This window comes from Tessaracoccus sp. MC1627, from assembly GCF_014164725.1.
Classification (GTDB): Bacteria; Actinomycetota; Actinomycetes; order Propionibacteriales; family Propionibacteriaceae; genus Arachnia.
The window spans coordinates 1-107,899 of record NZ_JACJGA010000009.1 but is presented as its reverse complement, the minus strand read 5'-3'; the positions used below and the strand labels follow the sequence as shown (position 1 = coordinate 107,899).

The 107,899-nt window shown below is 69.5% G+C and carries 104 protein-coding genes and 1 pseudogene; 77 read left to right on the top strand and 28 right to left on the bottom strand.

Annotated features, from left to right (window positions below; genetic code table 11):
• The first annotated feature begins 208 nt into the window (after positions 1 to 208).
• The 5 genes from H5399_RS16365 to H5399_RS16345 all read left to right on the top strand — a co-directional run bounded on the left by H5399_RS16365 (position 209) and on the right by H5399_RS16345 (position 2,850).
• Positions 209 to 688, top strand: coding sequence for a hypothetical protein (locus H5399_RS16365; RefSeq protein ID WP_182784579.1), 480 nt, complete (start codon positions 209 to 211; stop codon positions 686 to 688).
• 764 nt (positions 689 to 1,452) lie between these two features.
• Complete coding sequence (locus H5399_RS17665; protein ID WP_220491076.1) at positions 1,453 to 1,629, top strand: hypothetical protein; 177 nt, start codon at positions 1,453 to 1,455, stop codon at positions 1,627 to 1,629.
• A gap of 55 nt (positions 1,630 to 1,684) precedes the next feature.
• On the top strand, positions 1,685 to 2,008 hold the full coding sequence (locus H5399_RS16355) for a hypothetical protein (protein ID WP_182784577.1): 324 nt from the start codon (positions 1,685 to 1,687) through the stop codon (positions 2,006 to 2,008).
• Positions 1,992 to 2,237 (top strand): CopG family transcriptional regulator, encoded by a 246-nt coding sequence (locus tag H5399_RS16350; RefSeq protein WP_182784575.1) that lies wholly within the window; start codon positions 1,992 to 1,994, stop codon positions 2,235 to 2,237. Before H5399_RS16355 ends, H5399_RS16350 begins: the two co-directional genes overlap by 17 nt.
• A 157-nt stretch (positions 2,238 to 2,394) precedes the next feature.
• Complete coding sequence (locus H5399_RS16345) at positions 2,395 to 2,850, top strand: HIT family protein (RefSeq protein ID WP_182784573.1); 456 nt, start codon at positions 2,395 to 2,397, stop codon at positions 2,848 to 2,850.
• Positions 2,851 to 2,883: 33 nt separating this feature from the next.
• On the opposite strand, the gene H5399_RS16340 is transcribed toward H5399_RS16345, so the two are convergent.
• From H5399_RS16340 to H5399_RS16320, 5 genes are all read right to left on the bottom strand, one after another.
• Entirely contained in the window at positions 2,884 to 3,456 is a 573-nt protein-coding gene (locus H5399_RS16340) for a hypothetical protein (protein WP_182784571.1), read from the bottom strand.
• Positions 3,457 to 4,351: 895 nt separating this feature from the next.
• On the bottom strand, positions 4,352 to 5,068 hold the full coding sequence (locus tag H5399_RS16335) for an AAA family ATPase (protein ID WP_182784569.1): 717 nt from the start codon (positions 5,066 to 5,068) through the stop codon (positions 4,352 to 4,354).
• A 212-nt stretch (positions 5,069 to 5,280) separates the two neighbouring features.
• A complete protein-coding gene (locus tag H5399_RS16330; RefSeq protein WP_182784567.1) occupies positions 5,281 to 5,691 on the bottom strand; it encodes a hypothetical protein in 411 nt (136 codons plus the stop codon).
• A gap of 206 nt (positions 5,692 to 5,897) precedes the next feature.
• A complete protein-coding gene (gene nth / locus H5399_RS16325) occupies positions 5,898 to 6,554 on the bottom strand; it encodes an endonuclease III (RefSeq protein WP_220491075.1) in 657 nt (218 codons plus the stop codon).
• A gap of 657 nt (positions 6,555 to 7,211) precedes the next feature.
• A complete protein-coding gene (locus H5399_RS16320; protein ID WP_182784565.1) occupies positions 7,212 to 8,021 on the bottom strand; it encodes a hypothetical protein in 810 nt (269 codons plus the stop codon).
• Positions 8,022 to 8,074: 53 nt separating this feature from the next.
• Between H5399_RS16320 and H5399_RS16315 the strand changes: the two genes are divergently transcribed.
• The 9 genes from H5399_RS16315 (at position 8,075) to H5399_RS16275 (ending at position 20,341) form a co-directional block, all read left to right on the top strand.
• Positions 8,075 to 8,581 carry a GNAT family N-acetyltransferase gene (locus H5399_RS16315; RefSeq protein ID WP_220491074.1) on the top strand — a complete coding sequence of 169 codons (507 nt, stop codon included), beginning with the start codon at positions 8,075 to 8,077 and terminating at the stop codon, positions 8,579 to 8,581.
• Between the two features lie 41 nt (positions 8,582 to 8,622).
• Entirely contained in the window at positions 8,623 to 9,132 is a 510-nt protein-coding gene (locus H5399_RS16310) for a phosphoribosyltransferase (protein WP_182784561.1), read from the top strand.
• A gap of 140 nt (positions 9,133 to 9,272) precedes the next feature.
• Positions 9,273 to 11,327 (top strand): transketolase, encoded by a 2,055-nt coding sequence (gene tkt, locus H5399_RS16305; RefSeq protein ID WP_182784559.1) that lies wholly within the window; start codon positions 9,273 to 9,275, stop codon positions 11,325 to 11,327.
• Between the two features lie 77 nt (positions 11,328 to 11,404).
• Complete coding sequence (locus tag H5399_RS16300) at positions 11,405 to 13,081, top strand: S49 family peptidase (protein WP_182784556.1); 1,677 nt, start codon at positions 11,405 to 11,407, stop codon at positions 13,079 to 13,081.
• A gap of 77 nt (positions 13,082 to 13,158) precedes the next feature.
• Positions 13,159 to 14,853, top strand: a complete 1,695-nt coding sequence (locus H5399_RS16295; RefSeq protein ID WP_182784554.1) for a VanW family protein — start codon at positions 13,159 to 13,161, stop codon at positions 14,851 to 14,853.
• Positions 14,854 to 14,927: 74 nt separating this feature from the next.
• Entirely contained in the window at positions 14,928 to 15,248 is a 321-nt protein-coding gene (gene fdxA / locus H5399_RS16290; protein ID WP_182784552.1) for a ferredoxin, read from the top strand.
• Positions 15,248 to 16,348 carry a succinyldiaminopimelate transaminase gene (gene dapC / locus H5399_RS16285; protein ID WP_182784550.1) on the top strand — a complete coding sequence of 367 codons (1,101 nt, stop codon included), beginning with the start codon at positions 15,248 to 15,250 and terminating at the stop codon, positions 16,346 to 16,348. The genes fdxA and dapC overlap by 1 nt, the downstream gene beginning before the upstream one ends.
• 215 nt (positions 16,349 to 16,563) lie before the next feature.
• Complete coding sequence (locus tag H5399_RS16280) at positions 16,564 to 18,420, top strand: ABC transporter ATP-binding protein (RefSeq protein WP_182784548.1); 1,857 nt, start codon at positions 16,564 to 16,566, stop codon at positions 18,418 to 18,420.
• Positions 18,413 to 20,341: an ABC transporter ATP-binding protein gene (locus H5399_RS16275; protein ID WP_182784547.1), complete on the top strand. Its 1,929-nt coding sequence runs from the start codon at positions 18,413 to 18,415 to the stop codon at positions 20,339 to 20,341. The genes H5399_RS16280 and H5399_RS16275 overlap by 8 nt, the downstream gene beginning before the upstream one ends.
• 3 nt (positions 20,342 to 20,344) lie before the next feature.
• On the opposite strand, the gene H5399_RS16270 is transcribed toward H5399_RS16275, so the two are convergent.
• Complete coding sequence (locus tag H5399_RS16270; protein ID WP_182784545.1) at positions 20,345 to 21,169, bottom strand: hypothetical protein; 825 nt, start codon at positions 21,167 to 21,169, stop codon at positions 20,345 to 20,347.
• On the bottom strand, positions 21,169 to 22,101 hold the full coding sequence (dapD, locus tag H5399_RS16265) for a 2,3,4,5-tetrahydropyridine-2,6-dicarboxylate N-succinyltransferase (RefSeq protein WP_182784543.1): 933 nt from the start codon (positions 22,099 to 22,101) through the stop codon (positions 21,169 to 21,171). The genes H5399_RS16270 and dapD overlap by 1 nt, the downstream gene beginning before the upstream one ends.
• Before the next feature lie 146 nt (positions 22,102 to 22,247).
• Here dapD and H5399_RS16260 point away from each other — a divergent pair, with 146 nt between their 5' ends.
• The 7 genes from H5399_RS16260 (at position 22,248) to H5399_RS16230 (ending at position 28,075) form a co-directional block, all read left to right on the top strand.
• A complete protein-coding gene (locus H5399_RS16260) occupies positions 22,248 to 23,816 on the top strand; it encodes a circularly permuted type 2 ATP-grasp protein (RefSeq protein WP_182784541.1) in 1,569 nt (522 codons plus the stop codon).
• Positions 23,810 to 24,730 carry an alpha-E domain-containing protein gene (locus tag H5399_RS16255; protein WP_182784539.1) on the top strand — a complete coding sequence of 307 codons (921 nt, stop codon included), beginning with the start codon at positions 23,810 to 23,812 and terminating at the stop codon, positions 24,728 to 24,730. Before H5399_RS16260 ends, H5399_RS16255 begins: the two co-directional genes overlap by 7 nt.
• 22 nt (positions 24,731 to 24,752) lie before the next feature.
• Entirely contained in the window at positions 24,753 to 25,595 is an 843-nt protein-coding gene (locus tag H5399_RS16250; protein ID WP_220489613.1) for a transglutaminase family protein, read from the top strand.
• Between the two features lie 34 nt (positions 25,596 to 25,629).
• Positions 25,630 to 26,700, top strand: coding sequence for a succinyl-diaminopimelate desuccinylase (gene dapE, locus H5399_RS16245; RefSeq protein ID WP_182784537.1), 1,071 nt, complete (start codon positions 25,630 to 25,632; stop codon positions 26,698 to 26,700).
• Entirely contained in the window at positions 26,697 to 27,431 is a 735-nt protein-coding gene (locus H5399_RS16240) for a TIGR00730 family Rossman fold protein (RefSeq protein WP_182784535.1), read from the top strand. The genes dapE and H5399_RS16240 overlap by 4 nt, the downstream gene beginning before the upstream one ends.
• Before the next feature lie 3 nt (positions 27,432 to 27,434).
• Positions 27,435 to 27,812 carry a hypothetical protein gene (locus H5399_RS16235; protein WP_182784533.1) on the top strand — a complete coding sequence of 126 codons (378 nt, stop codon included), beginning with the start codon at positions 27,435 to 27,437 and terminating at the stop codon, positions 27,810 to 27,812.
• Between the two features lie 95 nt (positions 27,813 to 27,907).
• Positions 27,908 to 28,075 (top strand): DUF3117 domain-containing protein, encoded by a 168-nt coding sequence (locus H5399_RS16230; protein ID WP_182784531.1) that lies wholly within the window; start codon positions 27,908 to 27,910, stop codon positions 28,073 to 28,075.
• A 55-nt stretch (positions 28,076 to 28,130) separates the two neighbouring features.
• Here H5399_RS16230 and glgA read toward each other — a convergent pair whose 3' ends face one another.
• A complete protein-coding gene (gene glgA / locus H5399_RS16225) occupies positions 28,131 to 29,312 on the bottom strand; it encodes a glycogen synthase (RefSeq protein ID WP_182784596.1) in 1,182 nt (393 codons plus the stop codon).
• Positions 29,313 to 29,409: 97 nt separating this feature from the next.
• Between glgA and glgC the strand changes: the two genes are divergently transcribed.
• The gene (glgC, locus tag H5399_RS16220) at positions 29,410 to 30,636 is read left to right on the top strand and encodes a glucose-1-phosphate adenylyltransferase (protein ID WP_182784529.1); all 1,227 of its coding nucleotides are present in this window, start codon (positions 29,410 to 29,412) and stop codon (positions 30,634 to 30,636) included.
• Positions 30,637 to 30,652: 16 nt separating this feature from the next.
• Here the strand turns inward: glgC and H5399_RS16215 are convergent, their stop codons facing one another.
• A complete protein-coding gene (locus H5399_RS16215; RefSeq protein ID WP_182784527.1) occupies positions 30,653 to 31,306 on the bottom strand; it encodes a class I SAM-dependent methyltransferase in 654 nt (217 codons plus the stop codon).
• Between the two features lie 33 nt (positions 31,307 to 31,339).
• On the opposite strand from H5399_RS16215, the gene H5399_RS16210 reads away from it, so the two are divergent.
• From H5399_RS16210 to H5399_RS16190, 5 genes are all read left to right on the top strand, one after another.
• A complete protein-coding gene (locus H5399_RS16210; RefSeq protein ID WP_182784525.1) occupies positions 31,340 to 31,561 on the top strand; it encodes an acetyl-CoA carboxylase biotin carboxyl carrier protein subunit in 222 nt (73 codons plus the stop codon).
• Positions 31,561 to 32,463, top strand: a complete 903-nt coding sequence (gene dapA, locus H5399_RS16205; RefSeq protein ID WP_255422401.1) for a 4-hydroxy-tetrahydrodipicolinate synthase — start codon at positions 31,561 to 31,563, stop codon at positions 32,461 to 32,463. The genes H5399_RS16210 and dapA overlap by 1 nt, the downstream gene beginning before the upstream one ends.
• A gap of 113 nt (positions 32,464 to 32,576) precedes the next feature.
• The gene (gene sigE / locus H5399_RS16200) at positions 32,577 to 33,158 is read left to right on the top strand and encodes an RNA polymerase sigma factor SigE (RefSeq protein ID WP_220489611.1); all 582 of its coding nucleotides are present in this window, start codon (positions 32,577 to 32,579) and stop codon (positions 33,156 to 33,158) included.
• Positions 33,159 to 33,163: 5 nt separating this feature from the next.
• The gene (locus tag H5399_RS16195) at positions 33,164 to 34,582 is read left to right on the top strand and encodes a zf-HC2 domain-containing protein (protein ID WP_182784521.1); all 1,419 of its coding nucleotides are present in this window, start codon (positions 33,164 to 33,166) and stop codon (positions 34,580 to 34,582) included.
• Positions 34,583 to 34,613: 31 nt separating this feature from the next.
• Positions 34,614 to 35,024 carry a sec-independent translocase gene (locus tag H5399_RS16190; RefSeq protein ID WP_182784519.1) on the top strand — a complete coding sequence of 137 codons (411 nt, stop codon included), beginning with the start codon at positions 34,614 to 34,616 and terminating at the stop codon, positions 35,022 to 35,024.
• A gap of 12 nt (positions 35,025 to 35,036) precedes the next feature.
• Here the strand turns inward: H5399_RS16190 and H5399_RS16185 are convergent, their stop codons facing one another.
• Genes H5399_RS16185 through H5399_RS16170 form a run of 4 tightly spaced genes read right to left on the bottom strand, consistent with a single transcriptional unit; the run spans position 35,037 to position 38,361 of the window.
• On the bottom strand, positions 35,037 to 36,242 hold the full coding sequence (locus H5399_RS16185) for an Mrp/NBP35 family ATP-binding protein (protein ID WP_220489609.1): 1,206 nt from the start codon (positions 36,240 to 36,242) through the stop codon (positions 35,037 to 35,039).
• Positions 36,229 to 36,567, bottom strand: a complete 339-nt coding sequence (locus H5399_RS16180) for a hypothetical protein (protein WP_182784517.1) — start codon at positions 36,565 to 36,567, stop codon at positions 36,229 to 36,231. The genes H5399_RS16185 and H5399_RS16180 overlap by 14 nt, the downstream gene beginning before the upstream one ends.
• The gene (locus H5399_RS16175) at positions 36,564 to 37,082 is read right to left on the bottom strand and encodes a DUF1003 domain-containing protein (protein WP_182784515.1); all 519 of its coding nucleotides are present in this window, start codon (positions 37,080 to 37,082) and stop codon (positions 36,564 to 36,566) included. The genes H5399_RS16180 and H5399_RS16175 overlap by 4 nt, the downstream gene beginning before the upstream one ends.
• Complete coding sequence (locus tag H5399_RS16170; RefSeq protein WP_182784512.1) at positions 37,075 to 38,361, bottom strand: magnesium transporter; 1,287 nt, start codon at positions 38,359 to 38,361, stop codon at positions 37,075 to 37,077. The genes H5399_RS16175 and H5399_RS16170 overlap by 8 nt, the downstream gene beginning before the upstream one ends.
• A gap of 29 nt (positions 38,362 to 38,390) precedes the next feature.
• Between H5399_RS16170 and H5399_RS16165 the strand changes: the two genes are divergently transcribed.
• The 3 genes from H5399_RS16165 (at position 38,391) to H5399_RS16155 (ending at position 40,696) form a co-directional block, all read left to right on the top strand.
• Complete coding sequence (locus tag H5399_RS16165) at positions 38,391 to 39,305, top strand: CoA ester lyase (protein WP_182784510.1); 915 nt, start codon at positions 38,391 to 38,393, stop codon at positions 39,303 to 39,305.
• Positions 39,302 to 39,796, top strand: a complete 495-nt coding sequence (locus H5399_RS16160) for a general stress protein (RefSeq protein WP_182784509.1) — start codon at positions 39,302 to 39,304, stop codon at positions 39,794 to 39,796. The genes H5399_RS16165 and H5399_RS16160 overlap by 4 nt, the downstream gene beginning before the upstream one ends.
• A gap of 75 nt (positions 39,797 to 39,871) precedes the next feature.
• Positions 39,872 to 40,696, top strand: a complete 825-nt coding sequence (locus H5399_RS16155; RefSeq protein WP_182784507.1) for an alpha/beta fold hydrolase — start codon at positions 39,872 to 39,874, stop codon at positions 40,694 to 40,696.
• Positions 40,697 to 40,699: 3 nt separating this feature from the next.
• On the opposite strand, the gene H5399_RS16150 is transcribed toward H5399_RS16155, so the two are convergent.
• A complete protein-coding gene (locus tag H5399_RS16150) occupies positions 40,700 to 42,133 on the bottom strand; it encodes an aminopeptidase P family protein (RefSeq protein ID WP_182784505.1) in 1,434 nt (477 codons plus the stop codon).
• 35 nt (positions 42,134 to 42,168) lie between these two features.
• Between H5399_RS16150 and coaA the strand changes: the two genes are divergently transcribed.
• From coaA to H5399_RS16130, 4 genes are all read left to right on the top strand, one after another.
• Positions 42,169 to 43,131, top strand: a complete 963-nt coding sequence (coaA, locus tag H5399_RS16145; RefSeq protein ID WP_370585816.1) for a type I pantothenate kinase — start codon at positions 42,169 to 42,171, stop codon at positions 43,129 to 43,131.
• 65 nt (positions 43,132 to 43,196) lie between these two features.
• Positions 43,197 to 45,029 carry a glutamine--fructose-6-phosphate transaminase (isomerizing) gene (gene glmS, locus H5399_RS16140; RefSeq protein ID WP_182784501.1) on the top strand — a complete coding sequence of 611 codons (1,833 nt, stop codon included), beginning with the start codon at positions 43,197 to 43,199 and terminating at the stop codon, positions 45,027 to 45,029.
• Between the two features lie 23 nt (positions 45,030 to 45,052).
• Positions 45,053 to 45,403, top strand: a complete 351-nt coding sequence (locus H5399_RS16135) for a holo-ACP synthase (RefSeq protein WP_182784499.1) — start codon at positions 45,053 to 45,055, stop codon at positions 45,401 to 45,403.
• Complete coding sequence (locus H5399_RS16130; RefSeq protein ID WP_182784497.1) at positions 45,400 to 46,785, top strand: NAD(P)H-hydrate epimerase; 1,386 nt, start codon at positions 45,400 to 45,402, stop codon at positions 46,783 to 46,785. The genes H5399_RS16135 and H5399_RS16130 overlap by 4 nt, the downstream gene beginning before the upstream one ends.
• Positions 46,786 to 47,901: 1,116 nt before the next feature.
• On the opposite strand, the gene H5399_RS16125 is transcribed toward H5399_RS16130, so the two are convergent.
• Both H5399_RS16125 and H5399_RS16120 read right to left on the bottom strand, forming a co-directional pair.
• Positions 47,902 to 48,489 carry a GNAT family N-acetyltransferase gene (locus H5399_RS16125; RefSeq protein ID WP_182784494.1) on the bottom strand — a complete coding sequence of 196 codons (588 nt, stop codon included), beginning with the start codon at positions 48,487 to 48,489 and terminating at the stop codon, positions 47,902 to 47,904.
• The gene (locus H5399_RS16120) at positions 48,486 to 49,685 is read right to left on the bottom strand and encodes a Dyp-type peroxidase (protein WP_182784492.1); all 1,200 of its coding nucleotides are present in this window, start codon (positions 49,683 to 49,685) and stop codon (positions 48,486 to 48,488) included. The genes H5399_RS16125 and H5399_RS16120 overlap by 4 nt, the downstream gene beginning before the upstream one ends.
• An 85-nt stretch (positions 49,686 to 49,770) precedes the next feature.
• On the opposite strand from H5399_RS16120, the gene H5399_RS16115 reads away from it, so the two are divergent.
• Both H5399_RS16115 and H5399_RS16110 read left to right on the top strand, forming a co-directional pair.
• Entirely contained in the window at positions 49,771 to 50,271 is a 501-nt protein-coding gene (locus H5399_RS16115) for a copper chaperone PCu(A)C (protein WP_370585814.1), read from the top strand.
• 39 nt (positions 50,272 to 50,310) lie between these two features.
• Positions 50,311 to 52,737: a glycoside hydrolase family 31 protein gene (locus H5399_RS16110; RefSeq protein WP_182784488.1), complete on the top strand. Its 2,427-nt coding sequence runs from the start codon at positions 50,311 to 50,313 to the stop codon at positions 52,735 to 52,737.
• Between the two features lie 9 nt (positions 52,738 to 52,746).
• Here the strand turns inward: H5399_RS16110 and H5399_RS16105 are convergent, their stop codons facing one another.
• Positions 52,747 to 53,883: a glycosyltransferase family 1 protein gene (locus H5399_RS16105; protein WP_182784486.1), complete on the bottom strand. Its 1,137-nt coding sequence runs from the start codon at positions 53,881 to 53,883 to the stop codon at positions 52,747 to 52,749.
• A gap of 243 nt (positions 53,884 to 54,126) precedes the next feature.
• On the opposite strand from H5399_RS16105, the gene H5399_RS16100 reads away from it, so the two are divergent.
• From H5399_RS16100 to H5399_RS16020, 17 genes are all read left to right on the top strand, one after another.
• Positions 54,127 to 56,184, top strand: a complete 2,058-nt coding sequence (locus H5399_RS16100; protein WP_182784484.1) for a DEAD/DEAH box helicase — start codon at positions 54,127 to 54,129, stop codon at positions 56,182 to 56,184.
• 20 nt (positions 56,185 to 56,204) lie between these two features.
• Positions 56,205 to 57,125 carry a tRNA (adenosine(37)-N6)-threonylcarbamoyltransferase complex ATPase subunit type 1 TsaE gene (gene tsaE, locus H5399_RS16095; RefSeq protein WP_182784482.1) on the top strand — a complete coding sequence of 307 codons (921 nt, stop codon included), beginning with the start codon at positions 56,205 to 56,207 and terminating at the stop codon, positions 57,123 to 57,125.
• A complete protein-coding gene (gene tsaB, locus H5399_RS16090) occupies positions 57,122 to 57,769 on the top strand; it encodes a tRNA (adenosine(37)-N6)-threonylcarbamoyltransferase complex dimerization subunit type 1 TsaB (RefSeq protein ID WP_182784481.1) in 648 nt (215 codons plus the stop codon). The genes tsaE and tsaB overlap by 4 nt, the downstream gene beginning before the upstream one ends.
• Positions 57,766 to 58,251: a GNAT family N-acetyltransferase gene (locus H5399_RS16085; RefSeq protein ID WP_182784479.1), complete on the top strand. Its 486-nt coding sequence runs from the start codon at positions 57,766 to 57,768 to the stop codon at positions 58,249 to 58,251. Before tsaB ends, H5399_RS16085 begins: the two co-directional genes overlap by 4 nt.
• The gene (tsaD, locus tag H5399_RS16080) at positions 58,244 to 59,287 is read left to right on the top strand and encodes a tRNA (adenosine(37)-N6)-threonylcarbamoyltransferase complex transferase subunit TsaD (RefSeq protein WP_182784477.1); all 1,044 of its coding nucleotides are present in this window, start codon (positions 58,244 to 58,246) and stop codon (positions 59,285 to 59,287) included. The genes H5399_RS16085 and tsaD overlap by 8 nt, the downstream gene beginning before the upstream one ends.
• A 145-nt stretch (positions 59,288 to 59,432) precedes the next feature.
• Positions 59,433 to 61,286, top strand: coding sequence for an ABC transporter substrate-binding protein (locus H5399_RS16075; RefSeq protein ID WP_182784475.1), 1,854 nt, complete (start codon positions 59,433 to 59,435; stop codon positions 61,284 to 61,286).
• A gap of 162 nt (positions 61,287 to 61,448) precedes the next feature.
• Entirely contained in the window at positions 61,449 to 62,969 is a 1,521-nt protein-coding gene (locus H5399_RS16070; RefSeq protein WP_182784473.1) for an ABC transporter permease, read from the top strand.
• 13 nt (positions 62,970 to 62,982) lie between these two features.
• Complete coding sequence (locus H5399_RS16065; RefSeq protein ID WP_182784471.1) at positions 62,983 to 63,975, top strand: ABC transporter permease; 993 nt, start codon at positions 62,983 to 62,985, stop codon at positions 63,973 to 63,975.
• 9 nt (positions 63,976 to 63,984) lie between these two features.
• Positions 63,985 to 65,745, top strand: a complete 1,761-nt coding sequence (locus H5399_RS16060) for an ABC transporter ATP-binding protein (protein WP_182784469.1) — start codon at positions 63,985 to 63,987, stop codon at positions 65,743 to 65,745.
• A gap of 1 nt (position 65,746) precedes the next feature.
• The gene (locus H5399_RS16055) at positions 65,747 to 66,229 is read left to right on the top strand and encodes an 8-oxo-dGTP diphosphatase (protein ID WP_182784590.1); all 483 of its coding nucleotides are present in this window, start codon (positions 65,747 to 65,749) and stop codon (positions 66,227 to 66,229) included.
• Entirely contained in the window at positions 66,208 to 67,374 is a 1,167-nt protein-coding gene (locus H5399_RS16050; RefSeq protein ID WP_182784467.1) for a class I SAM-dependent methyltransferase, read from the top strand. Before H5399_RS16055 ends, H5399_RS16050 begins: the two co-directional genes overlap by 22 nt.
• A 143-nt stretch (positions 67,375 to 67,517) precedes the next feature.
• Entirely contained in the window at positions 67,518 to 67,814 is a 297-nt protein-coding gene (groES, locus tag H5399_RS16045) for a co-chaperone GroES (RefSeq protein ID WP_182784465.1), read from the top strand.
• A gap of 9 nt (positions 67,815 to 67,823) precedes the next feature.
• On the top strand, positions 67,824 to 69,407 hold the full coding sequence (groL, locus tag H5399_RS16040) for a chaperonin GroEL (RefSeq protein WP_182784463.1): 1,584 nt from the start codon (positions 67,824 to 67,826) through the stop codon (positions 69,405 to 69,407).
• 112 nt (positions 69,408 to 69,519) lie between these two features.
• A complete protein-coding gene (gene guaB / locus H5399_RS16035) occupies positions 69,520 to 71,025 on the top strand; it encodes an IMP dehydrogenase (RefSeq protein WP_220489200.1) in 1,506 nt (501 codons plus the stop codon).
• Between the two features lie 22 nt (positions 71,026 to 71,047).
• Entirely contained in the window at positions 71,048 to 72,148 is a 1,101-nt protein-coding gene (locus H5399_RS16030) for a GuaB3 family IMP dehydrogenase-related protein (RefSeq protein ID WP_182784461.1), read from the top strand.
• A 16-nt stretch (positions 72,149 to 72,164) separates the two neighbouring features.
• Positions 72,165 to 72,458: a chorismate mutase gene (locus H5399_RS16025; protein WP_182784459.1), complete on the top strand. Its 294-nt coding sequence runs from the start codon at positions 72,165 to 72,167 to the stop codon at positions 72,456 to 72,458.
• Positions 72,458 to 73,636, top strand: a complete 1,179-nt coding sequence (locus tag H5399_RS16020) for an NAD(P)/FAD-dependent oxidoreductase (RefSeq protein WP_182784457.1) — start codon at positions 72,458 to 72,460, stop codon at positions 73,634 to 73,636. The genes H5399_RS16025 and H5399_RS16020 overlap by 1 nt, the downstream gene beginning before the upstream one ends.
• A 3-nt stretch (positions 73,637 to 73,639) precedes the next feature.
• Here the strand turns inward: H5399_RS16020 and H5399_RS16015 are convergent, their stop codons facing one another.
• Positions 73,640 to 74,473 (bottom strand): NAD(P)-dependent oxidoreductase, encoded by an 834-nt coding sequence (locus H5399_RS16015; protein WP_220491072.1) that lies wholly within the window; start codon positions 74,471 to 74,473, stop codon positions 73,640 to 73,642.
• Between the two features lie 72 nt (positions 74,474 to 74,545).
• Positions 74,546 to 75,475, bottom strand: a complete 930-nt coding sequence (gene cysK / locus H5399_RS16010) for a cysteine synthase A (protein ID WP_182784455.1) — start codon at positions 75,473 to 75,475, stop codon at positions 74,546 to 74,548.
• A gap of 86 nt (positions 75,476 to 75,561) precedes the next feature.
• On the opposite strand from cysK, the gene guaA reads away from it, so the two are divergent.
• Positions 75,562 to 77,115 (top strand): glutamine-hydrolyzing GMP synthase, encoded by a 1,554-nt coding sequence (guaA, locus tag H5399_RS16005; RefSeq protein ID WP_182784453.1) that lies wholly within the window; start codon positions 75,562 to 75,564, stop codon positions 77,113 to 77,115.
• Between the two features lie 9 nt (positions 77,116 to 77,124).
• On the opposite strand, the gene H5399_RS16000 is transcribed toward guaA, so the two are convergent.
• Genes H5399_RS16000 through H5399_RS15990 form a run of 3 tightly spaced genes read right to left on the bottom strand, consistent with a single transcriptional unit; the run spans position 77,125 to position 78,721 of the window.
• The gene (locus H5399_RS16000; RefSeq protein ID WP_182784451.1) at positions 77,125 to 77,397 is read right to left on the bottom strand and encodes a PspC domain-containing protein; all 273 of its coding nucleotides are present in this window, start codon (positions 77,395 to 77,397) and stop codon (positions 77,125 to 77,127) included.
• Positions 77,394 to 77,591 (bottom strand): hypothetical protein, encoded by a 198-nt coding sequence (locus H5399_RS15995; RefSeq protein ID WP_182784449.1) that lies wholly within the window; start codon positions 77,589 to 77,591, stop codon positions 77,394 to 77,396. Before H5399_RS15995 ends, H5399_RS16000 begins: the two co-directional genes overlap by 4 nt.
• Complete coding sequence (locus tag H5399_RS15990) at positions 77,588 to 78,721, bottom strand: PspC domain-containing protein (protein WP_182784448.1); 1,134 nt, start codon at positions 78,719 to 78,721, stop codon at positions 77,588 to 77,590. The genes H5399_RS15995 and H5399_RS15990 overlap by 4 nt, the downstream gene beginning before the upstream one ends.
• A 136-nt stretch (positions 78,722 to 78,857) precedes the next feature.
• Here H5399_RS15990 and H5399_RS15985 point away from each other — a divergent pair, with 136 nt between their 5' ends.
• Positions 78,858 to 80,111, top strand: a complete 1,254-nt coding sequence (locus H5399_RS15985; RefSeq protein WP_182784446.1) for an ATP-binding protein — start codon at positions 78,858 to 78,860, stop codon at positions 80,109 to 80,111.
• Positions 80,108 to 80,767 (top strand): response regulator transcription factor, encoded by a 660-nt coding sequence (locus H5399_RS15980; RefSeq protein ID WP_182784444.1) that lies wholly within the window; start codon positions 80,108 to 80,110, stop codon positions 80,765 to 80,767. The genes H5399_RS15985 and H5399_RS15980 overlap by 4 nt, the downstream gene beginning before the upstream one ends.
• 76 nt (positions 80,768 to 80,843) lie before the next feature.
• Here the strand turns inward: H5399_RS15980 and H5399_RS15975 are convergent, their stop codons facing one another.
• Complete coding sequence (locus tag H5399_RS15975) at positions 80,844 to 81,113, bottom strand: GlsB/YeaQ/YmgE family stress response membrane protein (RefSeq protein ID WP_182784442.1); 270 nt, start codon at positions 81,111 to 81,113, stop codon at positions 80,844 to 80,846.
• A 107-nt stretch (positions 81,114 to 81,220) separates the two neighbouring features.
• Here H5399_RS15975 and H5399_RS15970 point away from each other — a divergent pair, with 107 nt between their 5' ends.
• Positions 81,221 to 81,562: a hypothetical protein gene (locus H5399_RS15970; RefSeq protein ID WP_182784440.1), complete on the top strand. Its 342-nt coding sequence runs from the start codon at positions 81,221 to 81,223 to the stop codon at positions 81,560 to 81,562.
• Between the two features lie 4 nt (positions 81,563 to 81,566).
• On the opposite strand, the gene H5399_RS15965 is transcribed toward H5399_RS15970, so the two are convergent.
• Positions 81,567 to 82,799, bottom strand: coding sequence for a phosphatidylserine/phosphatidylglycerophosphate/cardiolipin synthase family protein (locus H5399_RS15965; RefSeq protein ID WP_255422400.1), 1,233 nt, complete (start codon positions 82,797 to 82,799; stop codon positions 81,567 to 81,569).
• Between the two features lie 57 nt (positions 82,800 to 82,856).
• Here H5399_RS15965 and pcrA point away from each other — a divergent pair, with 57 nt between their 5' ends.
• The gene (gene pcrA, locus H5399_RS15960; protein ID WP_182784438.1) at positions 82,857 to 85,277 is read left to right on the top strand and encodes a DNA helicase PcrA; all 2,421 of its coding nucleotides are present in this window, start codon (positions 82,857 to 82,859) and stop codon (positions 85,275 to 85,277) included.
• Here pcrA and H5399_RS18675 read toward each other — a convergent pair.
• Positions 85,274 to 86,278 (bottom strand): M23 family metallopeptidase, encoded by a 1,005-nt coding sequence (locus H5399_RS18675; RefSeq protein WP_182784436.1) that lies wholly within the window; start codon positions 86,276 to 86,278, stop codon positions 85,274 to 85,276. The genes pcrA and H5399_RS18675 overlap by 4 nt on opposite strands.
• Positions 86,279 to 86,521: 243 nt before the next feature.
• Between H5399_RS18675 and sucC the strand changes: the two genes are divergently transcribed.
• A complete protein-coding gene (gene sucC, locus H5399_RS15950) occupies positions 86,522 to 87,697 on the top strand; it encodes an ADP-forming succinate--CoA ligase subunit beta (protein WP_182784434.1) in 1,176 nt (391 codons plus the stop codon).
• Positions 87,698 to 87,702: 5 nt separating this feature from the next.
• Positions 87,703 to 88,599: a succinate--CoA ligase subunit alpha gene (sucD, locus tag H5399_RS15945; protein WP_182784432.1), complete on the top strand. Its 897-nt coding sequence runs from the start codon at positions 87,703 to 87,705 to the stop codon at positions 88,597 to 88,599.
• An 11-nt stretch (positions 88,600 to 88,610) separates the two neighbouring features.
• Here the strand turns inward: sucD and H5399_RS15940 are convergent, their stop codons facing one another.
• On the bottom strand, positions 88,611 to 90,209 hold the full coding sequence (locus H5399_RS15940; protein WP_182784430.1) for a hypothetical protein: 1,599 nt from the start codon (positions 90,207 to 90,209) through the stop codon (positions 88,611 to 88,613).
• Between the two features lie 97 nt (positions 90,210 to 90,306).
• On the opposite strand from H5399_RS15940, the gene H5399_RS15935 reads away from it, so the two are divergent.
• The 7 genes from H5399_RS15935 to H5399_RS15905 all read left to right on the top strand — a co-directional run bounded on the left by H5399_RS15935 (position 90,307) and on the right by H5399_RS15905 (position 96,608).
• The gene (locus H5399_RS15935) at positions 90,307 to 91,560 is read left to right on the top strand and encodes a DUF6350 family protein (RefSeq protein ID WP_182784428.1); all 1,254 of its coding nucleotides are present in this window, start codon (positions 90,307 to 90,309) and stop codon (positions 91,558 to 91,560) included.
• 9 nt (positions 91,561 to 91,569) lie between these two features.
• Positions 91,570 to 92,145: a phosphoribosylglycinamide formyltransferase gene (purN, locus tag H5399_RS15930; protein WP_182784426.1), complete on the top strand. Its 576-nt coding sequence runs from the start codon at positions 91,570 to 91,572 to the stop codon at positions 92,143 to 92,145.
• Positions 92,124 to 93,701: a bifunctional phosphoribosylaminoimidazolecarboxamide formyltransferase/IMP cyclohydrolase gene (gene purH / locus H5399_RS15925; protein ID WP_182784424.1), complete on the top strand. Its 1,578-nt coding sequence runs from the start codon at positions 92,124 to 92,126 to the stop codon at positions 93,699 to 93,701. The genes purN and purH overlap by 22 nt, the downstream gene beginning before the upstream one ends.
• A gap of 14 nt (positions 93,702 to 93,715) precedes the next feature.
• A complete protein-coding gene (locus H5399_RS15920; RefSeq protein ID WP_182784422.1) occupies positions 93,716 to 94,570 on the top strand; it encodes a bifunctional methylenetetrahydrofolate dehydrogenase/methenyltetrahydrofolate cyclohydrolase in 855 nt (284 codons plus the stop codon).
• Entirely contained in the window at positions 94,560 to 94,853 is a 294-nt protein-coding gene (locus H5399_RS15915; RefSeq protein ID WP_182784420.1) for a DUF3017 domain-containing protein, read from the top strand. Before H5399_RS15920 ends, H5399_RS15915 begins: the two co-directional genes overlap by 11 nt.
• Positions 94,854 to 94,895: 42 nt before the next feature.
• The gene (locus H5399_RS15910) at positions 94,896 to 95,534 is read left to right on the top strand and encodes a vitamin K epoxide reductase family protein (RefSeq protein ID WP_255422399.1); all 639 of its coding nucleotides are present in this window, start codon (positions 94,896 to 94,898) and stop codon (positions 95,532 to 95,534) included.
• Between the two features lie 84 nt (positions 95,535 to 95,618).
• On the top strand, positions 95,619 to 96,608 hold the full coding sequence (locus H5399_RS15905) for a malate dehydrogenase (RefSeq protein WP_182784418.1): 990 nt from the start codon (positions 95,619 to 95,621) through the stop codon (positions 96,606 to 96,608).
• A 69-nt stretch (positions 96,609 to 96,677) separates the two neighbouring features.
• On the opposite strand, the gene H5399_RS15900 is transcribed toward H5399_RS15905, so the two are convergent.
• Positions 96,678 to 98,285, bottom strand: a complete 1,608-nt coding sequence (locus H5399_RS15900; protein WP_182784416.1) for a cation acetate symporter — start codon at positions 98,283 to 98,285, stop codon at positions 96,678 to 96,680.
• Entirely contained in the window at positions 98,282 to 98,632 is a 351-nt protein-coding gene (locus H5399_RS15895) for a DUF485 domain-containing protein (RefSeq protein ID WP_182784414.1), read from the bottom strand. Before H5399_RS15895 ends, H5399_RS15900 begins: the two co-directional genes overlap by 4 nt.
• 134 nt (positions 98,633 to 98,766) lie before the next feature.
• Between H5399_RS15895 and purU the strand changes: the two genes are divergently transcribed.
• The 10 genes and pseudogenes from purU to H5399_RS15845 form a co-directional block, all read left to right on the top strand.
• Positions 98,767 to 99,615 carry a formyltetrahydrofolate deformylase gene (gene purU, locus H5399_RS15890; RefSeq protein ID WP_182784412.1) on the top strand — a complete coding sequence of 283 codons (849 nt, stop codon included), beginning with the start codon at positions 98,767 to 98,769 and terminating at the stop codon, positions 99,613 to 99,615.
• Positions 99,612 to 100,952, top strand: coding sequence for a hemolysin family protein (locus tag H5399_RS15885; protein WP_370585815.1), 1,341 nt, complete (start codon positions 99,612 to 99,614; stop codon positions 100,950 to 100,952). Before purU ends, H5399_RS15885 begins: the two co-directional genes overlap by 4 nt.
• Positions 100,945 to 102,162, top strand: coding sequence for a phosphotransferase (locus H5399_RS15880; protein ID WP_182784410.1), 1,218 nt, complete (start codon positions 100,945 to 100,947; stop codon positions 102,160 to 102,162). The genes H5399_RS15885 and H5399_RS15880 overlap by 8 nt, the downstream gene beginning before the upstream one ends.
• Positions 102,159 to 102,590, top strand: coding sequence for a cytidine deaminase (locus H5399_RS15875; RefSeq protein WP_182784408.1), 432 nt, complete (start codon positions 102,159 to 102,161; stop codon positions 102,588 to 102,590). Before H5399_RS15880 ends, H5399_RS15875 begins: the two co-directional genes overlap by 4 nt.
• A 15-nt stretch (positions 102,591 to 102,605) precedes the next feature.
• Positions 102,606 to 103,676, top strand: a complete 1,071-nt coding sequence (locus tag H5399_RS15870; RefSeq protein ID WP_182784406.1) for an adenosine deaminase — start codon at positions 102,606 to 102,608, stop codon at positions 103,674 to 103,676.
• The gene (locus tag H5399_RS15865) at positions 103,673 to 104,281 is read left to right on the top strand and encodes a hypothetical protein (protein ID WP_182784404.1); all 609 of its coding nucleotides are present in this window, start codon (positions 103,673 to 103,675) and stop codon (positions 104,279 to 104,281) included. Before H5399_RS15870 ends, H5399_RS15865 begins: the two co-directional genes overlap by 4 nt.
• Before the next feature lie 70 nt (positions 104,282 to 104,351).
• Positions 104,352 to 104,786 (top strand): DUF2871 family protein, encoded by a 435-nt coding sequence (locus H5399_RS15860; RefSeq protein ID WP_182784402.1) that lies wholly within the window; start codon positions 104,352 to 104,354, stop codon positions 104,784 to 104,786.
• Positions 104,783 to 105,976 (top strand): histidine kinase, encoded by a 1,194-nt coding sequence (locus H5399_RS15855; RefSeq protein ID WP_182784400.1) that lies wholly within the window; start codon positions 104,783 to 104,785, stop codon positions 105,974 to 105,976. Before H5399_RS15860 ends, H5399_RS15855 begins: the two co-directional genes overlap by 4 nt.
• A complete protein-coding gene (locus H5399_RS15850; protein WP_182784398.1) occupies positions 105,973 to 106,593 on the top strand; it encodes a response regulator transcription factor in 621 nt (206 codons plus the stop codon). Before H5399_RS15855 ends, H5399_RS15850 begins: the two co-directional genes overlap by 4 nt.
• Before the next feature lie 984 nt (positions 106,594 to 107,577).
• Positions 107,578 to 107,899 (top strand): annotated as a pseudogene (locus H5399_RS15845) (hypothetical protein); the annotation flags it as partial.

The window sequence follows — 107,899 nt, the reverse complement described above, 5'->3', positions numbered from 1 at the left end:
CAGCAAGGTCCGATGCCCCTTCACACCCTCACACCAGAAACCCGGCACCACCAGCCAGAACCGCACGGGCACAGTCGAAAACCCGTCACGCAGCACACAGGCTCTCATCGGTCGGTGGATCGAGGCTTAGTCCCTTGCTCAGGGTCGGCTCCTCCAGCACTGCATGTTCACATGGAGGACTGACCCGAAGGCACTCTAGGGTTCTGTCATGGAAACACGGTCGACGTCGACGGTTGCAGAGCAAGCCAAGAAACTGGTCCCCTTGGGCGTTGTGGGCGCCTCTTGTGGCGTTGCGGCGATCGCTACCTGGGTGGTCAGGACGCTGCTTCAGGGTGGACCAGGCTGGGCTCTGACGGACGCCGTCCTGCACGCCGTCTTCTGGATCTTGCTCGCTGGTGCGGCGGTGTTCAGCGCCGGCATCCTCGGATTCTGGCCAGGACCAGTGGCCAGAACACATCGCCGTGGCCTTGTTCTGGGCGGGCTGTTGGGGTTCCTTGCCGTGATCGGGACCGCCGTCCCGAACTGGTTCGTCTTCACCACGGCCCCCACACTTTCGCAGCCGTTGCAGTTCCTGTCGTTGATCTGGGGCGGGACTCTCGATTTCGTTGCACTGGTGGGCTCCTTTCTGATCGCTGTGTCTGTCATCGGGCTACTGACCCGCGGCGGTTCAGCTCCAGGGGATCACTGACCTCCTGGGTCACGAGTTCAGGCAACGACCCCCCGCTCGACCCTCCCCGAAGCCTTCCTGGCGCCGCCGTCCATTGTCGCGCCGAGCGCGATAGGCGGTTGCCACATGCCAAGTGCGGAGTTGCTCGTGCAAACGCACTGATCTGCCGCCCTCAGTGCGCTGCGATTGGATTCGCACTGTAGGTAGGGGGCTTGGCGGCGCAGAATCTGGCCATGACCAGTCCTGACCCTGTGCTGTTTCCTGTGCTCATCGACGCGCCACTGATCCGCTCGTCAGGGCGGTGGCCGCGTACTTGGCTCGGTACCGTGGGCAGACCCGAGTCCATACTGAGTCGGACCTTCGCGCGTATCTGGTGTGGTGCTGCGAGCGGGTGCTGGAGCCGTTGGAGGCTAGTCGGGCGCAGATCGAGTTGTATGTGCGCTGGATGCAGGAAGTGCGACACTTCCAGCCCTCGACCGTGAGCCGTCGGGTCACGGTGATGGCAGGCTTCTATCGCACCTGCGTTATCGACCAAGTCCTCGCGGCCTCGCCTGCTGACTACGTCAGGCGCCCCAACGTGCCGCCGGAGTCCCCGACTCTGGGACTTTCGCACCTTCAGTTCGAGGCCATGCTCAGCGCCTCACGGCTGTCGGCTAACGTCAACGACTTCGCCTTGGTGGTGATGCTGGGACTGCTCGGACTCCGGATCTTCGAAGCATGCGGTGCCAACATCCAAGACCTCGGTGAGGAGCATGGTCACCGCGTGCTGAAGGTTCACGGCAAGGGTGGCAAGGTTCGTCGCGGGACGAGCGGAGGGGCCGATTCTGCTCAACCGTCGCGGCTCTCAGATCGCCGCCCGACACGCAGGCCCCAGAACCACCATGCGCTACGACCGCGCCCGCAAGAACCTCGACAGGCATCCCAACTACATCCTCGCCGCCTACATGGCCTCCGGCACCTGACATGCCACGAACCCGGTTCGTACTACATTGTCCGACGCAAGGTACACTGGGCGACGTGGGAGAGGAACTCAACTGGGACGACGAGTCCGCGGCGTACATCCGAAATCGCGGCGACCGTTACCCCGGCGGGGGTGGCGTCGAACCGAACTGGGCGCAGGAGGTGATGGATGACCCCGACCTCGCAGCGTTCGAACCGGACCCGAAGTCACGGATGGGTGCTTCTCGATTCATCGGCTACTCCACGGCTGCCGGCAGAGTGCTGGTGGTCATCGCGTTCCGAGACGCTGATGGAGATCTGCACGGGATCAATGCGTGGCCGGCAACCGGTGCCGATCTGAGGTTCTATCGAGAGGGAACTAGACATGGCAAAGACAATTGACCCTGCGCTGGCGGCTCGGCTGCGAGATGACTCTGAGAGAACCCGCGAGAACGACTACCCGGAGGGGGCGCGACCGTCCCGCCCGAACCGGACGAAGGTGTACTCGATCCGGCTCAGCGAAGACGAGCAGGCCCGGGTGCAGCAGGCCGCCGATGCCCAGCACCTTCCACCGTCGACCCTGGTGCGTTCCTGGATCCTCGACCGACTCAACCAGGACAAGACCGCCTGAAGCCATCCGGATCTGCCGCGCCGCGGACAATAGCCTCCGGCTGATCGCGGCCACATCATCTGTCACGGCCAGGGTGGGCGCGCCGAGAAGCGTGAGATCGAGAGCTGGCTCGGCATCAGGTGGCTCGCGCGTGTGGGCGAACTGGGACTATTGCGGAATGACACAGAATGCGACATCGGCGGCGCAGATCTGCATCTTCTGCGCCATTGCGGCCCGTCAGGACGAGGCCAGCGTGGTGTACGAGGACGAGAGCGTCGTGGCCTTCATGGACCGCTACCCCGTCACGCGTGGCCACCTTCTCGTCGTGCCCCGCCAGCACGTGGTGGGCCTCGAAGACCTCGACGGACTCACGAGTGCTCACATCTGGTCCGTGGGCCATGAGATCGCCCGAGCTCTGCGACGCTCAAGCCTGGGCTGTGAGGGGATCAATGTCCTCGTCTGTGACGGCGAAGCCGCGTTCCAATCGGTCTTCCACTTCCACCTTCACATCATTCCCCGGTACACGGGCGACGGCTGGACCATCAATCCCGAGACGCAGGAACGCGAGCGGCCACTCCTCGACAACGACGCGCAAGAAATCAAGCACGCCATGACGTCTACAAACCACTGGTGACTTGCGCTCATGCCGCGGTGACGGTGCACAACTTCACTCCTCGGCTGCCAAGGCCACGACGGTCCACGGAACTTGCTTTGGCGCCTCAGTGTAGGGCCGAGTGAGCATCCATCTCAGGACGGATCGCGCCGCGGCATAGTTCGGGATCAGGCTCTTGCTGTTCGTCCTGACGCCGAGTGCCGTGTGTACCTCGTCGGCGTATCCGTGGCAGTGCCAAGAGTGAAAGTGGAGGTACTCCTCTGCGCCGACGACTTCGTAACCCAGGATCTTCGCCTCGCGTGTCAGCGGCCTACCTTGGCGGAGAAGGTTGAACCACGGCGAGTGTTCAGCGTCCCACTGGGCCATCAGTTCCTCTGCATCGTGAGGATGCATGGCCACCGTGACGATCGTGGGCAGCTGGCCGGCTGTTCCGGCCGCCGCTTGCTTCGCATCGTCGGGGTCCTGGAACCAGGGACCCAGCCATGGTTCTGGCCTGGGAACGTCGTCCTCCTGCAGGCAGGAACTGATCGTCAACATGCGTGCAGGGAGCGTCTGGCCAAGAAGCTTGGGAGTCGGTATCTCACGGACTGGCACCCAGCCAGCCACGATGAGCTCATCACGTGTCACGGTACCGAGCATGGCTCAAGAAGCTGCCAAGCACACTCACTCCCACGCGCGTGGCGAGATGTTGGCACAGTCTCTGATGCACGGTGTCGCGGAAACGGTGGCGCCCGACGCTGGCGAGTGCGTCGCTATGGTTTTGGCCATCGGAGAAGGTGCCATGCCCAGACGGCCCACACCGGCGCCGCGGAAATGAGAGCGATACCGATGCCCACGATCCAGGGCCACATCATCAGTGACTGCGAATCAGGGAGGTCTCGGGCTGCCATGGCGCTCACCTGCCCATCTGGTCGCGTGAGAACAACGACGTCAAAGGGAGTCGTGTACGGGTCGCCGCACATTGCCCACGGGATGGGGGCCAGACCAAGTACGGGTCCAATGGTCGGGTAGATCAGCGTGACGAGCTCTGGAGCTTCGGGGATGGTGACGCGGACGGCCAACTCAGCGCCCCTCCCGTACCTCGCTCCGCATGCAACGGCTGAGGAGGTGTGTCCGGCCTGGGAAAGCTCAGCGGCGGTCAGGTACGCCTGCCGTTCGGCCAGGCCCCAGGGAATGACCACGACCACGCCGACGAGGAGGCAGCTGATCGGCCAACTGAGCAGGTCTCGCCCGTGGCCGAGGAGAAACAGCCTCAACCACGCCCCAAACCTCACATGTCGCGGCTGCCCCGGCTCGCCAAGCAAGGCGTGTCTCGGCGAACCTCGCCGCCGGCTCGCCATCACAGGCCTCGTGCCATTACCCACACTCAGGCAGTATTCCAGGGGAGCAGGGCCTAGCGTGGAGCCACCCGGCGAAGATGGTTGTCACTTGCGAAACCACGCGCAACTCCGGCCCACACGCGATGAACAACTACCGGATCTGCCGCGTCTGGAGCGGATGGCTCTTCCGCGGTGGCGCGTGCTCATTCCAGGCCGAAGTAGCCGGGGTCGGCGAGGAACCGCTGGTACAGCGCCACGGTCATCAGGTCTTTCCAGGCACGGGTGTGGAGTCCGTCGTCGTCTAGTTCGACGATCCGGGCGCCTGGGGTGGCGGTGAGGATCGGGGAGTGGGTGGCCATCAGCACCTGGATGCCGTCGTCGCGCAGTTCCGCCAGGAGGTTGGCCAGTTTGATCTGGGTCATGAACGAGAGCCCGGCCTCGGGCTCGTCGAGCACCAGGAACCCGCCCCTGCGGGACAGGTGTACCAGCTTGGTGTCGAGGAGCTCGGTGAACGCCTGGCCGTGCGAGCGCTCGTGGTAGCGACCGTCGGCTCCCGGGTTCTGCTCGAGGAAAGTGAGCAGTCCGTGCATGGTCTCGGCGCGCAGGAAGTATCCCCAGCGGGAACGGGACAGGCCGCGCACCAGTCGGATCCGTTCGTGCAGCGGCGACTCGGTGGGGCGCTCCGAGGGCCTTAGGTGTGTGCTGCCGCCCTCGGGGCTCAGGCCGTATGCCATGGCGATTGCTTCGATGATGGTTGACTTCCCGACCCCGTTCTCTCCGACCAGGATCGTCAGCTCGGACAGCTCCAGTCCGTCGCGCAGCAGTTGCCTGACTGCGCCCATGGTGAATGGCCAGCCGTGATCATCCTCCCCGGGGTCACCGACCACCTCGCGGACGGGCAATGAACTGAAAGCGGTCACAGTCTCAGGCTAGAGCGCGACCGTGACACCTCTGCGAAGTGGTGATACCGAACGCGCGGATCTGCCGCAGGCTTCGCGGTCGAACGTGCCGAGAAGCAGGCCTGCGCGACTCGGATCACGCACGAGCGTTCGCCGCACTGTCATGCGTGGCTGACGGGCCCGGCGCTAGAGACACACCGTGACGCCGGGGGTAGCAGGCAGAAGCCAGCCACTCAACACATCAGCGGGAGAATGTGGTCCTTGATAAGCGTTCTCGATGCAGGTGTGTCGGAAACCCTGGTCAAGGTTTGGCGGTACGACGACGGAAGCGTGACGGGTGCTGATCGAAAGTCGCGCACCCAATCCACACCGACCCGGTGTCCGTCGGTTGCAGGCTCTGTCACGACTCCGATGGCTTTGACGAGCATCGTGGTGAAGTCGTTGTTCATCTGCTTCGCGACGAGCACGTCGCCGGGCTCCATGAGGTCGAGGTTCGGGGCCTGCTTTCGGTAGCTCGGGTCCGATTCCATGTCGTGCCAGCCCAAGACCCACTCACCCGCTTCGATCCAGTCGTCGAGCATCTCCCGCGCTCCGTGGCCATGCCAACCCCCGTGGATCGTCCCCACCATGAAGTAGGTGGTCATGCGGCATCACCTCGACGTTCTCGCAGGTCTCTGTGGAGAGTAGATGTTACCGGCCGCAAACGGGGGTTGCGGGCAGGTTGGGAAACGTCCGGAACTGCCGCAGCCAGCGCGTTCGATCCTGCCGAGATGAGCTAGTTGTTCTCCTGCTTATGTCTTCGGCCCGGCCAAGCACCTCAGCAGCGTCCCTGTTGCGGGCGTTCACCTGCTCAGCTAGCGCTGTAGTAGTCGCACTGAGCGGTGAGAGGGCAGTCGCCGCACCTGGGGGTGCGCGCGACGCAGACCTTCATGCCGTGCTGGATCAGCCACTCGTGGGCATGCTGGCGGTAGCACACGGGGGTGGCCTCGGTGAGTGGGTCGACGGTCTGCTCCGCGGACAAGCTGGCGTCGACGAGGCCGAGGCGTTGCACGAGGCGCTTGACGTGGGTGTCGACGGCGATGGTGGGTGCGGCATGCAGGGTGTTCATCAGAATGTCGGTGCACTTGCGGCCGATGCCGGGAAGCGCCATCAGCTCCTCGCGGGTCGCGGGGACCTCACCGCCGTGTTCGTCGAGGATCTGTCGGGCCATCGCCTTCAAAGTCTTGGTCTTGCGGTTGTAGTGCGCGACCGAGCGGATCGTCTCGCGCAGGTCGTCGTCGTCCATCGCGGCCAGCCCGGCGAACGAGTCAACCTTCTTGTAAAGGGCGACGGCGGCCTTGATGCAGCGCGGCGAGCTGGTCATGGTCGACAGCGCGACCGACACGGTGCTGCGGAACGAGTTGTCGGACAGCCCGTTCGTCATCCACTCGTCGTCGGACTCGGCGTAGATGGGATAGGTCCCGGACAAGATCTCGTAGATCTTCTCGACGGTGCCGGGCTGTTTCACGAGGGCCTCCAAGCTGGAAGAGGTTGGGATGCCCGCTCGAGGCAAAACATGGGAGCCGTATCGAGGGATGTCGACACCGCTTTTTGGTGTGCCTCTGGACACTACCCGGCTGGGGCAGGGCTCCACCAGCCGGCTCGCGTGCGAGGCCGGGCGTGGAGAAGCACTGGATCCCAGGGTCCGCGGAGGCGGGACGCCAGTGCCGCCTCCCACGCTCAGGAGGCAGACCAGTGGGTGCCACTGTGGGCACGGTTCCGCGCCCTCGGCTTCGGCACCTGGCGGTGGCGTGTGGCCCTGTCCGCGGAGGCGTGCCCCGATGCTCGGATGTTCCGTGAAGGCGCGACGCGTTGTTTGGTGCGTCCCATGGCAGTCGGCGGCGACTATTCGGCAGGTCTGATGTCGTAGTCGGTACCAGACCTACCGCTTGGTCCCTTCGCCGGTGAGACCAGGGGCCGTCCCGCTTGCTGAGGTGCCGCGGAGCGGCCCGGAAGCCCCACGAACGTGACATCGTCAACCCGCGTTTCCGAGGCTCGTGTCTGCGCTCCTCGACCTCAGGCAACGGAAAGTGGCCTGGGTCAGGCGATCCTGCGCCTCACAGCCAGCGAGCCGTTCGAGCTAGCATGCCGGGCATGCCTGGAAAGTAGATCTTCGCTCGACAGCTCACACCTCGACGTGCATGGCAACGGTGTGACGGCCGCCCGCCGGGATCGACACCGCGTCTCCCTGCACGCAGCCGTACTCAACGCAGACGAACTCGGACCACTGGTCGCCGGAGACCTGCGAGCCGCCGGGGCCTGGGTTCCAGACGATCACGTTGGACGCTCCGTCGGCTGAGAGCCGCATGCTGCCCGCCGGGTCACTGAGCGTCACCGCCGGCGCGCCGACATACACGCGATCCACGTGCCGCCCCAGCGCGATCGGCGCATGTTCTGAGGTGGGCCTGGCGTCGGCCGCGAAGTCCCGGAACGGCACCCCCTCCAGCCCTTCAACCGAGGCGCGCCGGGCGTCGACGGCGAAGTACGGGTGCAGTGCCACATCCACCACCACGTCGCGCGTCGGGCTGGAGACCTCCAGGGCGGCTGTGAGCCTGTGGCGGTCCATGTGGACGTCCAGCCGGTAGCCGAGGTCCGGAGGATAGAGCTCCGCGCCCGGCAGGTGCTCGATCGCCGCGGGCTCCACCGTGAGGACAGCGCGGGCGCCGTCGTCGCTCTGCTCCAGCAGATCCAGCACCCAAGGCGCGCGGGCGACGAGCCCATGCGGGTAGGGCACGGGGAACTCGCCCCGGCCGGTGCCGAACCACGGCGCGCACACAGGGATGCCGCCGTGCCACATCCACCCGATCTGTGGCTGCGCCTCCTCTGCCATCCACAGCACCTCGCCTCGGCCCGACGGTGCCCACGACAGCACGCAGCCGCCCACCGTTGTGAGGCTCCCGCGTCCCCACGCCCCGTGCACCTGGTGGATGGTCATGCCGGCCACGCTACCCTCGCGGGACCCGCCCGTGAGCCCATACGATGTGGCTCATGCCGACGATCCGTCCCGCCCAGCCCCGAGACCTGCCGGCCATCACCGACATCTACAACGAGGCCGGCGTCGGGACCACCGCCTCCTACGCACTCGATCCCGTCAGCCTCGACGACCGCCGCGCCTGGTGGGAGCGCCTGACCGCCTCCGGATATCCGGTGTTGGTCCTGGAGGACGGCGACGAGGTGGTCGGGTATGCCAGCTATGCGCAGTTCCGCCCGCTGGCCGGCTACGCCCACACGGTCGAGCACAGCGTCTACATCCGTTCGGGCCGTCGCGCCGCGGGGGCCGGCCGGATGCTGATGCTGGCCCTGATCGACTACGCCCGTGGGCGGGGGGTGCACGTCATGGTGGGCGTGGTCGATGGCGCCAATGAGGAGTCCCTCACGTTCCACCGCAAGCTCGGGTTCACCGAGTCGGGGCGACTGCCGCAGGTGGGCCGCAAGTTCGACCGCTGGCTGGACGTGGTCTTCGTCACCTTGGTGCTCGGCGAGGCGCACCCCTGAGCCTCCCGTGGATGCGCAGGGGCCCCGTTAGCATGGACGCCATGGCCTACCACGCTGACGCGACCAACCTCGCCCACAAGGAGATCCTCACCTGGGAGGGCTTCGGCGCCGCCCAGCGTGAGCTCGCCGGCATGGTGGCCGACTCCGGGTTCCAGCCCTCGATCATCGTGGCCGTGGCGCGTGGGGGCATGCCGGTGGCCGGCGGCCTCACCTACGCACTCGGCGTGAAGCTCACCGACGTGATCAACGTGGAGTTCTATACCGACGTGGACCAGACACTCCCTGACCCCATCCTGCTGGCGCCCATGCTGGACACCGCCTCGATCGCGGGCAAGCGGATCCTTGTGGTCGACGACGTGGCGGACTCCGGCCGCACGCTCGGCCTGGTCATCAAGCTGCTGCGCGGCTTCGGGGCGGACGTGCGCAGCGCGGTGCTGTACGCGAAGTCCGGGACACTCCTCGAGCCGGACCACGTGTGGAAGCACACCGACGAGTGGATCGTGTTCCCCTGGTCCGCCGAGCCGCCGGTCATCGGCGAGGGCCCGCGCTGAGCATCTGCCCAACCTTTCCTGCGCGCCACGGCAACAGGTGGGAACCCTGGCAGCCCGCGCGACCGCGCAGGATAGTCTGGTCACGCACATTCGCGCGGCGCCTTGCTCGGTCGTCGCAGATCAGTTAGGAACCGAAAAACGTGACTCTTGAGTGGACCGAACAGGACACACGGGCCGTCGACACCGCCCGCATCCTCGCAGCCGACGCCGTAGAGAAGGTCGGCAACGGACACCCCGGCACCCCGATCTCGCTGGCACCGGTGGCCTACCTGCTCTACCAGAAGGTCATGAACACGGACCCCTCCGACGACCTGTGGCTCGGCCGCGACCGTTTCGTCCTGTCCGCCGGGCACGCGTCGCTGACGCAGTACACGCAGCTGTACCTGGGCGGCCTCGGCCTCGAGCTCGAGGACCTCAAGTCCCTGCGCACCTGGGGCTCCAAGACCCCCGGCCACCCGGAGTACCACCACACCAAGTTCGTCGAGTGCACCACCGGCCCCCTCGGCGCAGGCATCTCCAACGCCGTCGGGATGGCCATGGCCGCCCGCCGCGAGCGAGGTCTCTTCGACCCGGAGGCGCCCCAGGGTGAGTCCGTGTTCGACCGCCAGATCTACGTCATCGCCGGCGACGGCTGCCTCCAGGAGGGCCTCTCGTCCGAGGCTTCGTCCCTGGCCGGCACCCAGAACCTGGGCAACCTCACCCTCATCTACGACGACAACCGGATCACCATCGAGGGTGAGACCGACATCTCGTTCACCGAGGACGTCAACGCCCGCTACGAGGCGTACGGCTGGCACGTGCAGAGCGTGGACTGGACCAACGGCGGCACCGAGTACGTCGAGGACATGGACGCCCTGTATGCGGCCATCGAGGCGGCCAAGGCCGTCACCGACAAGCCGAGCTTCATCAAGCTGACCACCGTCATCGGATGGCCGCTGCCCAACAAGCAGGGCATGCACGCCGTGCACGGCTCGAAGATCGGCGGCGACGAGATCGCAGCCCTGAAGGACGCGCTGAAGTTCGAGCAGGAGCCGTTCGCGGTCGACCAGTCGATCGTGGACTACGCCCGCGCCAACGCAGCCGAGCGGGGCCGTGCGGCCCGCGCTGCCTGGGACGAGAAGTTCGCGGCCTGGTCCGCGGCCAACCCGGAGCGCGTGGCGCTGCTGGAGCGCGCCGCTGCCCGCAAGCTGCCGGAGGACCTGAGCCTTCCGGTGTTCGAGGAGGGCAAGAAGTCCACCCGCGCCGCCTCCGGCGAGGTGCTCTCGGCCCTGGCGCCCCAGCTGCCCGAGCTGTGGGGCGGCTCCGCCGACCTCGCGGGCTCGAACAACACGACGATGAAGGGCGAGCCCAGCTTCCTGCCCGAGGAGCGCGCCACGCACGACTGGCCCGGCCACAAGTACGGCCGGACGCTTCACTTCGGCATCCGCGAGCACGCCATGGGCGGCATCCTCAACGGCATCAACCTCTCGGGCCTCACCCGCGCCTACGGCGGCACCTTCCTGGTGTTCGCGGACTACATGCGGCCGGCCGTGCGTCTCGCCGCCATCATGCAGGTCCCGACGATCTTCGTCTGGAGCCACGATTCGGTCGGGGTCGGCGAAGACGGCCCCACCCACCAGCCCATCGAGCACCTCGCCTCGCTGCGCGCCATCCCCGGTCTCGACGTCGTTCGTCCCTCGGACGCCAACGAGACCGCCGTGGCGTGGGGCGAGGTGCTGCGCCGCGCCGACCGCCCTGCCGGCATCATCCTGTCCCGCCAGGACCTCCGCACCATCCCGCGCGGCGAGAAGTTCGCCTCCGCGGAGGGCGTCGCCAACGGCGCCTACGTGGTGAGCGAAGCCGACGGGGAGGCAGCCGTCATCCTGCTGGCCTCCGGCTCCGAGGTGGAACTGGCGCTGGCCTCGCAGGACGCGCTGCAGGCTGAAGGCATCGCCACCCGCGTGGTGTCCGTGCCCTGCCAGGAATGGTTCGACGAGCAGACGCCCGAGTACAAGGAGTCCGTCCTGCCCGCCGCCGTCACCGCGCGGGTCAGCATCGAGGCCGGCATCGCCATGGGGTGGTCGAAGTACCTGGGCGCCAAGGGCGCCTCGGTCAGCATCGAGCACTTCGGGGCCTCGGCCTCGGGCAGCAAGTGCTTCGAGGAGTTCGGCTTCACCGTCGCCAACGTGGTAGCCACCGCCAAGTCGGTCCTCTGACGAGGACACCTGCACCTCCCGCCGGCGGCGCTCCCTCACCCGAGGGGGCGCCGCCGGCGGCGTCTATGCTGGGCGGCATGGGCATCAAGGACGTTGTGGGCAAGGTCATCGGCGACAAGACGATCGTGCTGGAACTCGACATGGCCCGCGGCGTGTTGGTGACCAAGCCCACCAACCCGATGCAGGCCATCCAACTCATCAACAGCGCCACGCTCGGGGCGCTGCGCCAACACCTCGCGGACGCTGCTGAGGACCCCCGGGTCGTGGGCCTCATCGTCCACGCGGTCCCCTCCCAGACCCTCCTCGCCCACGTCGAGGAGATCGCGGGCCTCGTGGAGGCCTTCGGGGAGAAGAAGCCGACGGTGGCCTGGGCCGAGTCCTTCGGCGAGCTCAGCGGCGGCCTCGCCGCCTACCGGCTCGCCGTCGCCGCCGACGAGATCTGGGTGCAGCCCACCGGCATGCTCAGCATCCACGGCGTGGAGCTCACCATCACGCTCATGCGCGGGTTGTTGGAGAAAGTGGGCGTGGAGCCGCAGTTCGGGCAGCGCCACGAGTACAAGACCGCCGCGGACAGCTACGCGGCAGACCACGTCACCGAGGCCAACCGCGAGATGGTGCAGCGGCTCGGGCAGTCGCTGGTCGACGAGATCGTCACCGCGGTGGCCCGCCGTCGCGGGCTGAGCGCGGAACAGGTCTGGGAGGGCGTCAACGGAGCCCCAGTGACGCCGGAACGGGCCCTCGAGCTCGGCCTCATCGATCGGATCGGCTACCGGGACGAGGCCTACGCAGCGACGCTGGGCGCCTGGGGAGCGGAGCCGGAGCACCTCCTGTTCGCCCACCGCTACACCTCGAAGGCGGCGCTCAAGCGGAAGCTCCGGATGGGCCAGCCCAAGGTGGCGGTGGTCACCCTCCGCGGCGCCATCGTGACCGGCCGCGGCCAGCGCAGCCCCCTGGGCGGCGAGCAGGCCGGGGCGGACGTGATCGACGAGCACCTCCGTGCCGCCCTGCGCGACGATGACGTCAAGGCGGTGATCTTCGACGTCGAATCGCCCGGCGGTTCGGCGGTGGCGTCTGACTTCATCCGGCGGTCAGTCCTCCGGCTCCGTGAGGCGGGCAAGCCGGTGGTGGCCCAGATGGGCCACTTCGCCGCCTCCGGGGGATACTACGTGTCGATGCCCGCCGACGAGATCGTCGCGCACGCCTCAACACTGACCGGCTCCATCGGCGTCCTGGGCGGCAAGATGGTGACTCAAGGCCTTTACGACAAGCTCGGATTGATCCGGGAGGCGCTCCCGATCGGCGAAAGCGCCGGCTTCCTCTCATCCGCCTCCCGCTTCTCCGACGCGGACTGGGAGCGCCTCAACGCTTGGCTCGACCGCGTCTACCTGGACTTCACCACCTTCGCGGCGCAGGACCGGGGCATGGAGTATGCCCAGCTCGAATCGCTCGCCCGCGGGCGGGTCTGGACCGGGGCAGACGCCAAGGAGCGGGGCCTGGTGGACCACATCGGCGGTAGGGCGCTCGCGGTGGAGCGGGCCTGCGCGTTGGCGGGCCTCGATCGCGACGGGATCAAGCTCACGCACCTGGGGGAGTCCGGGGTGCTCGCGCTGATCAAGCCGGCCACCTCCAGCGAGGCCGCGGCCGGCGGTATGGGTCTTCCTGACGCGGAGGGCATCCTCGCCGGGCTGGCCGCGCAGGCCGGTCTGCACGGTCACGGGGCACTCAGCCTGCCCTGGGCCCTGCGCGTGCGGTAGCGGCATTTGGGGCTGCCGTCGGCGGTTTCGTACCATGGTGTACTGCGCGGCGTTTATGCCGCCACTGAGGGGTGGATGTGAAGAGAGCGACAAAGATTGCCATCGGTGTCGGGACCGGGGCCGTGGTGGTGTTGGGTGGCGTCTACGTCGCGTCCTACTTCGTCGCGGGAAACCAGGTGCCCGTCAGGGCGTCGGTGGAGGGCGTGGCCATCGGCGGCATGTCTCCGGAGCAGGCGGCCGAGACGCTCCGCAGCGAGCTCGGCCCGGCGGTCGAGGCGCCCATAGCGCTCACCGCCGGCGACGTGTCAGTCCCCCTGGAGCCGGCCTCGATCGGGCTCTCGGCAGATTTCGAGGCCACCGTCCGCGAGGCGGGCGGCGGGTTCAGCTGGAACCCGGCCGAGATCCTGGCCACCCTGGCCGGCGGTGAGGAGATCGCGCTGGTGCGTGTCGTCGATGAGGAGGCGCTGACCGACGGTGTCGCTGCGGTCGCCGACCGCTTCGCCGTCGACGGTGTGGACGCCACACTCGCCTTCTCGGACGGCGAAGTGGCGCGCACCGAGGCGGTCGAGGGGCAGCAACTCGACGTGGACGCCACGGCCGACGCCGTCGAGGGCGCCTTCCTGGCCAGCCAGGACACCGCCGAGGCGGCCACCGCCGCACAGCCCCCGGCCGTCACTGACGCCATGGTCGACGAGGCCGTCACCGCCTACGCCGAGCCCATCCTCAGTGGGCCCGTCACGGTGACCCACAAGACCGCTTCGATGGAGATCGCGCCCGCCGCAATCGCCGGCGTGACCACGTTCACCGTCACGGACGGAAAACTGGTGCCGGTGATCGACGGCGAGGCCCTCTCTGCTGTGGCGGAGGGCGCGGAGAAGGCGCTGGGCCTGAACACAGCCAAGGACGCCGGGTACCGGTTCACCACCGGCGCGCCAGTCGTGGTGCCCGCGGTGACGGGGGAGACCCTGGAGTTGGAGGCGTTCGTCGAGGCCGTCAAGACGGCGGCCACGGCAACCGGGGAGGCCCGCACCTTCGCGGCCACCGTCACCGTCGAGGAGCCCGAGTTCACCACCGCCGAGGCGGAGGCTTTGGCGCCGACGGAGGTGATCGGCGAATACTCCACCCGGTTCCCCTACGCGGAATACCGCAACACCAACCTCAGCCAGGCCGCAAACTCCGTCAACGGCACTGTGGTTCTCCCCGGCGAGATCTTCTCACTCAACGACACGCTCGGACCGCGCACCGCGGCCAACGGCTACGTCGATGGCTACGTCATCAACGGTGGGCGGCTGGTCAAGGAGGCCGGCGGCGGCATCTCGCAGGCCGCCACCACCTTGTACAACGCCGGCTTCTTCGCCGGGTACGAGGATGTGGAGCACAAGCCCCACAGCCTCTACTTCGACCGGTACCCGGCAGGCCGTGAGGCCACCATCTACTACGGCGTCCTGGACATGAGGTTCCGGAACGACACCAAGTACCCGGCAATCATCCAGGGCAGCGTGACGAAGGCGAGCTCGGGAAGCCGTGGCACCATCACCTTCAGAATCTGGTCCCAGCGCACCTACACCAAGGTGGAGTCCACCGAACTGGTGAAGTCCGGCTTCTACACCGGCGCCGAGCGAGTGGTCACCGAGACCCCGTGTGAGCCGCAGGCCCCGATTCAGGGCTTCACCGTCACCTGGCAGCGCCTGTTCTACCAGGGCTCAGAGGTGGTCAAGCGGGAGAACTACTCGTGGAAGTACAGCGCCGGGGACCGGATCACCTGCGGCTGAGGGATCGGTACGAGCCATCCGCCCCCCGGCGCGGCACGCTAAGCTGTCCACGTCCGCCCTTGAAGGAGTGAAACGTGACGTACATCATCGGTCTGCCCTGTGTCGATCTGAAGGACCGCGCCTGCGTTGAGGAGTGCCCGGTGGACTGTATCTACGAGGGCAATCGCATGCTCTACATCCACCCTGAAGAGTGCGTGGACTGCGGCGCCTGCGAGCCTGTATGCCCAGTCGAGGCCATCTACTACGAGGACGACGTGCCGGAGGATCAGGCGCAGTTCTACGACGTCAACGTGCAGTTCTTCGACGAGATCGGCTCGCCTGGCGGCGCCGCCAAGCTCGGCGTGATCCCCAAGGACCACCCCATCGTCGAGGCGCTCCCGCACCAGGGCGAGTGATGGCCCTCGGGGCCCGGCTTCCGGACTTCCCCTGGGACACGCTGAGTGACGCCAAACGGGCCGCATCTGCGCACCCCGACGGCCTCGTCGACCTGTCCGTCGGCACCCCCGTGGACCCCACGCCCCACCTGGCGCGGGAGGCCTTGGCGAGTGCGTCTGACGCGCCGGGCTACCCCACAGTGTGGGGCGCGCCGGCCACACGCCGAGCCATCCTTGACTACCTGGAGCGCCGTTGGGCGGCCGTCGCGCTGCCCGATGAGGGCGTGTTGCCCGTCATCGGCACGAAGGAGCTGGTGGGGTGGCTTCCGACGCTGCTGGACCTCGGCCCATCCCACGCGGTGGTGTTCCCCGAATGCGCCTACCCCACCTACGAGGTGGGCGCGCTGACCGCAGGGTCGCGGGCGGTGCCGCTGGACGACCCCTCGCGCATCCCCGAGGACTCCAGGCTGATCTGGATCAACTCCCCAGCCAACCCCACTGGCCGCATCCTGTCGCTCGACGAGATGCGGGCCTTCGTGGGGGCTGCGCGGGAGCGCGGCGCGGTGCTCGCCAGCGACGAGTGCTACGGCGAGTTCGCGTGGGACGCGGAGCCGTTCTCGGTGCTGGACCCGCGCGTCAACGACGGCGATGTCACCGGCCTGCTCGCGGTGGGCTCGCTGTCCAAGCGGTCCAACGCCGCCGGCTACCGCGCGGGCTTCGTCGCGGGTGACCCCGCTGTGGTGCAGCAACTGGTGGCCGCCCGCAAGCACCTCGGGATGATCGTTCCCGCGCCCATCCAGGCCGCGATGGTCGCCATGCTGGGGGACCAGGCCCACGTCGAGGAGCAGCGCGCCCGCTATCTGGCCCGCCGCGCGGCGCTCAAGCCGGCGCTGGAGGCGGCCGGTTTCCGGATCGAGCACTCCGAGGGATCCCTGTACCTGTGGGCGACCCGGGACGAGGACTCCCGCGCGAGCGTGGCCTGGCTCGCCGAGCGGGGCATCCTGGTTGCGCCAGGAGACTTTTACGGCGTCGCGGCGGCCAGGCATGTGCGCGTCGCTCTGACGGGAACGGACGAGAGGGTCGCGGCGGCAGCCGCGCGCCTGGGGGCCTCTCGGGATTGACACGGACGGGCGATGTCCTTACTGTTTCCCTGTTGTCGACACGGAGGAGGTGCTGCAGATGTTGATCCACTCTGCGGTTCTCGGTCGGCCGCGCGCGTACTTCGCCCGCTGACCTGACTCCGCCGGGGCACAAGCCCCTCGTGACGCACTGGCGTCCCCACCTCCATCCAACAACCTTGCCGCGTCGTTGATCGACGCACGTCAGGACCCCCTTCATGCATGCATCGCCGCGCGGGCGCTTCGATTTTCCGCCCGCCATCCCTGCCGACCCGCGCCCGGACGTGCGCTCTCCCAGTCGGTTCCTGTTCTGGCTGATCCGCTCTTACGGCTGGGTGGTGCCTGCCATGACGTTGGCCGCATCGTCGTGGATGGTGCCGGCGGCACTGACCCCCTGGCTGCTGGGCCGTGCCATCGACGCCGGCGTGGTCGGCGGCGACAGCTCCGCCACCCTCGGCTGGGTCGCGTTGCTGCTGGGCGTCATCGCGGTCGGCGTCGTCGGCGGCATCATGTTCCACACCTTCGCCGTGCGGATGTGGTTGCTCGGCATCTACGGCATCCAGCGTCGAGTGTCGCGGCAGTCCGTGCACCTCGGGCACGTCCTCAACCGCCGCGTCCCGACCGGAGAGGTGCTGAGCGTGGCCTCCTCGGACAGCGACCAGTTCGGCGCCACCATCGACTCCTTCGGGCATGTCATCGCGGCGGCGGTCAGTTTCCTGCTGGCCTCAGCGCTCATGCTGACGACCTCTCCGACGCTGGGAGCCGTCGTGCTCGTCGCCACCCCGGTGCTTCTGCTCGCCTCGACCCCGGTGCTGCGCCCCCTCACCAGGGCCCAGAGCGCCGAGCGGACCGAGAGCTCGTCGCTGACCACGATGGCCACGGACATCGCCACAGGCCTGCGGATCCTCCGCGGGATCGGCGGGGAGCGCACCTTCGCCCGCAACTACGAGCGCCAGTCCCAGAAGGTGCGTGCGCTGGGGGTCCGGCTCGGCACGTGGCAGGCGGTTGTCGAGGCGATCAGCATCCTGCTCTCGGGCCTCCTCCTGGTGGCGCTGGTCTACCTGGGCTCACGCCAGATGCTGGAGGGGGCGCTCAGCGTCGGTCAGCTGATCAGCTTCTTCGGGTACGCACTCTTCCTCACCTCTCCCATGCAGACCTTCTTCGATTTTGCGCAAAAGTGGGCACAAGGCCTGGTCGCCGCGCAGAAGACGTTGTCGTTCCTGGGGGCCGATGTGCCTTGGCGCGCCTCGGGTCAGGAGCTGACCGGTGTCCCGGTGCTCCGGGACGAGGAATCCGGTGTGGTCGTGCATCCCGGGCGGATGCTCGGGGTGGTCTCGGCCGACCCGGACGCCTCCGCCGCGCTCGCGGACCGGCTCGGCCGCTACCTGCCCGAGGCCGCCGTCGAGAAGTCGGAGGACGAGGACCTCACCGGACGGGCGCTCAAGGCGTCGCGGCGCGAGCGGCTCGCAGCCAGGGCGCGGCGCGCGGAGGCCGACGCCGAGCTGGCTGCCCGACCATGGGGCGTCACCGCCGACGGAGTGGATTACACGGACCTCGACATGGCCGCGCTGCGCAGGCTCGTCGTCGTGTCCCACACCGGCGCAGGCCTGTTCGCGGGCACCCTTCAGACCGCCGTCGACCCGTGGGGCACCCACAGCCGCCAGCAGGCGGAGCGGGCCCTGATCGTCGCCTCCGCGGAGGACATCTACGACGCCATGCCGGGGGGCTGGCAGGGCCGGATCGACGAGAAGGGTCGCGGTCTGTCCGGAGGGCAGCGGCAACGTGTCGTCCTTGCGCGCGCGCTGGTGCTTGACCCGGAGGTCCTCATCCTCGTCGAGCCCACGTCTGCGGTGGACGCACACACGGAGGCGCGGATCGCCGAGCGGTTGGCCGAGCATCGTCGCGGGCGCACCACCATGGTGGTCACCGCCTCCCCGCTGATGCTGCGCCACTGCGACGAGATCGCTGTGCTCGCAGGAGGCCGCGAGGTCGCCCGGGGTAGCCACGATCAGCTCCGGACCCACCCTGACTACCACCGCGTCATCGCACGCGGCATGGAGGATGACGATGAGTGAACACCTGTTGGCGGAGTCCTCCGCCTCCACCTGGCGCAGCGAGCCGTCGGGGCCGCGCCTCCAGGAAGGCCTGGACGTACCCCGCGGCACGGGGCTGCGCGCCAGGATGGCCGCGCTGGCCAGGCGACACCACATCCGCACCAGCACCGCACTGGCCGTGTTCGCCGATGCCCGCAACCCCGAGCACGGGTTCCCGGTGGCCACCTCGGGCCAGGCCGTGGGGTTCCTCGGCCGGATGCTGAAGGGCCGCCGGGCCAGGCTCGGCTGGGCGATCGGGTTCAACGGCGCCGCGGCCGCTGCGGGGTTGGTTGCGCCCTTCATGCTCGGCCGCCTGATCGATCAGGTCACGGGCGGGCGGCTCGACGTGCCGGGGCTCACCGCACTGGTGATGATCATCGCGGGAGTGATCGTGGCACAGGCCCTGCTGACCTTCGCGGCGCGATGGGCGTCCGCGGTCCTGGGCTACGACCTCCTGGCGGCTGCTCGCGAGGAGGTGGTGCGCATCGTGCTGCGGCTGCCGCTCGGGCACGTGGAGTCCTCCGGATCGGGCGACCTGCTCACCCGCATCACCTCGGACGTGTCGAAGATGGCCACCGCGGCGCGATGGGCGTTGCCCACGCTCATCGTGTCGGTGGTGCTCATCGGCGCCACCCTCGTCGCGATGCTGCTCAACTCCTGGCTCCTGACCCTGCCCATGCTGCTCACGGCAGTGGTGATGTGGGCGGGGGGACGCTACTACCTCTCGCGGGCCACCGCCGGTTACATCACCGAGTCCCGGTCCTACTCCGTCATCAACGCCACGACCACCGAGACGGTCGAGGGCGCCCGCACCGTCGAGGCGCTGGCGCTGGGGGACCTGCGCGTGGCACAGCTGGACCAGGACACTGAGGTGTCGGCCCAGGCCGAGCGCTACACCATGACGCTGCGCAACATGCTCTTCGCCATGGTGGACTCATCGTTCCAGCTTCCGCTCGTGGGCGTGGTGCTGCTCGGCACCTGGGGCCACGCGAACGGCTGGGTGACGATCGGCCAGATCACGACGGCCGCGCTGTACGTGGCACAGCTCCAGGGGCCGCTCGACCGGGTGATCATGGTGCTCGACCACCTCCAGCTCGGCCTCGTCTCCACCGCCCGCCTCATCGGCGTCGCCCAGGTGGAGGACGACCGGACCCCCGGCGATGGCCAGCCCGACGGCGCCAAGCTCACCGGCAGCGGTCTCCGGTTCGGCTATCGGGCCGGCTTCGATGTCCTGCACGGCGTCGACGTCGATCTCCGGCCCGGGGAGCGACTGGCGATCGTCGGGCCCTCCGGCTCGGGCAAGTCCACCCTGGGACGACTGGTGGCGGGCATCAACCGGCCGCGCTTGGGCGAGGTGACCGTCGGCGGAGTCGACGTCATGGACCTCCCGCTGGACCGGTTGCGCACCGAGGTGGCCCTGGTCACGCAGGAGCACCACGTGTTCGTCGGGTCCGTCCGCGACAATGTGGTGCTGGCGCGCGAGACCACCGCCTCCGACGGCGAGGTGGAGCAGGCGCTGCGAGCCGTCGACGCGTGGGGGTGGGTCTCCAAGCTGCCCGGCGGTCTGCACGCCGAGCTGGGTCACGGCAAGACGCCCCTCAGCCCCGCCCAGGCGCAGCAGGTGGCGCTGGCCCGGCTCATCGTCGCCGATCCCCACACCCTGGTGCTGGACGAGGCCACCTCGCTCATCGACCCCTCGTCGGCCAGGCATCTGGAGGGCTCGATGGCGGCGCTGCTCGACGGGAGGGCGGTCATCGCGATCGCCCACCGCCTGCACACCGCCCACGACGCTGACCGGATCGCGGTGGTCGACGGCGGGCGCATCGTCGAGATCGGCTCCCACCACGAGCTCCTCGAGCTCGACGGGCAGTACGCAGACCTGTGGAGGACCTGGCGTAACTGACCGCTAGCCGAGGGTGAGGACGGCGGTGCCCGCGTCGGCGGGCTCGGCGGCATCGCGCCAGGCGGCCTCGGCCGCGACCCACTCGCGGTCGGCGACGACCACGGAGGTGAGGCCCCCGGCGTAGCTGTTGGCGATGGCGAGCTGCGCCGCCGCCCAGAGTGACGTCTCGTCTGCGGCCGTGACCGTGAGCGTGCCGCCCTCCGCCGCGACACTCACGCCGCCGCCGAGCGCCCCGAGCACGCGCTCGAACGCCGTCGGGTCCGGGGTGGGGGAGTCCTCGAAGCTCAGGCAGGCGATGGATTCCTGCCGCGACCCCCGCAGGGCGCCAGCCACCCCCGTCGCCTTCTCCACATGCTGGCGGTAGGCCTCGGGGAAGCCGCTGCGCTGCACCTGTTGGGCCACGTCGTTGATGTCTCCGGTCTCCCAGCCGTCGAACTTGACCAGCTCCTCGTAGAACCGGGCCGACGAATACCAGGGATCCAGGATCTCCTCCTCGGTGCCCCACCCGTAGGAGGGCCGCTGCTGGAAGAGGCCCAGGGAGTCCCGGTCCCCGTAGTCCAGGTTGCGCAGGTCCGATTCCTGGTAGGCCGTGGCCAGCGCGATCACCGCCGCCCGCTCGGGCAGGCCACGCTCGACTGAGACCGCGACGATGATCGACGCGTTGCGCGCCTGCTCCGCCGTCAGCACGGTGCTGCCGCCGTCGAAGAAGACGGTGCACTGCTGCGGAGTGAGGCGCTTCTGCACGTAGCGGTAGGCCGACCATCCCCCGAAGGCGAGGCCCGCAAGCAGGGCCACGGTGAGGAGGGTCGCGATGAGGCTTCTGCGCATCAGTTGTCGTGCAGGTCTGAGTTCAGCGAGACCTTGGAGCCACGACGGTGCCGCGCGCGCACCGCGCCGGTGACCGAGTCCCGCAGGAACAGCAGGTCGTCCTGGCCGGACAGCTCGCGTGCCTTGACGACGGTGCCGTCCTCGAGGGTGACCTTGGTGCCGGCCGTGAGGTAGAGGCCCGCCTCCACCACGCAGTCATGGCCCAGCGAGATACCCACACCGGAGTTGGCGCCCAGCAGGCACCGCTCCCCGAGGCTGATCACCTGCTGGCCGCCCCCGGACAGGGTGCCCATGATGGAGGCGCCGCCGCCCACGTCCGTGCCGTCGGCCACGACGACGCCGGAGGAGATCCTGCCCTCTACCATAGAGGTGCCCAAGGTGCCCGCGTTGAAGTTGACGAAGCCCTCGTGCATCACGGTGGTGCCCTCCGCGAGGTGGGCGCCGAGACGGACCCGGTCCGCGTCCGCGATCCGCACCCCCAGCGGGGTGACGTAGTCCACCATGCGGGGGAACTTGTCCACGCCGTAGACGGTGAGCTGCTCGCCGCGGGCATGCAGCAGCATGCGCACGCGGTTGACGTCGGCCACCCGGACCGGTCCGCGCGTGGTCCACGCGTTGTTCGGCAGCACCCCGAAGATGCCGGTGAGGTTGAGCCCGTGCGGGGCGACGAGGCGGGCGCTGAGCAGGTGAAGCCGCAGAAACGCGTCCTCGACCGTCTCCGGCGGGTCGTCGAGTTTGATCTCGACCCGGACCACCTTGGATTCCACCTGACGGATCTCGTCGACCTGCTGCGCCTCGGCCAGCAGCGACGGTGGCTCGTCGGTGACGGCCGAGCCCAACCGAGGTTCGGGGTACCAGGCGTCGAGGACGGCCCCGGTGGTGTGGACGGTGGCCAGGCCCCAGGCCCAGGCGGTGCGGGTCTCGTTGGTCATGCCGGCAAGTCTAGTGGCGCACCACGTCACGGGTCGGCTGCGATTCTGGGCCCGCTGAGTGTCCGTCAGCGAACAGGTAGGTAAGGGTTGTGTGACAGATGCCCATCCGGCGTGCCCTGAGGCCTGCGCCCCACTAACCTGTGCCCATGACTGCGCTGTTCGACGATTACCCGCCGGGGGAGGCCTTCGACGAGATGGTCGGCGCCGACGGCATCCGCGCCGCCGCGCAGACCATCGCCCAAGGTCTGGACCGGCTCGGCATCGAAGAGGTCAGGGCCAGGGCCGAGTACCTGCGCACCATCTACATCGACCAGGGCGTGACTTTCGACATCGGCGGTGAGGAGCGACCCTTCCCGCTGGACATCGTCCCCCGGATCCTGCAGGCCGACGAGTTCGCCCACGTCGAAGCGGGCAGCAAACAACGGGTCCGCGCGATGGACGCCTTCCTCGACGACGTGTACTCGGAGGGTCGCTGTTTCGTGGAGGGGGTGATCCCGCGACACGTGGTGGCCTCCTCCCCGCACTTCCACCGCGCCATGGCCGGGGTCACCACGCCCAACGGGGTGCGGGTCCACATCGCCGGGATCGACCTGGTGCGCGGCCGCGACGGCATCTTCCGCGTGCTGGAGGACAACGTGCGCAGCCCATCGGGGGTGTCCTACGTGATGACCAACCGCCGCGCCGTGCACGCCGCGCTCCCGGAGATCGCCGCCAAGCACCGGATCCGGGCGGTGGACGACTACCCGTCGCAGCTTCTCACCGCCCTGCGCGCCGCCGCGCCGTCGAGCATCGCGGACCCCACCGTCGTGGTCCTGACGCCCGGGGTGCACAACTCCGCCTACTTCGAGCACGCCATGCTGGCCCGCATGATGGGCGTCGAGCTGGTCGAGGGCCGCGACCTGGTGGCCCACGGTGGCCACGTGTCGCTGCGCACCACCCGGGGGCTCCGCCCGGTGCACGTCATCTACCGGCGCATCGACGACGAGTTCCTGGACCCGGCGGTGTTCCGGGCGGACTCCCTCATCGGGTGCGCCGGGCTGCTCAACGCCGCTCGAGCAGGCAACGTGACCATCGCCAACGCCGTCGGCAACGGTGTGGCCGACGACAAGCTCGTCTACACCTATGTGCCGGACCTCATCCGCTTCTACCTCGGCGAGGAGCCCATCCTGGCCAGCGTGGACACGTGGCGGCTCGAGGACCCTGCCGCCCGCGAGGAGGTGCTGGACCGGCTGGCGGAGCTGGTGGTCAAGCCGGTGGACGGCTCGGGCGGCAAGGGCATCGTGATCGGCCCCCGCGCCACGCAGGAGGAGCTGGACAAGCTGCGGCGCCAGATCCTCAAGGACGCCCGCGGCTGGATCGCGCAACCGGTGGTGCAGCTGTCCACGGTGCCCACCATGATCGACGGGGAGCTCAAGCCCCGCCACGTGGACCTGCGCCCGTTCGTCGTCAACTCCGGCGGAGACAACATCTTCGTGCTGCCAGGCGGACTCACCCGCGTGGCGCTGCCCGAGGGGGAGCTGATCGTCAACTCGTCGCAAGGGGGCGGGTCGAAGGACACGTGGGTGCTGACCTCCGGCCGCCCGGTGGCCCCGCCGCTCGCGCCGGCACCGCCGCGCAGGCCGTCGTCAGTGCCGATGTCCGAGCCGGTGCTCAACCGGGTGATCCGACACCAACACGAACAGCAGCAGCAGAGCGGGAAGGTGGCCCCATGCTGAGCCGGATCGCCGATTCCCTGTTCTGGATCGGGCGTTACCTGGAGCGGGCGGAGGACACCTGCCGCATCGTCGAGGTGCACCTGCACCAGCGCCTCGACGATCCCGGCGTCTACCCAGCGCAGGCGGCCCGGGACCTGCTGCTCCTCATGGGCCAGGAACCCAAGGACGACGAGCCGGACGTGCTGCAGGAGCTGTGCTACGACGAGAACTCGCCCATCAGCTTCCTCGCCGCGCTGGGCAGCGCACGCGAGTCCGCCCGCCGGGCCCGCGAAACGGTCTCGACGGAGGTGTGGGAGTCCATCAACACCACCTGGCTGGCCGTCCGCGGGGGCAGGCTGCAGCGGATGCGGCCGGCCTCCATGGTGAAGTTCGTCCGGGAGCGCTGCGCCGTCATCGCGGGGCTGGCCGACGGCACCATGAGCCACGACGAGGGCTGGCTGTTCCTGACTCTGGGCCGGAGCATCGAGCGCATCGACATGACGGCCCGGCTCCTCGCCACGCCGTCGCTGGTGGGTAACTCCCCGCGCGCCTGGGGCCACGTGCTCAGCGGCTGCGGGGCCCACCACGCGTTCGTGCAGCGCTACGGGGCGCTTGCCTCGGACCGCGACGCCGCCGAGTTCCTCATCCTCGACCGCCTGTTCCCCCGATCCCTGATCTACACCCTCAACACGGCGGTGGACTCGCTGTCACAGCTGGGCCCCGGCAATCAGCGGATCCGGCCCGACGACCCGGCCACGCGCCTGCTCGGCGCCGCCCGCGCCAACCTGGAGTTCCTTCCCGCTGAGGAGATCCTCCTCGATCTGACCGAGCAGATGGCCAGGCTGCAGGTGGTCTGCTCGCAGGCCACGCAAGCGGTGTCTGCGCGGTATTTCGAGGGCTCGGCCGCGGCCGAGTGGGTCGGAGGAGCCTGGTGATCGACGTGCGAAGGAGCCTCCTGTGAGTCAGTACCGGATCGTGCACACCACGGGCTACAACTACGGCGGCGGTGCCTCCGACTCGTTCAACGAGGCCAGGATGACACCCCTGACGAGCCGGCGGCAGCTGGTCCTCTCGTCCCGGCTCGACATCACCCCGGTGGCCTGGACGCATGCCTACCGCGACTACTGGCGCACCTCTGTGGTGGCGTTCGAGATCCACGAGCGCCACTCGGACCTGAAGGTGGTGGCCACGTCCACCGTCGAGATCCACGATGTCGCTCCCGACGCCGAGCCGGTGGGCTGGGCAGGGCTCGAGGACCCGAACCTGCAGGACCGCTACGTGGAGGTGCTCACCCAGACCCGCTCCGTGCGGCCGCACCGCGAGGTGCTGCGCATCGCTCAGCAGGTGCGCAGCACCTCGGCCACCCCCGGCGAGGCCGTGGTGGAGCTCGCCCGCAGGCTGCGCGAGCACGTGGACTACGTGCCCGGCGTCACCCAGGTGCACACGCTGGCCAGCGAGGTGTGGGACCACAGGGCAGGGGTGTGCCAGGACATCGCGCACCTCACCCTGGGGGCCCTGCGCTCGATCGGTATCCCCGCCCGCTACGTCTCCGGCTACGTCGTGCAACTCGAGGATCCCCAGATCGGGGTGCCCATGGTGGGGGAGTCGCACGCCTGGATCCAGTACTACGACGGCGAGTGGCTGGGATTCGATCCCACCAACCAGACCGTGCCCCGCGGGTCCCACGTGGAGGTGGGATTCGGGCGTGACTACACGGACGTGGCCCCGCTCAAGGGCATCTACACCGGCTCCGGCGGATCCGAGATGTTCGTCTCCGTGGAAATGACCCGGCTCACCTGAGCCCGCCTCGACCCGGACCTACTAGGCTCGCGGCATGGACCCTTTGGTGCAGCTGATGCAGGAGATCATGGACATCGAGTCCGTCTCGGGCAACGAGCGCCGCCTCGCGGACTGGGTGGAGGCCCGGCTTGCCTCCTTCCCACACCTGGAACTGCACCGGGACGGCGACTGCGTCGTGGCCCGCACCAGCCTCGGCCGGGCCGAGCGGGTGGTGATCGCCGGGCACCTGGACACCGTGCCGGTGGCAGGCAACCTTCCTTCGCGCCTCGTCGAGCACCCGGAGGGCCCACGGGTCTGGGGTCGCGGGGCCTCCGACATGAAGGGCGGGGTGGCCGTGATGCTCACGCTCGCAGAGGAGCTGGCGGCGCCGTCGCGAGACATCACGTGGATCTTCTACGACCACGAGGAGGTGGAGGCGGCGCGCAACGGCCTCGGCCGGCTGAGCCGCGCCAGGCCGGACCTCGTGCGCGCTGACTTCGCGGTGCTGATGGAGCCCACCAACGCCCAGATCGAGGGCGGCTGCCAGGGCACCATCCGGATCGACCTCACGACGACGGGGATCGCGGCCCACAGCGCCCGCGCCTGGATGGGACACAACGCCATCCACGACCTTGCCCCCGTGCTGTCCACCCTGGCCGCATACCGGTCCGAGGAGATCGAGGTCGAGGGGCTGGTCTACCGCGAGGGCCTCAACGCGGTGGCGGTCACCGGCGGCATGGCCGGCAACGTGATCCCGCCGTCGGCCACGGTGCAGATCAATTACCGCTTCGCTCCGGACAAGACGGTCGAGCAGGCGCTCGAACGGCTACGCGGCTGGTTCCAGGGGTACGACTTCGTGGTCGCGGACGCATCGCCGGCAGCCCGGCCCGGGCTGGACAGGCCCGCCGCCGAGCAGTTCGTGGCCGCGATCGGCGAGCCGGCGCGCCCCAAATACGGGTGGACAGACGTGGCGCGCTTCAGCGAGCTGGGAATCCCCGCGGTCAACTACGGGCCCGCGGATCCCTCCGTCGCCCACCGGGACGACGAGTACTGTCGCGTCTCAGACCTCGACAAGTGCGCCGCCGGCCTGCGTCGGTGGCTCACCCCAGAAGGAGCACGTCCATGACCCAGCCCAAGCGTCGCTCCGGCGCAGTCGAGCTCGGCGGTGAGGAGCGCACCCGCCAACCCATGGCGGACGAGGCGCTCCTGCAACACACCCGGATGCCCTGGAGCCACCTGGATCCCTGGCGCGTGCTGCGGATCCAGTCCGAGTTCGTGGAGGGCTTCGACGCGCTCAAGGAGCTGCCCCCGGCCGTGAGCGTATTCGGATCGGCCCGCACCTCCTCTGACCACCCCATGTACGAGGCGGCCGTCGAGCTCGGCCGGGGCCTCGTGCACCGGGGGTTCGCGGTCATCACCGGGGGCGGCCCCGGCATCATGGAGGCCGCCAACAAGGGGGCGACCGAGGCCGGGGGACTGTCGGTGGGCCTGGGCATCGAGCTGCCGCACGAACAGGGGATGAACGAGCACATCAGTCTCGGCGTCAACTTCCGCTACTTCTTCGCCCGCAAGACCATGTTCCTCAAATACAGCCAGGGCTTCATCACGATGCCCGGTGGTTTCGGCACTCTGGACGAGCTGTTCGAGGCGCTCACCCTGATCCAGACCGGCAAGGTGAAGAACTTTCCGATGGTGCTGTTCGGAACCGCGCACTGGAATCCCCTGATGGACTGGGTCCGAGACACCATGGCGGAACACGGTTTCATCTCCCGCGCCGATCTGAGGCTGGTGACCGTGACCGACGACGTCGAGGAGGCCCTCGACGCGATGGGCACCCCCGGTCAGTTCGAGACCTGAGCCATGTGGATCGCGATCGTCGGGGTGGCCATCGTCACCTTGGGCCTGGCGGCCTTCGCGGGCCTTGGCCGGCTGGGTGAGATGTCCGCCGACGCAGTCAATGATCGTCCCCGCGGACGGGTGCCGGCCGGCCCCGTGACGCCCGAATTCCTCGCGGCAGCCATCCTCCCGACCGCCTGGTCCGGCTATCGCCGTGACCAGGTGGACCGCTATCTCGCCGAGCTGGCCGATGGCACCGCCGTCCCGGAGGCGGAGGTGGTCTTCGACGTGGTCCGTCGCGGATACGACATGCAGGTCATCGACGAGCTGCTGCTGCGCGGAGCCTACGAGCGGCCCAAGGCGGCGGAAACGTTCACTGAGGAGCCCACCCAGGAAGGGTGATCCGGCCGGTTTGGGCACCGTGCGGGCGGCTGCTTGCCCTGATGCGGAATAATAGAGCCTGTCCACAGTTCGAGCACAGAGAATGAGAGTGGCAGATGGCAGCGATGAAGCCCCGCACGGGTGACGGTCCGATGGAGGTCACAAAGGAGGGTCGCGGCATCGTGATGCGCGTTCCCGTCGACGGCGGTGGACGCCTCGTCGTCGAGATGAACGCCACCGAGGCCACCGACCTCCTCAATGCATTGAAGGGCATCGTCGGCTGAGAACCCCTTGAGCATGCCAAGGGCCGCCCCCGTGGGGAGCGGCCCTTGTCCGTGTCTAGCCTCGGGAACCGATAGCAGCTTCGTAGACCGCCACCGTCTCCTCGGCGATCTTGGTCCATGAGAACTCGTCGATGCAGCGCTGGCGCCCAGCCTTGCCGAACTCGTCGGCGAGCTGCGGATCGCGGGTCAGGCGGTTGACCTGCGTCGCGAAGTCGGACTCGAAGCCCTTGACGAAAGCAGGGTCCCCCGCCTGGGCCGGATCGTAGGCCACCAGCAGTCCGGTCTCGCCGTCGTTGACCACCTCCGGGATCCCTCCCACTGCGCTCGCCACCACAGGCGTCTCGCAGGCCATGGCCTCCAGGTTGACGATCCCCAGCGGCTCGTAGACCGAGGGGCAGGCGAACACGGTGGCGTGGGTGAGGACCTGGCGAACCGACGCGCGCGGCAGCATCTCCTGCACCCAGATCACGGGAGCGGTGCGGCGTGCCTTGAGCTCGGCGAAGGCCACCTCGAACTCGGCCGCGATCTCCGGGGTGTCCGGCGCCCCGGCCAACAGGACGAGCTGGGTATCGGGATCGAACTCGGCCGCCGCGCGCACCAGGTGGACCAGGCCCTTCTGACGCGTGATGCGTCCCACGAAGACCACCGACGGGCGGTCCAGGTCCACGCCCAGCCCCGTGACGACGTCGGTGTCGGTGTCCGGGCGGAACTCGTCCGGGTCGATGCCGTTCTTGACGACATGGACCTTGGCGGGATCCAGGTTCGGGTAGCTCTCGAGGACATCCCTGCGCATGCCTGCGCTGACTGAGATCACCGCGTCCGCGGCCTCATAGGCCGTCTTCTCCGCCCACGACGAGACCCGGTAGCCGCCCGCCAGTTGCTCCGCCTTCCACGGGCGGTGTGGCTCCAGCGAGTGGGACGTCACCACATGCGGAACGTCGCGCATCAGGCCGGCCAGGTGACCGGCCATGTTGGCGTACCACGTATGCGAGTGGATGATGTCGACGTCGCCGACGGCAGCGGCCATCGACAGGTCGGCGCCCAGGACCCGCAGGGCGGCGTTCGCGCCCGGCGGGAAGTCCTCCGCGTGCGCCGTCGCGCCGTCGCGCGGCTCGCCCATGCAGTGCACCTCAACATCGATCAGCCTGCGCAGCTGGGGCACCAACTGGGCCACGTGGACACCGGCGCCACCGTAGATCGTCGGCGGGTATTCGCGGGTCAGCAAAGACAGTTTCATCGTCATGACGGCATCGTGTCACACCGGGTTGAGCCCGGGGGAGGTCATTTGGTGGATTTCCTTGTCGGAGGCCTCCATTTGGCAATAGGTTCAAGGCATGTCCGCTCGTCCGAAAACCTTGTCCATTGTCCTCGCCGGCGGTGAGGGCAAGCGGCTGATGCCGCTCACCGCAGACCGGGCCAAGCCTGCTGTCCCGTTCGGGGGCACGTACCGGCTGATCGACTTCGTCCTGTCGAACCTTGCCAACTCGAACCTTCGTCAGATCGCCGTCCTCACCCAGTACAAGTCGCACTCGCTGGACCGCCACATCGCCAAGACGTGGCGCTTCTCGACCATGCTGGGCAACTACGTCGCTCCCGTGCCCGCTCAGCAACGGCTGGGCCCCCGCTGGTACCAGGGCAGCGCTGACGCCATCTACCAGTCGCTGAACCTCATCCGGGACGCCGATCCGGACTACGTCGTCGTGTTCGGCGCGGACAACATCTACCGGATGGACATCGAGCAGATGATCGATGCCCACATCGATTCAGGGCTCGGTGCCACCGTGGCCGGCATCCGGGTGCCGCGCAGCGAGGCGTCGGCCTTCGGGATCATCGACTCCGCTCCGGACAAGAAGATCAAGAGCTTCCTGGAGAAGCCCGCCGATCCGCCCGGCCTGCCAGACTCGCCGGAGGAGTCCTTCGCCTCGATGGGCAACTACGTGTTCAGCCGGCAGGCGCTGGTCGAGGCCCTGCGCGCGGACGCTGAGGACCCGACGGCCCGCCACGACATGGGCGGCGATATCATCCCCTGGTTCACGGCGCAGGGCGAGTCCCAGGTCTACGACTTCAAGGACAACGTGGTGCCGGGCGCCACCGAGAAGGACATCAACTACTGGCGGGACGTGGGCACCATCGACGCGTTCCACGAGGCCCACATGGACCTGGTCAGCGTCGAGCCCGAGTTCAACCTGTACAACTACGACTGGCCGATCTGGACGGATCTGGTGCAGGCGCCCGGGGCCAAGTTCGTGATCCGCGGACGGGCAGAGGACTCGATCGTCAACGCCGGGTGCATCATCTCCGGCGGCGAGGTGGACCGCACAGTCCTCAGCCCCAACGTCCAGGTGGACAAGTGGGCACAGGTGTCCGAGTCGGTGCTCATGGATTCTGTGCAGATCGGCAAGAACGCCGTGGTGCGCCGCGCGATCCTGGACAAGCACGCGGTGGTCCCCGACGGCGTGCAGATCGGCGTGGACCAGGAGCATGACCGGGCACGCGGGCTCGCGGTGTCGGAATCGGGCATCACCGTGGTGGGCAAGGACGTCGTCGTCCCCCGCGACTGAGGCGGTGGCCTCCTGGTCAGTCCTTGACGGCGACCAGGAGGCCGTTGCCCACCGGCAGCAGTGCCTGGGTGTAGGCCTCCGAGGCGGTCACGGCGTCCAGCGCCTCCCGGATGATGATGGACTCGTCCGATTCGTTCGCGTCGTCGGCGACCTGGTTGTTCCACAGGGCGTCGTGGACGATCAGCATTCCGCCCGAACGCAGCAGCCGAAGCGAGCCCGCGACGTACTCGACGTACTCGAGCTTGTCACCGTTGATGAAGACGACGTCGTAGGCGCTGTCGCGAAGCTTGGGCATGATCTCGATGGGCGAACCGGCGATCAGCCGGAATCGTGAGGACGGGAAGCCGGCAGCCGTGAAGAATTTGCGCGCAGGCAGCTGATTGTCCGCCTCCACGTCAATGGAGGTGAGGATGCCGTCGGTGCCCATGGCGCCGAGGAAGGCCAGGCCGGAGCTGCCCATCATGGTGCCGACCTCGACCACGGCCTTGGCGCCGATGGCGCGCGTCAGGACCTTGAGGGTGGCCACCACGCCGAGCGACACGGGCGTCAGCCCCGCGATGGTGGCCTCGTCGCGCGCCTCGGAGATCTCCGCCGTGGGGGGCACGTGGTCCTCGGCGAATTCCCAACTGGCGGGGGTGGGCGGTTCCAAGTGGCTGGCAGGCGTGTTCACGCGCCCAGCCTAGTGGCCAGTAGGATGACGCGCATGAGTCACGTCGTCAATGCCGAGATCGCCGCAACGGTGCTCTCAGTCTCAGTGGAAGCCGGCCAGAAGGTCCAGGCGGAGGACGCGGTCGTCGTGCTTGAGACCCTCAAGATGGAGATCCCGGTGCTGGCCGGGGTGTCCGGAACCGTCACGGAGGTGGTCGTGCGGGCAGGCGACGTGGTCCACGACGACGACCCGCTCTTCATCATCGCGGAGGACTGATGACCGACGAAGACATGCAGCCCCTGTTCGGACGCGTCCTGACCGCGATGGTCACGCCGTTCACAGCTGACGGATCGGAGGTGGACTATGCACAGGTGGCACGCCTGGCGGCTCATCTCGTCGACGATCTGGGCAACGACGGGCTCGTGATCAACGGCACGACGGGGGAGTCCCCTACCACCACGGACAAGGAGAAGCGTGCGGTGCTGGACGCCGTGGTGACGGCGGTGGGGGACCGGGCCAGCGTCATCGCGGGCGTAGGCACCTTCTCCACCGATCACTCCGTCGAGCTCGCCAGGCAGGCGGCCTCGGTGGGGGTCGACGGGCTGCTGGTGGTCACCCCGTACTACTCGCGGCCACCTGAGGACGCGCTCGAGGACCACTTCGTGACGGTCGCGGACGCCACGGACCTCCCTGTGATGCTCTACGACATCCCGCACCGATCGGGGCTGCCCATCCCCGAAGACATGCTGATCCGGCTGGACGCGCACCCGCAGATCCGGGCAGTGAAGGACGCCAAGGGCGCCATCGTCTCCTCCGCGACAGTCCTGTCGCGCACCAACCTCGCCTACTACGCCGGCGACGACGCGTTCCTCCTGCCGTTGCTCGCGGTGGGCGGAGTGGGCGTGGTGGGCACCTCGTCGCACTTCACGGCGCTGGCCATGCGCGAGATCATCGAGCACTTCCTCGCCGGCCGCGTGGAGGAGGCTATCCAAGCCAACCGGTACGCGCTGCCCGCCTTCCAGGGCGTGTTCGCGACTCAGGGCTGCATGATGGTCAAGGCGGCGCTCGCCGCCCGAGGCTTCGACGCCGGACCCTGCCGGGCGCCCATGGGGCGCGTGGCCGACGACATGCTTGGCCGGTACACGACGCTGCTGACGGACCTCGGATTCGAGGCGTAGGGAACAAACCGCGCCCGTTGAGCGTTGACTCCTAGAGTCGCACCGGTCGGCAGCCACACTCACAGGCTGCGCACAGGTGGAGCTGTCACCCTAGAGGTATGGAGAGGCGAGCGATGTTCAAAGGCACACGGTCGGCGAAGGCCGGCCAGGAGCCTGCCTGGACCGCGCCCACCTGGCAGGAACTCGTCAGAGATCATTCGGCGCAGGTGTATCGGCTCGCGTATCGTCTCACCGGCAACCAGCACGATGCCGAGGACCTCACCCAGGACGTGTTCGTCCGCGTGTTCAAGTCCATCCACACGTTCCAGCCGGGCACCCTCGAGGGCTGGCTGCACCGGATCACCACCAACCTCTTCCTGGACCAGGCGCGCAGGCGCCAACGGATCAGGATGGACGCGCTGAGCGTGGCCCCCGAGCATGTCTGGGGCGCGGCCACAGGGCCGGCAGAACTGCATGACGACGCTCAGCTGGACGCGGACGTCGCCGCGGCCCTGCGCTCACTGAACCCGGAGCAGAGGGTAGCCGTGGTCTTGTGCGACATCGAGGGCTTGAGCTACGAGGAGATTGCAAAGGTGCTCGACGTCAAGCTCGGCACTGTCCGCAGCCGTATCGCCCGCGGGCGCGCCGCGCTGCGCGACTCCCTCGCACACCGCGCCCCCAGCGAAGGGCGCAGCCGGTATCTCGGAGTCTCCTGAGTTCAGTGCACCGATGTGAGCGCTTCCGCCCCGACCTGTCGGCCTTCGCCGACGGGACGTTGGCGCCCAAGCGGTGGGAACAGGTCAGCTACCACCTGGCGGGCTGTGCCTCCTGCCGTGACGAGGTGGCGGCCATCTCCACGCTGTGCACAACCCTCAGTGGCTGCAGCCGCTCGGCGGCGCCGGACTCCCTGACCGCCAAGCTTGAGTCGATCGCCGGTGAGCACGCCGAGGCTCCCCTGTACATGGCCGCGGGGATGGGCGACCTTCCCTCCCTCCGACGCCGCCGCACCCGCCTCGCGGTCCGATCCGGCGCCGCGCTGCTGGCCGTCATGGTCTCCGTCGTGGTGTTGGCGGTGCTCGTGGCTCCAGACCCGGCCCGGTTGACCGACCCCGTGAAGTCCGCCCGTGAGCAGTACTCCATGTCGAGCTCCGCGATCAGCGTCACCGAGGCGGTGGGCGCCGTGCTGCTCGCCTACGAGCGTGGGGCGGACCTCGGCGAGTCCTCCAGCTACGCGCGCAGGGCCTCGCCCCACGGGGGCACAGAGCTCAGCGCCGAACAGGCCGCCGCCCTGCTCCGGGCCTCCACGGAGGCCGACCTCACCCTCACCGGCGTTCAGCGGGTCTGGATCTCCAACGGAGAGGGCCGCTACCGCACCGCGGACGTGCACACCACCAAGGTGGAGGGCCAGGGGGCCCAGCTTGAGGTGATGGACGCGCGGGGTGACCGGTTCAGCTCGAGTTTCCTACCCGAGTTCTCCGCCCGCCCAGTGGCCGCCCCAGAGCGCTGGAGCTTCACCCAGGGCGTGCTGCCCGAGCAGGTAGCCGGCCGGGCCGCAGTGCGGCTGGTGGCCTCAGACGGCGGGGGCGCCGTCGCCAGCTGGTGGGTGGACGCGACCAATGGTCTGCTGCTGTGGGGCGAGAGATATGACCCCACGGGGGCGGTGAGCCTCGCCGTCGGGTACACGCAGCTCAGTCTCGGCACAGCCCAGTTCCACGAGGACTCCCTCACCCAGCTGATCGCCCTCCAGCCGGCCACCGCCAGCGGCGCCGCCGGATGGTGCGTGGGACTCCCCACCTGTCCTCAGGAGATCGGCGGTCTGCCGCTGGTGGCCTACTCGTCCTCGGAGCGGCACGGCGCGACGTCGATGAATCTCGTCTACTCGGACGGCATCGAGACCGCCGTCGTCGGCTGGGCGGAGGGCGTTCTGGGAGACCAGGTGACCTCCCGCACCGATCTGGCCTCGGGGCTCCCAACCGTGAGCCTCTGGCAGTCCGGGCCGGCCGTGGTGTCGGTGACCACGAACGGTTCCCCCGCGTTGCTCGCGGCCATCTCGGGCCAGCTTCCCGGCGAGGAGCCGTTCGCGCCGACGCTGCTGGACCGGGCCGCCGTCGGGTTCAAACGCCTGACCGGCGTGCGCTGAGGGTCGAAGTCGAGACTGTACCCTAGGGGACGTGTTCGGCATCGACGCGATAGACCTCGTCCTCATTCTCGTGCTGGGCGTCGTCATGTTCGGCCCCGAGCGGCTTCCTGAGTATTCCCGGAAGGCGGCGCGGGTGTTCATCTACCTCCGCGGGATCGCCAACAACGCCACCAGCACCCTGCGCACCGAACTCGGCGCGGACTACTCGGACCTTGAGCTTCGCGACCTGAACCCCAAGACGTTCATCGCCAAGCACATGCGCGAGGAGGTCGCCGCACTCGACGAGGCCCGCCGCGAGCTTCAGGCCGCCGAAGCCTCACTCAAGCAGACCACGCGGGAGGCGGAAAAGGAGGCCGGCGCCGCCGTCGAGGCCACCCGGACGACGACGCCCGCGCTCCCGGCGCCGGTGGTCAACTCCCCGTTCGACCCCGACGCCACCTAGGACACCCGCCCGTCAGGTGGACAGGGGCAGGCGCGTTCCCAGCAGGCCGCGCTTCCTCGCCGCGACCTCGCCGGCCAGCGACACCATGGCCTGCGCGGCCGGATGCTCCGGATGGGTCTCGACGATCGGGCGGCCCGTGTCGCCGCCGCTGAGCAGCGTCTCGTCGAACGGGATCTGCGCCAGCAGCGGAACCTCGTAGACGAACCGCTCAGTGAGCGCCTCGGCCACCAGGGTGCCGCCCCCCGAGCCGAACAGCTCCAGCCGGTGCGGCTCGGAGCAGTGAGGGCACACCGTCTCCATCCAGCTCATGTTCTCCACCACGCCGATGACCCGCTGCTCCAGAATGTGCGCCATGGTGCCCGCCCTCTCCGCGATCTCCGAGGCCGCGGACTGGGGAGTCGTCACCACGATGACCTCCGAGCCCGGGATCTTCTGGCCCAGGGACATCGCGACATCCCCGGTGCCGGGTGGCAGGTCGAGCAGGAGATAATCCAGGTCCCCCCAGTAGACGTCCGCGAGCAACTGTGTGAGGGCGCGGTCCAGGATGGGGCCGCGCCAGGCCACCACCTGATCCCGCGACGGCTTGAGCATGCCGATCGAAATCACCTTGAGGCCACCGAGGGCGGGCACGGGCAGGATCATGTCGTCGACGACGGTGGGCCGCGCGTCTCCCAGCCCGAGGAGGTCAGGGATGGAGTGGCCGTAGATGTCGGCGTCGAGGATGCCCACCGAGCGGCCCTGCGCAGCCAGGGCGAGGGCGAGGTTCACGGTGACGGAGGACTTGCCGACGCCTCCCTTGCCGGAGGCGATGGCCAGGACCCGGGTGAGGTTGCCGGGCTGGGCGAACGGGATGACGCGCTGCTTCTCGCCGCCGCGCAGCATGGTGCGCATCGCCTCGCGCTGCTCGTCGCTCATCACCCCCAGCTCCACCGCGACCGTCGAGACGCCGGCGACGGCGGAGACCGCCGTCGAGACGCGGGTGATGATCTCGGAGCGCATCGGGCAGCCGACCACCGTGAGGAGGATCCGCACCTGCACGGCGCCGTCGTCCGAGACCGCGACGTCGTCGACCATGCCGAGGTCCGTGATCGGACGCCGGATCTCGGGGTCCTCCACTCCGTGGAGGGCTGTGCGGATGTGGGGGAGCAGGGGGTGTTCGGTCACGATGTCCTTCAGGGTGCAGGGGTGGGCTGGCGAGGCAAGTCTAGGGGCGCTCATTGAGGGCATCGCCGAGGAGGACGACGCTGGTGGCCATCAGGGCGGGCAGCCACAGCCCGGACAGGCTGCCGAGCACCACGACTGCGGGGCCGACGACCAGCGCCACTGTGAGCCTCTCACGGTAGTTCAGCCTCTGCCGGGTGCCGGGCGCCAGAAGCTGCTTCCACAGCGCCAGGTAACCGAGCATGAACAGCGCGGCGACGGCGGCGCCCACCCACCAGCCGCCGGCGATCCGCCACAGCGCGACCCCGCCCAGCACCGTCAGGGCCAGATGGCCAACGAGCAGGACGACACCGAACCACCGGATCTCGGGCCGGGCGCTCAACTGACCGCCTCGGGATCCGAGGGGGACCGTCCCGACGCCGTCCGGTCGAGGTGCTCGGCCAGCTCGCGGAGCTCCGTGCGGAGCTCACCGCGCACGAAGTCGCGGGTGGCGAGCTCCCCCAGGTGCATGCGGATGGAGGCGATCTCGCGGGCCAGGAAGTCCATGTCCGCCCGCGACTGTGCAGCGATCCGCCGGTCCTCGTCCAGGCTCAACTTGTCGCGCACCTCCTGCCGGTTCTGTGCCAGCAGGATCAGTGGCGCCGAGTACGACGCCTGGGTGGAGAAGAACAGGTTGAGCAGGATGAACGGGTACGGGTCCCACTTGAGGCCGAAGAGCCCCACCAGGTTGATGGTCACCCAGATGATGACGAAGACCGTCATGTAGACGAGGAACTTGGCCGTGCCCATGAAGCGGGCGAAGCTTTCCGCGAAGCTGCCGAACGTCTCCGAGTCCACCGCGACCTTCGGCAGCCAGCTGCGCTCGCCCGGCTGGGACAGGGGGTTGCGCTCAGCCATGGCTCACCTCGGCGCCGGAGAGGTCCGAGGCCTCCACCTCGTCCATCTGGTCGCCGCGCCAGTCATCCGGCAGCATGTGGTCCAGCACGTCGTCGACGGTGACGGCACCCACCAGCAGCCCAGCGGCGTTGACGACGGGCGCCACCACCAGGTTGTAGGTGGCGAAGAAGCGGCTGACCTGCGCCAGCGGATCCGCCGGGGACAGGGGGTCGAGGTCCTGATCCAGCAGTGTGGCCACCAGCGTGGTCGGCGGCTCCCGCAGCAGCCGTTGCAGGTGCGCCGCGCCGACGTAGCGTCCGGTGGGGGTCTCGAGAGGGGGCCGGGTGACGAACACCATCGACGCCAGCGCCGGCGTCAGGGCGTCCATCCGGGCGAACGCCAGCGCCTGGGCCACGGTGGCGTCGGTGTCCAGCACGATCGGTTCGGGCGTCATCATGCCGCCGGCGGTGAACTCCTCGTAGACCAGCAGGCGGCGCACATCGGCCGAATCCTCCGGCTCCATCCGCTGGAGCAGTTCCTCGGCGATGTCCGGGGGGAGGTCGCGGAGGAGGTCCGCCGCGTCGTCGGGGTCCATCTCTCCGAGCACGTCCGCGGCCCGCTCGGTTCCGAGCGCGGAGATGATGTCGATCTGTTCGTCCTCGGGGAGTTCCTCGATGGCCTCCGCCAGCGACTCGTCGTCGAGGGCGTCCACGACGGCTGCCAGCGATTCGGGCTCGAGGTCGTGGAGTTCCTTGGCGACGTCGGCCGGCTTCATCTCGGAGAACTCGGCGATGAGATGGGCCGCGGTGCGGCCGCTGGCCAGGATCAGGTCCGGGATCTCGCGCCACGACACCAGCTGGGGTGCGCTGCGGCTCCCGAAGCCGAACCGCCCCGCGCCGCCGCTCGCGCGCAGCGCCACCGTGTCCAGCTCCCATTCTCGGTTGCGCACCATGTGCATGGACACGTCGAGGATCCGGGTGGGCCGCGCCCGCTCGATGCTCCTGTCGAACAGGTCGCCGGCCACCAGGAGCTCCGCCTCGCGTCGCTGGAAGCGCCGGGCGTCCACCTGCCCGGTGATGGCCACCTGGTTGGGGGTGATGTCGTGCACGCGGATCATGGGCACGAAGATCCGCACCCGGGCGAACAGCTCCGCCACGAGACCCTTCACGCGCGGAGCGCGTCCCTCGGTGCGCAGGTAGCACACCACATCCTTGACGCGACCCACCTGGTCACCGGCGGAGTCGACGAGGGGGAGACCGATGACCCGCGAGATGAAAACCTGCGTATCTTTGGCGGTCATAGGGCAAATCTAGCCGCAAGGACCCGACGATGAACCAACGCCCCGCACGAGCCCGCCGCACCGTGCTGTCCGTCCCGGCCTCCAGCGAACGCTTCCTGGACAAGTCGGTGGGGCTCGACGTGGACCAGGTCTTCCTGGATCTGGAGGACGGAGTGGCTGCGGCGGCCAAGGACGAGGCGCGTTCGCGCGCCGTGGAGACCCTGCGCGCCCGCACCTGGCTGGCGCCCACGGTGTCGGTGCGGGTCAACGGCTGGGCCACCCCCTGGACGTACCGCGATGTGATCGACGTGGTGGCTGGGGCCGGCGACCGCCTAGACACGGTGTTCCTTCCGAAGGTCACCTCGCCGGGCCAGGTGGAGGCGCTCGACCTGCTGCTGACCCAGCTGGAGCGCGCCCACGGGCTCGCCGTGGGCCGCATTGGGATCGAGGTCCTCCTCGAGGACGCCGTCGCCTTGACAAGGGCCGACGACATCGCCTCGGCCAGCCCCCGCCTGGAGGCGCTGCACATGGGCCCTGGTGACCTGATGGCCTCGCTCGGCCTTCCGTCGCTGCTGGTGGGAGGACTCAGCGGCGGATATCCCGGGGACCCACTGCACCACGCCTATGCCCGGATCCTGGTGGCCGCGCGGGCCCGGGGGCTGCAGGCCGTGGACGGTCCCTACGTCGCGGTCCATGACGCGGCCGGATTCCGCGCCTCGGCCGGACGCGCCGCCGCCCTCGGCTACGACGGCAAGTGGGTGCTCCATCCGGCCCAGATCGCGGCCGGGGCCGAGGCGTTCACCCCATCGCCGGAGGCCCTGGCGCGCGCGGAGGCGATGGTCGCGGCGGCCGCACGCGGAGCGGCCTCGGGGATCGGCGCCGTCCTTCTCGGCGACGAGATGGTTGATGAGGCGGGCGTAAGCTTGGCTCAGGCCACCTTGGCGCGCGGACGGAGGAGCACATGACCGAGCCGGCGAACCGGAAGCTGATGCAGCTGAACTACCCTCAGCACATCGCACAATTCGGCACCTACGACGAGGCACAGTCGGCGGTGGACTTCCTGGCAGACGAGAAGTTCCCCGTCCAGAACCTTCTCATCGTGGGCACCGACCTCAAGCTGCTCGAGCGGGTGACGGGGCGCCGCACCTGGGCCACCGTGCTCGGCGAGGGCGCCCTGTCCGGACTCAGTACCGGCCTGTTCGTCGGCGTGATGCTGATGCTCTTCGTGGGTAACGGCAACTTCGCCATGCTCTACGTCGGCCTCGCGATGGGCGTGGTCTTCGGTGTCCTGTTCCGCGCCCTGGCACACTCCCTCACCGGGGGTAAGCGCGACTTCAACTCCGCCCGGATCACGGTGGCCACGAGCTACGAGGTGCTCGCTGAGCACAAGGTGGCGCAGCAGGCCCGCGACATGCTGACGGCTCGGCCCGGCTCCCGCGCGGCCCTGTTCGAGTAAGTGCCCCGGGCTGCCGAGGAGCGGATCCCCCTCGGGTAAGTTGTCCCTCACCACCACTGTCCAAGGAGCACGTCGATGGATCTGAACTGGACCACCTACAACCCCGGCACCCCCGCGGAGCGCGTGCTGCTCGTCGGGCCCAGCCTCGGGGGCAACGCCGCCCATCAGTGGACCCCCGTGGCGGCCCAGCTGATCGACGATGCCCGTGTCGTCTTCGTCGACCTCCCGGGTACCGGGCTGGGGACGGTCTGGGACGACGCCGACGAGCCCACCCTGGACGCGGTGGCCGCAGGCATCGCGCAGGTCGCGGCCGAGGTGCGCGAGGAGGTGGGGGCAGAGGTGCCCGTCTACTTCGCCGGGCTGTCCATCTCCGGGGCAACCGCGCTGCACGTGGCGCGCGACTATGACAAGACCTTCTCGGGTGTCGTGGTGGTGGCGTCGGCCGCCACCGTCGGCGAGCCGGCCCGCTGGCTGGACCGCGCGGATCAGGTGGAGGCCACCGGCACCCAGCAGTTGGTGGAGGAGACCACGAAGCGGTGGTTCACTCCGATGTTCCGCGCCCAGCAGCCCGCCGTTGTGGACGCCGTGATGGAGGGGCTGTCCGCCGCGGACGACCACTCCTATGCCCAGCTCTGCCGGGCGCTGGCCACCCACGACGTCCGGGACGACCTGCCCTACATCACTCTTCCCGTGGTGATGGTGGCGGGGGAGCGGGACACCTCCACCCCGATCGCCAACGTCGAGCTGGTGGCCGAGACGGTGCAGCGCGGCGAGCTGCACGTGGTGCCGGAAGCTGCGCACCAGGTGACGGTGGCGCGCCCCGCAGACGTGGCCCGCGTGATCCGGGGGCTCCTCACCCGCGGCCAGACCTCCACCGTGGTCTCGGAGTCCGAGGACTGAGCCTCAGCCGCGGCTCCGGGCCAGCCAACGCTCCACGTCGTCGGCGGTGCGGGGCAGCGCCTCGGACAGGTTCACCGGATCCGAGTCCGTGATGAGGATGTCGTCCTCGATGCGCACCCCGATGCCGCGGTACTCCTCAGGCACGAGCAGGTCCGTGGACTTGAAGTAGACACCGGGCTCCACCGTGATGACCATCCCGGAGCGCAGCGTGCCGAGGCGGTACTCCTCCGCTCGGGCGTGGGCGCAGTCGTGCACGTCGAGGCCGAGGTGGTGGGAGGTGCCGTGCACCATCCAGCGGCGGTGCTGGCCGCCGTCGGCCGACATCGACTGGGCGGCGCTGACGGGCAGGATGCCGAGCTCCTCGAAGAAGCCCGCCAGCACGGTGATGGCTGCCCGGTGCACATCAGCGAAGGCGGCCCCGTCGCGGCAGGCCGCGATGCCCGCGGTCTGCGCCGCGAGGACGGCCTCGTAGACCCGCCGCTGGGGCGGGGTGAAACGGCCGCTGACCGGGAGCGTGCGCGTGATGTCGGCCGTGTACAGGGTGTTGACCTCCACCCCGGCATCAAGCAGGAGCAGATCTCCGTCGCTGAGGTCCCCGTCGTTCCTGATCCAGTGCAGGGTGTTGGCGTGATCCCCGCCGGCGGCGATGGTGTCGTAGCCGATGGCGTTGCCGAGGTGCCGTGCGTGCAGCTCGAAGATGCCCTCGACCCACCGCTCGCCGCGGCCCTGCTCCACGGCGCGCGGCAGCTCGCGGGCAACGGCCTCGAAGCCGACGGCGGTGGCGGCGCAGGCACGCTGCAGCTCGGTCACCTCGAACTCGTCCTTGACGAAGCGGGCCTCCGAGGAGGCTCGCTCCAGTCCGGCGTCTCTCGAGAGGTCTTCGTCGGTGCGTGCACCGTCGACGAGGGCGGTGACCGCCGGGTCCGCCTCGCGGATGACGGCCAGCGGCCCCGACGCGTGGCCGATGACGTCCTCCAGTTCGCGGATGTCGCGGCAGGGGAGTCCGACAGCGGCCGCCATCTCCTCCAGCGAGTCGCGCCGGCCCACCCACATCTCGCCGTAGCGGGCGTCGGCGTAGAACTCCCGGTCCGTGCGCGGGGCGCGCGGGCGGAAGAACAGCGTGGCGTCGTCGTCCTGGATGAGGAGCACAGCGTCCGGCTCCCTGTCCTCGCCGAGGCCTGTGTAGTAGGCGAACGCGCTATGGGGCCGGAACCGGTAGTCGGTGTCGTTGGAGCGGGGCTTCAGCGGACCGGCCGGTACAACGAGGGTGGTGCCGGCGAACTCCTGCGCGAGCTGCACCCGCCTGGCGGCCGCGTAGCGCGCGGCGGGCAGCCGATCGGGCAGTGCGTGGTGGTCCGGAGCCCATCCACTGACGATGAAGGTCTTGAACTCCTCGGAGTAGGGGTCGCGGCGGTTCCCGGAGCGGTCGTCGGTCATGCGCCCCACTGTACGCGGGCGCCCTTCCCTGTACGATTGCCGATCGACCCCACGAAGGAGTGCCGGTGACCGGACCGTACGTCACGCTCGAACGTCACGCGTGGGCGGCGTTGGCCGACGCGACGCAGATCGATCTCGATGAGGTCACCCTCGACAGACTCCGCGGCATCGGGGATCCCACCTCCCACCGGGACCTCGTGGAGGTCTACCGCCCGCTGACGCAGCTGCTCCACCTCTACATGGAGAACACCGGGAGGCTCTACTCGCAGAGCCATGACTTCCTGGGACTGGATGTGGACCGCACGCCGTTCGTCATCGCGGTGGCCGGGTCCGTGGCGGTGGGCAAATCCACGGTCTCGCGCCTGCTGCAGGAGCTGCTCCGCCGGGCGCCGGGGCAGCCGCGGGTGGACCTCATCACCACCGACGGCTTCCTCTACCCCAACGCCGAGCTGGAGCGTCGCGGTCTCCTGGAGCGTAAAGGATTCCCCGAGTCCTACAACCGGCGGGCGCTGCTGGACTTCGTCATCGACGTGAAGTCCGGCGTGCCGAGCGTGTTCGCACCCGTGTACAGCCACATGGTCTACGACATCGTTGCGGGCGAGCACATCGCTGTGGAGCGCCCGGACATTCTCATCATCGAGGGCCTGAACGTGCTGCAGCCAGCCCGAGTCGAGGCGGACGGGAAGCCGGGGCTGGCGGTGAGCGACTTCTTCGACTTCTCCGTGTTCGTCGACGCTCCCGAGTCGCACATCAAGCAGTGGTTCCTAGAGCGCTTCCTCACCCTGCGGCGGACCGCGTTCACCGACGAGCGGAGCTTCTTCAGGCGTTACGCGGAGCTGTCCGAAGCCGACGCCGTCGCGTTCGGCGCCCGGGTCTGGGAAGAGATCAACGGCCTCAACCTCCGCCTCAACATCGAGCCCACCAGGGATCGGGCCACGGCCATCCTCGTGAAGCGCGAGTCGCACGCAGTCGACTCGATCCTCATCCGCAAGGTGTAACCGCAGCGGATCCCTCACAGGCGCGGATGTCAAGAAACGCGCATTCATCATGTACGGTTTTTCGCGTGTGTGGAATCGTGGGATATCTCGGACAACGTGACGGACTCGATGTGGTACTGAGCGGGCTTCGCCGGCTCGAGTATCGCGGCTACGACTCAGCGGGTGTCGCCCTGCCGAGCGGGGGGCGCATCGAGTGGCGCAAGAAGGCAGGCAAGATCGTCAACCTTGAGGCCGCCATCGCCGCGGATCCGCTTCCCACCGGGCACGTGGCCATCGGCCACACCCGCTGGGCCACCCATGGAGCGCCGACGGACCAGAACTCGCACCCGCACGTCTCGGAGCGCGTGGCCATCGTCCACAACGGCATCATCGAGAACCATGGCCAGCTCCGCGCCGAGCTGCCGGGCGTCGAGTTCTCCTCCGAGACCGATTCCGAGGTGGCCGCGCACCTGCTGCGACGCGAGCTGGAGGCGGGCCTGGACCTCCTCGCCGCGATGCGCGCCGTCGTCTCGCGCCTGGAAGGCGCCTTCACGCTGGTGGCCGTCGACGCCCAGGACCCGGACCGGATCGTCGCCGCGCGGCGTAACTCGCCGCTGGTGGTCGGCGTGGGGGAGGGCGAATGGTTCCTCGCCTCGGACGTGGCCGCGTTCATCGCCTACACCCGGGACGCCATCGAGCTCGGCCAGGACCAGATCGTCGAGCTCACCCCCGCCGGGGTCAGCGTGACCACCTTCGACGGCGCGCCGGCGCCGACCAAGGAGTTCCACGTCGACTGGGATCTGGAGGCCGCGCAGAAGCAGGGCTACGACTGGTTCATGCGCAAGGAGATCTTCGAACAACCCCGCGCCGTGGCCGACACGCTGCTCGGCCGCCTCAACGAGCGCGGCGAACTTGTCCTCGACGAGATCCGCATCTCCCCCGAGATCCTGCGCCGGATCAACAAGATCGTCATCGTCGCCTGCGGCACGGCCTTCTACGCGGGCCTGGTGGCGAAGTACGCCATCGAGCACTGGACCCGCATCCCCTGCGAGGTGGAGGTGGCCTCCGAGTTCCGCTACCGGGACCCGATCATCGACCCGATGACGCTGGTGGTGACCATCTCCCAGTCCGGCGAGACCGCCGACACGCTGATGGCCATCCGGCACGCCCGGGAGCAGGGCGCCAAGGTGATCGCCATCTGCAACACCAACGGCGCCACCATCCCGCGCGAATCCGACGCCGTCATCTACACCCACGCCGGCCCCGAGATCGGGGTGGCCTCCACCAAGGGTTTCACCACCCAGCTGGTGGCCTGCTACCTGCTCGGCCTCTACCTGGCGCAGGTGCGTGGCATGAAGTACGGAGACGAGATCGGGGCACTCCTGGCCGAGTTGGAGCGGATGCCCGATGCCATCCAGGGCATGCTCGACAACCAGCAGCAGGTCCTGGACCTGGCGCGCGAGTTCGTCAACGAGCCCTCCGTGCTGTTCCTCGGCCGCCACGTGGGCTACCCCGTCGCGCTGGAGGGGGCGCTCAAACTCAAGGAACTGGCCTATATCCACGCGGAGGGCTTCGCGGCCGGGGAGCTCAAGCACGGCCCCATCGCGCTGATCCGCGAGGACCTGCCGGTGTTCGTCGTGGTGCCGCCCCGCGGCCGGGACCAGCTTCGGGACAAGGTGGTGTCCAACATCGCCGAGGTCCGGGCCCGTGGCGCGAAGACGATCGTCCTGGCCGAGGCCGACGACGAGGAGGCGCGTGCCGCGGCGGCGGTGTTCATCGAGCTGCCGAAGCTCTCCACGCTGCTGCAGCCGGTGGCCGCCATCATCCCGCTCCAGCTCTTCGCCTGCGAGTTGGCCACCCTGCAGGGCCACGACGTCGATCAGCCACGGAATCTGGCCAAGTCGGTCACCGTCGAGTAGGGGTTCAGCCCTAGAGTGGCGCCATGATCGTGGGTATCGGCACGGACCTGTGTGTCATCGAGCGTTTCCGGGACATGCTGGAGCGTCGCCCCGGCCTGGATGAGCGCCTTCTCACCCCGGCCGAGCGTGCTCTCTCCATCGAGTCCCAGGCCGCCCGGTTCGCCGCGAAGGAGGCGTTCGCCAAGGCGCTCGGCTCGCCGGGCGGCATGCGATGGCTGGACTGCGAGGTGGTCAAGAACGCCGACGGCGACCCGGCCTTCCGCAACGCCGGGTCCGTCGCGGCCAGGGTGGAGGCGCTGGGCATCCGCCACATCCATCTGTCCATCAGCCACGACGGTGGCTTCGCCACGGCGATGGTGGTGTGCGAAGCATGAGGCCCGTGGTGACCGCGGCCGGGATGCGCGCGGCCGAGGCGAGGGTCTTCGCCGCCGAGCCCGGCGTGGACCTCATGGGACGAGCCGCGGCCGAGGTGGCCCGGGTGGCCACCTCCGTCGCCCCGGAGGGCCCGGTGCTGGTGGTGGCCGGGCCCGGCAACAACGGGGGAGACGGACTGTTCGCGGCCGCCCAGCTCGCCCAGCGCCGCGCCGTCGCTGTCTGGTGCGTGGCCGGCAGCGCGCACGAGGGTGGCCTCGCCGCGGCGCGGGCGGCCGGCTGCCAGGTGGTGGAGGCGACGGCCGCCGTCGAGGCCCTCGCGGAGTGCGCCCTGGTGATCGACGCGTTCACCGGCCTGGGATCGCGGCCCGGGCTGCCGCCTGTGGTCGAGACCATGGCCGACGCGTGCGCGGACCTGGGTGTGCCCGTGCTGTCGGTAGATCTGCCCAGCGGCCTCGACGCGGACTCCGGGGCGACGCATCCGAGTTTTCGCGCCGCCCACACCGTCACGTTCGCCGCACTGAAGCCCTGCCACGTGCAGGAGCCAGCCGCCTCTCGCTGCGGCCAGGTGCACGTCGCCGACATCGGCGTGGAGGCAGACGCTCCGCTGCTGCAGCAGGCCGAGGTGGCCGACGTGGCGCGGTGGTGGCCCGCGCCGGTGCCCACGTCGGACAAGTACACCCGCGGAGTGGTGATGATCGACACCGGCTCCGACCAGTACCAGGGCGCCGCGATCCTCGGCGTCTCGGGTGCCCTGCATGCCGGGGCCGGCATGGTGCGCTACACCGGTCGCGTGGCCTCCGGACTGATCCTGTCGCGGTTCCCCAGCGTGGTGATCGGCGAGGGGCGCGCCCAGGCGATGGTGGTGGGTTCCGGGTGGGGCGACGGTGAGGGCACCGAGGGGCGCGTGGCGAACGCGGGACTCCACGAGGTGCCTACCGTCGTCGACGCCGACGCGCTCACCTCGCTGCCCGCGGGGCGACTCGACGGGTGGCTGCTCACCCCGCACGCCGGCGAACTGGCCCGGATACTGGGCTGCACCCGTGCCCACGTCGAGGCGCATCCGTTGGTGTGCGTGCGGGAGGTGTCGCGGCAGACGGGCGCGGCGGTGCTCCTCAAGGGGGCCACGCAATACGTGGCTGAGCCGTCGGGGCGCGTGACCATGGCGGTGAGGGGGCCCGCCTGGACCGCCCAGGCCGGATCCGGTGACGTGCTGGCGGGGATCTGCGGAGCCCTGCTGGCTGCGGGACTCCCGGCGTGGCGGGCGGGCGTGTTGGGTGCCAGCGTCCAGGCCATCGCCGCCGAGCGGAACCCCGGCCCGTACCCGCCAGACGCGCTGGCGGCGAGGCTGCCCGCCGTGATCGCTGAACTGGCAGGACGGTAGCTCCTGAGGAGGGTCGCCCGCGGAGCGTTGCCTGTCCCTTCGCTCCATGAGGAGGGTCACCCCCCTCGCTCCCTGAGGAGGGCCGCCCGCGGAGCGGCGTGGCCTGTCCCCTTCGCTCCATGAGGAGGGCCGCCCGCGGAGCGGCGTGGCCCTGTCTCGAAGGGTCGTGACTTCCACATTCATGCTGATCTCGTGGTCGGGTGCGGGGTGCGGGGTGTGGGCCGGCAGGGCGGCGTTGGGGGTGGGTGTGCTTGGGCGGGGTGCCGGTTGGGTGATCCTCGGGTTGGGCACCGCTGCGCAGTGCCGCCCTGCCGTCCCCCACCCTCGCTCCCAGTCGCGGGACCCTCCGTCGATTGAGAATAATCATGCCCGCGGAGCCGCGCAGCCCGCGTCGAAGCCAACCCGGCCTACCCCGACAGCTGGGTGAGCCGGGCGCGCGCGAAGCGCCGCACCCGCGTCGAAGCCCCTGGCACCCGGTCCGGTGTCTCGACCGACGCCCCGCCTCCACGAATTGGGACACGTGCTCCAAGAACCCAAGCGGAGCGCGGCCGTCGCGGTGATGGGACGGGTGCCACTGACGGAAGTTCGTTCCTTGACGTCCACAGTCCCGCGTCACGAAGCGACCGCAGGACGTCTCGAAGGGTCAAAAACCCGCACATAGACAAAGGGTGAGGGACGGCAGGGCGGCACTGCGCAGCGGTGCCCAACCCGAGGATCGCCCAACCGGCATCCCGCTCAAGCAGACCCGACCCCAAGGCCGCCCTGCCGGCCCACACCCGACCTAGGCAACGCCACAGCAGGACGAGTGCGGGGGGACGGGAGACGAGGCCCGGGTGGCCTCAACCACCCGACCACCGACCCAGTCGGCCGAAACATCGAGACCCTGGACAACGGCCTCCCGGGCCTCGACTCACGGCTCACCGCACCCGACCATGAGATTCGCGTGAAGGTGGTAGTCACGACCCTTCGAGACGGCCGGCGCCGCTCCGCGGGCGGCCCTCCTCAGGGAGCGAAAGCACGGCCCACGCCGCTTCGCGGGCGGCCCTCCTCAGGGAGCGAAGGAGATAGGCCACGCCGCCGGGACCGGAACCCCTGACGGGGAGCGAAGGTGACCGCCTAGTCCTGGCGCAGCGGGGCCGGGCGCCACATGCCCACGGCGGGCATCTGAGTGCCGGTGAACCGGCACATGTCCACGAAGCCGAGGCGACGGTAGAGGGCTGCGGCCCGTTCGGTGGCCGCCTCGAGATAGACCGGCTCGGCCACCGTGCCGAGGCGGTACTCGAGGAGCGCCCGGCCAACGCCCCGGCCCTGCGCAGCTGACGACACGCCTACATAGCCCAGGAACCAGTGCGGCACGGGCGGCCGGTGCCGGGTGAGCTCGCGTTCGACCCGCAGCATGGTGACGGCGTGACTCCCGAGGGTGCTCCAGAGGCCCGCCAGGTGTCTCGCCGCTGCCGCGATTCCGTCGACATGAGAGCCTGGCGGCTGCCAGAGTCCGGCTCCGAGCACGGTGGTGCCGTCGACCGCCACATCGACCGTCCACGCGCCGTCGAGCTCATGGTCCATGTAGGCCCGCACCCGCCGCGCGCGCTCGCCGGACGGGAGGAAGGCGAAGGTGGGATCGTCGGTGAACGCATCCGCCAGCGCCTCGGCGGCGCCGGGGAGGTCCGATGGCCGGGCCGGACGGACGAGGGGTGCGGTCATTCGAGGAGTCCTTGCGCGAGGTAGGAGTCCGGCCCGAAGCCAGGCGGGATCGCGAATACGGCAGATCCGATGGCCGTGGTCCATTCGTTGAGCGCGTCACCGTGGTCCAGCATTCGCTGAACCGGGATGTACTGCTCCGCGATGTTGGCCTGGAAGGCGCCGAAGATCAGCCCCGCCGTCGAGACGGGGGCGCCATCGGCCCACTCGTCGTGGGTGTAGTTGAGCCCGCGGCGCAGCATGGTGCGGCCCGAGTTCTGCGACGGATGGGCGCGGCGGGCGTGGGCGTCCGCCGCGATCACGGGCACCCCGTCGGCCATGGCCTCGAGGTCCAGGGCGTCGTGCTCGGCCTCTCCGGTGAGTGGCGCCCCCGTGTCGAGGCGCCGGCCCACGGACTGCTCCTGGCGGTCGCGTGTGGCATCGTCCCACTCGTCCAGGTGCATCTCGATGCGGCGGATCACCAGCTGGGTGCCTCCCGAGAGCCAGCCGTCCTCGGAGAACACGGCGCGGGTGAGGGCGTCGTCGGTGGGGTTGGCTGTGCCGTCAACCTGACCGAACAGGTTGCGGCCGGTCGCCGGGTTGCCCTCGGCGTCGACAGGGCGCCACGAACCGCCCTGGACCCACCGGCTGGTGGCGAAAGGGCCGGCGTCTGCGGTGAGCCGGCGCGCGGCGTGTGCTGTGGTGGTGGCGTCGTCGGCGGAGATCCAGACGAGCAGGTCCCCGCCGGACCAACGCTGCTGGAGTTGGTCGTGCTCCATCGGGGGGATCTCCTGGAAGCCAGCGGGGCGCTGGGGGTTCAGACCGTCCAGGTCGAAGATGCGCGGGCCGAGGCCGACCAGGACGCTGAGCGAGGCGCCGGCCTGGGCGAGGTCCGGGGCGGAGTCTCCCGGGGCTGGGCGGCCGGCCATCAGCGCGGCGATGTCCGCGCTCCACACGCGCATGAGGCGTCCGAGCGCGGAGCGGTCCGTCTGGGGGAGGAGGTCGAAGGCGATGAGGTGGCCGACGGCGGGCTGCGCTGTCAGGATGCCGGATTGATGCACGCCGTGGGCCGGGTACGTCTGACCGCCCACTGAGGATGTCGCGGCGTCCTCCGCTGCCCCTCGGCACGCCCGACCGGCGACCACACCGGCAGCGCCGCCCAGGGTGGCGGCACCGGCGTAGCCGAAGACCCCACGACGGGTGACGTGCTGCGTGGACATGCGGCGCAGTCTACCCGCGGGACCGATGTCCACAGACCCCGGTGGGGTACCCCCGGGGGTATCAAAATTCGGCTATGATCCCAGGGTGAACTGGAAGCTCGCTGTCCCCGTCCTCGCCGCCGTCGCCCTCGCCGCCTGCTCCCAGGCCGAGAGCGCCACCCCCGGCATCCTCGCCGCGGATCCCTGGGTTCGGGCCACCGTCGGCACCGAGATGCCGGAGATGACCGCCCTGTTCGTCAATCTCACCAACCCCTCCGAGGAGGACCGGATGCTGGTCTCCGCGGACTGCGGGGATGTCGCGGCGAAGGTCGAGCTGCACGAGATGGTCAAGGTGGACGGCCAGATGGTGATGCAGGAGGCCGAGGGAGGGCTCCCCATTCCCGCGGGGGAGCACCAGCACCTGGCGCCCGGCGGGCCGCATGTGATGCTGATGGGCCTGACCGGCGAGCTTGTTGCCGGAGGCGAGGAGATCGAATGTAGGTTGGAGTTCGACGACGGACAGACCATCGACCTCGTCGCCCCGGTGAAGGAGTTCACCGAGGAGCAGGACACCTACCACACGCACGCACCCACCGAAGACAGCTGAGGCGCCGCCGGCGGTCGGCCGCCGAGGAGAGGACGCCCCATGTTCGCGATGTCGGACGGCCAGCCGGCCCCAGCCCATCCAGATGCCGTCATTGCCGGGGCCACGTACCGCATCACAGTGCTCACCAGCCGGCTGCTGAGATTTGAGTGGCACCCGGAGGGACGCTTCGTCGACGAGCGCACCCAGACCGTCGTCAACCGCTCCTTCGAGGTGCCTGAGTTCACCGCCGATGTCGTGGGCGGGTCCCTCGAGGTGCGCACGGATCACCTGCGCGTGCGCTACGACGGCGGGCCTTTCAGCGGCTCGGGGCTCAGCGTCACCCTGACCCGTGGCGCATCCGATCCGCACTACTCCACGTGGCGTTTCGGCGAGAGCTACCCGCAGAACCTGCCCGGTCGCGGCAACCTGCTCGGCACGGCCCGCACCCTCGACGAGGTGGACGGCTCCTGCCCCCTGGAACCGGGCATCCTCGCCACCTACGGATTCGCCGTGCTGGACGACTCCACCTCGGTGCTGCTCTCCCCGGACGGATGGGTGGCCGGGCGTGAGGGCGGCGGCCGAGACCTGTACCTCTTCGCTCACGGACGCGACTATCGGGGCGCGCTGTCCGACTACCACCGCCTCACCGGCCCCGTCCCGCTGGTGCCCCGCTTCGTCCTGGGCAACTGGTGGAGCCGCTACTGGCCCTACCGGGCCGACGAGTATCTGGGTGTGATGGACCGCTTCCGGTCCGAGCGGATCCCGCTCTCGGTGGGCGTCATCGACATGGACTGGCACGTCGTCGACGTCGATCCGGAGCTTGGCACCGGCTGGACCGGCTACACGTGGAACCGTGAGCTGTTCCCGGACCCGCAGGCCTTCCTCGCCGCCCTGCATGAGCGCGGGCTCGCCGTCACCCTCAACCTGCACCCCGCAGACGGAGTCCGTCGGCACGAGGAGGCCTACCCGGCCGTGGCGGAGGCGGTAGGGATCGACCCGGCAACGGGCGCCGCCGTCGAGTTCGATGTGACGTCCCGAGAGTTCGTCGACGCCTACCTCAGGCACCTGCACCATCCTCTGGAGGACCAGGGCGTGGATTTCTGGTGGATCGACTGGCAGTCGGGTGGCGCGACTGCGGTGGCCGGGCTGGACCCGTTGTGGATGCTCAACCACATCCATTACCACGACTCCGGCCGGGGTGGGCGGCGGCGCCTGACGTTCTCGCGCTACTCAGGCCCCGGCAGCCACCGATACCCCGTGGGCTTCTCGGGCGACACGATCACCACGTGGGACTCGCTGGACTTCCAGCCGTACTTCACCGCCACGGCCGCCAACATCGGATACCCGTGGTGGAGCCACGACATCGGCGGGCACATGTTCGGCAGCCGCGACGTCGAGATGGCGGTGCGGTGGTTCCAGCTGGGCGTCTTCTCGCCGATCAACCGGCTGCACTCCTCGTCGAGCCCCTTCGCGTCGAAGGAGCCGTGGGGTTACGGGCCTGAGGCCGAGCGGATCATGGCCGCGTTCCTCCGGCTCCGTCACCGCCTGGTGCCCTATCTCTATACGGCGGCCTGGGCAGCGCACGCGGAGCAGGTGGCCCTGGTGCGGCCGATGTATCACGACCACCCGGATGTCGCGGCGGCCTACGAGGTGCCCAACCAGTCGATGGTGGGAGAGCACCTGCTCGTGGCCCCGCTCACCTCGGCGGAGGACGGCGCCTCGCACCTGGCCTCCACTCGCGCCTGGCTCCCTGAAGGCTCGTGGATCGACCTGTTCACGGGCCACCGCCACGACGGGGGACGCACGGTGGTCCTGCATCGCGGGCTCGGCGGGTATCCGGTCCTGGCAAGGGCGGGCGCTGTCATCGCGCTCAGCGCGGACCCGATGGCCGACGTGTCCGAGTCCCCCCGGGCGCTGGACCTGCGCGTGGTGCCCGGCACCGCAGTGTCGCACCTGGTGGAAGACGACGGGAGCGCGGCACCCGGGCCCGAGGCCCGTCGCCAGGTTCGGATCGAGCAGGTGCTCGACACGCACCCCGACGGCACCGCCACGCTCACCGTGACCCTGCGGCCCGGCCCCGGCGCGGCGCCGGACCACAGGACGGTCGCCCTCGACGTGGTGGGAGTAGAGTCCGTCGAACAGGTGGAGGTGTGGGTGGGCGGCATGGTGCAGCACGTCGACCACCCGGTGCGGATCACCGACGAACTTCTCGCGCCCGCGCTCCGGGTGAGGCTGGGGGAGGTGGACCTCGGTTCGGTGGTCGCTGTGCGCCTGGGTGGGGCGAGGCGGTCGCCTCGCGACGTGGCGGGCGACGCGTTCGCGCTGATCGACGCGGCCGAGATCGAGTTCACGGCCAAGGAGGCGGCGTGGCGGGCCGTCACGGGACTGAGCGGATGGGCGATGGTGCAGCAACTCGCCACCGTCGACATCCCGTCGTCTCTGAGGGACGCGCTCGTGGAGGTTGCTGCAGCCGGCGAGGTGTGGTGAGCCGGTTGCTCAGGCGACGAGCTTGGGGCCCCGCACCGAGAGTCTGACGGCCTTGGCGTAGTGACCCACCAGTTCGGCGCACACCGTGTCCCAGCTCCGGTCCAGCGTGGAGTGTCGTGCCGCCCGGCCGAAGGCGCCGCGCTTCGCGTCGTCGCCGATCAGGTCCAGCACATGGCCGCGCATCGCGCCCAGGTCTCCGGGGCGGTACAGCCAGCCGGTGCGGGACTGGTCCACCAGGTCGATCGGGCCGCCGCGTCGCGGCGCGATGACGGCGAGGCCGGATGCTTTCGCTTCCTGGATGGACTGGCAGAACGTCTCCAGTTCGCCGGGGTGGACGAAGAGGTCCAGGCTGGCCAGGGCCGTGGGTAGGTCCTCGCCCGTCAGTTCGCCCAGGAAGGCGGCGCGGGGGAGGGCGGCCTCCAGCTGGGGGCGGAGTGGGCCGTCGCCGATGATGACCAGGCGCGTGCCGGGGATGTCCGCGAGCGTGGCCAAGTCTTCGACCCGTTTCTCCGTCGCCAGCCGACCCATGTAGCCGATCAGCCGTTCCCCGTTCGGGGCATGGAGGGCCCGGAACTCTGTGCTGCGTTTGGTTGGATCGAACCGGCCCGAGTCCACGCCACGCCCCCACACACCGACGCGAGGCACCCCCTGGTCGATCAGCTGATCGCGGGCGAACGTCGAGGGCGCGAAGTTGAGTGAGGCGAGGGAGTGGACCTGCCTGACGTGGTGCCAGAGGAGTGGCTCAAGTTGTGGGAAGCCGTACCGGCTCGCGTACGTGGGCACCTCGGTCTGATAGATGCCCACCATGGGAATGCCGAGCCTGGCCGCGACAGTGGCCGCCTTGTATCCGACGACGAACGGCGCCGCGAGGTGGATCACATCGGGGGCGAATCCGGTCAGCAGCCTCGCGATGGAGGAGGACGTGGTGGTGACCACCCTCACCACGTCGTAGCCGGGCAGGCCGACGCTGGTGACGGTCTCGACGGGGAAGCCGCAGTACTCGTGCGGAGTGCGGTCACCCGCCTGCGGGGCGATCACCATTGCCTCGTGGCCGGTCGCCCTCAGATGTTCGAGGACGCGCAGGACGGAGTTGGTGACCCCGTTGACGCTCGGGAGAAACGATTCCGCGACGATGGCAACTCGCACAGCCCCAATTTTACTGACGGCGGTGTCCGGGGCACCTCCGTCAGGGAAACGCTCAATGAACGTCTGGTGACGTTCGAAGGACCGTGGATTCGGAGAATCTCGGTCGAGACCGTAGACTCGACGGGCCCGGTAAGGCGATTAACGCCAGCGTGTGACAGATGAGCGGGCAAATCGTGGGGCCCCGATGTGGGCCCGAGCGGCCCGAATCCAGGGCCCACTATCCCGCAGAGGACCTCTTCTATCATGAACGCACCACGCCAGAAAGACCGTTGGTCACCCGAGCAGCGCACCGCCAAGGGCCTCAAGGCCCAACGTCGCGGCCGCACCGAGCCCCCGGCCCCGGGCGCCCCGCTCAACCGCAAGCAGCGCCGCGCGCTGGAGTTCGGTGACCGTCCCTTCGTCCCCAAGACCGACGAGGGCTCAGACCGCCCCGCCCGCGACGAGCGCCCCGCCCGCGACGACCGCCCGCGCCGTGATGACCGTCCCGTTCGGGACGATCGTCCCCGCGACGACCGCTACTCCGATCGCTCCCGCGATGATCGTCCCCGCCGCGACGATCGTCCCCGCGACGATCGTTACTCCGATCGCTCCCGCGATGATCGTCCCCGCCGCGACGATCGCCCCCGCGACGACCGTTACAGCGACCGGTCCCGCGACGACCGTTACAGCGACCGATCCCGCGACGATCGCCCCCGCGACGACCGCTACTCCGATCGCTCCCGCGACGACCGACCCCGCCGCGACGACCGCCCCCGCGACGACCGTCCCCGCTGGGGTGACCGCGACGACCGCGGTGGGGATCGCTCCGGCGGTCACCGCCGCAGCTCGATGCCTCCCCACGTCGACGTGCGCCGCCCGCACGAGCCGCGCGGCCACGATGACCGCCGCGGCCATGACCGCCGCGACACCCGCGCCCCCCGTCAGGACAGCTTCGACGCTCCCGAGGCGGACCAGATGAGCTGGACCGCCACGACGGCTGAGGCTGTGGAGGGCGACGTGGCGTCGGGCTTCTTCGAGCTCGGTGTTGCCGAGCCCTTGGTGCGCGTCCTCGCCGGCCAGGGCATCAGCGCCCCGTTCCCCATCCAGGCCGCCACCATCGGCGACGCCATCGCCGGCCGCGACGTCCTGGGCCGGGGACGCACGGGCTCGGGCAAGACGCTTGCCTTCGGCCTCGCGATGCTGACCAGGCTGGCGGAGGGGACCCCCGTCGGATCCCCGCGAGCCATGATCCTGACGCCCACCCGTGAGCTGGCCCTCCAGATCGCCGACGTCCTCTCCCCGCTGGCGGCCGCGATGCGGCTCGACCTCACGCTCATCGCGGGCGGCATGGCCTACGGTCCGCAGATCCGCGCCTTCGAGCGCGGCGTCGACGTGGTGGTGGCCACCCCAGGCCGCCTCATCGACCTGCTGGAGCAGGGTGCCGCGGACCTCAGCCAGGTGCAGATCTCCGTCCTCGACGAGGCCGACCACATGGCTGACCTTGGCTTCACGAAGGAGGTGCGCACCCTGCTCGACGCCACCCCCGAGGGTGGGCAGCGGCTGCTGTTCTCCGCGACGTTGGACGCGGCCGTCGACTCGATCGTGCGGACCTACCTCAACAACCCGGTCACGCACGAGGTGGACTCCAGCCAGAACTCGGTCACGACGATGGTGCACCGGCCGCTGATCGTGCGCCCCCACCACAAGAACCAGGTCACGGCTGAGATCGCCAACCGCGACGGCCGCACGGTGCTGTTCGCCCGCACCCAGTTGGGCACCGACCGCATCGCCGGCCAGCTCCGCGAGGCGGGCGTGATGGCGGGCTCGCTCCACGGCGGCCTCACGCAGGGCGCCCGCGCCCGCATCCTGGCCGCGTTCAAGGACGGCACTGTGCCGGTCCTCGTCGCCACCGACGTGGCGGCCCGCGGCATCCACGTCGACGATGTGACGCTGGTGCTGCAGGTCGATCCGCCGCGTGACTCGAAGGACTACCTCCACCGCGCCGGCCGCACCGCCCGCGCGGGCCAGGAGGGCGTGGTGGCCACGGTGGTCCTGCCGCACCAGCAGCGCTCCACCGAGCGGCTGCTGAGCCAGGCCGGGGTGCGGGCTGCTGCCCTCGCGGTGGAGCCGGGCTCCGCGGAGCTGCGCGAGGCGACCGGGGCACGTCCCACCTCGGGTGTCGAGATCTCCGAGGCCGACTACCAGCAGCTCATCGCACCCAAGCAGGCTCAGCGCCGTCGTCCCGAGGGAGGCGGCCGCGGTGGCCGTCGCTACGAGGGCGGCCGTGGCGGGCAGCGCGGGGGCCGCAGGGATCGTTGGTGAGGGCGTAGGATTTCGCGCCTATGGACACCGCCACCCTGTCGATCCGGATCGCCGATCCGGGCGATGCCGCCGAACTGCTGCACGTCATCCATGCGGCGTTCGCGGCGCGTCCCCCAGTGGACCCGCCAGCCGAGGCGCTGACCGACGAGGTTGCCGACATCGAGCGTGCCCTCACCGACGGCTACGGCGTCGTGGTGGAGCGCGAGGGAAGCATCATCGCCGGACTGCTCGTCGACCTCGCGGACGGGACCGCAACACTGAGACGCGTCTCGGTGCTGCCGTCGGCCAGCGGCCAGGGCGTGGCGCGTTCCCTCGTCGAGGGCGCCCTCACCGTCGCGGCGGATCTGGGCGCCCGGCGCGCCTCGCTGTTCGCGCGTGAGGAGTTCCCCCAGCTCGTCGACTGGTGGCGGGACCACGGCTTCGACGTCGTGGCGCCGGAGCCGCACGGCTTCCGGATGGGCCGAGACCTCCCCGTCGTCATCGACGTACCCACGGCCGACGACATGCGCCGGCTCGGCCGCGCGCTGGCCGCCGTGCTCGCCAAGGGCGACGTGATCGTCGCCACGGGCGATCTGGGCGCAGGCAAGACCACCCTCACTCAAGGCATCGGGGAGGGGCTGGACGTCGAGGGCCCCATCATCTCGCCCACCTTCGTGATCTCGCGCGTCCATCCCGCCCGCGGCGAGGGGCCGGCGCTGGTCCACGTGGACGCCTACCGGCTCGGCGACGCCTCTGAGCTCGCCGACATCGACCTCGACGCCACGCTTGCCGAGTCCGTGACCCTGGTCGAATGGGGCCACGGACTGGCCGAGTGGCTGGCCGAGGACCGCCTCGAGATCGACATCGTCCGCGGCATGGACTCGGACGTTCGCACCGTCTACCTCACCGGCTTCGGGCCCCGATGGGCCGGGGTCCTCGACGTCCTCAGGGAGGCGCCATGACCTGGACGCTGGGCATCGACACCAGCCATGTCGTCGCGGTGGGCCTGGCCCTCGACGGCGAGCCGCACACCCGCGTGCTGGTGGCGGACACCCGCGCCCACGCCGAGTCGCTCATGCCGTCGGTGCTCGAGGCCTGCGCCCGCGCCGGAATCACGCTTCGAGACGTCGACGAGTTCGCCGTCGGGATGGGTCCGGGGCCATTCACCGGCCTGAGGGTCGGAGTCGCCACCGCGTGGACCCTCGCACACGCCTCCGGCCGCGCGGCACACGGCGTGTGTTCCCTCGATGTGGTGGCCAGGCAGTGGGCGGAGGAGGGCGCCCCGGCCCAGTTCGTCGTCGCCTCGGACGCCCGCCGCAAAGAGCTGTACTGGGCCACCTACCTCGGCGACGGGACGCGCGTGTCAGACCCGCAGGTGAGCGCCCCGGAGTCGTTACCGGCCCTTCCCGTGGCCGGTGCCGTCCCCTCGGCGTTCCGGGCCCTCGTGGACGTCCAGGGCCCCGAGTCATTGGACCCGGCGCTCCTCGCGGCCCGGTGGCCGCAGCTTCTCCCCGCAGGCGACGAGCCGTACTACCTGCGCGCGGCGGACGCCTCCGTCCCTGGCGCACCCAAGTCTGCGCTCCCGCGGCTCAGGGCTCCCCGGTGATCGTCGAGACGGCCGTCGCGGAGGATCTCCCGGACATCCTCGCGCTGGAGGAGCACTTCGCCACGCAATGGTCCGAGGCCTCCTGGCGCCAGGAGGTCACCGGCGAGGGCCGGCTCGTGCTCATCGCGCGCCGCAAGAGCGGAGAGGCGGTGGGCGTGGCGGCCTTCCAGTTGGTCGACGACGTGGCGGACCTGCACCGCATCGTCGTGGCGCCACATCAGCGCCGCCTCGGATTCGCGCGCGTGATGCTGATGGCCGGCCTGCAGTGGGCCATCGGCCGTGGGGCGAGGCGGATGCTGCTGGAGGTCGACGCGTCCAACACCTCGGCCATCCAGCTGTACCAGGGCTATGGTTTCGCGGCCGTGGCCACCCGCCCGGACTACTACGGACCCGGTGCCGACGCGCTCATCCTTGAGCGGAGGCTGGAGGGCGTCGACGCGGACTCCGTCGGCATGTGGGACATGGAGGACAACGATGAGTGAGCCATTGGTCCTCGGCCTCGAGTCGTCGTGCGACGAGACCGGTGTCGGGATTGTCCGTGGACGGACGTTGTTGGCCAACGAGGTGGCCAGCTCGGTGGATCTGCACGTCCGCTTCGGCGGGGTGGTGCCCGAGGTGGCCAGCCGGGCCCACCTCTCGGCGCTGATTCCCGCCCTGGAACGCGCCGCCGAGAAGGCGGAAGTGGACCTGTCGGACCTGGACGCCATCGCGGTGACCGCCGGCCCCGGCCTGGTGGGCGCCCTCGTCGTCGGGGTCGCCTCGGCGAAGGCCCTGTCGGCCTACCTGGGCAAGCCCCTCTACGGGGTGAACCACCTGGTGGGCCATGTGGCGGTGGATCTGCTGGACCACGGGCCGCTGCCCATGCCGTCGCTGGCGCTCCTGGTCTCCGGCGGCCACACCCAGCTGCTCCACGTCGAGGACATCGCCACCCGGATCACCGAGGTGGGCTCCACCATCGACGATGCGGCCGGCGAGGCCTACGACAAGGTCGCCCGCCTGCTCGGGCTGCCCTACCCGGGCGGGCCCGTGATCGACAGGGCAGCCCAGGAGGGCGACCCCACCTTCATCCGCTTCCCCCGCGGCCTGACCGCGCGGCACGACATGGCCAGGCACCGGTTCAACTTCTCCTTCTCAGGGCTGAAGACCTCGGTGGCGCGCTGGGTGGAGCAGCGCCGGCTCGACGGCGGCGAGGTGCCGGTGGCGGACGTCGCGGCCAGCTTCCAGGAGGCGGTGTGTGACGTGCTGACGGCCAAGACCATCGACGCAGCCCAGCATCTGGGGGTCAACTCCATCCTGATCGGCGGCGGCGTGGCCGCCAACTCCCGTCTCCGCGCGCTGTTGGAGGAGCGGGCCGGGGAGGCCGGCATCGAGCTGCGGCGCCCGCGCCCGGCGCTGTGCACGGACAACGGGGCCATGATCGCCGCTGTCGGCAGCGAGGCCATCCGCGCCGGCGTGCGCCCGTCGGGGCTCGGCTTCTCGGTGTACTCCGGGCTTCCCGTGGGCACCATCGTCGTCTGATTTTGTCGCGCCAGGACACAAGTTAGTAACGATCTGGCGTCAAACCCCAGATGGCCTAGCCAATTTGAACGTGCCTTGGCTATGTTCGCTGGCATCACTCGGCCCATTCGGGCCTCTTCCGTCGTTCGACGACTTAGGAGAAAGAATGAAGTTCCAGGGAACCAAGGTGTCCCTCGGCCTGGTCTTGAGCGGAGCACTCCTGCTCGGCGCCTGCACCAGCCCAGAACCCACCGACCCCGAAGACGCTGCCTCCGGTAGCGCCTCGGCGACCGCGTCCGCCAGCGAGGGTGCAGGCGGCGGCGACGCCGCGGCCGGCTGCCTGCAGGACGTCGGCATCACCGAGACCGCCGACGGCGAGGTCCGCTTCACCGCAGGCCCCGGCGACTGGAGCGGCTACAACACCATCACCAACGGCACGTACTCCACGTACAACTCCGTCATCGCCGCCCACATGTTCTCCAATTTCGTGTACTTCGGCACCGACGGCACGATCTGCGACAACACCGACTTCGGCACCTACGAGGTCACCTCGGAGGACCCGCTGACGGTGGAGTACACCATCAACGAGGAGGCCGTCTGGTCCGACGGCACCCCGGTCACCATCAACGACTACCTGATGGACTGGGCCGCCCAGAACCCCGAGTTCATCGCCCCCGGCTTCGCCACCGGCGAGGACCCCGAGGCCGCGGTGTTCGACCACGTGTCCACGTCGTTCGCCCAGTACGTCTTGGAGGGCCCGGAGGGCGAGGTGGGCTCCAAGAACTTCACCGTCGTCTACACCAACCCCAACCCGGACTACCGGATCATGGTCACCGCGCCGCTGCCCGAGCACGTGTTGGCCGCGCAGGCCGGCCTCGAGCCCGGCGCCCTGGCCCAGGCCGTCATCGATCGCGACGCGGAGACCGTGAAGTCCGCCGCCGAGTTCTGGAACACCGGCTGGATCTTCAACCCGGGCGAGCTGCCCGAGGCGTCGGTCACCCCGTCGTCGGGCCCCTACATGATCAAGGAGGGCGGCTGGCAGGCGGGCAACTCCCTGACGCTGACCGCCAACGAGGACTACTGGGGCACCCCGGCCGCCACCCGCGACCTCGTGTTCCGCTTCATCGACGACGCCCAGCAGGTCCAGGCGTTGGGCAACAAGGACGTCCAGGTCATCCAGCCCCAGGCCACGGTGGACACCGTCGGCCAGCTCGAGGCCCTCGGCTCCGCCGTCTCCATCGAGTCGGGCTCGTCGCTCACGTGGGAGCACCTGGACTTCAACTTCCGCGAGAACAACGTCTTCGGCAATCCCGACACCGGCCTGACGCTGCGCACGGCCTTCGCACACTGCGTGCCCCGTCAGCAGATCGTCGACACCCTGATCGCGCCGATCGCGCCCGACACGGTGCTCATGAACGCCCGCGAGGTGTTCCCGTTCCAGGACAACTATGACGAGATCGTCGGCGTCTCCTACGACGGCCGCTTCGACACGGTTGACCTCGAGAAGTCCAAGGAGCTCGTTGCCGAGGCCGGCATCGCCACCCCGATCGACGTGCGCCTCGGCTACCGCGCGGGCAACCAGCGCCGCACCGAGACCGTGGCCGCCATCCAGTCCTCCTGCAAGGAGGCCGGCTTCAACGTGATCGACTCCAGCGCCGAGGACTTCTTCACCAACGCCAACGTCAACGGCGACTACGAGGTGGCCCTGTTCGCGTGGGCCGGCTCCGGTCAGATCACCTCCGGCGAGAACATCTACGCCACCGCCAAGCCGCAGAACACCTCGGAGTTCAGCAGCGAGATCGTCGACGCGGCCTGGGCCGAACTCGTCGCCACCCTGGACGAGACGGTTCACCTCGAGCAGACCAAGATCATCGAGAAGGAACTGTGGGATCAGCTGCACGGCATCCCGCTGTACGCCCACCCGCTGGTCGTCGCCTACGACTCCACCCTGAGCAACGTGCGGGCCACCGCCACGCAGGATCAGGTGTCGTGGAACGCCCCGCAGTGGGTCGCCAAGTGATCCGTGACTGACGCCTAGTCAGCCGCAGGGATGGGGCAGGTGACGTTCGCGCCACCTGCCCCAACTGGCGTTCCACCGCCCCTTCATCACAGCTCAGCCCTGCCGTAGGATGCGGCGAATGGGTGCCGACGTTGGCACCCGAACCATGTCAGAGGACCGATCTTGCTCAAGTTCATCGCGAAACGCCTGGGGATATCGCTGGCGATTCTCCTGCTGGGGTCACTGCTCCTGTATGTGCTGGTCATCAACTCAGGAGACCCGCTGCAGGATCTGCGGGAGTCCAACGACCCGAACCGCGAGAACCGCATGCGCCAGCGGATCGAGACGATGGGGCTGAATCTTCCCTGGTACGAGCGCTACCTCGACTGGTTGGGGGGCGCTTCGAAGTGCCTCATCGGGCAGTGCGACCTCGGCGTGGCGCTCAACGGCCAGTCCGTCAACGCACTGGTGGCGGTCGCGGCCGCCTCCACCCTTCGCCTCGTGGTCTTCGCCACCCTGTTGGCCATCACCACCGGCGTCATCCTCGGCATCATCACCGCCATCCGCCAGTACAGCGGCTTCGACTACGGCGTCACCCTCTTCGCCTTCATCGCCTTCTCCCTCCCCGTCTTCTGGCTGGGCGTGCTGCTCAAGCACTACGCAGCCATCGAGTTCAACAACTGGATCGTCGACGCAGACCTGAGCTGGCCGGTGATCATCGGCGTGGCTGTGGTGTTGGCGTTCATCCTGCAGGCCGCCATGGGGGGCGACCTCAAGCGTCGCCTCATCACGTTCGCAGCCATCGCGGCCGGCGCGGCGGCCATCCTCATCTACTTCGACGCCGTGACCTGGTTCCGTCGTCCCGCCATCGGCATCCCCGTCTACGTCCTCGCGGTCCTCGGCGCCGCGGCGCTGGTGATCATGCTCACCTCCGGCTTCCAGAACCACCGCGTCCGCAACGCCGTCGGGGCCACCGCAGCAGTCTCGCTCGTCGGGTACATCGCGATGCGCGGCTACCTCATGGACAACGGCTCGGTCGCGGTACTGCTCATCTGCTTCGCGGCGGCGATCGTGGCCGGGGTCGCGGCCGGCCAACTGCTCGGCGGGTTCTCCAGACGCCAGGCCACCTTCTCCGCCGTCGTCACAGCGCTGCTGGCCTCGCTCCTGGCGGTCAGCGACCTCCTCCTCTCCAACTGGGCCCAGTACCTGGAGGAGCAGCCCCGCCCCATCCCGACCATCGGCTCGATGACGCCCAACTACGAGTCGACTTTCTGGATGCACTCGATCGACACGCTCACCCACCTGGTGCTGCCCACCGTGGCGCTGACGCTGATCTCCATCGCGTCCTACACCCGCTACACCCGGGCCTCGATGCTGGACGTGCTCAACCAGGACTACATCCGCACCGCGCGGTCCAAGGGCATCTCGGAGCGCAAGGTGATCACCCGGCACGCGCTGCGCAACTCGCTCATCCCGCTGGCCACCATCGTGGCGTTCGACTTCGCCGGGCTCATCGGCGGCGCGGTGATCACCGAGACCGTGTTCGGCTGGCAGGGCATGGGCAACCTCTTCCGCACGGGCCTCGCCCAGGTGGACCCGGCGCCGGTGATGGCGTTCTACCTCGTCACCGGCACCGCCGCGGTGATCATGAACATGGCGGCCGACATCGCCTACGCCATCCTCGACCCGCGGATCTCCCGCTAGGAAGTGGCCCACCATGACTGACACGAACAACGCCGCGCAGCTCGACGAGGTCCACGAGGCCGACTACGAGATCGAGTCCATGCCGGACGAGACCACGACCACCGACAAGTCCTACTCACAGGGACAACTCGTCCTGCGCCGGTTCGTCCGCCACCGTGGCGCCATGATCTCGTTGACCATCCTTGTGCTGATCATCCTGCTGGCCACCACGTCCATCGGCTTCGGGCCCATTCCCGGATGGTGGCCGAAGAACCACGTGGACCTCTATCCGGTAGCTCTCCCGGGTGGCGCGCCCACCCTGACCCTGTGGCCCTTCTCGATCGGGGAGCACCCGTTCGGGCAGACCACGATCGGCAAGGACTACTTCGCCCTGGTCATGCTCGGCACCCAGAACTCGCTGACCATCGCCTTCACCGTCGGCATCGGGGCCACGATCATCGGCACCCTCGTGGGTGCGGCCGCCGGCTACTTCCGCGGCGTCGCCGAGTCCTTCCTCATGCGCGTCACGGACCTGTTCATCATCATCCCCACGCTGGTGCTGGCCGCCGTCCTCGGCCGGATGGCCGGCAACGTCGGCGGCATCTTCGCGTTGGCCGGCATGCTGGCCATCGTGTCCTGGACCGGCCTGGCACGCCTCGTGCGCGGCGAGGTCCTGTCGCTCCGCGAGCGGGAGTTCGTGGCCGCGGCGCGCGCCGTCGGCACGTCCTCGTGGCGGATCATCGTGCGCCACATCCTTCCCAACGCCCTCGGCACGATCATCGTCAATGCCACCCTGCTGATCTCGGCCGCCATCCTCGTGGAGACGGCGCTGTCGTTCCTGGGCTTCGGCGTCCGCCCGCCCAACACATCGCTCGGCCTCCTCATCTCGGAGAACCAGAACGCGCTGAGCACCCGTCCGTGGCTCTTCTGGTGGCCGGGCGTCTTCATCGTCTCCATCGCGCTCTGCGTGAACTTCATCGGTGACGGTCTCCGTGACGCGTTCGATCCCCGCCAGCAGATGGACTGAGGTACTCCCATGACCACCACCCCCCGTTTCACCGGCGAGAACCACGTCCTTAAGTTCGACGAGCTCGACGTCCAGTTCCGCACCGAGTTCGGCACCGTCCACGCCGTCAAGGGCATCACGCTCAGCGTTGAGCCCGGAGAGGTGATGGCCCTGGTGGGCGAGTCCGGCTCCGGCAAGTCGGTCACCGCCACCACCGCGCTCGGGCTGCTCCCGAAGACCGCCCGCATCCAGGGCGAGACCCGCGTCACGGACCAGAGCATCGGGACGCTGTCCGGCCGACAGCTGAGGTCCATCCGCGGCAACCGCGTTGCCATGGTGTTCCAGGAGCCCATGACCGCACTCAACCCCGTGATCAAGATCGGCGAGCAGCTCACCGAGTCCATGGAGGTGCACGGCGTGGCCTTCGGGCGCGAGGCGTGGGACCGCGCCGTCGACCTGCTCAACGCCGTCGGCATCCCCAACGCCGAGCGCCGTGCCAGCCAGTTCCCGCACGAACTGTCCGGGGGGATGCGCCAGCGCGTGGTGATCGCCATGGCCCTGGCCTGCGACCCCGAGGTAATCATCGCCGACGAGCCCACCACGGCCCTGGACGTCACGGTGCAGGCCGAGATCCTGGACCTGCTGCGATCGCTCAAGGACAAGCTCAACACCGGCATCCTGCTGATCACCCACAACATGGGCGTGGTGGCGGACATGGCCGACAACGTGGCGGTGATGTTCAAGGGCAACATCGTGGAGCGCGGCCCCGCAGAGCAGGTGCTCCTGCACCCCACCCACCCCTACACCAAAAAGCTGCTGGCCGCCGTGCCGCGGCTCGGCCAGGGGCACGGACAGTTCGGTGTGGCCCCCCACCCGGTGAGCCCCACGGCTGAGGCGGCCCTGGAGGTCGACGAGCTCGTGGTCGAGTACCACCGCGCGGGCAAGAAGCCGTTCCGCGCCGTCGACGGCGTCAGCTTCGGCGTTCGTCGGGGGGAGATCGTCGGCCTGGTGGGTGAGTCCGGCTCGGGCAAGTCCACCATCGGCCGCGCGCTGCTCGGGCTCATCCCGTCGGATTCCGGCCAGGTCCGCGTGTTGGGGGAGGATCTGCTCTCCCTCAAGGGCCAGGCGCTCAAGGGCCTGCGCAAGCGGATCGGCGTCATCTTCCAGGACCCGGCCGCCTCGCTCAACCCCCGGTTCCCCATCGGGGACGTGATCGCCGAGCCGCTCAGCGTGCACAAGGTGGGCGACGCCAAGACACGGCAGGCGCGGGTCCACGAACTCCTGGACGCGGTCCAGCTCCCGCGCACGGTCTACAACCGGTACCCGCACGAGTTGTCCGGCGGCCAGCGGCAGCGCGTCTCCATCGCCCGCGCCCTCGTGCTCAGCCCGGACCTGCTGGTGGCCGACGAGCCCACGTCGGCGCTCGACGTCTCCGTGCAAGCCTCGGTACTGGCCATGTTCACCGCCCTCCAACGGGACTTCGGTTTCGCGTGCCTGTTCATCTCGCATGACCTGGCGGTGATCGACTCGCTGGCGCACCGCGTCGTCGTCATGCAGTACGGCAAGATCGTGGAGAAGGGCGAGCGCGAGCAGGTGCTGCTCAACCCGCAGGAGGAGTACACCAAGCGCCTGCTGGCCGCAGCGCCCGTGCCGGACCCGATCGAGCAGCGCCAGCGGCGGCAGGCCCGCCACGAACTGCTCAGATCGCTCGGGGACGAGATGGTGGAGTTCGACACCCGCGAGCTGGACTTCGATGGAACAGACCGCACCCAGCGCCAACCCCGGCCCTGACATGGCGTACGCGCCCGAGCTGACCACGCTGGGCTACATCGTGAGCCCGGACCGGCGCCGGGTCCTGCTCGTGCATCGGATCTCCCGGTCCGAGGACGAGCAGCTCGGCAAGTTCAACGGCCTCGGCGGCAAGGTCGAGCGCGACGAGGACGTCGCCTCGGCGATGCGTCGCGAGATCCGCGAAGAGGCCGGAGTCGAGGTGACCTCGATGCGGCTGCGCGGCACAGTGTCCTGGCCGGGCTTCAACGGGCGCGACGTGTTCGGGTTCGTGTTCCTCGTCACCGGCATCGACGGCGAGCCGTACCCCTCGAACCCGGAGGGGACCCTGGCCTGGCACGACGTCGACACGGTCATGGAGCTGCCGATGTGGGACGGGGACCGGCACTTCCTGCCACTGGTCTTCGACGAGACCGTGCCCCAGTTCCACGGCGTCCTGCCCTACGACGGCGGGCACAGCGTGGGATGGCGGTTCTCGGCGGAATGACCGGGCGGGAGGCCGCCCTCGCGGCCGCGATGCGGGAGCCGGATCCGTCGTCGCTGGGCGCCGCGTCCCGCCTGCGCGCCGGGTTCGGCCCCGATGAGGCCGCGTGGGCGCTGACGCAGGCGGCGCTGCGCCGACGGGCGCGGGCCAAGTTCGCCCGTGCCGACGAGATGCTGTTCACCCACGCGGGTCTGGAGCAGGCCACCCGCGACCCGGTCCGCCGGTGGCGCGCGGCGCTCTTCGCTGCGGCCGGGGTGGAGTCGGTGTGGGACCTGGGCTGCGGAATCGGGGCCGACGCGATGGCCCTGGCCGAGGCGGGGCTCGCTGTGCACGCCGTCGACGCCGACCCCGCCACCGCCGAGGTGGCGTCCTGGAACCTCGGCCTCGTGGGCGCCGGCCCGGGCGCGGTGGCGCGCGCCGAGGAGGTGGCGGTGCCGGAGGGCGACGGCGTGTTCCTGGATCCCGCCCGCCGCACGGCGAAGGGCCGCACCTGGAACGTGGCGGACTTCACGCCACCGTGGTCGTTGGTGCTCGATTACCTGGCCTCAGCCAGGTTCGTCGCCGTCAAGCTCGGCCCGGGACTGCCCAAGGAACTCATTCCCGACGGCGTGCGCGCCACGTGGGTGAGCGACGGCGGCGACGTGGTGGAGGTGTCGCTGTGGAACCGGCTGCCCGAGGGGCGCTCGGCCGTGCTGCTGAGCGACGGCGCGGTCCTGGAGCTCGCCGGCGCGGGGGAGGGGCCGCCTGTCGCCGCGCCGTTGGGGCGCTACGTCTACGAGCCGGACGGCGCCGCCATCCGGGCAGGCCTGGTGGGGGAGTCGGCCCCGGGGGCCTGGCTGCTGGACCCGCACGTGGCCTACCTGTCCTCCGACGAGCCCATCGACACGCCCTGGGCCACCCGCTTCGAGGTCCTCGACGTGCTCGACCACTCCGTCAAGGCGCTGCGCCGGTACGTCCGCGAGCGCGGCATCGGCACGCTGGAGATCAAGAAACGCGCCATCGACGTGGACCCGGCGGCGCTGCGCCGCGAGTTGAAGCCCAAGGGCAGCGCGGCGGCCACGATCATCCTCGCACGCACCGTCGACGGGACGGTCGCCATCATCGCGAAGCGGTCCGGACAGAGCACTTCTGGCACTCGGCTTGATTGAGTGCTAAACCCCGGATAACGTAGGTGCTGGCACTCGACCCTGTCGGGTGCTAATGGTCGGACGGCACCCGCGACGACGCCCGGCCACTTCACACTGACCTACAAGCCGGCCTCCGGGTCGGATATGACAGAAAGGTGTTTGACGTGGCAACCACGATCAAGCCGCTCGAGGACCGGATCCTCATTCAGCCCCTTGAGGCCGTCCAGACCACCGCTTCCGGCCTTGTCATCCCCGACACCGCCAAGGAGAAGCCCCAGGAGGGCAAGGTCATCGCCACCGGCCCCGGCCGCATCGATGACAAGGGCAACCGTGTCCCGCTCGACGTCGCCGAGGGCGACATCGTGATCTTCTCCAAGTACGGGGGCACCGAGGTCAAGTACGACGGCCAGGAGTACCTCCTGCTGAACGCCCGCGACATCCTCGCCGTCGTCAGCAAGTAAGGACCACACATGCCGAAGATTCTCGCTTTCAACGAGGAGGCACGTCGCGCGCTTGAGCGCGGTGTCGACGCCCTCGCCAACACCGTCAAGGTCACGCTCGGCCCCAAGGGCCGCTACGTGGTCCTGGACAAGAAGTGGGGAGCCCCCACCATCACCAACGACGGTGTCACCGTCGCCAAGGAGGTTGAGCTCGACGATCCCTACGAGGATCTCGGCGCTCAGCTCGCCAAGGAGGTGGCCACCAAGACCAACGACGTCGCCGGTGACGGCACCACCACCGCCACAGTGCTGGCCCAGGCCATGGTGCACGCAGGCCTGCGCGCCGTGACCGCCGGGGTCAACCCGATCGGCCTCAAGCGAGGCATCGACAAGGCCGTTGAGGCCGTCGTCGAGCGCCTCCGTGAGAACGCGCGCCCCGTGGACACCACCGCCGACATGGCGTCGGTGGCCACCATCTCCTCCCGTGACGAGCAGATCGGCGATCTGATCGCCGAGGCGTTCGACAAGGTGGGCAAGGACGGCGTCATCACCGTCGACGAGTCCAACACGATGGGCACCGAGCTCGAGTTCACCGAGGGCATGCAGTTCGACAAGGGCTACCTGTCCCCGTACTTCGTCACCGACGCGGACCGGATGGAGGCCATCCTCGAGGATCCCTACATCCTCATCAACAGCGGCAAGATCTCGTCGATGAACGACCTGCTCCCGCTGCTGGAAAAGGTCATCGCCGCCAAGGGCACGCTGTTCATCGTGGCCGAGGACGTCGACGGCGAGGCCCTGTCCACGCTGGTGGTCAACAAGATCCGCGGCACCTTCACCTCCGTCGCGGTCAAGGCGCCCGCCTTCGGCGACCGCCGCAAGGCCATGCTGGAGGACATCGCGATCCTCACCGGCGGCCAGGTCGTCGCCCCCGAGGTGGGCCTCAAGCTGGACCAGGTCGGCCTTGAGGTGCTGGGGCGCGCGCGTCGCATCCTCGTCACCAAGGACAACACCACCATCGTCGACGGTGCGGGCGAGCACTCCGAGGTCAGCGGCCGCGTTGCGCAGCTGCAGGCCGAGATGGCCCGCACGGATTCGGACTGGGATCGCGAGAAGCTCCAGGAGCGTGTCGCGAAGCTGGCCGGAGGCGTGTGCGTCATCAAGGTCGGCGCCGCCACCGAGGTGGAGCTGAAGGAGAAGAAGCACCGCATCGAGGACGCGGTGTCGGCCACCCGCGCTGCCATCGAGGAGGGCATCGTCGCCGGCGGCGGCTCCGCCCTCATCCACGCCGGGGAGGTCCTGGCGGACCACCTGGGCCTCGAGGGCGACGAGAAGGCCGGTGTCGACGTGGTGCGCAAGTCCCTCGTCGAGCCGCTCCGCTGGATCGCCGAGAACGGCGGCGAGGCGGGCTACGTCATCACCTCGAAGGTCGCGGAGATGGAGGTCGGCCACGGCTACAACGCCCGGACCGGCGTCTACGAGAACCTCGTCGAGCACGGCGTCATCGACCCGGTGAAGGTGACGCGTTCCGCGCTCGCCAACGCCGCGTCCATCGCCTCGCTCCTGCTCACCACCGAGACCCTCGTGGTGGACAAGCGCGACGACGAGAGCTGACCGCTCAAGAGCGCCGCAGGGCCCCGTCCGGTTCGTCCGGGCGGGGCCCTGCCGCATAGACTGGCCGGACTTGGGGCAGCAGAGACGAGAAGGTGGACGTGTGTTCGAGGAACTGACCGGCGCTGGAGTGCCTAGCCCCTTCGCGGCGCTGGGCCTGACCTTCGATGACGTGCTGCTGCAGCCCAACCAGTCGGACATCATCCCTTCCCAGGTGTCCACCAGCACGCAGCTGACCAGGCGGGTGCGGCTCAACGTCCCGCTGGCCTCGGCGGCCATGGACACGGTCACCGAGTCCAGGATGGGCATCGCGATGGCGCGCGAGGGGGGCATCGGCATCCTGCACCGCAACCTCTCCATCGAGGACCAGGCGCACATGGTGGATCAGGTCAAGCGCTCCGAGGCGGGGATGGTCAGTGACCCCATCACCGTCAGCCCTCAGGCCACCATCGGTGAGGTGGACGAGATCTGCGCCACCTACCGGATCTCCGGCACCCCCGTCGTCGAGGCCGACGGCACCCTGGTGGGCATCATCACCAACCGCGACATGCGCTTCGAGGACGATCCCGGCCGCACCGTCGGTGAGGTCATGACCCGGATGCCGTTGGTCACCGCACCCGAGGGGGTCTCGAACGAGGAGGCGCTGGCGCTGCTGGCCAGGCACAAGGTGGAGAAGCTGCCCATCGTCGACGGCAAGGGCAAGCTCACGGGCCTCATCACGCTGAAGGACTTCGTGAAGGCGGACAAGTACCCGCATGCCGCGAAGGACAGCCAGGGCCGGCTTCGGGTAGGGGCAGCCGTCGGGTTCTTCGGGGACTCGTGGGACCGGGCCATGGCGCTCGTCGAGCAGGACGTGGACGTCATCGTCGTGGACACCGCTCACGGTCACTCCCGAGGTGTGGTGGAGATGATCAAGCGGCTCAAGGCGGAGCCGGCCGCGGCGGAGGTGGACATCATCGGCGGAAACGTGGCCACCTACGCCGGCGCCAAGGCGCTTGTGGAGGCAGGCGCGGATGGGGTGAAGGTGGGGGTCGGCCCCGGCTCGATCTGCACCACGCGCGTGGTGGCCGGCGTCGGCGTGCCCCAGGTCACCGCGATCTACGACGCGGCCCGGGCCTGTCGGCCGGCCGGCGTGCCGGTGATCGGCGACGGCGGACTGCAGTACTCCGGAGACATCGCCAAGGCCCTCGTGGCCGGCGCCTCGTCGGTGATGCTCGGCTCCCTGCTGGCCGGCTGCGAGGAGAGCCCCGGCGAGTTGGTGTTCATCAACGGCAAGCAGTTCAAGAGCTACCGGGGCATGGGGTCGCTGGGCGCGATGGCCGCCCGGGGTCGCAAGGCCTCCTACTCCAAGGACCGCTACTTCCAGGGTGACGTCACCGCGGACGACAAGCTCATCCCCGAGGGAATCGAGGGTCAGGTCGCCTACCGTGGGCCGCTGGCCGCGGTGGCCTACCAGCTCGTGGGCGGCCTGCGGCAGTCCATGTTCTACTCGGGCGCCGGGACCATCGCCGAACTGCAGGAGCGCGGGCGGTTCGTCCGCATCACCTCGGCCGGTCTGCGAGAATCGCACCCGCACGACATTCAGCTCACCGCCGAGGCGCCCAACTACTGGTCGCGCTAGAGACCCAAGGAGAACCGTTTCCATGTACGAGCTCGGGCGCAGCAAGCGCGCCAGCCAGGCCTACGCGTTCGATGACGTGGCGATCGCCCCGGCGCGCCGCACGCGGGGCGAGGACGAGGTGGACCTCACCTGGAAGATCGACGCGGTCTCCTTCGACGTGCCCATCGTTGCGGCGCCGATGGACTCGGCGATGTCGCCTGCCACCGCCATCCGGATGGGGCAGCTCGGCGGCCTTGGGGTGCTCAACCTGGAGGGCCTCTGGACCCGCTACGAGGATCCGCAGCCCCAGTACGAGCGCATCACCCAGGAATCGGACCAGGTCACGGCCACCAAGCGGTTGCAGGAGATCTACGCCGAACCGGTGAAGGCGGAGCTGATCCGGGACCGGCTGGCCGAGATCCGCGCCGCCGGTGTCCCGGTCGCGGGGTCGCTGTCTCCCGCGCACACTCTGGAGTTCGCGCCCGTGCTGGAGAAGGCGGGCATGGACTTCTTCGTCGTCCGCGGCACCACCGTCTCGGCGGAGCACGTGGGCGGGCAGGACACGCTCAACCTCAAGGAGTTCATCTACCGCTTCGACCTTCCGGTGCTGGTCGGCGGAGTGGCCACCTACCGCGCGGCGCTGCACCTCATGCGCTCCGGCGCGGCGGGCGTTCTGGTGGGCTTCGGCGGCGGCGCCACGCACACCACCGCCTCGGTGCTCGGCATCGAGGTGCCGATGGCTTCGGCGGTGGCGGACGTGGCGGAGGCCCGCCGCGACTACCTGGAGGAGTCCGGGGGCCGCTACGTGCACATCCTGGCCGACGGGGCCGTCGGCCGCTCCGGGGACATCGCCAAGGCGATCGCCTGCGGCGCGGACGCCGTCATGGTCGGCTCCCCGCTGGCGCGCGCCACGGAGGCGCCGGGCCGCGGCTGGCACTGGGGCAGCGAGGCGTGGCACGCCCGGCTCCCGCGCGGCGAGCGCTCGTTCTTCGAGCAGGTCGGCACACTGGAAGAGGTGGTGCTGGGCCCGTCGCGGGTCCCGGACGGCACGATGAACCTGGCCGGCGGCCTGCGCAAGGCGATGGCGCTGACCGGATACACAGACCTCAAGTCCTTCCAGAGGATCGACCTGATCCTCCACTGACCCCCGAGGAGCGCCGATGGACGACGCACTGACCGAGCTGAAGCGCCTGCGCGGAAGCATCGACAACATGGACTCGGCCCTCATCCACCTCCTGGCTGAGCGCTTCAAGGTGACCCAACGAGTGGGCGAGCTCAAGGCCAAGGCGGGCCTGCCGGCCGCGGACACGGCCCGGGAGGCTCAGCAGATCGCCCGGCTCCGGGCGCTCGCCGCCGATGCGGACCTGGACCCCGAGCTGGCGGAGAAGTTCCTGACCTTCATCGTCGCCGAGGTGGTCCGCCACCACGAGAAGATCGCACGCGGGGAGGGCTGATGTCACGGATCGTCGTGGTCGGGGCCGGGTTGGCGGGCCTTCGGGCCGCGGGGTTGATGGCGGCCTCCGGCCGCGACGTGCTCGTGCTCGAGGGCTCCGGCGTGGTCGGGGGGCGCGTGGCCACCGACGTGGTGGACGGCTTCCGCTGCGATCGCGGCTTCCAGCTACTCAACCCGCTCTACCCCGCGGCCCGCCGCGCCCTGGACATGGGCAGGCTGGACCTGCACCGTTTCGGTCGCGGGGCGGCGCTGCTCACCGACGATGGGCTCCAGGTGCTGGCGGACCCCACCCGCCACCCGCAGCACGCGGCGGGGCTGGTGCGCGGGCCCCTCACCCCGGGAGACCTGGCAGCGGTGGCGCGCTGGGTGAAGGCGTCCGGGCAGGAGAGCCTCACCCTGAGCGGTGCCCTGGATGCTGCGGGCTTCTCGCCGGTTGTGCGCCGCGTCGTCGAGCGGTTCTTCTCGGGGGTGACGCTTGACCCCGAAGGGGCCACATCGGCGTCCCAGGTGCGCCGGCTCGCAGGCTTCTTCGCACTCGCCACCCCCGCGGTCCCCGCCCAGGGCATGGCCGCCGTGCCGCTGCAGCTCGCCGAGCCGATCAGAGACCGGATCCGGCTCGGCGCCCGGGTTTCCGCGGTGCTGCCCGGAGCGGGCGGCGTCGAGGTGCGGCTCGCCGATGGCTCCGTCGAGCGAGCTGACACAGTGGTGCTGGCGGCCGGGCCGCTCGGCAACGCGGCGCTGCTCGGGCTTCCAGCGCCCGCGATGCTGGGGGTGACCACGTGGTGGTTCGCCGCCGACGAAGCCCCCACCCGATCGCCCTTCCTGCATCTCGATCTCCGCGACGGCGCCCGCCTGGCGAACGCCTGCGTCCAGTCCAATGTCGCGCCGTCCTACGCCCCGGCGGGGCAGCACCTCGTCCAGGCAAGCGCAGTGGGAGACCACGCTCTGACGGACGCCGACGCCGCCAGGGAGGCGGGCAGCGTGCTGGGCGCAGACGCCTCGCGCTGGCGCCTGCTCGTGCGCCATGACATCACCCACGCCCTCCCCGCCCTGCCGCCCGGGGCTCGCGCCCTGATGCCGGTGCCCGCCGGGGTGCTGGTGGCCGACGACCTGCCCGGCGCGTCGATCCAGGACGCCCTCGCGTCGGGGGAGCGGGCCGCCCGGGCGGTCATCGGCTGAGGGTCAGGCGGGCACCTCGTCGCGCCAGGAGTGCTGGGGTGCGAAGCCCATCTGCTCTTTCGCGGCCCGGTTGCTGAGCAGCGTGCCGAACTCTCCGACGCTGTCCGGAACCTCGATGCCGGGGTGGATCGCGGCCAGCGCCTCCCGCGTCGGCATGTCCAGGATGATGTCGTCGGCCGCGATGACGAAGGCATGCGAGCCGGACAGGCTGGCCGTGAGCGCGTCCTCGCAGGACTGGGCGACATCGCGGGCGTCGATGTAGCCGAAGAGGTTCCAGCGACGCGCCTCGGGTTCCTTGGCGAAGGCCGGCTGCTGCGCGTAATCCTCGACCGTGAAGATGTTGGACAGGCGGAGCCCGATGAAGGGGATGCCCGCCCACCGCGACACCTGCTCCGCCATGGTCTCCGTCATCACCTTCGACAGCGAGTAGGTGGAGTTGGGCAGCGGGTAGTGGTCCTCGTCGACGGGGACGTAGCGCACCTCGTCGAACGGAAGCCCCAGCGTGGTCTCGCTGGAGGCGTAGACCACCCGCTTGAGCCCCAGCTTCCACGCGGCGATGAAGACGTTGTTGTTCATGGCCATGTTGGCGTTGAGGGTGTGCGAATCCGTGTGGATCCAGTCCGCCGGAATGTTGGCCAGATGGATGACGGCGTCCGCCCCGGAGAGCACGTCCATGGCCTCGCCGAACTGGGTCAGGTCCGCCCGATAGAACTTGCCGCCGTACCAGGCGGGGCGCCCGGCGACGTCAGTGGCGACGATCTCGTGGGCGGTGTCGACGAAGTGGCGGAGGGTGGCCTGGCCGGCTTTGCCCGAGGCCCCGGTGATAACGATGCGCATGGCCCCAGCTTAGTGAGGCGGGGACGCGGAAAGGGGGCGCCCCGACCGCGGGACGCCCCCTTTCCGACCAGGTCACTTCTCGAGCAGGCCCTCGAACAGGACGGTGGAGAGGTAGCGCTCGCCGAACGACGGGATGACCACCACGATGGTCTTGCCGGCGTTCTCGGGGCGCGCCGCCACCTCGACGGCAGCCGACAGCGCGGCACCGGAGGACAGGCCGACGAGGAGGCCCTCCTCCTGGGCGGCGCGGCGCGCGAACTCGACGGCCTGGTCGATGTTGCGGGGGAGCACCTCGTCGATGACGGAGCGGTCCAGGATCTCCGGCACGAAGTTGGCGCCGATGCCCTGGATCTTGTGGGGGCCGGGCTGGCCGCCGGAGAGGATGGGGGACTCCTGCGGCTCCACGGCGACGATCTTCACCTCGGGCTTGCGCTCCTTGAGCACCTGGCCGACGCCGGTGATGGTGCCGCCGGTGCCGACGCCCGCCACCACGATGTCCACGGTGCCGTCAGTGTCGTCCCAGATCTCCACGGCGGTGGTGGTGCGGTGGATCTCCACGTTGGCCGGGTTCGCGAACTGGCGGGCGAGGACGCCGCCCCTCTCAGCCGCGATCTCCTCGGCCTTCTCGACGGCGCCGCGCATGCCCTGCGGTCCGGGCGTGAGCACCAGTTCGGCGCCGTAGGCGCGCAGCAGTGCGCGACGCTCCAGCGACATCGTCTCAGGCATGGTCAGCACCACCTTGTAGCCGCGCGCGGCACCCACCATGGCCAGCGCGATGCCGGTGTTGCCGGAGGTGCCCTCGACGATTGTCCCGCCGGGCTGCAGCTGGCCGGAGGCCTCGGCCGCGTCGATGATCGAGACGCCAATGCGGTCCTTGACAGAATTCGCGGGGTTGTAGAACTCGAGCTTGGCCAGGACTGTTGCGTTGTCGCCGGCGATGCGGTTGAGCCGGACCAGGGGCGTGCGCCCGATGAGGGCGGTCACGTCAGAGTAAATGTTCATGTCGTCGCCAACCTTCCCCAACGCCCGGATATTCCCGCCGACGGGGGCGAAGTTGCTCCGGCAGGAAAGGCAATAGACTCCCTCCCATGACTGCCCAGCACGAGAAGGTCCTCGTCGTCGACTTCGGGGCGCAGTACGCCCAGCTCATCGCGCGGCGCGTCCGCGAAGCGAACGTCTACTCCGAGATCGTCAGTTCCTCGCTCGACGCCGACGCGATCCTCGCGCTGCGTCCTGCCGCGATCATCCTCTCCGGTGGGCCGTCGTCGGTCTACGAGGAGGGTGCGCCTGGTCTGGACACCAGGATCCTTGAGGCGGGCGTGCCCGTGCTGGGCATCTGCTACGGCTTCCAGGTGATGGCACAGGCGCTCGGCGGCACCGTCACCAAGACGGGGCAGCGCGAGTACGGCCGCACGTCGCTGTCCATCCATGACGGCGGGTGCCTGCTCGGCAGCCTGCCCAACACGCTCAACGTCTGGATGAGCCACGGGGACTCGGTCAGCCGGGCACCGAAGGGGTTCCGTGTGCTTGCCCGCACCGCGGGTGCGCCGGTGGCGGCGTTCGAGGACCTGGCCCGCAAGCTTGCCGGCGTCCAATGGCACCCCGAGGTCCTGCACTCGCAATGGGGTCAGCAGGTGCTGGAGCACTTCCTGTTCACCATCGCCGGGCTCACCCCGGACTGGACGGCCGAGAACATGGTCACCGAGAGCATCGACGCGGTGCGCGCCAAGGTGGGGGGCCGCCGGGTGCTGTGCGGTCTGTCCGGCGGGGTGGACTCCGCCGTCGCCGCGGCGCTCGTGCAGCGGGCCATCGGCAATCAACTGACGTGCGTGTTCGTGGATCACGGCCTCCTCCGCGAGGGGGAGGCCGAGCAGGTCAAGAAGGACTTCGTGGCCGCCACCGGCGTGGACCTCGTGGTCGCGGACGAGCGCGATCGCTTCCTCGGCGCCCTGGCCGGGGTGACGGACCCGGAGGAGAAGCGCAAGATCATCGGCCGCGAGTTCATCCGCACGTTCGAGGCGACGGCGCGGGACCTTGCAGGAGAGCGGGGGATCGACTTCCTCGTCCAGGGCACGCTCTACCCGGACGTGGTGGAGTCCGGTGGCGGTGAGGGAACCGCCAACATCAAGAGCCACCACAACGTGGGCGGACTGCCCGATGACCTTGAGTTCACCTTGATCGAGCCGCTGCGCCAGATGTTCAAGGACGAGGTGCGAGCCGTCGGGGAGCAGCTGGGGTTGCCGGAGGAGATGGTGTGGCGCCACCCGTTCCCCGGCCCCGGGCTGGCCATCCGGATCATCGGCGAGGTCACCGAGGATCGGCTCAACATACTTCGCCAGGCAGACGCGATCGCCCGCCACGAGCTGGCCGTGGCCAAGCTCGAGCGGGCGATCTGGCAGTTCCCCGTCGTGCTCCTCGCGGACGTGAGGTCCGTCGGGGTGCAGGGCGATGGCCGGACCTACGGCCACCCCATCGTCCTGCGGCCCGTGGTGTCGGATGACGCCATGACCGCGGACTGGGCCCGGCTGCCCTACGAGGTGATCGAGAAGATCTCCTCCCGGATCACCAACGAATGCCCCGAGGTCAACAGGGTGGTCGTCGACGTCACGAGCAAGCCGCCGGGCACCATCGAGTGGGAGTAGCCTCCCGGCTCAGATGTCGTACGGGGGTTCCTTGGGGGAGTTCGGCTTGCGGGTGTCGTACCACTGGCGGGCCTTGTCGAACCCCTCCTCGGCGAGCGAGCCGCCCTCGTCCTTGGGCATGACGGCCCACAGGATGAGGTAGGCCAGGATGCCGCTGCCGCCGAAGACGGCGATGAGAACGAAGGCGATCCGGACGATCGTCACATCGAGGTTGAGGTAGCGCGCGATGCCTGCGCAGACGCCGCCGATCATGGCGCCGCTGCTGGGACGGGTGAGCTTCATGGAAGTTCCTTTCGGGAATTCGTGCGGCCGCGGGAGGAGATGAGACCGATCGCGCCTGCGGCCACGAGGATGACGGCGAGGATCGGTTGGACAAAGGGCGCCGAGAGGTTCGGCGAGACGATCAGCACGATCCCGAAGCCGACGGCGGCGAGGCCGACGGCCAGGGCGGCCAGATCGAGTGGTGGGCGGTTCATGATCTCTCTTCCAGTGTGACCGCAGACAGGGTCGCGTCAACCCTGACGGTGAAATCCACCGGTGCGGCGGTTGAGTTGCCCGTCTCGACGCTCACATCGCTGAACATTTCGTTCGACGTGAGAGACAGCAGCGGTCCCGGGAGGAGGACGGTGACGTCCGAGGCGATCGCCTCGATGCGGACCTCGTCGATGCCGTCGAGATTCTCTGCGCCCAGGTCGACCACCCGCTCCTCGCCGACGACGGTGAGGGTCAGCACCGAGGCGTCGGCGGACGGCGCAACCGCGGACTCGGCGGCCCGCGGAGCGAGCCAGCCGCCCGCCACCATCGCGATCACCAGCACGCCCAGAAGGGGCCGTGGCACGCGCTTGGATCGTGCGACGACCGCGTAGAGTACCGCGAGCGAACCGCCCGCAACGAGCGCGGCTCCCAGGGCAAGCCCCGGGCCGGCGCCAAGGAGCACGCCCGTCACGGCGCCGGTGGCGAGCATCGCTACGAGGATGCCGAGGCCGATCAGCCAGGCCGCCTTCGGGCGGGGGCCCGACGGGATGGCGCGGGGGGGCTCAGTGGCGTACAGGTCGACGACGGGCAGCCCGTCCGGAGCGCGCCCGGCTGCGGAGTGCATCTGGGAGCGCCAGTGGGCCACCAGGGCGTCGTCGCTCACGGCCACGGCGCTGGTGTTCGTGCGCGTGTTCTGCGGCTGGGGCGCGGCGGGCGGCGACCACGTGCCGCCGAGCCGGCCCCGGCGGGCCAACACGAGAAGGGCCAGGAGAAGCACGCCGGGTCCCCATGGAAGTGGGCTGATCGAGCTGACCAGGCTGACCGCGGCCAGCGTGGTGAGGACGACCACAACCTTCTGGCCCGTGGGGGTCCAGCGGGCGAAGGCGGGGAGGAGTGCGTCCATGGGGCGCACACCGGTGGGGCTGCGGGTGAGCGCGGTGCCCCACGCGTACAGGGCCACGCCCAGGCCCCCGCTGAGGGCCAGCAGGGCGAACGCGACCCGCACCAGGACCACGTCGACGCCCATCCTTGTGGCGATGGCTGCGCAGAGACCGGAGCCCATGCCGGACTCCTGGCGCTGCAACGCGCCGAGGCTCGGATCGAGCCACCCCAGATCAAGCTCAGTGGACATGGACACCAGTCTGGTGCGGTGGCGCCGGCATCGCCATCGGGTGACCCCCTGAGGGGCACCTGAGTTGTGACGCCGGGGACCCTGGAAAGGACCCTGGACGCTGGTCTCCCCGTCGTCAGCGTGTCAGGCTGGGGCCATGACACAGCTGCCGGTTCCCATCGCGCCCGCGCGGGTTCCGCTGCGCCGCCAGAGCGAGGGCAAGGTCATCGCGGGAGTCGCGACAGGCCTGGCCTCGCACCTCGGTGTCCGGGTGGCGCACGTGCGGCTCGGATTCCTGGTCCTGGCCCTCTTCTCCGGCGCGGGGGTGCTCGCGTACGGCGCGCTGTGGGTTCTCATGCCGCGCGCGACGGCCGAGGGCGAGCCCGTGGGCTTGGCGGCGGCCAGCCGCAGCGGAATGCGGCCGCAGCGCGTGGAGGCGCCGGCGGCGGACTCCGGCCTCCTCGTCGCAGGCGGGATGCTCGTCGTGGGGCTTCTGTGGCTGTTCGTCTCGGGTGGGATCATCTCCACCGCGCTGTTCTGGCCCATGGTGGTGGGCGGCGTGGGCGTCATCGTGATCTGGCTCCAGGTGGACGAGCGGGTCACCCCCCGCCCCGGCAGGCCTGGACGCGGTGGGCTGTGGTCGCGCGTGGCGCGCGGAGGCGGGGCGATGAGCATCGTCCGCTTGGTGGGAGGTCTCCTGCTGGTGGGGGCCGGCACCAGCTGGATCCTGGCCACCCAGGTGGGGCTGTCGCAACTCCCCGGGGTGTTGGGCGCCTCGGGGGTACTGCTGGCCGGTGTGCTGGTGGTGGCGGCCCCGTGGCTGTACCAGCAGCGAGGGCGGGTGCGGAGAGCCGACGCGGAGCGGCTGCGCGCCGAGGCACGGGCCGACATGGCGGCACACCTGCACGATTCGGTCCTCCAGACCCTGGCGCTCATCCAACGCCAGGCCTCCGACCCCGTCACGGTCGCGGGGCTCGCGAGGCGCCAGGAGCGCGAGCTGCGCACCTGGCTCTACGGCGAGTCCACCCGGGCCGCGTCCTTCCGCTCCGCGCTGCGCGGGGTGGTCGCCGACGTCGAGGCGGACTTCGCCGTCGACGTCGAGCTGGTCTGCGTGGGTGATGTCGCTGTCGATGACCGCGTGGAGGCGCTGGTGCTGGCCGTCGGAGAGGCCGTGACGAACGCGGCGAAGCACTCCGGCTCGCCGAGGGTGGACGTGTACGCCGAGGTTGACGGCCCGCGCATCGAGGTGTTCATCCGGGACCGCGGACGGGGCTTCGACGTCGACGCGGTACCGGAGGGGCGGATGGGCGTGCGAGAATCGATCAAGGCCCGGATGGATCGCTACGGCGGCAGTGCCGCGATCCGTTCAGGCCCCGAGGGCACCGAGGTGAAAGTGGAGATCGCCATATGAGCGAGGCGGCCGGACCGATACTGTTGCGCGTTGTCATCGTCGATGACCACGCCATGTTCCGTGCGGGGGTCCGGCATGAGATCGGGCCTCACTGCGACGTGGTGGGTGAGGGTGAGGACGTGAACACGGCTGTCGCGGCCATCACCGCCACCGTGCCGGACGTGGTGCTGCTTGACGTGCACCTCCCGGGTGGAGGTGGCGCGGAGGTGATCCGGCAGGTGTTGCCCTCGACCCCCCAGGTCAAGTTCCTTGCGCTCTCGGTCTCGGACGCGGCACAGGACGTGATCGGGGTGATCCGTGCCGGCGCTCGCGGCTACGTCACCAAATCAATCAGCTCGGAAGAGCTGTTGGAGGGCATCGCGCGCGTGGCTGCCGGCGATGCCGTGTTCTCCCCGCGCCTGGCCGGGTTCGTCCTCGACGCCTTCTCAGGGGCGTTGGACGTGTCCGGCATCGACGAGGAGTTGGACAGGTTGAGCGTCCGTGAACGTGAGGTGATGAAACTCATCGCACGCGGCTATTCCTACAAGGAGGTGGCGCGCGAGCTGTTCATCTCCATCAAGACGGTGGAGACCCACGTGTCCTCTGTGCTGCGCAAACTGCAGTTGTCCAATCGTCATCAATTGACGAAGTGGGCCACGGACCGCCACCTGATCTGATCCTGATAAAAACGGGAAAATAGGGGCGGTGCCGGATGACTCCGGCACCGCCCCTATTCTTGAACTACGCGTGTGATCAGGCCTTGCGCTTCTGCATCCAGCCGTAGACGGCCAACACGATCAACGCGCCGACGATAGAAGTGATGAGGCCACCGATTGAGAAGTCGGGGCCGGTCAGGTCAAGGCGGCCCTCGAAAATGAGCGACCCCAACAGGCCACCGACGAACGCGCCGACGATGCCGAGGAGCATGGTAGCGATCCACCCACCGCCCTGGCGACCCGGCATGATGGCCTTAGCAATTGCGCCTCCGAGGAGGCCGATGACGATCCAAGCAATGATTCCCATGTTCTTAAGCATGCCCTACTGAGTTCATGTAGACAACTCGGAGGCTCATTGTCCGGGTGACCTCGGGGTCAATTCAGGGTGACTCCTGGGTGGGATAGTCTCTCCGTATGGAATTGATTCATGACGTGTTGGTGCTACTACACTTCGTCGGATTTGCGGCCCTTTTCGGGGGCGCCTTTGTGCAGGTGAAGGGCCCGTCGCGGGCCGTCAATGCCGCAATGGTCCACGGAGTGCTCACCCAGCTGGTCACAGGTCTGCTGCTGGTGGGCCTGGCGGAGATGGGTGACGGGGAGGTCAACCACCTCAAGGTGGGGATCAAGCTGGCGGTCGTCGTCGTCATCGCGGTGTTCGTGTTCATGAACCGCAAGAAGGAGACCCTGTCCGACGGGCAGTTCTGGGGCATCCTCGGCCTCACCCTGCTCAACGTCGTGGTGGCCGTCTTCGTCTGAGACCTCAGAAGAGCGGGCGCCACGGGCTGAGGAAGAGCTCCGTGGCCTTCGCCATGGGGGACCGCTCCCGCCACCTCTCCTCGGTCAGTTCGATGCAGTTCGACTCGTCGGTGAGGAACACGTCCTCCAGGTAGGACGCCACGCCCTCGTCGGTGACCTCGAGGTTGACCTCGTAGTTGCCCAGCAGGCTGAGGCGGTCCAGGTTGGCGGTGCCGATGGTGGACCACTGGCCGTCGATGGTGGCGGTCTTGGAGTGCACCATGGCCCCCTGGAACAGGTAGAGCCTGATCCCGGAGCGCAGCAGCTCAGCGTAGAAGCCGCGCGAGAGCCAGTCCGCCACCACGTGGTTGGAGCGTGCGGGCACGATGATGCGGACGTCCACGCCGCGGCGCACGGCGTCGCGCAACGCGCTCACGAGGTCGTCGTCGGGGATGAGGTAGGCATGCGTGAGCCAGATGTGGTGGCTGGCGCGGTCGATGGCCTCGAGGTACATGTTGCGGATGGGGTACACCTGGATGCGTGGAGTGTTGCGGTGCACCCGGACGGTGGGCTCCCACTCGCGCTGAGGGTTGTGCTCGATCCGGTCGCGCACCTTGCTGGGATGCATGTTCCAGAAGTCGACGAACGCGTTCTCAAGCTCCGCCACCCCGTCGCCGACGATGCGGGCGTGGGTGTCGCGCCACCCGGTGGCGTACAGGGAACCGATGTTGTAGCCGCCGATGAACCCGACCCTGCCGTCGACGGTGAGCAGCTTGCGATGGTCGCGGCCCCAGCTGCGTGGTGACCAGGGCAGCGGGAACGCCGGGTGGGGCATGGTGTTGACGGTGGAGGGAATGGCCCGGAAGAAGGCGCGGGGCACCACCAGGTTTGCGAACTCGTCCCAGACCGCGTGCACGCGGACTCCACGAGCCGCTGCCCGGGTGAGCGCCGCGCGGAATCGGAGCCCCTCGGCGTCGCCCTTCCAGATGAAGGTCTCGAAGTAGACGTGGTGCTCGGCCCCGTCGATGGCCTCGATCATCGCGTCGTAGACGTGCTCGCCGTAGGTGTAGACGGTCACCTCGTCGGCCCCGACGCCGATGGGCTCCGGCTTGGTGATGGGAAACTTGCGCAGCTTGCGCTGCTTCTTCCGGAGTGACTCGACGAGGGTGAGGGCCAGCATCGAGAGGATCTGGGCCAGCAACACGGCGGTGGTGATCCGGCCGAAGATCACCCGACCTCGGGAGAAGGCATCACGCATGCCGCCAGCATATCGGCGGGAGGAGCGCCTGAGCGGGCGGTAGTGTTGGCCCCCGACATGAGTGACTCGCTGTTCCCGGACCTGTTCGCCGCGTTCCAGCCGGACCAGGCGCCGCCCGCCCGTTCCGGGGAGGAGCGGCCCGAGCGGCGCGCCTCAGCCAAGAAGGTCTCCGAGGAGCAACTCCTCGAGGGGCTCAATGCTCCTCAGCGGGAGGCGGTGCTGCACGCCGGCTCTCCCGTCCTGGTCGTGGCGGGCGCAGGCTCCGGGAAGACGCGGGTGCTGACACGGCGCATCGCCCATCTGGTCTCGCAGCGCAATGTCCATCCGGGCTCCGTGCTGGCGATCACCTTCACCAACAAGGCGGCCGCCGAGATGCGTGAGCGCGTCGTGGACCTGGTGGGGAACCGTGCCAAGCTGATGTGGGTCTCCACCTTCCACTCGGCGTGCGTGCGCATCCTGCGCCAGGACATCGACCGCTTCGGCCTGACCAAGAGCTTCTCGATCTACGACGACACGGACGCCAAACGTCTCATGTCACTGGTGTGCCGGGACCAGGAACTGGACCCCAAGCGCTACCCCGTCCGAGCGGTGATGAACAAGGTCAGCACCTTCAAGAACGAGCTGGTGGACTACGAGCGGGCCGCCCAAGAGGCGGTGTCCCCGCCCCAGAAGGTTTTTGCCGAGGCCTACGCCGAGTACCAGTCCCGGCTGGTGGCGGCCAACGCCTTGGACTTCGACGACCTGATCATGACGGCGGTGCACCTCCTGCAGGCGTTTCCGGACGTCCGGGAGAAGTACCGGCGTCGCTTCCGCCACGTGCTCGTCGACGAGTACCAGGACACCAACCACGCGCAGTACGCGCTGGTGCGGGAGCTGTGCGCCGGCGACGTCGGCGGCGTGGTGGACGGATCCCCTCTGGTCGAGCCGGCGGAGTTGATGGTGGTGGGGGACTCGGACCAGTCCATCTACGCGTTCCGCGGCGCCACCATCCGCAACATCCTGGACTTCGAGAAGGACTATCCAGGCGCCCGGACGGTGGTGCTGGACCAGAACTACCGCTCCACGCAGAACGTCCTCACCGCGGCCAACTCGGTGATCTCGCGCAACCAGTCCAGGCGCGACAAGCACCTGTGGTCGGATCTCGGTGAGGGGGAGCTGATCGTCGGGTGGGTGGCCGACAGCGAGACGGACGAGGCGCAGTTCGTGGCCGACGAGATCGACCGGTTGAGTGATGCAGGCCTGTCGCAGTATGGCGACACAGCGGTCTTCTACCGCACGAACGCGCAGTCCAGAGCGTTCGAGGAGGTGTTCATCCGGGTGGGGATGCCCTACAAGGTGGTGGGAGGTGTGCGCTTCTACGAGCGTCGGGAGATCCGCGACGCGATCGCCTACCTGCGGGCCATCGTGAACCCGGCAGACGACGTGTCCGTGCGCCGGATCCTCAACGTGCCCAAGCGTGGCATCGGTGACCGGGCGGCCGCCGCGGTGTCCACCCTGGCCACCGGCCACCGGCTGAGCTTCTTCGACGCCCTACAGCGCGCGTCGGAGGCCCCGGGGCTGGCCTCCCGATCGCTGAAGCAGATTCAGGGCTTCGTGGACCTCATGAACCTGCACCGGGCCATGCTGGCGCAGGGCAAGCCGGCCGACGAGGTGCTGACGTCGATTCTGAAGGAGTCCGGCTACCTGCCCGAGCTCCAGGCATCGGTCGATCCGCAGGACCAGACCCGCATCGAGAACCTGATCGAGCTGGTCTCGGTGGCGGCTGAGTTCGTTGCGGCGGCCAACACGATCGACCTGGACGACGATACCGTCGAGTCCGGCCTGGTCGCGGGGATGCCTGAGCCGGACGACTCCCTGCCGGCCTTCCTGGAGCGGATCGCCCTGGTGGCCGACTCGGACCAGGTGCCGGACCACGAGGACGGTAAGGGCGTGGTGACGCTGATGACGCTGCACACCGCCAAGGGCCTGGAGTTCGACACGGTGTTCCTCACCGGCATGGAGGAGGGCATGTTCCCGCACATGCGAGCCCTGACGGACCCGGAGGAGCTGGAGGAGGAGCGTCGGCTGGCCTACGTCGGCATCACACGGGCGCGCAGAAGGCTGTTCCTCAGCAGGTCCCAGGTGCGGGTGGTCTTCGGATCCCCCCAGTACAACCCGCCGTCGCGATTCTTCGACGAAGTGCCCCCGCACGTGCTGGACTGGCGCCGCACCGGCGCTGCCACGACCACGTGGGCCAGCTCCGCGGCCACCCGCAACCGTCAGACCTCGGCGTCTGTGGCGAGCTTCGGATCAGGGCAGGGGCCGCTGAAGACGGTGTTCAGCGTGGCCACGGGGGATCGGGTGCTGCACGCGGCTTTCGGCATGGGTGACGTGCTGGCCGTCCACGGAGTGGGGGACGCCACGAAGGTGGACGTGGACTTCGGGTCTGCGGGCACGAAGAGGCTGAGCCTCAAGCATGCCCCGATGGAGAAGCTTTAGCCCACGCCCAGCGAGCGGAGGAAGGTCATCGGGTTCGAGGCGGAGTACACGTCGCCGGGGGTCACGCCCGGCTTGTAGTACTCGAAGTGGAGGTGGGCGCCGAAGGAGCGTCCGGTGTTGCCGACGTAGCCGATCAGCTGCCCGGGGCGAACGGTCTCGCCGGCGCCGACCACCTTGCGGCTCATGTGGGCGTAGAGGGTGGAGCCGCCGTTGCTGTGCTGGATCACCACGTTGATGCCCGCCCAGCCGCCGGCGGTGGGGCTGAGCACCACACCGGAGGCGGCCGCGTAGATGGGAGTGCCGACAGGGGCCGGGAAGTCCTGGCCGGTGTGGTACCGCGACCAGCTTCCGGTCGCGCCGAATCCGGCACCGATGCGGTAGTTGGACTTGACGGGCATCGAGCCGCCCTTGGTGGTGAGGTTGGTCACGTCCTGGGAGCTGAGGTTCTCCTTGCCCGCTGCTGCAGCGGCGGCGGCCTTCTTGGCCTCCTCGAGGCGCTTGGCCGCCTCTTCGGCTTCCTTCTTCAGCTTCGCGCTCTGCGCGGCCACGAGCGTCATGTCCTCGTCCATGAGGCGCTGGCGTTCGGTGGAGTTGGTCATCCACTCGGTCTGTGCGGCGGACTCGACGGAAGCGTCCAGGGTCTCGTCGCGCTCCTTGGCGGCCTCGTCCGCGACCGCTTCGGTCAGGTTGGCCCGCACCGCGGTGCGGCTGACCTCCTGGGAACGGTCGGCGAAGCCCATGGCCGCGGCAGACGCGGCGGCGGCGGGAACGGCGGCGTCGAGCGACTCGCTCGCGGTGTCGCCACCGTCGCGCGCGGTGAAGGCGAAGGCGAACAGGGCGCTCACGGACAGGGCGCCGGCCACGCCGAGCGCGACGATGCGACGGCTGACGGCAAACGGCAGGGCAGGCGTGGAGCGGCGGGCTGGGTGGGCGTCAATCTCGACGATGTCGTCGATCTCCGCGGCGCGACGGGGGTTGCGCACTGGCGTGGCGTCGTTCACCTGGCTCCTAGCCTTGTTCGGGGGGTTCTGAGAAAACCTTAACAGTTCTCAGGTTTCTCTCAAAGTCGAGCAGCCGAGGCGGTCCGAGTCGTGAGACGATGCTTGTCAGGACCACATGTGGCTCCCGCGGGTGCGCACAACAGGAGCCAGGTCGAGCGGGCCGGGCCGATCCGTCAGGCCCTTCCGTCCCTTCGGGCCGCCGGGTAGTCTGGCGGAGTTTGATCGACCAACCGAAGGACCACCGTGGATCTCCTCGAGTATCAAGCCCGCGACCTGTTCGAACAGTTCGACGTGCCCGTCCTCCCCGGCCGCATCGCCACCACCCCTGAGGAGGCGCGCGCGGCCTACCTGGAACTCGGCGCGGACCTCGTGGTGATCAAGGCGCAGGTCCGCACGGGCGGCCGTGGAAAGGCAGGCGGCGTGAAGCTCGCCCGCGGCGAGGACGCCGTCATGAAGACGGCGGGCGAGGTGCTCGGCCTGGACATCAAGGGGCACGTGGTCGAGACCGTCATGCTCAGCCCTGGCGCGGACATCGCGGAGGAGTTCTACTTCTCCATCCTCCTGGACCGCGCCGCCGGCGGGTTCATCGCGATGTGCAGCATCGAGGGCGGCGTGGACATCGAGACCTTGGCGGTAGAGCGGCCGGAGGCGCTGCTCCGGCTGGACCTGGACCCCGTCGAGGGGATCTCCCAGGCCGTGGCTCAACGCATCGTGACCGACGCGGGATTCATGCCCGAGGACCACCAGAAGGTCTCCGCGGTGCTCAGGAAGCTGTGGCGGACCTTCAAGGAATCTGACGCCACACTGGTGGAGGTCAATCCGTTGGTGAAGACCGGCGCCGGCGACATCATCGCCCTCGACGGCAAGGTCACCCTGGACGGCAACGCTGACTTCCGCCACCCGGAATGGGAGCGCTACGAGGAGACCACCGGGGACGTGGATCTCGAACGTCAGGCACGCAACCTGGACCTCAACTACGTCAAGCTCGACGGCAGCATCGGCGTGATCGGCAATGGCGCCGGCCTCGTGATGAGCAGTCTCGACGTGGTGGCGGCCGCCGGCGAGGAACTGCCCGGCCGGCCGCGTCCCGCGAACTTCCTCGACATCGGCGGTGGCGCGTCGGCCAACGTGATGGCCAACGGGTTGCGCATCATCATGAGCGACCCGCAGGTCAAGAGCGTCTTCGTCAACATCTTCGGCGGAATCACGGCCTGCAGTGATGTGGCCAACGGCATCGTCAACGCGCTGGACATGCTGGGCGCCGAGGCGCGCCTGCCCATCGTGGTGCGGCTCGACGGCAACTCCGTCGAGGTCGGCAAGGCCATCCTCGCCGAGGCCAATCATCCGTTGATCACTGTCAAGAACACCATGGACGAGGCGGCCCGAGCGGCCGCCCGGTTCGCGGCCGAAGGGAACTGACTCCGATGTCGATCTTCATCAACGCGTCCTCGCGCGTCCTGGTCCAGGGCATGACGGGCAAGGAGGGGCGCAAGCACACGCAGCGCATGATCATGTCGGGCACCCGCGTCGTGGGCGGCGTCACGCCTGGCAGGGCGGGAGAGGCGGTCCTCTTCGAGGAGGACCCGGTGCCCGTGTTCGGGTCCATGGTTGAGGCGGTCGCGGCCACCCATGCCGATGTGTCGGTGGTGTTCGTGCCGCCGAAGTTCGCCAAGGAGGCCGTCCTGGAGGCGGTGGAGGCCGAGGTGGGCCTGTGCGTGGTGATCACCGAGGGGATCCCGGTGCACGACGCGGTCGAGTTCCACGCGGCGGCCCGCGGTTCGCGGACCCGGATCATCGGCCCCAACTGCCCCGGCCTCATCTCTCCCGGCAAGTCCAACGTAGGCATCATCCCGGCCCACATCTCGGGACCCGGCCGCATCGGCCTTGTCTCGAAGTCCGGCACGCTCACCTATCAGATGATGTACGAGCTGCGCGATCACGGCTTCTCGACGGCGGTGGGCATCGGCGGTGACCCGGTGGTGGGTACCAGGCACATCGACGTGCTGCAGGCTTTCGAGGAGGACCCCGACACGGACCTCATCGTCATGATCGGTGAGATCGGCGGCGACGCCGAGGAGCGTGCGGCGGCCTACATCGCAGACCACATCACCAAGCCCGTGATCGGGTACGTGGCCGGTTTCACCGCGCCGACCGGACGGACGATGGGCCACGCCGGCGCCATCATCACCGGATCGGCCGGCACCGCACAGGCGAAGAAGGCGGCGTTGGAGGCCGCGGGGGTGCTGGTGGGGGAGACCCCGTCGCTGACCGCTGGACTGGTGCGCGACGCCATCGCGCACCTGCGCCACACCCTGGTCTGACGCGGAGCGGGTCAGCCCTGGCTGGCCCGCACCGGGATCCGCAGCGCCAGCTCCGTGAGCTGCGCGTCGGTGAACGAGTAGGCCGCCGTCACGGTGATGATGGTGTAGGACACGTGCTCCCCGGCCACGCTGACGACGAGCCGGTACGGCACGCCCTTGTCGTCGGCGGTGGCCTGAGTGACGGAGAAGAGACGCGAGGAGACCGGCAGACCAGCCTCGCCGGTGCCCGTCACTGCCGGCAGCTCGCTGACGGTGGCTGTGTTGACGCGATCCTTGCAGCTGGCGATGGCGTTGCCCAGCTTGGTGGCGAAGGCCGTGGCGCCAGCTGCGTCCGGGAACGTGAAGCGCAGCTCGTCCACGCCGAACGTGTCCGGCGCCTGGTCGTCCTGCGTCATCAGGTAGGTGGCCTGCCGCCGCTCGGTGGGGCCGGGCTCACTCACCAGAGTCAGGTTCTCGCACCCCATCCCTGCGCTCGTGAGGTCTGTGGGGTCCGAGGCCGTCCACCGGCCGGACCCGGGCCTGATCCGGGGAAGGTCCGAGGGGATCAGCCAGCCGACGGGTTCGGCCGCCGGGACCACCGCGTCGGTGATGGTGGGCTCCGGGGCGCAGGTGGCGGCCTCGATGGTGCACAGCGTGCCCTGCGGGCGGGCGAGGGCGTCGGCGGCGAGCTGCGCTTCGACGGGGCTGCTGGTCCGGGCCACGTCCAGCAGCTGGATGGCACTGCCCACGCGTGTCATCAGGAGCGTGTGGTACTGGATGGGCACGTCCTCGAAGACCACTGAGATCTGAAAGGCCTCGTCGCCCATCCCCTCGACCGAGGTCGCCCGGACGATCCGGGCCGGGATCTCGTCGCAGCTCGCCAGCGCGGTGCTGCGGTTGGCGAACACCTGCTGCGCCGCGGCGGGTGAGGCGTAGGTTTCGATGCGGTGCAGCGCGGCGAGCTGGTCTTCGTCTGAAGTGGCGAGGGTGCGCTGTAGTGAGGAGGTGGGGTTCTGGTCCTCGGTCTGGGTGCTCAGGCAGGCGACGCGGCCCTCATGGTCCGCGGCGGCGCTGCTGGTGTGGGTCACCGACCACGAGGCGGCCGCCGCGATGCCGGCCAGATCCTCGCCGGTGACGAGGTCCTCCGGTGCCGCGACGACGGTGGGGCTCGCGCTCGCCGACGCCGCGGCCGAGCCGCTCGGTGAGGCGCTCTGTGAGGTGGCCGGCTCCGCTCCCCTCGAGGCGTAGAAGGCGATCATGCCGACGGCGAGTGCCCCCACCAGGCCTCCCAATGCCCAGACGGCGAGGCCTGGGCGCGCAGGCTGCGTTCGCGGGGGCGGCGCAGGCGTCTCCGCCTCGAGGGGGGTCGATGAGGATAGGGCGGACCTGCGGGGCGCAGGGCTGGGGCTGTCGGCCACCTCGCCGGCCGAGCGCGGGAACACGGGGGCAGGGATCGGAGTCTCGCCCTGTGGCTCGTCGGAGTCCGGGCGCGAGAATGCGGCGGCGTCGTCTGTGGAGCCGCGTCGCGGGCGGAAGATGTCATCTGCTGGGGTAGGGTCCGTGTCCGGCGGGGATGAGGTGTCCGCGTCGGAGAGCCAGGCCCGTCGGGGGCTTCCTTCGCTTTCAGGCATCTCATTCACCTCCCAGTGGCCGCGACAGCGGGTTTCGTGGGGCAACCCTACCGCCGTCGGCAACACGAAGGCGCAGATCCACGAGGGGACTTCAGAGATGGCGAAACGCACGGCGACCCACCGGACCGTCGCGGTGGACGTGGACGCGCAGGAGCCCGCTACGCACCGTGAGTGGCCCTGGCCCTGGTATGTGGTGGCCGTCGGAGGACCGCTGGCCGTCCTGGCGGCGGGTTGGCTGGTGCTCAGCGCGTTGGCGATGCTGGGCTGGCTGACGTCGCCCGAGGCTCAGCTCTCCGACGCGCTGGGGCTCTCCACCGGGCTGCTGGTTCTGGCGCACGGGGCGCCCGTGGTGATCGGGGGCCTGCAGGTGTCGGTGGCGCCTCTGGGGCTGACCGTCGCGCTGGTGTTCCTCGCCCTCCCGTTGGCATCGATGGCGGCCAGGCAGGCGGCGCGGCAGGAGGCCCTCCCTGACGACACGGGGAGAATTTGGGCAGACACCGAGGCGATCGTCACCCGGGTGGGCGGCACCTTCGGCGCGGTCTACGCCGCGGCCCTCTCGCTTCTGGCAGCCTCGATCGGCGCAGGGTCCCTGCGTGCGGTGGTCGGTGGGGTGGCGGTCGGCGGCATCGCCGGGCTCTGGGGCGCCTCACGCGGGGTGGGCCACGATCCCACCGCCGAGTGGCCGGCGTGGCTGCGCGCCGCGCCGAAGGCGCTGGGGGCCGCCATGCTCACCGTCCTGGCCGGCTCGGCGGCGGTGCTGGTGGTGGCACTGGTCCAGGGCCGCGACAGCATCACCGCGATCGTCGAGGGTCTCGACGGCGGCGGGGTGGGGCTCTTCCTGCTCGTGATCCTGCACCTCGCCTACCTGCCCAACCTGCTCCTCGCCTGCGCGTCCTGGATGCTGGGCGCCGGGGTGACGGTCGGCGATGGCTCCCTCGTCAGCATGGCCACCACGGACGTCGGTCTCCTCCCGGCGATTCCGGCGTTCGGCCTCGTTCCGGTGGGGGCTGAGGTCTCCATGACGTCGTTCTGGTGGCTGCTCGTCGGCGTGGCGGCCGGGGCGGTGGCCGGCCTCGCCGTCGCCTGGGCGAGGCCTCGCGCGCGCTTTGACCAGACGGCGCTGGTGGGGGGCCTGTCCGGTGTCGCCGCCGGGGCCGCCGTCACCGTCCTCGCTGCGCTGGGCTCCGGCGGGTTGGGCGGCACCCGGCTCGCCCTCGTGGGGGCCCGGGTGCCGGAGCTCGCCGTCTTCGCGCCGACCCTCCTAGGGCTCTCCGGCATGGTGACGGGACTGATCGTTGGCCTGATCCGCCGGCCGGTCGCCCAGCCGGCTGAGGCCGGCGCCACCCCTTAGGATGGGCGGGTGACCACCCACGTCGTCGTCCTGCTTTCCGGCTCCGGCACCCTCTGCACGGCGCTGCTCGACGCGATCGACGGCGGGGAGGTGGATGCCCGTGTGGTCGCCGTCGTGTCTGACCGTGAGGATGCGCAGGGCCTGGCTCGCGCCCGTGAGCGTGGCATCCCCGCGGTCGCCCATCCGCTGGCCGCAGGCGCAGACCGGGCGGCGTGGGACGCGGCGCTGCGCGACATCGTGGGGGCCTACGATCCGGACCTCGTGGCCTCCGCGGGTTTCATGAAGCTGCTCGGCCCGGCCTTCCTCGATCGATTCGGGGGCCGCACCATCAACACGCATCCGGCGCTGCTGCCGAGCTTCCCAGGCATGCACGGTCCCCGCGATGCGCTCCGCGCCGGGGTGAAGGTTTCCGGTGCCACCGTCTTCATCGTCGATGCCGGGGTGGACACCGGTAGGATCCTCCTGCAGCGCGCCGTGGACGTGCTACCGGACGACGACGTGGATTCTCTCCACGAACGCATCAAAGTGGCCGAACGCCGCCTGCTCATCCAGGCCGTGGCCGAATGGAAAGAGGGCAAACCGTGACCGATCTCATCCCGCTGCGCCGAGCTCTGGTCTCGGTCTACGACAAGACTGGGCTGGCGGACCTGGGCCGCGAGCTGCACGCCTCCGGCATTGAGATCGTGTCGACGGGCTCCACGGCAAAGACCCTGGCGAACGCGGGCGTGCCGGTGACGCCCGTGGAACAGGTCACCGGGTTCCCTGAGTGCCTCGACGGCCGCGTCAAGACGCTGCACCCGCACGTGCACGCCGGTATCCTGGCGGACCGCAGGCTCGAGACGCACCGCAGACAGCTCGACGAACTCGGCGTGGCCCCGTTCGATCTGGTGATCACCAACCTGTACCCCTTCGCCGCGACAGTCGCGTCCGGCGCCTCCGAGGACGAGTGCGTCGAGCAGATCGACATCGGCGGGCCCACGATGGTGCGGGCCGCCGCGAAGAACCACCCGAGTGTCGCGGTGATCACCTCCGCCGAGCAGTACCCCATGCTGCGGGCGGCCCTGGCAGCCGGCGGTTTCACCCTCCAGCAGCGCAAGCAGCTGGCGGCGGCCGCGTTCGTGCACACCGCCACCTACGACGTGGCCGTCGCGTCATGGATGGGCAACGTGGTCACCGACACCTCAGGCGGCACCGGGTTCCCCGCCTGGGTGGGCGCCACGTGGCACAAGGTGGCGGACCTGCGCTACGGCGAGAACTCGCACCAGGCGAGCGCTGTCTACCGCAACGGGGACGGCACCGACGGGCTCGCCGACGCCACGCAGCTCCACGGCAAGGAGATGAGCTACAACAACTACGTGGACGCGGACGCCGCGCGCCGCGCCGCCTACGATTTCGACGGCCCCGCCGTGGCCATCATCAAGCACGCCAACCCGTGCGGCATAGCCGTCGGGGCGGACGTCGCGGAGGCGCACCGCAAGGCCCACGCCTGCGACCCGGTCTCGGCGTTCGGCGGCGTCATCGCCGCGAACCGGCCCGTCAGCGTGGAGATGGCCCGGCAGGTCTCCGAGGTGTTCACCGAGGTGATCGTGGCGCCGGGCTACGAGGAGGGCGCCGTTCAGGTGCTCGCCGCGAAGAAGAACCTCCGCATCCTGCTGGCGCAGGACGCCATCAACGCGGGCACCGCGCTGCGGCAGATCGACGGCGGCCTGCTGTTGCAGCAGACAGACGCCATCGACGCACCTGGCGACGACCCGTCGGCCTGGACCCTCGCGGCCGGCGAGCCGGCGGACGAGCAGACGCTCGCCGACCTCGAGTTCGCGTGGCGGGCCGTGCGCGCCGTCAAGTCCAACGCCATCCTGCTGGCCTCCGACGGCGCCTCCGTGGGCGTCGGCATGGGCCAGGTCAACCGGGTGGACTCCTGTCATCTGGCAGTGACCCGGGCCGGCGAGCGTGCCGCCGGGTCGGTGGCCGCCTCGGACGCCTTCTTCCCCTTCGCCGACGGCGCCCAGGTCCTCCTCGACGGCGGCGTCCGCGCCATCGTGCAGCCCGGCGGTTCGGTGCGTGACCAGGAGGTCATCGACGCCGTCACCGCGGCCGGGGTGACGATGTACCTCACCGGCACCCGCCACTTCTTCCACTGACACCAGGAGGCACCGTGACCGCCCAGAGACTCGACGGCAAGGCCACCGCCGCCGCCATCAAGGCCGAACTCGCTGTCCGGGTGGCGGCGCTGCGGGACCGCGGCGTGGTGCCGGGGTTGGCCACGGTGCTCGTCGGTGAGGATCCGGCCAGCCAGAGCTACGTGAAGATGAAGCACCGCGACTGCGAGGAGGTGGGCATCGCCTCGATCCGGGTGCACCTCCCCGCTGACGCCAACAAGGCCCAGCTCAGGGAGGCCATCGAGTCGCTCAACGCGGACGAGGCGGTCACCGGCTACATCGTGCAGCTGCCCATCCCCAGGCACCTCGATGAGAACTGGGCGCTCGGCCTCATCGACCCGGACAAGGACGCCGACGGCCTGCACCCGATCAACCTCGGCCGCCTGGTCCTGAACGAGCCCGCCACCCTGCCGTGCACGCCGCGCGGCATCGTCGAGCTGCTGCGCCGTCACGGCGTGGAGCTGCGCGGCGCTGAGGTGTGCGTCGTGGGTCGCGGCATCACCGTGGGACGGCCGCTCGGCCTGATCCTCACCCGGCGCAGCGAGAACTCGACCGTCACCCTGTGTCACACCGGGACGCGGGACCTCGCTTCCCACACCCGGGCCGCGGACGTGGTGGTGGCAGCCGCCGGCGTGCCTGGGATGATCACAGCCGACATGATCCGCGAGGGCGCCGTGCTGGTCGACGTCGGCGTCAGCCGCGTCGACGGCAAGACGGTCGGCGACCTCGCTCCGGATGTCTGGGAGAAGGCGGCCTGGGTGACGCCCAACCCGGGCGGGGTTGGGCCGATGACCCGCGCCATGCTGCTGAGCAACGTCGTGGACCGCGCGGAAGCGCTGCATGCCGGATAGGCCGGACAAGCCAGCCGAGTCCTACCCCAGCAACCCGTGGCCTCTGCTCGGGGTGTTGGCGGTGGTGGGCGTCGGCGTGGGCTACGCGGCTTTGGGGCACTGGCGGCGGGCCGCGCTGATGGTGGCCGGGGCACTGCTGGTGGGGGCGTTGCTGAGGCTCGTCCTGTCCACGGAGATGGCGGGGCTGCTGGCGGTCCGGCGGCGGTGGTTCGACGTCCTGGTGATGGCCGTCATGGGGCTGGCGATCACAGTGGTGGCCCTGGTGGTGCCCCCTTCGAGCTGACGCGCGGCGGCCCGCAGGGTCGGTCTGGTTACGATGGGGCCCATGGAAGCCATGGTCCACGAGGACGACACCGAAGCCGCCGAGGACCGCCCCAGCTCCCGGTCACGCACCGTGCTGTTCCTGGAGATGCTGGTGTTCGCCACGCTCAGCCTGATCGCCTCCTTCGTGCTGTCCTACGACGCCATCCTCATCGCGCAGAACCCTGACGTGGTGCTCAGCTGCTCCATCAACGCCGTCTTCGACTGCGTCACGGTGGGCTCCACCTGGCAGGCCAACGTGTTCGGGTTCCCCAACGCGTTCCTGGGCCTCATCGCCGAGCCGGTGGTGATGACCATCGCGGTGGCCTCCCTGGCCCGCACCCGGTTCCCGCGGTGGTTCATGTTCACCGCCAACGTCGTCTACTTCCTCGGCGTCATCTTCGCCTACTGGCTGCTGTTCCAGTCCACGTTCGTGATCGGCGCGCTGTGTCCCTGGTGCATCGTTGTCACGCTGTCGACCACCTTCGTGTTCACCTCGATGACGCACTGGAACATCCTCGAGGGCAACCTGTTCCTCTCGTCGTCGGCGCAGGCCAAGGCGTTGGCGTTCGTGCGGGGAGGGTGGTTGACGATCACGCTGATGGTGTGGCTGGCGATCGTGGTGTTCATCGAGATCGCGCACTATGTCTTCCGCATCATCTGAGACCGCCCCGCCCGACCGGGCCGGCCGCGACCCCGCTAGAGTCAGTTTCGTCAGACGACAAGGACCGTCACGAGAGGAAACGAAGTGAGCACTGCTGCTCCCGTCAAGATCGCCGTCACCGGCGCCGCAGGTCAGATCTGCTACAGCCTGCTGTTCCGCATCGCCAGTGGATCGCTGCTGGGCGACACTCCCATCGAGCTGCGCCTGCTGGAGATCACCCCTGCGCTCAAGGCGCTTGAGGGCGTTGTCATGGAGCTCCAGGACTGCGCCTTCGGCAACGTGGTCAACATCGAGATCGGCGACGACCCCAACAAGGTCTTCGACGGCGTCAACCTGGCCATGCTGGTGGGCGCGATGCCCCGCAAGGCGGGCATGGAGCGCGGCGACCTGCTCTCGGCCAACGGCGCCATCTTCACCGCCCAGGGCAAGGCCCTCAACTCCGCCGCGGCGGACGACGTCAAGGTCCTGGTCACCGGCAACCCGGCCAACACCAACGCGCTCATCGCGCAGCGCAACGCGCCCGACATCCCGGCCGAGCGGTTCAACGCCCTGACCCGCCTGGACCACAACCGCGCGCTCTCGCAGCTTGCCGCGAAGCTCGGACGCCCCGTCACCGACATCAGCCACATGACCATCTGGGGCAACCACTCGGCCACCCAGTACCCGGACCTGTTCAACGCCAAGGTGGACGGACAGAGCGCCGCCGCACTGGTCAACGATCAGGAGTGGCTGGAGAACACCTTCATCCCCACGGTCGCCAAGCGTGGCGCGGCCATCATCGAGGCCCGCGGACTTTCCTCGGCCGCGTCGGCCGCCAACGCCACCGTCGAGCACATGCGCGACTGGGTGCTGGGCACCGCTGAGGGCGAATGGGTCTCCATGGCGGTCCCGTCCGACGGCTCCTACGGTGTGCCCGAGGGCCTCATCTCGTCGTTCCCGTGCACGGTCAAGGACGGAAGGTACGAGATCGTCCAGGGCCTCGAGCTCAACGACTTCTCGCGTGGCAAGATCGACGCCTCGGTGGCCGAGCTGGTCGACGAGCGCAACGCCGTCACCGAGCTCGGCCTCATCTGAGGTCAGCCCCGACAACCGAAGAGGCCCGCCCCCATCGTCGGGGGCGGGCCTCTGTCGTGAGAAGGGGGATCAGTGGTCGATCGCGCCCTCGGCGCCGGCACCGGTCATGGAGCGCACCTCCATCTCCGCAGCACGGTCGGCCACCTCCGGGCCGTCGGGCTTGATCACGGAGCCCAGCCAGCCGAGGAAGAAGCCCACTGGGACCGACACGATGGCCGGGCTGTCGATGGGGAACCAGGCGAAGTCGGCGTTCGGGAACATCGACGTGGGCAGGCCCGACACGGCGGGGGAGAAGACGATCAGCGTCACCGCGGTGATGAGGCCGCCGAAGATCGACCAGACGGCACCGGCCGTGGAGAACCGCTTCCAGTACAGCGAGTACAGGATCGAGGGCAGATTGGCCGAGGCTGCCACCGCGAACGCCAGCGCAACGAGGAAGGCCACGTTCTGACCGTTGGCGACGATGCCGCCGACGATGGCCACCAAACCGATGGTCACCGACGTGATACGGGCGACCCGCACCTCCTTGGCCGGGTCCGCCTTGCCGTCCTTGAGGACCGAGTTGTAGATGTCGTGCGCGAAGGACGCCGACGCCGTGATGGTGAGGCCTGCCACCACCGCCAGGATGGTGGCGAACGCCACACCTGCGATGACGGCCATCAGCACGGTGCCGCCGAGCTCGTAGGCGAGCGCGGGTGCGGCTGCGTTCGCCCCGCCGGGCATCTCCGAGATGGCCTTGGGCCCGACGAGCCACGCGGCCCCGTAGCCGAGCACCATGGTGAACAGGTAGAAGGCGCCGATGAGGCCGATGGCCCAGGTCACCGAGCGGCGCGCCTCCTTGGCGGTGGGCACCGTGTAGAAGCGCATCAGCACGTGCGGGAGGCCCGAGGCGCCCAGCACCAGGGCCAGGCCCATCGAGATCAGCGCCCAGGGGTCCTTGTAGCGCTGCATCGGCGCGAGCAGGTCCACAGTGGACCCGTCGGCCGCGGACGTGGCAATCGCCTCGCCCAGGAGCGTCGACAGGTTGAACCCTGCGAAGGCCAGCACCCAGATGGTCATCGCCCCGGCGCCCAGGATCAGCAGCACGGCCTTGATCATCTGCACCCAGGTGGTGCCCTTCATCCCGCCGATCAGCACGTAGCCCACCATGAGCAGACCCACGATGGCGATGACGATGTTCTGGCCGAGCGGCGAGGCGATGCCCAGGAGCAGCGACACCAGCGCGCCCGCGCCGGCCATCTGCGCGAGCAGGTAGAAGAAGGACACCGCCAGGGTCGAGGTGGCGGCGGCCAGACGCACCGGCTTCTGCCGCATGCGGAAGCTCAGCACGTCGGCCATCGTGTACTTGCCGGTGTTGCGCAGCGGCTCGGCCACCAGAAGGAGGGCAACGAGCCACGCCACCAGGAAGCCGACGGAGTAGAGCAGTCCGTCGTAGCCGTAGAGGGCCACCGCCCCGACGATGCCGAGGAACGAGGCGGCCGAGAGGTAGTCGCCGGCGATGGCGAAGCCGTTCTGGCGGCCGTCGAACTGGGCGCCGCCGGTGTAGAAGTCTCCGGCCTTCTTCTTGCCGCCGCGGGTGACGCGGATCACCACGGCCATTGTGAAAACGACGAAGGCGGCGAAGATGGCGATGTTGATGATCGGGTTGCCGAGCTGCTCAGTCTCGAGGAGTGTCATCGCGCGCTCGCCTCCAGATCCTCACGCAGGGCCCTCGCCAGCGGGTCCACGTTCTTCACCGAGTGGCGGATGTAGAGCCAGGTGATCAGGAACGTGCTGACGAACTGGCCGAGGCCGAACAGGATGCCGACGGTGAGGTTGCCGGCCACGCTGGTCATCATCAGGTCCTTGGCGAAGATGGAGCCGAGGACGTAGGCGAAATACCACAGCAGGAACACTGCGGTCATCGGGAAGGCGAAGGACCGGAACGTCCGCTTCAGGTGGGCGAACTCCGGCGACTGCTGGACTCGGTGGAAGTCTTCGGCCGGGATCTCACCGGTAGGCACGTCGGGGCTGCTGTCATGCATGGATGGGCGTCTCCTCTGGGCTGTGCGTCGTTGCATCAGGTTGAGCCGCGCGTCATTGCGCGATCGCAGAGTAACAAGTTCACGGTCCAGGTGCGTCATCGCCCAAAATCACTGGCTGATGGTGACCCGCTAGCATGGCGCCCATGCATCAGCTCGTCGTTACGCTCGACTGCCCCGACCGGCCGGGGATCGTGCACGCGATCACCGGCGGCATCGTCGCAGCGCATGGCAACATCACCGAGCTGCAGCAGTTCTCCTCGCCCGACACCGGCCACTTCTTCACGCGGATCGAGGTCCACGGCGCCGAGCCGGAGTCCCTGGCGGCGGCCGTGGGTGCGGCGGCCGCGGACCTGGATGCGCGGTTCCGCGTCGATGACGTGGCCCGCCCCGTGCGGACTCTGATCCTGGCGTCGAAGGCCGGCCACGTGGTCAACGACCTGCTTTTCCGGTGGCGTGCGGGTGACCTCCCCATCGACGTGGTGGGGATCATGGCCAACCATGACGTCCTGGCACCCATGGCCGAGTTCTTCGGTGTCCCGTTCACGCACCGGGCTGTGACCGCCGAGACCAAGCCCGAGTTCGAGGCTGAGGTGCGCCGGCGCGTCGAGCAGGAGGGCATCGAGCTGGTGGTCCTGGCGCGCTACATGCAGATCCTCAGCCCCGAACTCTGCGAGTTTCTCGCCGGCCGGGCCATCAACATCCACCACTCGTTCCTGCCCGGGTTCAAGGGCGCCAACCCCTACCGCCAGGCGCACACCCGCGGTGTGAAGCTGATCGGCGCCACCGCGCACTTCGTCACCGGAGACCTGGATGAGGGCCCCATCATCGAGCAGAACGTGGTGCGCGTGGATCACACCATGGACGTGGCGAAGCTGGTCCGCAAAGGCCAGGCCCAGGAGTCGCAGACCCTGGCCGAGGCCGTGCGCCTCGTCGCCGAGCATCGCGTCCTCGCCGACGGTGACCGCACCGTCATCTTCCGCTGACTGAGGAGCCCAGCCTCGTGCTGACCGACATCGCCCTGATCTCCCTGTTCATCATCATCGGCGGCACCTTCGCCGCCGCCGAGATGGCGCTCATCACGCTGCGCGAGAGCCAGGTCAAGCAGCTTGCCGGCAAGGGGAAGCGCGGCCGTGCCATCGAGCGCCTGACCGGCAATCCCAACCGGTTCCTGTCCTCGGTCCAGATCGGCGTGACGCTGTCTGGCTTCCTGTCGGCCGCCTTCGGCGGCGCCACCATCGCCGAGGCGCTGTCCACCGAGCTTCAGTCGAGGGGCCTGGCCGAGCCCATCTCGGGCACGCTCTCGCTGGTCCTGGTCACGGTGGTCATCTCCTACTTCTCGATCGTGGTGGGTGAGCTGACCGCCAAGCGGCTGGCCATGCAGCGCGCCGAGAGTTTCGCGCTCGCCCTGGCGCCGCTGGTCTCCGGAATCGCGACGCTGACCCGGCCACTCATCTGGTTCCTCGGTGTCTCCACCGATGCGCTCGTGCGCATCCTCGGGGGCGACCCGACGCTCTCCCGCAACGCCGTCACCGACGAAGAGCTGCGTGCCATGGTGGTGGGGTCCTCCACGCTCGGCAAGGAGGAGCGGCGCATCGTCGACGAGGTCTTCGACGCCGGCGAACGCTCCCTGCGCGAGGTCATGGTGCCCCGCACCGAGGTCGACTTCCTGCCCGCGGACATGCCGATCGGGTTGGCCTACCGTGAGGTCCGGGGCGCGCCCCACTCCCGCTATCCGGTCACCGAGGGGTCCCCGGACCGGATCGTCGGCTTCATCCACGTGCGTGACCTGATGGACATCGAGGGCACCGCCCGCGACAGCGACGTCGGCAGCATCGCGCGCGAGGTGCTGTTCCTCCCGGAGACCGTCAAGATCCTCCGGGCGCTCACCGCGATGCGCGCAGCCCGCTCCCACCTCGCCATCGTCCGCGACGAGTACGGCGGCACCGCAGGCATCGTCACGCTCGAGGACCTGATGGAGGAGCTGATCGGCGACATCACCGACGAGTACGACCTCCCGTCATCCTCGGTGCCCCGCCAGATCGACGAGGTGGACGGCCTCACCACCATCGAGGAGTTCGCCGAACTGACCGGCTACGTGATTCCCGAGGGGCCCTACGACACGGTGGCCGGCTTCTTCATGGCCGAGCTGGGCGAGCTGCCCCACCTCGGGGCGAGGGCCACCGTGGCGCTCAGCCCGGACCATGACGTCGACGGTCCCCGTGGCTGGTTCACGCTGGAGGCCACCCAGATGGACGGCCGGCGCGCCGCCTGGTTCTCCATCCGGCGCGACACGCTGCCGGAGGACGACACGGATGCCTGACGACGGGCTCGGCCTGCTCACCGGCCCGGGCGTCGAGCCGCTGCTGCGCGCCGCCGTCGAGCACCAGGGCGGCCGGCTTCTCACCTGGGCGATCGAGCACGTCGACGCCGCCCCGGAGCACTCCACGACCGCCACCTACCTCGCCACGGTGGCGTGGCCGCACGGGGAGCGCACGGAGCTGCTGGGCGTGAGCGCCCGGACAGGGGAGCTGCTCCCCTCGGACGCGCGGGCCGAGATCTTCGACGACGGGCGCCGCAGGGTCGCGGTGTGGCTGTACCCCGACGATCCGGACCTGCCGGGGCTGCCACGGGCCGCCTTCCCGGAGCGGATGGCCGAGACGCTCAACGTGGGCGGTGTGCTGGCCCACCCGGTGGCCGCTGATCAGCTGACGCTGGCCATGGTGGGCTACCGTCCCCGGCGGCGCGCTGTGGTGAAGGTGAGTGTCGCGGACCCGCCCCAAGTGTTCTACGTCAAGGTGCTGCGGGAGCGGGTGTTCGCAGACGTCCACGCCAAGCACCTCATGCTCCGCAGGGCGGGGGTCCCGGCCCCGGAGGTGGCGCTGGCCACACCCGATCACCTCCTCATCCTGCGGGAACTCCCTGGAACCGCCCTCGCCAGCGCCCTGTTCACCCCGGGAGACCCCTGCGGCCCCGAACAGCTGATCGACCTGCTCGATGCGATGCCCGCCTCGGTGGCCTCGCTGGAGCGCCGGGCGCCGTGGGCGGACGCCGTGGCGCACTACTCCGCCATGGTGTCGGCCACACTGCCCGAACTCGGCGAGGAGCTGGGTGCACTGGTTGCGAGAATCACCTCCGGCCTGGCGGGGTTCGCCCCAGGGGACGAGCCCACGCACGGTGACTTTCACGAGGGCCAGATCCGGGTGGCCGACGGACGGGTGGTGGGCCTGCTCGATGTGGACACCATCGGTCCCGGACGTCGCGCCGACGACCTGGCCTGCCTGATCGGGCACCTGTCCACCATCCAGCGGATGAACCCGGCCCAGGCGGACAAGGTCAGAGACCTTCTGGCCAGGTGGGTGCCGGTGTTCGACCGGCGGGTGGACCCTGTGGAGCTGCGGCTACGTGCAGCGGCCGTTGTCATCTCGCTGGCCACCGGCCCTTACCGCAGTCAGGACGTGGACTGGCGGCAACAGACCGTGGCGATGGTGCGGTCCGCCGGCGCGTTGGTGCGGCAGGTGGTCCGCGAATGAGTCATGTTGCGGCAGCGGTGCAGCAGGTCGACTGGGACCGGCTCCGGGCAGTGGCCGTCGATGTCGCGGGGCGGGCCTACGCGCCCTACTCGAAGTATCGGGTGGGGGCCGCGGCGCTCGTGGACGATGGGCGCACCATCAGCGGCTGCAACGTGGAGAACGCGGCCTACGGGGTCACCCTGTGCGCCGAGTGCGGGCTGATCTCAGACCTCGTGGCGGGCGGCGGTGGCCGGCTCGTGGCGTTCACCTGCGTCAACGGCGAGGGCGACGTCATCACGCCGTGCGGCCGCTGCCGGCAGCTGCTCTTCGAGCACGGCGGGCGCGGGCTGCTCATGGAGACCCCGGCCGGGGTCCTGACCCTGGCGGACCTGCTCCCGCAGGCGTTCGGCCCGGACGACCTCGACGCGATCGCCCCACCTGCCCCCTGACGGTAGCGTTGGCGCATGCTCACCATCGATGACCTGCGGGCGTTGCCCAAGGTGGCCCTCCACGACCATCTCGACGGCGGCCTGCGCCCGGAGACCGTGATCGAGCACTGCGCTGAGAACGGCCACGAGCTGCCCGCCACGGACCCGGACGAGCTGCGCCACTGGTTCTTCGAGGCCGCGGACTCCGGCTCCCTGGAGCGCTACCTCGAAACGTTCGAGCACACCGTCGCCGCGATGCAGACTGCCGAACAGCTGAGCCGCGTGGCCCACGAGTTCGTCGTGGACCAGGCCGCCGACGGCGTCGTCTACGCGGAGGCGCGCTACGCTCCCCGACAGCATCAGCGCCAGGGCCTCACCCTCGAGGCCATCGTCGAGGCGGTCCGCGACGGTCTGGCCTCCGGCATGGCCGTCGCGGCCGCCGCCGGGCGGCTCATCGTCGCCCAGCAGATCCTCACCTCGATGAGGCACTCCGAGCCCTCCACCGACGTCGCGGAGCTGGCGCTGGCCTACCGCGACGACTCCGTCTGCGGCTTCGACATCGCGGGGGCCGAGGACGGCTTCCCCCCGTCGCGCTTCCTCGACGCCTTCCGCCACCTCAAGCACAACAACATGTTCTTCACCATCCACGCGGGTGAGGCGTTCGGACTGCCGTCGGTCTGGGAGGCGGTGCAGGTGTGCGGCGCGTCCCGCCTCGGGCACGGTGTGCGGATCGCCGACGACATCGACGTCACGGACGACGGGGCGCTCCTCGGCCGGCTCGCCAACTACGTCCGCGACGCACGCATCGCGCTGGAGGTGTCCCCGTCGTCGAACCTGCAGACCGGGGTCGCCCAGACGATGGCGAGCCACCCCGTGGACATGCTGCACCGGCTGGGGTTCAACGTGACCGTCAACTGCGACAACCGGCTGATGAGCGCCACGACGATGTCGCGGGAGTTCGCGCTGCTCAGCGAGGCCTTCGGCTGGACCCTCATCGACGTGGAGCGCGTCACCGTCAACGCGATGCGCGCCGCGTTCCTTCCCCACGACCAGCGCGAGCGGATCATCGCGCACGTCATCGCCCCGGCCTACGCCGCGGCGCAGTGATCCTCGAACCTCCTGCCGGGGCGCCGCGGCTCAGCCTGCGCTGGGTCAGCGGCGGGACGGCCCGGGACGTCGTCGGCCACCTGGTGGCGGCCAACGAGCAGTGGTATGTGCTGCTGCCGGAGGACCGTCCCGCGGTGTGGGTGCCTCGAGCGGAGGCGGCTGGGGTGCGCCGCGTGCCCGAGCGCAGCGTGCTGCCGGTGTCGCGGCCCGAGGACCTTGAGCGGGCGCTGGAGCAGGCCCGGCCCGGAGTCCGCCGCGCGCGGCTCGGCGGCTGGCGGGTGAGCGGCCACGGTGTCCTGGCCGTCGGCGACCCTGGCGCTGCCCTCGACGACGCGCTGCAGGCCGCGGAGGCGTGGATCGGTGGATCCGCCCCGGTCCGGACTCTGCGCGGCTCGACGGAGGCGCTCACGGCGCTCGGCCTGAGCATCTGCGGCGGCTTCGCGATCCTCACCGCAGACGGTCCCTCCTCGTCGCTGGCCGGGGCGGTGCCGCTGACGAGGGGCTGGGCGCTGGAGGTCCACATCGGTGACCTGGCGGGGCTCGAGGCCGCGGCTGCGGCCGGCTTCGTCGAGCGCTACCGCGCCGTCATCCTCACCCGCCCGTGAGAGTGGGTCCACCGGACGGTGGATAGCGGGCGGGCGACGGGGGAGTGGTTCTGCGGGCAGCATCGGAGCCATGCTGAACAGACTCTTCTTCTCCGCCGCCACCTGGACGGCTCTGGGCCTCGCCTCCGGCCTGTACTGGCGCGAAATGACCAAGCTCAACGACTTCACCGGCCACACCCAGCTCGCCACCGCCCACACCCACGCGCTGGCGCTGGGCACGTTGATGCTCCTTGTGGTGCTGGCCCTGGCGAAGAGCTTCGCCCTGGGGGACAAGGCCACGACGCTGTTCACGGTGCTGTGGAACGTGGGCCTCGGGCTCACGTTCGGGGCCATGATCGTCAAGGGGACGCTGCAGGTCCTCGAGATCCCCATCGCGACCTCACCGATGTGGGCGGGCATCGCCGGACTCGGCCACATGGTGCTCAGCGGGACCTTCGTCTACCTGTTCGTCATCCTGCGCCGGGCACTGACCGCCGCCCCGGCCACCGCTAACGTGGGGGCGTGACGACGACGACGGCCGACCACCCCCCGCGGTTCTCGGCGGCCTGGTGGCTGAGGCTGGGGCAGGCGCTCCTCTTCGTGGGGCTGCTGGTGGTGGCCACCGCGCTGGCCTGGATCGAGGGAGCCGGCTGGCCGGTGCTGGCCCTGGCGGGCATGATGCTGGTGGCCTTCGTCGCGGGGCTCTCACTCCAGCCGCGGCTCGGCATCCTCGGGCGCTCGGTGTGGGTGGGTGTGTTGTTCCTCGGCTCGGTCACGTCGATGGTGCTGTCGCGGGACTTCCTCTGGGTGGTCTTCCCGCTGTGGCTGCTGGTCGGCTCGGTGTTGCCCCTCCTCGCCGCACTGTTGCTGACCGCGGTGACGCTGGCCGTCGTCGTCACGGTGCTGGCGATGGCCGAGGGGCACAGCGTGGGCGGAGTCCTGGGACCGCTGGTGGGGGCACTGGTGGCGGTGGGCGTTGCCCGAGGGGTGCTCCTGTTCGAACACGAGGCCTCCGAGCACCGACGGCTGTTGGCGGAGGTGCTCCGGGCTGAGGACGAGACTGCCAGGTTGCAGCGCGAGGCCGGGGTACTCGCCGAGCGGCAGCGCCTCGCCCACGACATCCACGACACCCTGGCCCAGGGCTTCTCCTCCATCGTGCTGCTGGCACGCGCGGCCACTCGGGCGGTGGATCCCGCCGCTGCTGCCCACCTGCTGGGGCAGATCGAGGCCACCGCTGCCGCGAACCTGGCGGAGTCGCGCCGCGTCGTCATGGCATTGGCGCCCGAAGCGCCAGGGGCGGGAGGCCTGGCGGCGCCCCTGGGGCGCCTCACCGCTGACGTGGCGGGGGCTCTGGGGGCCGAGTGGGCGGTCACCGTCGATCCCGACCTGCCCAGGCTGGCCACGCCCATCGAGGTGGCGTTGCTGCGCGGCGCGCAGGGCGCGCTGTCCAACGTGAGGCTCCATTCCGGGGCCGGGCGGATCAACGTCGAGCTGGCCCGCGCCGGTGACGAGGTGCACCTGGACATCGTCGACGACGGGGTCGGGTTCGACCCGGCGCGCCCCGTCGTCGCAGGCCCCCTGGGCGGGTACGGGCTGCGTGCACTGCGTGAGAGGTTCACCGAGCTCGGGGGTGGCGTCGAGGTGGAGTCAGATGCTGGCGGCACCGCGGTGGCGCTGCGGCTCCCGCTGATTCCGGCAGCCGAGGTGTCGCGGTGACCCGCGTGCTGATCGTCGATGACCACCCCGTGGTGCGCTCGGGGCTGCGCGCCCTGCTCGATGGGGCCGACGGCGTCGAGGTGGTGGGCGCCGCCGCCTCAGGCGAGGAGGCGCTGATGCTCGCCTCAGAGACCCACCCGGACGTCGTGCTGTGCGACCTGCGGCTGGGGCCCGGTCTCGACGGGGTGGGGGTCACGGCGGCGCTGCAGGCCCAGCAGGGCGGGCCGGCCGTCCTCATCCTCACCACCTACGACAACGACTCCGACATCGCGCGCGCGGTGCTGGCCGGCGCGGCCGGCTACCTTCTCAAGGACGCGGAGCCCGAGGACATCGTCTCCGGGATCGCGGACGCTGCGGCGGGTCGGCTGGTGCTGTCGCGGGACATGGAGGGGCGGGTGGTGGAGCGCATGGCCCAGGGAGTCCCGACGCTGAGCGCCCGCGAGCTCGACGTCCTCCGCCTCGTCGAGGAGGGTGTCACCAACAGGGGGATCGCCAAGCGCTTGTTCATCTCCGAGGGGACCGTCAAGACGCACCTCGTCCACGCGTACGCCAAGCTGGGCGCGGAGTCCCGCACCGCCGCGGTCGCGGCGGCTCGGCGCCACGGGCTGCTGGGCTAGCGGTCGTCTCAGTAGTTCGTCGGGGGTCATGTGCCCTCGCGCCCTGGGTGCCGCCCTTCCCATCGTTCCCTGAGGGGGGCCGTCCGCGGAGCGGCGTGGCCGGTCTCCATCGTTCCCTGAGGGGGCCGTCCGCGGAGCGGCGTGGCTGGTCTCCATCGTTCCCTGAGGGGGCCGTCCGCGGAGCGGCGTGGCCGGTCTCCATCGTTCCCTGAGGGGGGCTGCCCGCGGAGCGGCGTAGCCCGTCTCGAAGGGTTGTGAGTGCCACCTTCACGCGGATCCCGTTGTCGGGTGCGGTGGGCCGTGAGTCGATGCCCATGCGGCCGTTGTCCAGGGTCTTGCTGTGGCCACTGGTCATACTGTGGTCGGTTGGTTGAGGCCGCCCGGGCATCGTCTCCCGTCTCCCCGCACTCGTTCCTCCGGTGGCGTTGACACGGCCCGGGTGCGGGCCGGCAGGGCGGCGTTGGGGTTGCGTCTGCTTGGGCGGGATGCCAGCTGGGTGATCGTCGGGTTGGGCACCGCTGCGCAGTGCCGCCCTGCCGTCCCCCACCCTCTCGGCAACCATCAGACCTCTGTTCGCTGAAAGGTCGCGAACCGGGGGCCTCGAGGGCCTTCATCGCTGGTTGGCTGAGGTGCCGCGAAGGAACTGGAACCCTCCCCGCTGGCTGAGGAGCTGCGCAGCGGGCTGGAACCCTCCCCGCTGGCTGAGGAGCCGCGAAGGGACTGGAGCCCTTCCCGTTGGCTGAGGTGCCGCGAAGCGGCCTCGAAGCCTAAGAAACGCGAGCTGACGAGCCAATTCTCCCGAGTCGTCGAGGCCCTTCACCCGACAGCTGGGTGAGCCGACCGAGGGCGGAGCCCCCGACGCGTCGAGGCCCCGCCACCGTCGCCGACCCCCCAGCAACCCCCAGAAAAGCTTCTCGAAGAATTTCTGCCGGGCGCCCCTGCTGGGAGCCAAAAATGTCAGTGGTCGGACATAGCGTGGAACCCATGAAGGACAAGGCGCGTGAGATCGCGGAGCAGTTGCGCTCCGCTGACGAGTTGCGTCGTTTCGCCGAGGCCCAGACCCTGACCCTGCTGTGTGACCTCGCGGAGCACTACGAGGTTGACTACGACCAGGTCGTTGAGGTCCTCGCCGAGCGCAGGGTGGTGGTCGGGGGTATCGGGACCCCGGCGGTCTCCGAGTTCATCGGCCTCGAACTGGCCGGCCTGCTGCGCTGCCCACCCATTGTGGCGGCCTCCAAGCTGGCAGATGCTTTGAGCCTGAAGCACCGCCATCCCTGCCTCTACGCGGCGGTGCAGGAGGGCCGGA

Excerpts from the sequence above, each read along its gene's own strand:
- H5399_RS16365 (WP_182784579.1), top strand. The coding sequence starts at position 209 with ATGGAAACACGGTCGACGTCGACGGTTGCAGAGCAAGCCAAGAAACTG.
- H5399_RS16350 (WP_182784575.1), top strand. The coding sequence starts at position 1,992 with ATGGCAAAGACAATTGACCCTGCGCTGGCGGCTCGGCTGCGAGATGAC.
- H5399_RS16345 (WP_182784573.1), top strand. The coding sequence starts at position 2,395 with ATGACACAGAATGCGACATCGGCGGCGCAGATCTGCATCTTCTGCGCC.
- H5399_RS16330 (WP_182784567.1), bottom strand. The coding sequence starts at position 5,691 with ATGACCACCTACTTCATGGTGGGGACGATCCACGGGGGTTGGCATGGC.
- H5399_RS16320 (WP_182784565.1), bottom strand. The coding sequence starts at position 8,021 with ATGACCATCCACCAGGTGCACGGGGCGTGGGGACGCGGGAGCCTCACA.
- H5399_RS16315 (WP_220491074.1), top strand. The coding sequence starts at position 8,075 with ATGCCGACGATCCGTCCCGCCCAGCCCCGAGACCTGCCGGCCATCACC.
- H5399_RS16310 (WP_182784561.1), top strand. The coding sequence starts at position 8,623 with ATGGCCTACCACGCTGACGCGACCAACCTCGCCCACAAGGAGATCCTC.
- H5399_RS16300 (WP_182784556.1), top strand. The coding sequence starts at position 11,405 with ATGGGCATCAAGGACGTTGTGGGCAAGGTCATCGGCGACAAGACGATC.
- dapC (WP_182784550.1), top strand. The coding sequence starts at position 15,248 with ATGGCCCTCGGGGCCCGGCTTCCGGACTTCCCCTGGGACACGCTGAGT.
- H5399_RS16280 (WP_182784548.1), top strand. The coding sequence starts at position 16,564 with ATGCATGCATCGCCGCGCGGGCGCTTCGATTTTCCGCCCGCCATCCCT.
- H5399_RS16275 (WP_182784547.1), top strand. The coding sequence starts at position 18,413 with ATGAGTGAACACCTGTTGGCGGAGTCCTCCGCCTCCACCTGGCGCAGC.
- H5399_RS16270 (WP_182784545.1), bottom strand. The coding sequence starts at position 21,169 with ATGCGCAGAAGCCTCATCGCGACCCTCCTCACCGTGGCCCTGCTTGCG.
- dapD (WP_182784543.1), bottom strand. The coding sequence starts at position 22,101 with ATGACCAACGAGACCCGCACCGCCTGGGCCTGGGGCCTGGCCACCGTC.
- H5399_RS16260 (WP_182784541.1), top strand. The coding sequence starts at position 22,248 with ATGACTGCGCTGTTCGACGATTACCCGCCGGGGGAGGCCTTCGACGAG.
- H5399_RS16255 (WP_182784539.1), top strand. The coding sequence starts at position 23,810 with ATGCTGAGCCGGATCGCCGATTCCCTGTTCTGGATCGGGCGTTACCTG.
- dapE (WP_182784537.1), top strand. The coding sequence starts at position 25,630 with ATGGACCCTTTGGTGCAGCTGATGCAGGAGATCATGGACATCGAGTCC.
- H5399_RS16240 (WP_182784535.1), top strand. The coding sequence starts at position 26,697 with ATGACCCAGCCCAAGCGTCGCTCCGGCGCAGTCGAGCTCGGCGGTGAG.
- H5399_RS16235 (WP_182784533.1), top strand. The coding sequence starts at position 27,435 with ATGTGGATCGCGATCGTCGGGGTGGCCATCGTCACCTTGGGCCTGGCG.
- H5399_RS16230 (WP_182784531.1), top strand. The coding sequence starts at position 27,908 with ATGGCAGCGATGAAGCCCCGCACGGGTGACGGTCCGATGGAGGTCACA.
- glgA (WP_182784596.1), bottom strand. The coding sequence starts at position 29,312 with ATGAAACTGTCTTTGCTGACCCGCGAATACCCGCCGACGATCTACGGT.
- glgC (WP_182784529.1), top strand. The coding sequence starts at position 29,410 with ATGTCCGCTCGTCCGAAAACCTTGTCCATTGTCCTCGCCGGCGGTGAG.
- H5399_RS16210 (WP_182784525.1), top strand. The coding sequence starts at position 31,340 with ATGAGTCACGTCGTCAATGCCGAGATCGCCGCAACGGTGCTCTCAGTC.
- dapA (WP_255422401.1), top strand. The coding sequence starts at position 31,561 with ATGACCGACGAAGACATGCAGCCCCTGTTCGGACGCGTCCTGACCGCG.
- sigE (WP_220489611.1), top strand. The coding sequence starts at position 32,577 with ATGTTCAAAGGCACACGGTCGGCGAAGGCCGGCCAGGAGCCTGCCTGG.
- H5399_RS16185 (WP_220489609.1), bottom strand. The coding sequence starts at position 36,242 with ATGAGCGCCCCTAGACTTGCCTCGCCAGCCCACCCCTGCACCCTGAAG.
- H5399_RS16175 (WP_182784515.1), bottom strand. The coding sequence starts at position 37,082 with ATGGCTGAGCGCAACCCCCTGTCCCAGCCGGGCGAGCGCAGCTGGCTG.
- H5399_RS16170 (WP_182784512.1), bottom strand. The coding sequence starts at position 38,361 with ATGACCGCCAAAGATACGCAGGTTTTCATCTCGCGGGTCATCGGTCTC.
- H5399_RS16165 (WP_182784510.1), top strand. The coding sequence starts at position 38,391 with ATGAACCAACGCCCCGCACGAGCCCGCCGCACCGTGCTGTCCGTCCCG.
- H5399_RS16160 (WP_182784509.1), top strand. The coding sequence starts at position 39,302 with ATGACCGAGCCGGCGAACCGGAAGCTGATGCAGCTGAACTACCCTCAG.
- H5399_RS16155 (WP_182784507.1), top strand. The coding sequence starts at position 39,872 with ATGGATCTGAACTGGACCACCTACAACCCCGGCACCCCCGCGGAGCGC.
- H5399_RS16150 (WP_182784505.1), bottom strand. The coding sequence starts at position 42,133 with ATGACCGACGACCGCTCCGGGAACCGCCGCGACCCCTACTCCGAGGAG.
- H5399_RS16135 (WP_182784499.1), top strand. The coding sequence starts at position 45,053 with ATGATCGTGGGTATCGGCACGGACCTGTGTGTCATCGAGCGTTTCCGG.
- H5399_RS16130 (WP_182784497.1), top strand. The coding sequence starts at position 45,400 with ATGAGGCCCGTGGTGACCGCGGCCGGGATGCGCGCGGCCGAGGCGAGG.
- H5399_RS16125 (WP_182784494.1), bottom strand. The coding sequence starts at position 48,489 with ATGACCGCACCCCTCGTCCGTCCGGCCCGGCCATCGGACCTCCCCGGC.
- H5399_RS16120 (WP_182784492.1), bottom strand. The coding sequence starts at position 49,685 with ATGTCCACGCAGCACGTCACCCGTCGTGGGGTCTTCGGCTACGCCGGT.
- H5399_RS16110 (WP_182784488.1), top strand. The coding sequence starts at position 50,311 with ATGTTCGCGATGTCGGACGGCCAGCCGGCCCCAGCCCATCCAGATGCC.
- H5399_RS16100 (WP_182784484.1), top strand. The coding sequence starts at position 54,127 with ATGAACGCACCACGCCAGAAAGACCGTTGGTCACCCGAGCAGCGCACC.
- tsaE (WP_182784482.1), top strand. The coding sequence starts at position 56,205 with ATGGACACCGCCACCCTGTCGATCCGGATCGCCGATCCGGGCGATGCC.
- tsaB (WP_182784481.1), top strand. The coding sequence starts at position 57,122 with ATGACCTGGACGCTGGGCATCGACACCAGCCATGTCGTCGCGGTGGGC.
- tsaD (WP_182784477.1), top strand. The coding sequence starts at position 58,244 with ATGAGTGAGCCATTGGTCCTCGGCCTCGAGTCGTCGTGCGACGAGACC.
- H5399_RS16075 (WP_182784475.1), top strand. The coding sequence starts at position 59,433 with ATGAAGTTCCAGGGAACCAAGGTGTCCCTCGGCCTGGTCTTGAGCGGA.
- H5399_RS16065 (WP_182784471.1), top strand. The coding sequence starts at position 62,983 with ATGACTGACACGAACAACGCCGCGCAGCTCGACGAGGTCCACGAGGCC.
- H5399_RS16060 (WP_182784469.1), top strand. The coding sequence starts at position 63,985 with ATGACCACCACCCCCCGTTTCACCGGCGAGAACCACGTCCTTAAGTTC.
- H5399_RS16055 (WP_182784590.1), top strand. The coding sequence starts at position 65,747 with ATGGCGTACGCGCCCGAGCTGACCACGCTGGGCTACATCGTGAGCCCG.
- H5399_RS16050 (WP_182784467.1), top strand. The coding sequence starts at position 66,208 with ATGGCGGTTCTCGGCGGAATGACCGGGCGGGAGGCCGCCCTCGCGGCC.
- groL (WP_182784463.1), top strand. The coding sequence starts at position 67,824 with ATGCCGAAGATTCTCGCTTTCAACGAGGAGGCACGTCGCGCGCTTGAG.
- H5399_RS16030 (WP_182784461.1), top strand. The coding sequence starts at position 71,048 with ATGTACGAGCTCGGGCGCAGCAAGCGCGCCAGCCAGGCCTACGCGTTC.
- H5399_RS16025 (WP_182784459.1), top strand. The coding sequence starts at position 72,165 with ATGGACGACGCACTGACCGAGCTGAAGCGCCTGCGCGGAAGCATCGAC.
- H5399_RS16020 (WP_182784457.1), top strand. The coding sequence starts at position 72,458 with ATGTCACGGATCGTCGTGGTCGGGGCCGGGTTGGCGGGCCTTCGGGCC.
- H5399_RS16015 (WP_220491072.1), bottom strand. The coding sequence starts at position 74,473 with ATGCGCATCGTTATCACCGGGGCCTCGGGCAAAGCCGGCCAGGCCACC.
- cysK (WP_182784455.1), bottom strand. The coding sequence starts at position 75,475 with ATGAACATTTACTCTGACGTGACCGCCCTCATCGGGCGCACGCCCCTG.
- guaA (WP_182784453.1), top strand. The coding sequence starts at position 75,562 with ATGACTGCCCAGCACGAGAAGGTCCTCGTCGTCGACTTCGGGGCGCAG.
- H5399_RS16000 (WP_182784451.1), bottom strand. The coding sequence starts at position 77,397 with ATGAAGCTCACCCGTCCCAGCAGCGGCGCCATGATCGGCGGCGTCTGC.
- H5399_RS15995 (WP_182784449.1), bottom strand. The coding sequence starts at position 77,591 with ATGAACCGCCCACCACTCGATCTGGCCGCCCTGGCCGTCGGCCTCGCC.
- H5399_RS15990 (WP_182784448.1), bottom strand. The coding sequence starts at position 78,721 with ATGTCCACTGAGCTTGATCTGGGGTGGCTCGATCCGAGCCTCGGCGCG.
- H5399_RS15985 (WP_182784446.1), top strand. The coding sequence starts at position 78,858 with ATGACACAGCTGCCGGTTCCCATCGCGCCCGCGCGGGTTCCGCTGCGC.
- H5399_RS15980 (WP_182784444.1), top strand. The coding sequence starts at position 80,108 with ATGAGCGAGGCGGCCGGACCGATACTGTTGCGCGTTGTCATCGTCGAT.
- H5399_RS15975 (WP_182784442.1), bottom strand. The coding sequence starts at position 81,113 with ATGGGAATCATTGCTTGGATCGTCATCGGCCTCCTCGGAGGCGCAATT.
- H5399_RS15970 (WP_182784440.1), top strand. The coding sequence starts at position 81,221 with ATGGAATTGATTCATGACGTGTTGGTGCTACTACACTTCGTCGGATTT.
- H5399_RS15965 (WP_255422400.1), bottom strand. The coding sequence starts at position 82,799 with ATGCGTGATGCCTTCTCCCGAGGTCGGGTGATCTTCGGCCGGATCACC.
- pcrA (WP_182784438.1), top strand. The coding sequence starts at position 82,857 with ATGAGTGACTCGCTGTTCCCGGACCTGTTCGCCGCGTTCCAGCCGGAC.
- sucD (WP_182784432.1), top strand. The coding sequence starts at position 87,703 with ATGTCGATCTTCATCAACGCGTCCTCGCGCGTCCTGGTCCAGGGCATG.
- H5399_RS15940 (WP_182784430.1), bottom strand. The coding sequence starts at position 90,209 with ATGCCTGAAAGCGAAGGAAGCCCCCGACGGGCCTGGCTCTCCGACGCG.
- H5399_RS15935 (WP_182784428.1), top strand. The coding sequence starts at position 90,307 with ATGGCGAAACGCACGGCGACCCACCGGACCGTCGCGGTGGACGTGGAC.
- purH (WP_182784424.1), top strand. The coding sequence starts at position 92,124 with ATGGAAAGAGGGCAAACCGTGACCGATCTCATCCCGCTGCGCCGAGCT.
- H5399_RS15915 (WP_182784420.1), top strand. The coding sequence starts at position 94,560 with ATGCCGGATAGGCCGGACAAGCCAGCCGAGTCCTACCCCAGCAACCCG.
- H5399_RS15910 (WP_255422399.1), top strand. The coding sequence starts at position 94,896 with ATGGAAGCCATGGTCCACGAGGACGACACCGAAGCCGCCGAGGACCGC.
- H5399_RS15900 (WP_182784416.1), bottom strand. The coding sequence starts at position 98,285 with ATGACACTCCTCGAGACTGAGCAGCTCGGCAACCCGATCATCAACATC.
- H5399_RS15895 (WP_182784414.1), bottom strand. The coding sequence starts at position 98,632 with ATGCATGACAGCAGCCCCGACGTGCCTACCGGTGAGATCCCGGCCGAA.
- purU (WP_182784412.1), top strand. The coding sequence starts at position 98,767 with ATGGCGCCCATGCATCAGCTCGTCGTTACGCTCGACTGCCCCGACCGG.
- H5399_RS15880 (WP_182784410.1), top strand. The coding sequence starts at position 100,945 with ATGCCTGACGACGGGCTCGGCCTGCTCACCGGCCCGGGCGTCGAGCCG.
- H5399_RS15875 (WP_182784408.1), top strand. The coding sequence starts at position 102,159 with ATGAGTCATGTTGCGGCAGCGGTGCAGCAGGTCGACTGGGACCGGCTC.
- H5399_RS15870 (WP_182784406.1), top strand. The coding sequence starts at position 102,606 with ATGCTCACCATCGATGACCTGCGGGCGTTGCCCAAGGTGGCCCTCCAC.
- H5399_RS15860 (WP_182784402.1), top strand. The coding sequence starts at position 104,352 with ATGCTGAACAGACTCTTCTTCTCCGCCGCCACCTGGACGGCTCTGGGC.